Origin of the sequence: Neoroseomonas oryzicola (assembly GCF_012163135.1) — a bacterium.
Taxonomy (GTDB): Bacteria; Pseudomonadota; Alphaproteobacteria; order Acetobacterales; family Acetobacteraceae; genus Neoroseomonas; species Neoroseomonas oryzicola.
In genome coordinates this window covers 534,231-644,568 of sequence record NZ_JAAVUP010000003.1, presented here as the reverse complement: position 1 = coordinate 644,568, position 110,338 = coordinate 534,231, and the positions used below count along the sequence as shown (strand labels likewise).

108 protein-coding genes (2 of these 108 only partly in view) are annotated in these 110,338 nt (G+C 72.4%); 55 read left to right on the top strand and 53 right to left on the bottom strand.

The features are described from left to right. Positions 1–1,376, bottom strand: the 5' portion of a protein-coding gene (locus tag GWK15_RS14620; protein WP_168042052.1) for a phosphoenolpyruvate carboxykinase. It extends 220 nt beyond the left edge of the window; only the first 1,376 of its 1,596 coding nucleotides appear in the window; the start codon lies at positions 1,374–1,376; its stop codon lies off the left edge, out of view. An 88-nt stretch (positions 1,377–1,464) separates the two neighbouring features. After that, entirely contained in the window at positions 1,465–2,199 is a 735-nt protein-coding gene (locus GWK15_RS14615; RefSeq protein WP_168042051.1) for a HugZ family pyridoxamine 5'-phosphate oxidase, read from the bottom strand. A 102-nt stretch (positions 2,200–2,301) separates the two neighbouring features. Here GWK15_RS14615 and GWK15_RS14610 point away from each other — a divergent pair, with 102 nt between their 5' ends. Next, a complete protein-coding gene (locus GWK15_RS14610) occupies positions 2,302–3,003 on the top strand; it encodes a response regulator transcription factor (RefSeq protein ID WP_168042050.1) in 702 nt (233 codons plus the stop codon). Positions 3,004–3,053: 50 nt separating this feature from the next. Beyond that, a complete protein-coding gene (locus GWK15_RS14605) occupies positions 3,054–4,745 on the top strand; it encodes a stimulus-sensing domain-containing protein (protein WP_168042049.1) in 1,692 nt (563 codons plus the stop codon). Between the two features lie 31 nt (positions 4,746–4,776). On the opposite strand, the gene GWK15_RS14600 is transcribed toward GWK15_RS14605, so the two are convergent. Further along, positions 4,777–5,688 (bottom strand): DMT family transporter, encoded by a 912-nt coding sequence (locus GWK15_RS14600; RefSeq protein ID WP_168042048.1) that lies wholly within the window; start codon positions 5,686–5,688, stop codon positions 4,777–4,779. A gap of 43 nt (positions 5,689–5,731) precedes the next feature. Continuing rightward, entirely contained in the window at positions 5,732–5,893 is a 162-nt protein-coding gene (locus tag GWK15_RS14595) for a DUF1127 domain-containing protein (RefSeq protein WP_168042047.1), read from the bottom strand. Between the two features lie 266 nt (positions 5,894–6,159). On the opposite strand from GWK15_RS14595, the gene GWK15_RS14590 reads away from it, so the two are divergent. Further along, on the top strand, positions 6,160–7,725 hold the full coding sequence (locus GWK15_RS14590) for a winged helix-turn-helix domain-containing tetratricopeptide repeat protein (protein WP_168042046.1): 1,566 nt from the start codon (positions 6,160–6,162) through the stop codon (positions 7,723–7,725). A 27-nt stretch (positions 7,726–7,752) separates the two neighbouring features. Here GWK15_RS14590 and GWK15_RS14585 read toward each other — a convergent pair whose 3' ends face one another. The 5 genes from GWK15_RS14585 to GWK15_RS14565 all read right to left on the bottom strand — a co-directional run bounded on the left by GWK15_RS14585 (position 7,753) and on the right by GWK15_RS14565 (position 11,500). Next, a complete protein-coding gene (locus GWK15_RS14585) occupies positions 7,753–7,908 on the bottom strand; it encodes a hypothetical protein (protein WP_168042045.1) in 156 nt (51 codons plus the stop codon). A 114-nt stretch (positions 7,909–8,022) separates the two neighbouring features. Beyond that, positions 8,023–8,457, bottom strand: coding sequence for a MaoC family dehydratase (locus GWK15_RS14580; protein ID WP_338147257.1), 435 nt, complete (start codon positions 8,455–8,457; stop codon positions 8,023–8,025). Beyond that, entirely contained in the window at positions 8,454–9,590 is a 1,137-nt protein-coding gene (locus GWK15_RS14575; RefSeq protein ID WP_245211637.1) for an NAD(P)/FAD-dependent oxidoreductase, read from the bottom strand. Before GWK15_RS14575 ends, GWK15_RS14580 begins: the two co-directional genes overlap by 4 nt. A gap of 12 nt (positions 9,591–9,602) precedes the next feature. Then, complete coding sequence (locus tag GWK15_RS14570) at positions 9,603–10,835, bottom strand: NAD(P)-binding domain-containing protein (RefSeq protein ID WP_168042043.1); 1,233 nt, start codon at positions 10,833–10,835, stop codon at positions 9,603–9,605. A 62-nt stretch (positions 10,836–10,897) separates the two neighbouring features. Beyond that, positions 10,898–11,500, bottom strand: coding sequence for an OsmC family protein (locus GWK15_RS14565; RefSeq protein WP_209442191.1), 603 nt, complete (start codon positions 11,498–11,500; stop codon positions 10,898–10,900). Positions 11,501–11,693: 193 nt separating this feature from the next. Between GWK15_RS14565 and GWK15_RS14560 the strand changes: the two genes are divergently transcribed. The 4 genes from GWK15_RS14560 (at position 11,694) to GWK15_RS14545 (ending at position 14,504) form a co-directional block, all read left to right on the top strand. Next, positions 11,694–12,719, top strand: coding sequence for a WD40 repeat domain-containing protein (locus GWK15_RS14560; protein WP_168042042.1), 1,026 nt, complete (start codon positions 11,694–11,696; stop codon positions 12,717–12,719). Beyond that, positions 12,716–13,543: an aldo/keto reductase gene (locus tag GWK15_RS14555; RefSeq protein ID WP_168042041.1), complete on the top strand. Its 828-nt coding sequence runs from the start codon at positions 12,716–12,718 to the stop codon at positions 13,541–13,543. Before GWK15_RS14560 ends, GWK15_RS14555 begins: the two co-directional genes overlap by 4 nt. 125 nt (positions 13,544–13,668) lie before the next feature. Continuing rightward, entirely contained in the window at positions 13,669–14,082 is a 414-nt protein-coding gene (locus GWK15_RS14550; protein ID WP_168042040.1) for a DUF3775 domain-containing protein, read from the top strand. Between the two features lie 2 nt (positions 14,083–14,084). After that, positions 14,085–14,504, top strand: coding sequence for a hypothetical protein (locus GWK15_RS14545; protein WP_168042039.1), 420 nt, complete (start codon positions 14,085–14,087; stop codon positions 14,502–14,504). Here the strand turns inward: GWK15_RS14545 and GWK15_RS14540 are convergent. The 6 genes from GWK15_RS14540 to katG all read right to left on the bottom strand — a co-directional run bounded on the left by GWK15_RS14540 (position 14,491) and on the right by katG (position 22,069). Further along, positions 14,491–15,213, bottom strand: coding sequence for a DUF1194 domain-containing protein (locus GWK15_RS14540; protein ID WP_168042038.1), 723 nt, complete (start codon positions 15,211–15,213; stop codon positions 14,491–14,493). The two genes, GWK15_RS14545 and GWK15_RS14540, sit on opposite strands and share 14 nt — an antisense overlap. 192 nt (positions 15,214–15,405) lie before the next feature. Then, positions 15,406–16,554, bottom strand: a complete 1,149-nt coding sequence (locus tag GWK15_RS14535; RefSeq protein ID WP_168042037.1) for a DegT/DnrJ/EryC1/StrS family aminotransferase — start codon at positions 16,552–16,554, stop codon at positions 15,406–15,408. A 293-nt stretch (positions 16,555–16,847) separates the two neighbouring features. Further along, positions 16,848–18,119 carry a Mur ligase family protein gene (locus GWK15_RS14530; protein WP_168042036.1) on the bottom strand — a complete coding sequence of 424 codons (1,272 nt, stop codon included), beginning with the start codon at positions 18,117–18,119 and terminating at the stop codon, positions 16,848–16,850. Between the two features lie 4 nt (positions 18,120–18,123). Next, positions 18,124–19,050: an acetyl-CoA carboxylase, carboxyltransferase subunit beta gene (accD, locus tag GWK15_RS14525; protein ID WP_168042035.1), complete on the bottom strand. Its 927-nt coding sequence runs from the start codon at positions 19,048–19,050 to the stop codon at positions 18,124–18,126. A gap of 163 nt (positions 19,051–19,213) precedes the next feature. Continuing rightward, positions 19,214–19,705: a hypothetical protein gene (locus tag GWK15_RS14520; RefSeq protein WP_209442190.1), complete on the bottom strand. Its 492-nt coding sequence runs from the start codon at positions 19,703–19,705 to the stop codon at positions 19,214–19,216. Between the two features lie 153 nt (positions 19,706–19,858). Beyond that, positions 19,859–22,069 (bottom strand): catalase/peroxidase HPI, encoded by a 2,211-nt coding sequence (gene katG / locus GWK15_RS14515; protein WP_168042034.1) that lies wholly within the window; start codon positions 22,067–22,069, stop codon positions 19,859–19,861. 293 nt (positions 22,070–22,362) lie between these two features. Between katG and GWK15_RS14510 the strand changes: the two genes are divergently transcribed. From GWK15_RS14510 to aqpZ, 3 genes are all read left to right on the top strand, one after another. Beyond that, positions 22,363–23,313 (top strand): LysR substrate-binding domain-containing protein, encoded by a 951-nt coding sequence (locus GWK15_RS14510; protein ID WP_168042033.1) that lies wholly within the window; start codon positions 22,363–22,365, stop codon positions 23,311–23,313. Further along, positions 23,310–24,119 (top strand): EcsC family protein, encoded by an 810-nt coding sequence (locus tag GWK15_RS14505; RefSeq protein WP_168042032.1) that lies wholly within the window; start codon positions 23,310–23,312, stop codon positions 24,117–24,119. Before GWK15_RS14510 ends, GWK15_RS14505 begins: the two co-directional genes overlap by 4 nt. 115 nt (positions 24,120–24,234) lie before the next feature. Then, entirely contained in the window at positions 24,235–24,945 is a 711-nt protein-coding gene (aqpZ, locus tag GWK15_RS14500; RefSeq protein ID WP_168042031.1) for an aquaporin Z, read from the top strand. 68 nt (positions 24,946–25,013) lie between these two features. Here the strand turns inward: aqpZ and GWK15_RS14495 are convergent, their stop codons facing one another. Next, entirely contained in the window at positions 25,014–25,868 is an 855-nt protein-coding gene (locus GWK15_RS14495) for an NHL repeat-containing protein (RefSeq protein ID WP_168042030.1), read from the bottom strand. Between the two features lie 124 nt (positions 25,869–25,992). On the opposite strand from GWK15_RS14495, the gene GWK15_RS14490 reads away from it, so the two are divergent. Next, positions 25,993–27,846, top strand: a complete 1,854-nt coding sequence (locus GWK15_RS14490) for a thioesterase domain-containing protein (protein WP_168042029.1) — start codon at positions 25,993–25,995, stop codon at positions 27,844–27,846. Positions 27,847–27,904: 58 nt separating this feature from the next. Then, complete coding sequence (locus GWK15_RS14485; RefSeq protein WP_168042028.1) at positions 27,905–28,699, top strand: hypothetical protein; 795 nt, start codon at positions 27,905–27,907, stop codon at positions 28,697–28,699. 204 nt (positions 28,700–28,903) lie between these two features. Here the strand turns inward: GWK15_RS14485 and GWK15_RS14480 are convergent, their stop codons facing one another. Then, on the bottom strand, positions 28,904–29,065 hold the full coding sequence (locus GWK15_RS14480) for a succinate dehydrogenase assembly factor 4 (RefSeq protein WP_168042027.1): 162 nt from the start codon (positions 29,063–29,065) through the stop codon (positions 28,904–28,906). Positions 29,066–29,102: 37 nt separating this feature from the next. Here GWK15_RS14480 and htpX point away from each other — a divergent pair, with 37 nt between their 5' ends. Next, complete coding sequence (htpX, locus tag GWK15_RS14475) at positions 29,103–30,029, top strand: zinc metalloprotease HtpX (RefSeq protein WP_168042026.1); 927 nt, start codon at positions 29,103–29,105, stop codon at positions 30,027–30,029. A gap of 77 nt (positions 30,030–30,106) precedes the next feature. Here the strand turns inward: htpX and GWK15_RS14470 are convergent, their stop codons facing one another. Continuing rightward, positions 30,107–30,664, bottom strand: coding sequence for a histidine phosphatase family protein (locus GWK15_RS14470; protein ID WP_168042025.1), 558 nt, complete (start codon positions 30,662–30,664; stop codon positions 30,107–30,109). Between the two features lie 124 nt (positions 30,665–30,788). On the opposite strand from GWK15_RS14470, the gene GWK15_RS14465 reads away from it, so the two are divergent. The 9 genes from GWK15_RS14465 to GWK15_RS14425 all read left to right on the top strand — a co-directional run bounded on the left by GWK15_RS14465 (position 30,789) and on the right by GWK15_RS14425 (position 39,824). Continuing rightward, a complete protein-coding gene (locus GWK15_RS14465) occupies positions 30,789–31,445 on the top strand; it encodes a Tim44/TimA family putative adaptor protein (RefSeq protein WP_168042024.1) in 657 nt (218 codons plus the stop codon). A 79-nt stretch (positions 31,446–31,524) separates the two neighbouring features. Next, positions 31,525–32,850 (top strand): murein transglycosylase A, encoded by a 1,326-nt coding sequence (mltA, locus tag GWK15_RS14460; RefSeq protein WP_168042023.1) that lies wholly within the window; start codon positions 31,525–31,527, stop codon positions 32,848–32,850. A 60-nt stretch (positions 32,851–32,910) separates the two neighbouring features. Next, positions 32,911–33,936: an NAD-dependent epimerase/dehydratase family protein gene (locus GWK15_RS14455; protein ID WP_211844169.1), complete on the top strand. Its 1,026-nt coding sequence runs from the start codon at positions 32,911–32,913 to the stop codon at positions 33,934–33,936. Continuing rightward, the gene (locus GWK15_RS14450; RefSeq protein ID WP_168042022.1) at positions 33,936–34,571 is read left to right on the top strand and encodes a TetR/AcrR family transcriptional regulator; all 636 of its coding nucleotides are present in this window, start codon (positions 33,936–33,938) and stop codon (positions 34,569–34,571) included. Before GWK15_RS14455 ends, GWK15_RS14450 begins: the two co-directional genes overlap by 1 nt. A gap of 54 nt (positions 34,572–34,625) precedes the next feature. Beyond that, the gene (locus GWK15_RS14445) at positions 34,626–35,684 is read left to right on the top strand and encodes a dihydrodipicolinate synthase family protein (RefSeq protein ID WP_168042021.1); all 1,059 of its coding nucleotides are present in this window, start codon (positions 34,626–34,628) and stop codon (positions 35,682–35,684) included. Between the two features lie 13 nt (positions 35,685–35,697). Continuing rightward, the gene (locus GWK15_RS14440) at positions 35,698–36,852 is read left to right on the top strand and encodes a Gfo/Idh/MocA family protein (RefSeq protein WP_168042020.1); all 1,155 of its coding nucleotides are present in this window, start codon (positions 35,698–35,700) and stop codon (positions 36,850–36,852) included. Between the two features lie 5 nt (positions 36,853–36,857). Beyond that, positions 36,858–38,015, top strand: coding sequence for a dihydrodipicolinate synthase family protein (locus GWK15_RS14435; RefSeq protein ID WP_168042128.1), 1,158 nt, complete (start codon positions 36,858–36,860; stop codon positions 38,013–38,015). Next, positions 38,012–38,824, top strand: coding sequence for a sugar phosphate isomerase/epimerase family protein (locus GWK15_RS14430; protein WP_168042019.1), 813 nt, complete (start codon positions 38,012–38,014; stop codon positions 38,822–38,824). The genes GWK15_RS14435 and GWK15_RS14430 overlap by 4 nt, the downstream gene beginning before the upstream one ends. A gap of 28 nt (positions 38,825–38,852) precedes the next feature. Then, positions 38,853–39,824, top strand: a complete 972-nt coding sequence (locus GWK15_RS14425; protein WP_245211636.1) for a Bug family tripartite tricarboxylate transporter substrate binding protein — start codon at positions 38,853–38,855, stop codon at positions 39,822–39,824. Positions 39,825–39,958: 134 nt separating this feature from the next. Here the strand turns inward: GWK15_RS14425 and GWK15_RS26335 are convergent, their stop codons facing one another. The 4 genes from GWK15_RS26335 to GWK15_RS14405 form a co-directional block, all read right to left on the bottom strand. Then, positions 39,959–40,879 carry an AEC family transporter gene (locus GWK15_RS26335; protein ID WP_338147256.1) on the bottom strand — a complete coding sequence of 307 codons (921 nt, stop codon included), beginning with the start codon at positions 40,877–40,879 and terminating at the stop codon, positions 39,959–39,961. Positions 40,880–40,935: 56 nt separating this feature from the next. Next, entirely contained in the window at positions 40,936–41,433 is a 498-nt protein-coding gene (locus tag GWK15_RS14415; protein ID WP_168042018.1) for a hypothetical protein, read from the bottom strand. 37 nt (positions 41,434–41,470) lie between these two features. Further along, a complete protein-coding gene (locus tag GWK15_RS14410; RefSeq protein WP_168042017.1) occupies positions 41,471–42,133 on the bottom strand; it encodes a polymer-forming cytoskeletal protein in 663 nt (220 codons plus the stop codon). Between the two features lie 107 nt (positions 42,134–42,240). After that, on the bottom strand, positions 42,241–42,897 hold the full coding sequence (locus GWK15_RS14405) for an EI24 domain-containing protein (RefSeq protein ID WP_168042016.1): 657 nt from the start codon (positions 42,895–42,897) through the stop codon (positions 42,241–42,243). A gap of 140 nt (positions 42,898–43,037) precedes the next feature. Here GWK15_RS14405 and GWK15_RS14400 point away from each other — a divergent pair, with 140 nt between their 5' ends. From GWK15_RS14400 to GWK15_RS14385, 4 genes are all read left to right on the top strand, one after another. Continuing rightward, entirely contained in the window at positions 43,038–44,015 is a 978-nt protein-coding gene (locus GWK15_RS14400; protein WP_168042015.1) for a Bug family tripartite tricarboxylate transporter substrate binding protein, read from the top strand. Between the two features lie 61 nt (positions 44,016–44,076). After that, on the top strand, positions 44,077–44,277 hold the full coding sequence (locus tag GWK15_RS14395) for a hypothetical protein (protein ID WP_168042014.1): 201 nt from the start codon (positions 44,077–44,079) through the stop codon (positions 44,275–44,277). A 77-nt stretch (positions 44,278–44,354) separates the two neighbouring features. Then, positions 44,355–44,747, top strand: a complete 393-nt coding sequence (locus tag GWK15_RS14390) for a hypothetical protein (protein WP_168042013.1) — start codon at positions 44,355–44,357, stop codon at positions 44,745–44,747. Between the two features lie 85 nt (positions 44,748–44,832). Then, complete coding sequence (locus GWK15_RS14385; RefSeq protein ID WP_168042012.1) at positions 44,833–45,153, top strand: hypothetical protein; 321 nt, start codon at positions 44,833–44,835, stop codon at positions 45,151–45,153. Positions 45,154–45,166: 13 nt separating this feature from the next. On the opposite strand, the gene GWK15_RS14380 is transcribed toward GWK15_RS14385, so the two are convergent. The 5 genes from GWK15_RS14380 to GWK15_RS14360 form a co-directional block, all read right to left on the bottom strand. Next, positions 45,167–45,607 carry a DUF488 family protein, N3 subclade gene (locus tag GWK15_RS14380; RefSeq protein ID WP_168042011.1) on the bottom strand — a complete coding sequence of 147 codons (441 nt, stop codon included), beginning with the start codon at positions 45,605–45,607 and terminating at the stop codon, positions 45,167–45,169. After that, positions 45,604–47,904 (bottom strand): NADP-dependent malic enzyme, encoded by a 2,301-nt coding sequence (locus GWK15_RS14375; RefSeq protein WP_168042010.1) that lies wholly within the window; start codon positions 47,902–47,904, stop codon positions 45,604–45,606. Before GWK15_RS14375 ends, GWK15_RS14380 begins: the two co-directional genes overlap by 4 nt. A gap of 116 nt (positions 47,905–48,020) precedes the next feature. Further along, positions 48,021–49,574: a bifunctional aspartate transaminase/aspartate 4-decarboxylase gene (locus GWK15_RS14370; RefSeq protein ID WP_168042009.1), complete on the bottom strand. Its 1,554-nt coding sequence runs from the start codon at positions 49,572–49,574 to the stop codon at positions 48,021–48,023. A 9-nt stretch (positions 49,575–49,583) separates the two neighbouring features. Then, positions 49,584–51,161, bottom strand: coding sequence for an ABC transporter substrate-binding protein (locus GWK15_RS14365; protein WP_168042008.1), 1,578 nt, complete (start codon positions 51,159–51,161; stop codon positions 49,584–49,586). Between the two features lie 77 nt (positions 51,162–51,238). Continuing rightward, complete coding sequence (locus GWK15_RS14360; RefSeq protein WP_168042007.1) at positions 51,239–51,658, bottom strand: VOC family protein; 420 nt, start codon at positions 51,656–51,658, stop codon at positions 51,239–51,241. A 27-nt stretch (positions 51,659–51,685) separates the two neighbouring features. Between GWK15_RS14360 and mutS the strand changes: the two genes are divergently transcribed. Beyond that, the gene (gene mutS / locus GWK15_RS14355; RefSeq protein WP_168042006.1) at positions 51,686–54,367 is read left to right on the top strand and encodes a DNA mismatch repair protein MutS; all 2,682 of its coding nucleotides are present in this window, start codon (positions 51,686–51,688) and stop codon (positions 54,365–54,367) included. A 15-nt stretch (positions 54,368–54,382) separates the two neighbouring features. Further along, positions 54,383–57,202: a [protein-PII] uridylyltransferase gene (locus tag GWK15_RS14350; RefSeq protein WP_168042005.1), complete on the top strand. Its 2,820-nt coding sequence runs from the start codon at positions 54,383–54,385 to the stop codon at positions 57,200–57,202. 93 nt (positions 57,203–57,295) lie between these two features. Here GWK15_RS14350 and GWK15_RS14345 read toward each other — a convergent pair whose 3' ends face one another. Further along, positions 57,296–58,270: a CobW family GTP-binding protein gene (locus GWK15_RS14345; protein WP_168042004.1), complete on the bottom strand. Its 975-nt coding sequence runs from the start codon at positions 58,268–58,270 to the stop codon at positions 57,296–57,298. Further along, complete coding sequence (locus GWK15_RS14340) at positions 58,267–60,030, bottom strand: amidohydrolase (protein WP_168042003.1); 1,764 nt, start codon at positions 60,028–60,030, stop codon at positions 58,267–58,269. Before GWK15_RS14340 ends, GWK15_RS14345 begins: the two co-directional genes overlap by 4 nt. Before the next feature lie 156 nt (positions 60,031–60,186). On the opposite strand from GWK15_RS14340, the gene GWK15_RS14335 reads away from it, so the two are divergent. Further along, complete coding sequence (locus tag GWK15_RS14335; RefSeq protein WP_168042002.1) at positions 60,187–60,882, top strand: Crp/Fnr family transcriptional regulator; 696 nt, start codon at positions 60,187–60,189, stop codon at positions 60,880–60,882. Positions 60,883–60,889: 7 nt separating this feature from the next. On the opposite strand, the gene hrcA is transcribed toward GWK15_RS14335, so the two are convergent. Further along, positions 60,890–61,963 (bottom strand): heat-inducible transcriptional repressor HrcA, encoded by a 1,074-nt coding sequence (gene hrcA, locus GWK15_RS14330; RefSeq protein ID WP_209442189.1) that lies wholly within the window; start codon positions 61,961–61,963, stop codon positions 60,890–60,892. A gap of 113 nt (positions 61,964–62,076) precedes the next feature. Here hrcA and rph point away from each other — a divergent pair, with 113 nt between their 5' ends. Next, the gene (gene rph, locus GWK15_RS14325; RefSeq protein WP_168042000.1) at positions 62,077–62,793 is read left to right on the top strand and encodes a ribonuclease PH; all 717 of its coding nucleotides are present in this window, start codon (positions 62,077–62,079) and stop codon (positions 62,791–62,793) included. A 70-nt stretch (positions 62,794–62,863) separates the two neighbouring features. Continuing rightward, positions 62,864–63,490: an RdgB/HAM1 family non-canonical purine NTP pyrophosphatase gene (gene rdgB / locus GWK15_RS14320; RefSeq protein WP_168041999.1), complete on the top strand. Its 627-nt coding sequence runs from the start codon at positions 62,864–62,866 to the stop codon at positions 63,488–63,490. A 112-nt stretch (positions 63,491–63,602) separates the two neighbouring features. On the opposite strand, the gene GWK15_RS14315 is transcribed toward rdgB, so the two are convergent. Then, positions 63,603–64,562, bottom strand: a complete 960-nt coding sequence (locus GWK15_RS14315; RefSeq protein ID WP_338147255.1) for an LOG family protein — start codon at positions 64,560–64,562, stop codon at positions 63,603–63,605. A gap of 17 nt (positions 64,563–64,579) precedes the next feature. Between GWK15_RS14315 and GWK15_RS14310 the strand changes: the two genes are divergently transcribed. Continuing rightward, positions 64,580–65,287, top strand: a complete 708-nt coding sequence (locus GWK15_RS14310; protein WP_168041998.1) for a ribonuclease activity regulator RraA — start codon at positions 64,580–64,582, stop codon at positions 65,285–65,287. 126 nt (positions 65,288–65,413) lie between these two features. Here the strand turns inward: GWK15_RS14310 and GWK15_RS14305 are convergent, their stop codons facing one another. Next, positions 65,414–65,791, bottom strand: a complete 378-nt coding sequence (locus GWK15_RS14305) for a hypothetical protein (protein ID WP_168041997.1) — start codon at positions 65,789–65,791, stop codon at positions 65,414–65,416. Between the two features lie 228 nt (positions 65,792–66,019). Between GWK15_RS14305 and GWK15_RS14300 the strand changes: the two genes are divergently transcribed. Next, entirely contained in the window at positions 66,020–66,199 is a 180-nt protein-coding gene (locus GWK15_RS14300) for a hypothetical protein (protein ID WP_168041996.1), read from the top strand. A 126-nt stretch (positions 66,200–66,325) separates the two neighbouring features. On the opposite strand, the gene GWK15_RS25980 is transcribed toward GWK15_RS14300, so the two are convergent. Further along, positions 66,326–66,784 (bottom strand): GNAT family N-acetyltransferase, encoded by a 459-nt coding sequence (locus tag GWK15_RS25980; RefSeq protein ID WP_168041995.1) that lies wholly within the window; start codon positions 66,782–66,784, stop codon positions 66,326–66,328. Positions 66,785–66,786: 2 nt separating this feature from the next. Beyond that, positions 66,787–67,008 carry a hypothetical protein gene (locus GWK15_RS14290; RefSeq protein WP_168041994.1) on the bottom strand — a complete coding sequence of 74 codons (222 nt, stop codon included), beginning with the start codon at positions 67,006–67,008 and terminating at the stop codon, positions 66,787–66,789. Positions 67,009–67,036: 28 nt separating this feature from the next. Here GWK15_RS14290 and GWK15_RS14285 point away from each other — a divergent pair, with 28 nt between their 5' ends. Together GWK15_RS14285 and GWK15_RS14280 are read left to right on the top strand one after the other, a co-directional pair. Continuing rightward, the gene (locus GWK15_RS14285) at positions 67,037–67,633 is read left to right on the top strand and encodes a helix-turn-helix domain-containing protein (protein WP_245211635.1); all 597 of its coding nucleotides are present in this window, start codon (positions 67,037–67,039) and stop codon (positions 67,631–67,633) included. Between the two features lie 60 nt (positions 67,634–67,693). Then, positions 67,694–68,659 carry a Bug family tripartite tricarboxylate transporter substrate binding protein gene (locus GWK15_RS14280; protein WP_168041993.1) on the top strand — a complete coding sequence of 322 codons (966 nt, stop codon included), beginning with the start codon at positions 67,694–67,696 and terminating at the stop codon, positions 68,657–68,659. A 97-nt stretch (positions 68,660–68,756) separates the two neighbouring features. On the opposite strand, the gene rpsO is transcribed toward GWK15_RS14280, so the two are convergent. Both rpsO and truB read right to left on the bottom strand, forming a co-directional pair. Beyond that, positions 68,757–69,026 (bottom strand): 30S ribosomal protein S15, encoded by a 270-nt coding sequence (rpsO, locus tag GWK15_RS14275; RefSeq protein ID WP_168041992.1) that lies wholly within the window; start codon positions 69,024–69,026, stop codon positions 68,757–68,759. A 25-nt stretch (positions 69,027–69,051) separates the two neighbouring features. Then, positions 69,052–70,008, bottom strand: coding sequence for a tRNA pseudouridine(55) synthase TruB (truB, locus tag GWK15_RS14270; RefSeq protein WP_168041991.1), 957 nt, complete (start codon positions 70,006–70,008; stop codon positions 69,052–69,054). A 67-nt stretch (positions 70,009–70,075) separates the two neighbouring features. Here truB and GWK15_RS14265 point away from each other — a divergent pair, with 67 nt between their 5' ends. After that, a complete protein-coding gene (locus GWK15_RS14265) occupies positions 70,076–70,297 on the top strand; it encodes a hypothetical protein (RefSeq protein ID WP_168041990.1) in 222 nt (73 codons plus the stop codon). On the opposite strand, the gene GWK15_RS14260 is transcribed toward GWK15_RS14265, so the two are convergent. From GWK15_RS14260 to rimP, 6 genes are all read right to left on the bottom strand, one after another. Then, positions 70,298–70,678: an acyl-CoA thioesterase gene (locus GWK15_RS14260; RefSeq protein ID WP_168041989.1), complete on the bottom strand. Its 381-nt coding sequence runs from the start codon at positions 70,676–70,678 to the stop codon at positions 70,298–70,300. It lies immediately after the preceding gene. Further along, positions 70,675–71,091: a 30S ribosome-binding factor RbfA gene (rbfA, locus tag GWK15_RS14255; RefSeq protein ID WP_168041988.1), complete on the bottom strand. Its 417-nt coding sequence runs from the start codon at positions 71,089–71,091 to the stop codon at positions 70,675–70,677. The genes GWK15_RS14260 and rbfA overlap by 4 nt, the downstream gene beginning before the upstream one ends. A gap of 181 nt (positions 71,092–71,272) precedes the next feature. After that, positions 71,273–74,002 carry a translation initiation factor IF-2 gene (gene infB, locus GWK15_RS14250; RefSeq protein WP_168041987.1) on the bottom strand — a complete coding sequence of 910 codons (2,730 nt, stop codon included), beginning with the start codon at positions 74,000–74,002 and terminating at the stop codon, positions 71,273–71,275. A 61-nt stretch (positions 74,003–74,063) separates the two neighbouring features. Beyond that, positions 74,064–74,690: an RNA-binding protein gene (locus GWK15_RS14245; RefSeq protein ID WP_168041986.1), complete on the bottom strand. Its 627-nt coding sequence runs from the start codon at positions 74,688–74,690 to the stop codon at positions 74,064–74,066. Next, a complete protein-coding gene (nusA, locus tag GWK15_RS14240; protein ID WP_168041985.1) occupies positions 74,674–76,221 on the bottom strand; it encodes a transcription termination factor NusA in 1,548 nt (515 codons plus the stop codon). Before nusA ends, GWK15_RS14245 begins: the two co-directional genes overlap by 17 nt. Before the next feature lie 13 nt (positions 76,222–76,234). Next, positions 76,235–76,831, bottom strand: coding sequence for a ribosome maturation factor RimP (gene rimP, locus GWK15_RS14235; RefSeq protein ID WP_168041984.1), 597 nt, complete (start codon positions 76,829–76,831; stop codon positions 76,235–76,237). Between the two features lie 81 nt (positions 76,832–76,912). Between rimP and GWK15_RS14230 the strand changes: the two genes are divergently transcribed. Next, a complete protein-coding gene (locus tag GWK15_RS14230; RefSeq protein WP_168041983.1) occupies positions 76,913–77,500 on the top strand; it encodes a YceI family protein in 588 nt (195 codons plus the stop codon). Next, positions 77,481–78,029 (top strand): cytochrome b/b6 domain-containing protein, encoded by a 549-nt coding sequence (locus tag GWK15_RS14225; protein ID WP_168041982.1) that lies wholly within the window; start codon positions 77,481–77,483, stop codon positions 78,027–78,029. The genes GWK15_RS14230 and GWK15_RS14225 overlap by 20 nt, the downstream gene beginning before the upstream one ends. 3 nt (positions 78,030–78,032) lie before the next feature. Here GWK15_RS14225 and GWK15_RS14220 read toward each other — a convergent pair whose 3' ends face one another. The 4 genes from GWK15_RS14220 to metK are packed head-to-tail and all read right to left on the bottom strand — an operon-like array spanning position 78,033 to position 81,370. Continuing rightward, entirely contained in the window at positions 78,033–78,791 is a 759-nt protein-coding gene (locus tag GWK15_RS14220) for an SDR family NAD(P)-dependent oxidoreductase (RefSeq protein WP_168041981.1), read from the bottom strand. Then, a complete protein-coding gene (gene trmB, locus GWK15_RS14215) occupies positions 78,782–79,522 on the bottom strand; it encodes a tRNA (guanine(46)-N(7))-methyltransferase TrmB (protein WP_168041980.1) in 741 nt (246 codons plus the stop codon). Before trmB ends, GWK15_RS14220 begins: the two co-directional genes overlap by 10 nt. Further along, entirely contained in the window at positions 79,522–80,178 is a 657-nt protein-coding gene (locus tag GWK15_RS14210; protein WP_168041979.1) for a class I SAM-dependent methyltransferase, read from the bottom strand. Before GWK15_RS14210 ends, trmB begins: the two co-directional genes overlap by 1 nt. Positions 80,179–80,182: 4 nt before the next feature. Continuing rightward, positions 80,183–81,370 carry a methionine adenosyltransferase gene (gene metK / locus GWK15_RS14205; RefSeq protein WP_168041978.1) on the bottom strand — a complete coding sequence of 396 codons (1,188 nt, stop codon included), beginning with the start codon at positions 81,368–81,370 and terminating at the stop codon, positions 80,183–80,185. 309 nt (positions 81,371–81,679) lie between these two features. On the opposite strand from metK, the gene hrpB reads away from it, so the two are divergent. The 11 genes from hrpB (at position 81,680) to GWK15_RS14150 (ending at position 95,539) form a co-directional block, all read left to right on the top strand. Beyond that, the gene (gene hrpB / locus GWK15_RS14200) at positions 81,680–84,130 is read left to right on the top strand and encodes an ATP-dependent helicase HrpB (RefSeq protein ID WP_338147261.1); all 2,451 of its coding nucleotides are present in this window, start codon (positions 81,680–81,682) and stop codon (positions 84,128–84,130) included. 32 nt (positions 84,131–84,162) lie between these two features. Continuing rightward, entirely contained in the window at positions 84,163–85,224 is a 1,062-nt protein-coding gene (locus GWK15_RS14195) for a S1C family serine protease (protein ID WP_338147254.1), read from the top strand. A gap of 6 nt (positions 85,225–85,230) precedes the next feature. Beyond that, positions 85,231–85,911 carry a winged helix-turn-helix domain-containing protein gene (locus GWK15_RS14190; protein ID WP_168041976.1) on the top strand — a complete coding sequence of 227 codons (681 nt, stop codon included), beginning with the start codon at positions 85,231–85,233 and terminating at the stop codon, positions 85,909–85,911. A gap of 40 nt (positions 85,912–85,951) precedes the next feature. Continuing rightward, entirely contained in the window at positions 85,952–87,349 is a 1,398-nt protein-coding gene (locus tag GWK15_RS14185) for a sensor histidine kinase (RefSeq protein ID WP_168041975.1), read from the top strand. A gap of 58 nt (positions 87,350–87,407) precedes the next feature. Further along, entirely contained in the window at positions 87,408–87,668 is a 261-nt protein-coding gene (locus GWK15_RS14180; protein ID WP_168041974.1) for a hypothetical protein, read from the top strand. Between the two features lie 46 nt (positions 87,669–87,714). Further along, positions 87,715–89,292: a bifunctional phosphoribosylaminoimidazolecarboxamide formyltransferase/IMP cyclohydrolase gene (purH, locus tag GWK15_RS14175; RefSeq protein WP_168041973.1), complete on the top strand. Its 1,578-nt coding sequence runs from the start codon at positions 87,715–87,717 to the stop codon at positions 89,290–89,292. Between the two features lie 178 nt (positions 89,293–89,470). After that, a complete protein-coding gene (locus GWK15_RS14170; protein ID WP_168041972.1) occupies positions 89,471–90,082 on the top strand; it encodes a carbonic anhydrase in 612 nt (203 codons plus the stop codon). Positions 90,083–90,150: 68 nt separating this feature from the next. Next, a complete protein-coding gene (rmuC, locus tag GWK15_RS14165) occupies positions 90,151–91,641 on the top strand; it encodes a DNA recombination protein RmuC (protein ID WP_245211632.1) in 1,491 nt (496 codons plus the stop codon). After that, positions 91,638–92,888, top strand: a complete 1,251-nt coding sequence (locus GWK15_RS14160; protein WP_211844122.1) for a NupC/NupG family nucleoside CNT transporter — start codon at positions 91,638–91,640, stop codon at positions 92,886–92,888. The genes rmuC and GWK15_RS14160 overlap by 4 nt, the downstream gene beginning before the upstream one ends. A 38-nt stretch (positions 92,889–92,926) precedes the next feature. After that, entirely contained in the window at positions 92,927–94,258 is a 1,332-nt protein-coding gene (locus GWK15_RS14155; RefSeq protein WP_168041971.1) for an aspartate aminotransferase family protein, read from the top strand. A 108-nt stretch (positions 94,259–94,366) separates the two neighbouring features. Then, a complete protein-coding gene (locus GWK15_RS14150; protein WP_168041970.1) occupies positions 94,367–95,539 on the top strand; it encodes an amidohydrolase in 1,173 nt (390 codons plus the stop codon). Positions 95,540–95,686: 147 nt separating this feature from the next. Here the strand turns inward: GWK15_RS14150 and GWK15_RS14145 are convergent, their stop codons facing one another. Beyond that, positions 95,687–96,529 (bottom strand): helix-hairpin-helix domain-containing protein, encoded by an 843-nt coding sequence (locus GWK15_RS14145; RefSeq protein ID WP_168041969.1) that lies wholly within the window; start codon positions 96,527–96,529, stop codon positions 95,687–95,689. A gap of 4 nt (positions 96,530–96,533) precedes the next feature. Then, the gene (locus GWK15_RS14140) at positions 96,534–97,103 is read right to left on the bottom strand and encodes an HPF/RaiA family ribosome-associated protein (RefSeq protein ID WP_168041968.1); all 570 of its coding nucleotides are present in this window, start codon (positions 97,101–97,103) and stop codon (positions 96,534–96,536) included. Between the two features lie 265 nt (positions 97,104–97,368). Here GWK15_RS14140 and GWK15_RS14135 point away from each other — a divergent pair, with 265 nt between their 5' ends. Further along, positions 97,369–98,019 (top strand): dienelactone hydrolase family protein, encoded by a 651-nt coding sequence (locus tag GWK15_RS14135; RefSeq protein WP_168041967.1) that lies wholly within the window; start codon positions 97,369–97,371, stop codon positions 98,017–98,019. A 9-nt stretch (positions 98,020–98,028) separates the two neighbouring features. On the opposite strand, the gene addA is transcribed toward GWK15_RS14135, so the two are convergent. Next, positions 98,029–101,493: a double-strand break repair helicase AddA gene (gene addA, locus GWK15_RS14130; RefSeq protein WP_168041966.1), complete on the bottom strand. Its 3,465-nt coding sequence runs from the start codon at positions 101,491–101,493 to the stop codon at positions 98,029–98,031. A 152-nt stretch (positions 101,494–101,645) separates the two neighbouring features. Here addA and ahcY point away from each other — a divergent pair, with 152 nt between their 5' ends. Together ahcY and GWK15_RS14120 are read left to right on the top strand one after the other, a co-directional pair. Continuing rightward, on the top strand, positions 101,646–103,040 hold the full coding sequence (gene ahcY, locus GWK15_RS14125; RefSeq protein WP_168041965.1) for an adenosylhomocysteinase: 1,395 nt from the start codon (positions 101,646–101,648) through the stop codon (positions 103,038–103,040). A 118-nt stretch (positions 103,041–103,158) separates the two neighbouring features. Next, positions 103,159–104,178 carry an alpha/beta fold hydrolase gene (locus GWK15_RS14120; protein ID WP_168041964.1) on the top strand — a complete coding sequence of 340 codons (1,020 nt, stop codon included), beginning with the start codon at positions 103,159–103,161 and terminating at the stop codon, positions 104,176–104,178. Positions 104,179–104,191: 13 nt separating this feature from the next. On the opposite strand, the gene rlmN is transcribed toward GWK15_RS14120, so the two are convergent. After that, positions 104,192–105,373 carry a 23S rRNA (adenine(2503)-C(2))-methyltransferase RlmN gene (rlmN, locus tag GWK15_RS14115; protein WP_168041963.1) on the bottom strand — a complete coding sequence of 394 codons (1,182 nt, stop codon included), beginning with the start codon at positions 105,371–105,373 and terminating at the stop codon, positions 104,192–104,194. Then, positions 105,370–105,879: an invasion associated locus B family protein gene (locus tag GWK15_RS14110; protein WP_168041962.1), complete on the bottom strand. Its 510-nt coding sequence runs from the start codon at positions 105,877–105,879 to the stop codon at positions 105,370–105,372. The genes rlmN and GWK15_RS14110 overlap by 4 nt, the downstream gene beginning before the upstream one ends. Positions 105,880–105,965: 86 nt before the next feature. Between GWK15_RS14110 and GWK15_RS14105 the strand changes: the two genes are divergently transcribed. After that, positions 105,966–107,207 (top strand): class I SAM-dependent methyltransferase, encoded by a 1,242-nt coding sequence (locus tag GWK15_RS14105; protein WP_168041961.1) that lies wholly within the window; start codon positions 105,966–105,968, stop codon positions 107,205–107,207. 242 nt (positions 107,208–107,449) lie between these two features. Here the strand turns inward: GWK15_RS14105 and cmk are convergent, their stop codons facing one another. Both cmk and aroA read right to left on the bottom strand, forming a co-directional pair. Beyond that, complete coding sequence (gene cmk, locus GWK15_RS14100; RefSeq protein WP_168041960.1) at positions 107,450–108,079, bottom strand: (d)CMP kinase; 630 nt, start codon at positions 108,077–108,079, stop codon at positions 107,450–107,452. Beyond that, positions 108,076–109,422 carry a 3-phosphoshikimate 1-carboxyvinyltransferase gene (gene aroA / locus GWK15_RS14095; RefSeq protein WP_168041959.1) on the bottom strand — a complete coding sequence of 449 codons (1,347 nt, stop codon included), beginning with the start codon at positions 109,420–109,422 and terminating at the stop codon, positions 108,076–108,078. Before aroA ends, cmk begins: the two co-directional genes overlap by 4 nt. A gap of 106 nt (positions 109,423–109,528) precedes the next feature. On the opposite strand from aroA, the gene GWK15_RS14090 reads away from it, so the two are divergent. After that, positions 109,529–109,855: a TIGR02300 family protein gene (locus tag GWK15_RS14090; RefSeq protein ID WP_168041958.1), complete on the top strand. Its 327-nt coding sequence runs from the start codon at positions 109,529–109,531 to the stop codon at positions 109,853–109,855. A 178-nt stretch (positions 109,856–110,033) separates the two neighbouring features. Beyond that, on the top strand, positions 110,034–110,338 hold the 5' end (the start) of the coding sequence (locus tag GWK15_RS14085; RefSeq protein WP_168041957.1) for a superoxide dismutase. The gene runs 418 nt beyond the window's last position; the window shows 305 of its 723 coding nt (coding positions 1–305); the start codon lies at positions 110,034–110,036; the stop codon falls past the right edge of the window.

The following is a 110,338-nucleotide window of genomic DNA, read 5'->3' as shown; positions in this document are numbered from 1 at the left end:
TTCGCGAGCGAGCCGTCGAGCGCGGCGCGCAGCAGCCCGCGCGTCACCTTGATCGGCATGCGGGAGCCGGTGCCGTAGGCGCCGCCTGACCAGCCGGTGTTGACCAGCCAGCAATCCGCGCCGTGCTTCGCGATCAGGTCCGCGAGCATCCGCCCGTAGACCTCAGGATGGCGCGGCAGGAAGGGCGCGCCGAAGCAGGTCGAGAAGGTCGCCTGCGGTTCCTTGCCGAGGCCCTTCTCGGTCCCGGCGACGCGCGCGGTGTAGCCCGACAGGAAGTGGTACATCGCCTGCGCGGCCGACAGCTTGCTGATCGGCGGCAGCACGCCGAAGGCGTCCGCCGTCAGCATCACCACGTTCTTCGGCAGGCCGGCCGTGCCCTTTTCCACCACGTTCGGGATGTAGTGGATCGGGTAGCAGGAGCGCGTGTTCTCGGTCAGCGCATTGTCATCGAGGTCGAGGTTGCCGTCGGCATCGGCCACCACGTTCTCGAGCACCGTGCCGAAGCGGTGGGAGGCGGCCCAGATCTGCGGCTCGGCGTCCTGCGATAGCTTGATGACCTTGGCGTAGCAGCCGCCTTCGAAGTTGAAGACGCCGGTGTCCGACCAGCCATGCTCGTCGTCGCCGATCAGCGCGCGCTCGGGGTCCGAGGACAGCGTGGTCTTGCCGGTGCCCGACAGGCCGAAGAACAGCGCGACGTCGCCCTTGGCGCCGACATTGGCGCTGCAATGCATCGGCAGCACGCCGCGTTCCGGCAGCAGCCAGTTCATGACGGTGAAGATGCTCTTCTTGATCTCGCCGGCGTAGGAGGTGCCGGCGATGACGATGGTGCGCGTCGCGAGCGACAGCGCGATCACCGTGCCGGTGCGGCAGCCGTCGTTGCCGGGGTCGGCCTCGAATTCCGGGGCGTGCAGGATGGTCCAGTCGGCGGCGAAATCCGGCAGGTCGGCCTTGGCCGGGCGGATGAACATGTTGCGCGCGAACAGCGCGTGCCAGGCGTTGGTCGTCACCAGGCGCACGCGGATGCGGTGCGCGGGGTCGGCGCCGGCATGCAGGTCCTGGGTGAAGAGTTCCGGCTTCTGGCCGAGCCAGGCGCGGACCTTGGTGAGAAGCCCGGCGAACTTCTCGGCCGGCAGGGGCTGGTTGACCTTGCCCCACCACACGGCCTCGCGCGTCGCGGGCTCGTCCACCACGAACTTGTCCTGCACGGAGCGGCCGGTGTGCTGGCCGGTCACCGCGATGAAGGCGCCGTCCGCCGAGAGCCGGCCTTCCCCGCGGCGCAGCGCGTTCGCGACCAGGGCGGGGGCGGTCAGGTTGGCATGGACCTCGCCGCTGGCGGAAACGCCGGTGCCGGCAAGCGGGGTGGTGGGGGAGGACATGCGGAACGGCTCTCCTGAGCGTCACGAGGCTGGGTGTGACGGCGCCGTTTCAGCGACACGGACGGCAGAATTGCGGCAGGACCGCCTCTCAGTGAGGCGGCGCCAGCCGCGCCCTTCCCTCCCGCGCCGCACGGATCAGCGCCGCACGCACACCGTCCGCATCGCTTAACGGCGCTAAGAAGGCAAGACGAACCGTTCGGTTACCTTCGGACAGGTCGCAACCATCCACGTCCACCGCCACCAGCCGCCAGGGGCCGGGCCCGGCGCCGAGCAGCCCGTTCGCGATCGCCTCCACCGCGTCGGGGTGGTCGGCGTTCACATGGGCGATGATGTCGGCCTCCGCGGCCGCGATGGCGGCGACCGCGGCGGGGTCGGGGGCCAGCTCGGCGGCCTTGATCCGTTCGGCGCGGGCGAAGCCGCCGACCTGCAGCGCGCCGCCGATCCGCACCCGCCACAGGCCGAAATCCGCGAAGTCGGCATAGAGCGCGGCATAGGGGTGGCGGGCCAGCCAGCGGGTCTTGAGCGGCGCGACCTCCGCGTCCGGCACGCGTTCGGCGAGGCCGGTGACGGTCACCCGCGGGGCGGTCTGCGGATTCGGCCCCTCGGCCGTCCCTGCGAACAGCAGGGCGCAGCGGGGTTCCGCCGCCAGGTGTCGCGTGTGCTCGGACAGCGTGGACAGCCACAGCAGGGGCGAGAGGTCCGGCGCGGGCGCCGGGGTGACCAGGCTCGCGAAGGGCTGCCCGCCCGCCGAGGATGCCAGCGTCGCCGACATCGCCCCGCGAATCAGCCCCCGGGCCTCGCGAATCCCCTGTTCCGTCGCCATCTCTGCCTCCGGCCCGCCTCGTGCCACAATCGCGGGCGAAGGTGTGGCGACAGCCGCCGCGGCGCAACCGCGACCCCCAGGACCCGGAAACCCGGACGAGACATGCCCCAGACCATCGCCCTCGTGGACGACGACCGCAACATCCTCACCAGCGTGCAGATGACGCTGGAGCAGGAGGGCTACACCGTGCGCACCTACACGGATGGCGAGAGCGCCCTGCAGGGCCTGATGGCCCGCCCGGCGGACCTTGCCGTGCTCGACATCAAGATGCCGCGGATGGACGGGATGGAGCTGCTCCAGCGCCTGCGCCAGCGGTCCAACATGCCGGTCGTCTTCCTCACCTCGAAGGACGAGGAGGTGGACGAGCTGATGGGCCTGCGCCTCGGCGCCGACGACTACATCACCAAGCCCTTCAGCCAGCGCCTGCTGCTCGAGCGCATCCGCGCTTTGCTCCGCCGCAACGAGGCCTCGCGCGCCGAGGGCTCGGGCGCGCCCCCGGGCGGCGTCATCTCCCGCGGCGACCTGGTGCTGGACGAAACCAAGCACACCTGCGTCTGGAAGGGCGGCCAGGTGCAGCTGACCGTCACCGAATTCCTGCTGGTCAAGGCGCTCGCCATCCGCCCCGGCATGGTGAAGAACCGCGACCAGCTGATCGATGCCGCCTATGGCGAGAACATCTACGTCGACGACCGCACCATCGACAGCCACGTGAAGCGCATCCGCAAGAAGTTCCGCCAGGTCGATGGCGAGTTCGACCAGATCGAGACGCTCTACGGCATCGGCTACCGCTACAAGGAAGCCTGACCCGCTGGCGCAGGAGGAGACGATGACGGCGGCAGCCCCGGCCCGCGCCGATGCCTGACGGTTCGGCACGCCGTCCCGCGCCGCTGCGCGCGGAGGCGCCGGCCGAACCGCGCCCGCGGCGCTTCTCGCCCCTGCTGCGCCGCATCCTGCTGGTCAACGCGGTCCCCCCCGCGCTGCTCGCCGCCTCGCTGCTCTATCTCGACCAGTACCAGAACGGGCTTCTGGCGGCCGAGGTCGAGGCGCTGCGCACCCAGGCGCGCATCTATGCCGGCGCCATCGCCGAGGCCGCGGTGCGCATCGACGGCGACCGCGCCATCCTGGTGCCCGAGGCCGCGCGCCCGCTGCTGCGCCGCCTGGTCGAGCCCTCCCCCAACACCCAGGCGCGGCTGTTCGACAATACCGGCCTGATGGTCGCCGACAGCCGCGTGCGCGAAGGCCCCGGCGGCGCCGTGGTGACCGAGCCGTTGCCGCCGCCCGAACCGCGCGGCGCGCTCTCGACCACCGTCGGCGAGGTCTATGACCGGCTGTCCGGCGTGCTGCCCTCGGGGCTGCGCGGGACGGGCGGGGGCAGCGGCGTCTCCGTCGATGTCGGGCCCAATGCGCCGGATTTCGACTGGCAGCCGGACCTCGGCCCGGACCGGCGGGAGGAGCTGCGCCTCGCGCTCGAGGGCGGGGTGCGGCCCTATATCCGGCGGACCGGGGACGGGCGGCTGCTGGTCTCGGTCGCCGAACCGGCGCGGCGCGGCGGGCAGAGCATCGGCATCGTGCTGCTGACGCGCGACGCGCGCGAGGTGGACACCCGCCTGTTCGAGATCCGCGCCTCGGTGCTGGTGCTGTTCGCCACCGCGCTGGTGCTGACGGTGATGCTGTCCTTCTACCTCGCGCGCACGATCGCGACGCCGATGCTGGACCTGGCGCGCGCGACCCAGCGCATGCGCGAAGGCGAGGGCCGCGAGGAATCCGTCCCCGAACCGCTGATGGATCGCGACGACGAGATCGGCGTGCTGGCGCGCGACCTGCAGAATTCCGCGCGCGCGCTGTGGGCCCGCATCGACGCCAACGAACGCTTCGCCGCCGACGTCGCGCATGAACTGCGCAACCCGCTGACCAGCGTGCGCAGCGCGCTGGAAACCCTGCGCCGCGTCGAGAACCCGGACAGCCGCAACCGGCTGCTCGACATCATCGCCGAGGATGCGGTGCGGATGGACCGGCTGATCGGCGACATCAGCGATTCGTCGCGCGTCGATGCGGAACTCTCGCGCACCGTCTCCACGCCCGTCGACATCGCGCCGATCCTCTCGGCGCTGGCGGAGCTGCATGAGGCGACGCGCAAGGAGGACGATGCCATCGTCGTGCTCGAGGCCCCCCCGGGCCCGATGGTGGTCCGCGGCGTCGAGGGGCGCATCGTGCAGGTCTTCCGCAACCTGCTGGGCAACGCGATCTCCTTCAGCCCGGCCAAAGGCCATGTCTGGGTCAAGGCGCGGCTGACCGGCGGCCTGGCCGAGGTCGCGATCGAGGACGAAGGCCCCGGCATCCCCGAGCAGAAGCTGGAAAGCATCTTCGAGCGCTTCTATTCGGAGCGTCCGCGCGGGGAGCGCTTCGGGCAGCATTCCGGCCTTGGCCTTTCGATCAGCAAGCAGATCGTGGAAGGGCTGCGCGGGACCATCACCGCGGAGAACCGCCGCAACGCGGATGGCGGCGTGGCCGGCGCGCGCTTCGTGGTGCGTCTGCCGGTGGGCTGAGGGCCGGCGGCCATCGCGCCGGCCCATGCCTTCACATGCGCTCCGCATCCCCGGCGGGCGCGATGCGCGCCGGCTGGGCGACCAGCGCGACGCCAAGGCCGGAGGCGATCACCGCGATCGCCGTCAGCGTATCCGGCACTTCCCCCATCAGCGCGAAGCCGCCCGCGCAGGCCGCACCGGGGCTGAGGCTCGCGAAGGCCGAGGCCTGCGCGGCGCCGAGCCGGCGCACCGCCATCCCGAACGCGACCGGCGCCATGATGCCCGAGGCGATGCCCTGGTACGCCGCCTGCGCGCCGAGCTCGTGCCAGCCGACGACGGACAGCCCCGGCGTCATGACCAGCAGGTAGACCGGTCCGAAGCCGACCAGGGAGACGGTGCTGACGAAGGCCGCGGCCTCCCAGGCGCCGATGCCGCTCAACCGCAGCGCGATGGTGTAGCCCGTTGCCATCACGGCCGCGATCAGCAGCAGCGCGTATCCCGCCCATCGGCCATGGCCGCCGGCAAGGATCGCCGGCAGCACGATGACCACCGCCGCGAGCGCGATCAGCATCAGGCCGATGCCGCGGCGCAGGCCGAAACGCTCGCCGAGCAACGCCGAGACCATCGCGACGCAGAGCGGCACCATGCCCGGCAGCAATGCGCCGGCCTCGGCCGCGCCGGCGGTCTCGAGCCCGGTGCCGGCGACCAGCGCGAAGGGCGCGCCGCCGCCGAGGATCATCAAGCCGAGCAGCCAGGGCGAGACCTGGCGCAGGCGCGGCATGGCCTGGCGCAGCACCGGGAACAGCAGGATGGCCGGCCCGGCGAAGCGGAGGATCGCGACGTCCGCCGCGCCGAGCGGCGCGTCCCCCGACACGGCGAGGCGCGTCATGGCGAGCGCCCCGCCCCAGATCGTCGATGCGGCGAGCCCGGCGACGATGCCGAGCGAGGATGGATAGGTGAACATGGATGGGCCTCCGGTCCGGCCGGTGGCGGGCGACGCCTGCGCGTCAGCACCGCCACCAGGGCTTGGCGGCCTCGGCCGCCGCGATGTCCCGCGAGATGCCGATATCCTTCAGGATCCGGGCATCCATCTCGAGCAGCAGGCGCCGACCGCGGGCGCGTTCCCGCATCCGCGCGAAGCCTTCGATCAGGTTTCCGATGGTGCTCATGGCAGGCGTTCCTTCCGTCGGTGGCCTCCGGCGTGATTGCCGTGGCCCGCGATTTGTGCGGCGGGAACGCGCGCGGTGCTTGAACGCGGGGTCGCGATGGCCTGGAGATTTCCTTGCCGTTTCGGCACAAGGCGTGACCTGGCGCACTCGACTGTTGTGGGCGCCCGGGCGAGTGCAGATATTGAGGACGTCGCGCCGCGGCAGCAGCGCCGCGCGCGACGTGACGATCACCGACGCACGTCGTCGTTTGGCTGGGGAGCAAGCACATGCCCCTGAGCTTCGCCGGGCATGAGGTCGATCTGCGCCGCCAGGAACTGCGGCGCGACGGCAGCCGCGTGCATGTGGAACCGCAGGTCTTCGACCTGATCGTCCACCTGCTGCGCAACCGCGACCGCGTGGTCAGCAAGGACGAGCTGCTCGACACCATCTGGAACGGCCGCATCGTCTCCGAGGCCGCGCTCAGCAGCCGAATCAACGCCGCGCGCAAGGCGGTGGGCGACGACGGCGACCGGCAGTCGCTGATCAAGACCATCCACAAGCGCGGCTTCCGCTTCGTGGGCGAGGTGACCGAGGAAGCCGAGGACGACGTCGCGGAGATCCCGGCGCCGGAACCGCCGGTCGCCTCGCCGTCCACGCGCCCTTCGGTCGTCGTCCTGCCCTTCGCGAACCTCAGCTCGGAGCCCGACACCGACTACTTCAGCTACGGCCTGACCGAGGACGTGATCCGCCTGCTCGCGCGCCATCGCTGGATGGACGTACTGAGCCGCCACACCGCCGCCGCCTTCCGCGGGCGCGAGGTCGATGCGCGCGAGATCGGCACCACCTTCGGCGTGCGCTACCTGGTGCATGGCAGCGTCGCGAAGCGCGGCGAGCGCGTGCGGCTCGCGGCCGACCTGGTGAGCGCCAAGACCGGCGCGCAGCTGTGGTCCGAGACCTACGACCTCGCCCTCGCCGACGTGCTCGACGTGCAGCGCGCGATGGCCGAGCAGATCGCCGCGGCGATCGAGCCCGAGCTCGCGCGGCTCGAGCGCGAGGCGGCGGTGCGCCGCCCGCCCACCAACCTCGGCGCCTGGGATTGCTACCAGCGCGGCCTCTTCCACCTCTGGGGCTTCACCCAGCCCGGCATGGCGGAAGCCGAGGCGATGTTCCGCCGCGCCGTGGAACTCGACCCCGCCTTCGCCCGCGCGCAGGGCGCGCTCGCCTACGTCCTGCTGCAGGAGACGGTGGTGAGCGAGCGCGCGGGGCGCGAGGCGCTGCTCGAGGAAGCGATGCGGCTCAGCCGCAGCGCCGTCGCGCTCGACAACCAGGATTGCATGAACCTCTGCGTGCTCGGCCGCGTGCACGCCTTCCGCCACGACTACGAGGAGGCGATCGCGCTGCTCGAGCAGTCGGTCGCGCTGAACCCGAGCTTCGCCCAGGCGCATTTCGCGCTCGGCTGCACCAAGGTCTGGAGCGGGCGCGCGCGGGAGGGCATCGCCGATGTGGAGCGCGCCGCGGAGCTCAGCCCGCGCGACCCGCATCTGTCGAGCTTCTACGCGACGCGCGCCTTCGCGCACATCACGCTCGGCGAATACGCCGAGGCAGTGGAATACGGCCGGCGGGCGACGCGCGTGCCGAACGCCAAGGCCTGGCCCTACCTGATGCTGATTGCCGCGCTGGGCCTGATGGACCGCATCGAGGAGGCGCGCCGCGTCGTCGCCGCGCTCATCGAGAAGGAGCCGGACTATACGCTCGAGGTCGCGCGATCGGACTTCTTCTTCTGCGCCGACCAGGCGGTCGTCGATCGCTGCCTCGATGGATTGCGCCGCGCGGGGCTGCCGGGCGGCGACTGACCCGCCCGGTCCCGCGCGCGCCGCGCGTCACCCAGGCGGGAACAGCAGGGCGAGCTCATCCTTCCAGGACAGCGGCGCGCGGCGGGCGCGCCGGTCGGCGAGAGGCCGTCCCGCGATATGGCGGAACCATTCGGGCCCGCTCCAGCGATCGGCGGCGACCTTGGCGGCGGTGAACTCGGTCATGGCGGATCTCCTCTCTGCGGTCCCGCCGGGATGGGCGGGCATGGCGCAGTCTCCGCGCCGCCGGCGCGCGATGCTTGAAGGCTTCCTTGCGGCGGCGTGGAGATGCGCTGGAGATCAGCGCAGCGGCGCGGTCCAGGTCACCGCGGTGCCGGTCAGGCAGGTCTCGCCGGCCGCATTGCGCACGGTCGTCGCGAGCGTGCAGATCGGCTTGTCCTCGCGCACCGAGGTGACCTCGACGCGGGCGGTGATCTCCTCCCCGACACGCACCGCCTTCACGAAGCGCCATTCGACACCGAGGAAGACGGTCCCCGGGCCGGGCAGATCCTCCGCCACCACGGCGTTGAGCAGGCCGGAGGTGACGCCCCCCTGCACGATCAGCCCGCCGAAGGGCGAGGCGGCGGCCAGCGCCGCGTCGTAGTGTAGCGGGTTGCGGTCGCCGGTGATGGCGGTGAAGGCCTCGACATCGGCCATGGAGGTGCGGCGCGTGCGCTCGGCCACTTGGCCCTGCTGCGGCCGGCCGGCGATGGTACGGGCCCAGGGATCGCTCACGACACCGCCTCCGTCGCCAGGGCCGCGACCTCGCGCTTCATCGCGGCGTTGAGCCGCATGTGCAGCGCCTTCGCCTCCTCGAGCGTCCAGCCATAGCCGGCGATCTCGTCCGTGACGTGGAAGAGCGGCAGCGAGAGCTCGTCCCGCCGCGCGGCGAAGCGGGCATAGGCTGCGGCGCTGTCCTCGATCGCGGCCTCGGCCAGGAAGGCGGCGTCGCGCAGCGCATCGGTGATGCCATGCGCGGTGATCGGATCCTTGAAATAGCCGGCATCGCCGATCAGCGCCCAGCCCGGCCCCGCCGCCTGGCGCAGGAAGCCGCGGCGGCCGGCGAAGGCGACCGGGACGGCATCGGGCTCGCAGGCGGCGAGTTCCTGGGCAAGCGCCGGCGCCACCTCCCGCAGCACGCGGCGCATGCCGTCGAGGTGATCGCCGCGCATCTCGGCGTGGAATCGCTCGGGCGTGGCCGAGACGAAGACGCAGTGGCGCCCGGCATTGGTCGGGATTCGTCCTGCGCTCGCGCCCTCGGCGTAATGCCAATGCGTCCCGGTATCCGCGAGGCCAGGGAAGTAGGCGTAGACCACGGGCGCGGCGTGGGCCGCCTGCACCGTCACCGGCGCCCGCGCCAGGCGCGCGACGCTCGACCCGGTGCCGTCCGCGCCGACCACGAGGCCGGCGGCGATGGCGTGCTCGCGCCCGGTCTCGTCCACCACGGTCGCGCCGCAGACGCGGCCCGCATCGGTGCGCAGAAGGCCCGTCAGGGTGTGGTGGTGCCGGATCTCCGCACCCGCTTCCCAGGCACAGTCGACCAGCGTGCCGTCGAGGAGCGTCCGCCGCGGCGCGACCAATGCCTCGACGCCGTCGCCGGGGCGGATGTCGACCGCGACAGCCTCGGCGCCGTAGTGGAAGGTGGTGCGGCGGATGAGAGGCGTGCCGGCCTCGACCAGGCGCGGCAGCACGCCCCAGCGCGCCAGCAGCATCACCCCCCCGCGCATCAGCGCATGGGTCGAGAGCGTGTCGGTGCCGTATCCGCCGCGATCGACGACAAGGACGCGCAGGCCGCGCCGCGCCATCAGCATGGCCGCGGCCGCGCCGGCGCAGCGCGCGCCGGCGATCAGGACGTCGAAGCGTTCCATGGGCGTCATCCTTCAGGCCGCCAGGCGGCCGCTGGTGGCGAGATGGGCGAGCACCTCCCCCGCCAGGTGCTCGGCATCGGCGCCGACCCCGTCGAGGAAGTTCGAGTTGCGGCGGCGCAGGAAGCGAAGGCCGAGCACGAAGAGGCCAGGCGCCGGCGTGACGCCGCCGCGATGGCGGATCTCGCCCGCCGCATCGAGGACTGGCAGCCGCAGCCAGGCATAGCCACGGCGGAAGCCGGTGGCCCAGACGATGGTGCGGATGCCGTCGGCGGCGAGGTCGATGCGGCGCGGCGATCGCGCGAAGGGCCGCAGCGGCGCCGGATGCGCCTCACGCGGCGCACCCTCGCGATCCGCCACCGCGCCGAGCCGCGCCAGCAGCCGGTCGAGCGTGCGCTGCGCGGCGGCGGTGGTCTCATTGAGGTCGTCGCGCTGCAGGATGCGCGGCCCGTCGACGGCCACCACGCGGCCGGTCACGCGCACGCCGATGGCGCGAAGCGTGCCAAGGTCGATGCTCGCATGATCCGGCCGCCCGACCAGTTGCAGCGAGGGCTGGGCGCGCGCGGCGGCAAGGTCGCGCACCTCGTCCGCGCGCTCATCCAGAACGCCGGCGCGATCCATCCAGTCGAGGATGTCGCGACCACGCCACCGCCGTGGCAGCCGCGTATGGCGCCCGACGGCGAGCGTGACCGGGCGGCCGGAGCGGTGGATCTCCTCGGCGATCTGCACGCCGGAAGCCGAGGCGCCCACCACCAGCACCCCGCCGGGCGGGAGCGCGGCCGGGTTGCGATAGGAGGAGGGCGTGACCTGACGGATCGCCTTCGGCAGCGCCGCCGCCATGGCCGGGATGTGGGGCAGGTCGCACTGGCCGGTCGCGACGACGACCGCGCGCGCGGCGAAGGTGCCGGCCGAGGTCTCGAGCCGGTAGCCGAACAGCGCGGGATGCAGTGCGCGCACCGCGACGCCGCTCTCGACCGGAGCCCCCGCGGCGTAGCCGTCGAGGAAGCCGACGACCTCGGGCATCGTCATGAAGCCGTCGGGATCGGCGCCGCGATAGGACCGGCCGGGCAGGCGGGTCATCCAGTTGGGGGTGAGCAGGCGCAGGCTGTCCCAGCGCTCGGACCGCCAGCGTTCGGCGACGCGGCCGCGCTCCAGCACCAGGTGGTCGATGCCGCGCGCCGCCAGGCAATGGCTCATGGCAAGCCCCGCCTGGCCGGCGCCGATGACGATGGCGTCGGTGGTCCGCATCTCGTCCTCCGCCGGGCGGGGGGAGCCGGCGGCGCGGGGGCGGCGCCGCCGGCAGGGTGGCGTCAGGCCTCCACGGCGATGGAGACCGGCACCCCGTTGGTCAGCATGTCGAAGACGGCCGAGCGCGCCTGGGACTGCGCGACGAGGGCCTTCAGCGTCTCGGCCGGCGCGTCGCCCGCGATCCTGAAGGTGACGCGGATGTCCTCGAAGCCGTTCCGCACCTTGTCGGACAGGCCGAGGATGCCCTGCAGGTCGATGTCGCCCTCGACCTCGGCTTCGACCGAATGCAGCTTCACGCCGCGCACCGCGGCGATGTTGGCGATGCCGGCGGTCAGGCAGCCCGCCAGGCCGTGCAGGATCCATTCGACCGGGGTCGGGCCTGCATCCTCGCCGCACAGCACGGCGGGGTGGTCGGTATGCGCGACGGTGGCGGCCTTGTGGGCGTGTTCCCCGCCCGCGCCGGCGAAGCCGAGCATCGTGCCCTGCATGTGCGTGCCGGCCTTCCACTGCCCATGGGCGCGGAACTGGAACTTCGCGAGCTGCGGCTGGCCGGCGACGACCCCGATGGTGGCGAGCAGCGCGGGGGTGTTCACCCCGTTGAGCGGCATCTTCTCCTTCTTCGTCGCGGCGGCGGGGGCTTCGGCGGTGGCAGTGACGGCGTTCATGGCGGGTCTCCTCGGGTGGCGCCGCCGGCGGCGTGCCGGGGACGTGGCGGGGACCCTAGGGATCGCGGCGGGCCGAGACTTGGAGATCGCCTTGGGAAATTCTGAGGATGTCATTGTTTCGCCGTTGCGCCGGCCGCGGCCGGGGGCGCCGCCCCCCCTCGCATCGCGCTCCGGATGGCGGCATACAGGCCCCATGAGCACGTCGCTGACCGCCGATTACCTCATCTCCCACCGCGGCCGGGCCGAGGATCTCGGCGCCTGGGTCGTGGGCGCGGCCTTCGGGCGCGGCGGCCGGTCCTGCGCCTTCGCGCTGGGCGACGGGACCGTGCGCCTCGCGGCCATCGAGGGCGACTGGGCCGGCGTCGCCGCGCATGACGGCGCCTGCCTCGCCATCGCGCCGGACTGCAAGGACGGGGTGATCACCGGCGGCGACGACGGGCGGCTGATGCGCATCGCCCCCGACGCCAGCGCGACCGAGGTCGCGAAATACGGCAGCCGCTGGGTCGACCAGGTCACGAGCCACGAATCCGGCCTGCGCGCCGCGGCGGTGGGCAAGGCGGTGCACCTGCTCGACGGCAAGGGCGCGGCGCTGAAGTCGCTCGCGCACCCGTCCACGGTCACCGGCATCGCCTTCGACGCCAAGGGCAAGCGCCTCGCCGCGTCCCACTACAACGGCGCCTCGCTGTGGTTCGTCGCGGCGAAGGAAAGCACGCCCCGGCTGCTGGAATGGAAGGGCAGCCACACCGGCGTCCTGATCAGCCCGGACGGCACCCATGTCGTGACCTCCATGCAGGAGAACACGCTGCATGGCTGGCGCCTGGCCGACGGCCAGCACATGCGCATGGCGGGCTATCCCTCGAAGACCAAATCGATGGGCTTCACCGCCAAGGGGCGCTGGCTCGCGACCGCCGGGGCCGATTGCGTCGTGCTCTGGCCCTTCTTCGGCGGCGGGCCGATGGGCAAGGCGCCGACCGAGCTCGCGGGCGGGGACGGCGTGCTCTGCACCATGGTCGCCTGCCACCCGCAGCAGGAGGTCGTGGCCGCGGGCTTCGGCGACGGGCTGGTGCTGATCGCCGAGGTCGCCTCGGGCCGCGTCGTGCCGGTTGCCCCGCCGGGCGGGTCGGCGGTCTCGGCGCTTGCCTGGAACGATGCGGGCACGCACCTCGCCTTCGGCACCGAGGCCGGCGGCGCGGGCCTGGTGGACCTGTCCAAGCGATGAGCGCGCCGATCCTCGAGACGCTGCGCCTGCGCATCCCGCGCATCGGCCTCGGCACCTGGACGCTGCGCGGAGCGGAGGCGCAGCAGGCGGTCGAGGGCGCCATCGGCCTCGGCTACCGGCACATCGACACCGCGGCGATGTATGGCAACGAGGATGCGGTCGGGGCCGGCATCGCGGCCTCGGGCGTGCGGCGGGGGGAGATCTTCCTCACCACCAAGGTGTGGTGGACGGAGCTCGCCCCCGATGCGCTGCGCGCCTCGGCCGAGGCATCGCTCAAGCGGCTCGGCATGCGCTATGCCGACCTGATCCTGATCCACTGGCCGTCCCCGGAGATGGACCTGCCGGCCGCGCTCGGCGCGCTGGCGAAGCTGCAGCAGGACGGGCTGGCGCGGGCCGTCGGCGTGTCGAACTTCCCGGCCGGGCTGCTGGAACGGGCGATCGCGCTCGGCATCGCGCCGCTCGCGGCGCTGCAGGTCGAGGCGCATGTGTATCTGTGGCAGGACCGGCTCGCCGCGCTGTGCCGCCGGCACGGCCTGGCGCTGACGGCCTATGCGCCGATCGCCAAGGGGCAGGTGAACGACGACCCGGTGATGCGTGCCATCGCCGCGAAATGCGGGGCGAGCCCGGTGCAGGTCGCCCTCGCCTGGCTGCTCGCGCAGGAGGGCGTCGTCGCCATCCCGAAATCCGGCCGGCCGGAAGGGCAGCGGGAGAACCTCGCCGCCGCGTCGATCCGGCTCGATGCCGAGGACCTCGCGGCCATCGCGCGGCTGCCCAAGGACCGCCGGCTGGTGAACCCGTCCTTCGCGCCCGACTGGGACGCCTGAGGGAGCGCCCGGGAGGGCGCCTCGCGGCGCGTGCCGGGTCCGGCATCGGCCCGCGCCCCCCGGGGGTGGCAAGCCCCCGCCCGCCCATGCTTGATTGCCGACCGACCAGACCAGGAGTGATGACCATGGCCGCACGCGAGGACGAGGAGGAGGATTTCGACCTCGGCATCAGCCTCGAGGCCGTCGCCGCCATCGTGGACGCCGCCCGCGCCGTGCAGGAGGGCGAGGAAAGCGGCGCCCTCGCGCGCGAGGAGGAGGACGAGGAAGGCCTCGACGCCGAGGACGACGAGAACATGGATGAGGACGCGCTGCGCGCCTTCATCAACGACCTGAACGAGGACGAGCAGGCCTCCCTCATCGCGCTCGCCTGGATCGGCCGCGGCGACTATGCGGCCGAGGACTGGGAGGAGGCGCGCACCCTGGCGCGCGAGCGCAACGTGCGCGACCCGGCGGACTACCTGCTCGGCATCGAGATGCTGGGCGACATGCTCGAGGAAGGGCTGGAAGAACTCGGCCTGTCGCTCGAGGACGAGGAGTGAGGGTGACGCCGCGCCGCTTCCTCCTGCTGCTGCCGATCCTGCTGCTGCCGGGCTGCTCGGCGCGGGATTCCGCGGTGGCCGAGGACGGTCGGGAACGCCTGGTCGGCCTGCGCGCGGACGATCTGCGCCTGTGCGCCGGCGTGCCGAACCTGACGGCGAATTCCGCGGGCGGCGAGTTCTGGACCTATGACCGCGCCCCGCCCGCCTCGGGCGTGTCGGCGCCGGTGCCGGTGATCGGCGGGTCGCTGTCGGTCTCGGCCGGTTCGACCTGCCGGGTCACCTTCCAGCTGGTGGACGGCAAGGTGACGCGGATCGGCTACTCGGCCGCCTCGGACCTGCCGATGTCGCAGAATTCCGCCTGCGCCCCGGTGGTGCAGGGCTGCCTCCGGCTGGTCGAGCAGGGCGCCGTCAGGCCGGAATAGAACCCGCCGGCAGGTTCGCGATCTCGCGGATCAGCTTGCGCTTCACGGCGACGCCGAAGCTCTCGAAATCCTCGGCGACGATCATGAAGGACCCGTCGCCGCCGATGACGTTCTCCCGGTAGTAGTCGTCGAGCGGCACGGGCGGCAGGCGCCCGAAGGTCGGGCGGTCGTTCACGATGGGCAGGCCGTTGATGACGATGCCCTCGGCCACCGCCGCGTCGCGTTCGCGGTCCGCGGGCGGGCCGGAGTTGTTCACCCCGTCGCCCGAGACGTCGATCACCTTGCGCGTCGCCTCCCACGGGCAGTCCGCCATGACCTGGCGCGAATGGCGGATGGCGCCCGAGATCGAGGTCCAGGAGAGCGAGACGCGCGGCGCGGTCGCGAGTTCCGCCGCCCAGGCATCGGCGTCGGCCTGGCTCGCGATGCGGCGCCAGGGGATCACGGTGCGCTGGTATTCGATGCCTGCCCATTCGACATAGGCGAGGCCGATCGCGCCCACCATGCCGCCGCGGATCGCGGCGACCACCACGGGGTCCGAGACGGCGAGGCGATAGCCCTCGCGCTGCAGCCGGGCTTCGTCCTCGTCGATCGAGCGGGAGACGTCCACGGCAAGGACCAGGGAAACATCGACCGCATCCTGGGCCCGGGCGGGCCGGATGGTGGGGACCGCGGCAACGCCCGCGGCGGCGAGAAGGGTCCTGCGACGCATCGGTACCTCCTCGTGTCGATTCGGAAGGTTGCGCGCGCGGCCGGGGGGATTCAACTCAAACGTGCGGCGGGGCCGAGAGGGGCCCGGGCGGAACAGCGCCCGGTCCGTCGCGCGGCGTCAAAGGATCGCGGTCCAGGGGGCCGCAGCCCCCCGGCGGGGTGGCTTGGAGGGGCGGCGCCCCTCCAATCGCGGTCAAAGGGCGCCGAGAACGACCCCGGCCACGCGCGCGGCATCCGCCTCGGTCATGTAGGGATGCATCGGCAGCGACAGGACCTGGTGGCACAGCGCCTCGCTCACCGGCAGCGGCGCCGGGCCGCCCGCGACGGCGCCAGCATGATGCGCGGCATAGGCCGGCTGATGGTGCAGCGGCTTCGGGTAATAGATGCCCGAGCCGATCTGCTGCGCCGAGAGCGCCTGCTGCACGCGCGCCCGCACCGCCGCATCCGGCAGGCGGATGGTGTAGAGGCCGTAGCAGTTCTCGGCCCCTTCCTGCGCGACCTGCACGCCGACCTTGCCTGCGAAGGCCGCGTCGTAGGCCGCGCCGATACGACGGCGCTGCTCGAGCTCCTGCTCGAAGATGCCCATCTTGGCGCAGAGGATCGTCGCCTGCAGCGTGTCGAGCCGTCCGTTCATGCCGGTGCGCTCGACCTCGTAGCGCGTCTTGCCTTCGCCATGCGTGCGCAGCGAGCGGAACAGCTCCGCGCGATCCGCGTCGTTGGTCAGCAGCGCGCCGCCGTCGCCATACGCGCCGAGCGTCTTGGTCGGGTAGAAGGACAGCGCCGCCGCACCGCCCCAGCCGCCGAGCCGGCGGTTGCCAAGCCGCGCGCCGAAGGCCTGCGCCGCGTCGTCCAGGGCGAACATCCCCTCCCGTGCGCAGATCGCCTCGATCGCCGGCCAGTCGGCGGGCAGGCCGAACAGGTCCACGCCCACCACCGCGCGCGGCTTCAGGCGGCCGTCCTTCTTCACCGCGGCGATCCGCTTCTCGAGGTCGGCGATGTCGATGTTGAAGGTCTGGGCGTCCACGTCGACGAAGACGGGCGTCGCGCCGAGGACGAGCGGCACCTCGGCCGTCGCGGTGTAGGTGAAGGCGGGCAGGAAGACCGCGTCGCCGCGGCCGATGCCTTCGGCCATCATCGCGATCTGCAGCGCATCGGTGCCCGAGGAGACGCCGACGGCATGCGCGACGCCGGCGAAGGCAGCGAGCTTCTCCTCGAGCTCCGTCACCTCCGGGCCGTTGATGAAGCGGCCGGAATCGAGGACGGCGGCGATGCGCCGGTCGAGCTCGGCGCGGATCAGCGCCTGCTGCGCCTTGACGTCGAAGAGCGCGATGGGAGCGGTCATGAGTCCTCGGGGTGCTGCGGCGATTGCGCCAGCGTCTTAGACCCTGAGGCCGCGTCGCGCGAAATCACCCTTGGTGTCGTTGTGCAACGCAATATGCGGAAACACGAGGGAAAGGGCGGGGGAGGGGAACCTCCCCCGGACCCCCTCCCTTCTTTGGATCCTTGGCACCGGCCACGGCCGCCGGTTCTCAGGTTGCAAAGAAGGTTGAGGGGGGTTCCGGTCCCAATGACGTTGCGCAGCAACGCCATTGGGGGCCCGGTTCGGGGGGAGAAGTTCTGTTCTCCCCCCGACGCTCAGGCGCCGTCCGCCTTCAGGACCTCGCCCGCCAGATAGAGACTACCGCACACCAGCACGCGGCCCGGCGTGCCCTCCGCTGCGATCCGCGCCAGCGCCTCTGCCACCGTCGGTCCCGGCCGCGCCACGCCGCCGCTCGCCGCGACGATGTCCTCCACCGGCATCGCCAGGTGCTGGCCGGGCTCGGCCACCGCGGTCAGCGTGGTGGCGAAGGGGATCAGCGGGCGGAGGAAGTCCTCGCTCGCCTTGCCCTTCTTCATGCCGACGACGAGGTGCAGCGGCCGGTCGCGCCAGGTCGCGAGATGCTGCGCGAGCGCCACGCCGGCGCCGGCATTGTGCCCACCGTCGAGCCAGAGGTCGAAGCCGTCGGGCAGCGTCTTCGCCAGCGTGCCCTTCAGCCGCTGCAGCCGCGCGGGCCATTCCGCGGCCGCGACGCCCCGCGCGATGGCAACGTCGGTCAGCCAGGACGGGTTCCAGGCGCGCAGCGCGGCGATGGCGATGCCGGCATTGTCCGCCTGGTGCGGCCCGGGCAGGCCCGGCGGCGGCAGGTCGAGCGCGCCGCGCGCATCGCCGTAGCGCAGGCCTTCGGTCGTCAGCTCCGCCGTCCAGTCGCGCCCGCGGGCGAACAGCGGCGCGCCGCGTTCCGCCGCGATACGCCTAATGACGTCGAGCGCGACCGGATCCTGCGCGCCCGTCGCGCAGGGCACGCCCGGCTTGATGATGCCGGCCTTCTCCGCCGCGATGCCGGCCAGGCTGTCGCCGAGGAAATCCATGTGGTCCATCGAGATGGAGGCGATCGCCGTGGCCGCCGGGCGATCCACGACGTTCGTCGCGTCGAGCCGCCCGCCGAGCCCGACCTCGAGCACCAGCACGTCCGCCGGCACGCGGCTGAACAGCAGCAGCGCGGCGGCGGTGGTGATCTCGAAGACGGTGATCGGCTCGCCCTTGTTCGCCGCCTCCGCTTCCTCGAGCGCGGCGGTCAGCGCCTCGTCCGTCACCAGCGTGCCGGCGAGGCGCACGCGCTCGTGGAAGCGCACCAGATGCGGGGAGGTGTAGACATGCACCCGCTGCCCCGCCGCTTCGGCGATGCCGCGCAGGAAGGCGCAGGTCGAGCCCTTCCCGTTCGTCCCCGCCACATGCACGACGGGCGGCAGGTGCTTCTCGGGGTTGCCGAGCGCATCCAGGGCACGATGGAGCCGACCGAGGCTGAGGTCGATCAGCTTCGGATGGAGCGCATGCAGGCGCTCGACAATAGCCTCGGCGCGGGACACGGGCTCAGGCCTGGGCCGGCTGTTCCGTCGGTTCCTCGGGCGCCGGCAGGGCGGGCATCTCGGCGGCGGGCGCCGTCGCGGCCTCGACCAGCGGCACCCGCAGCAGGCCGATGACGCGCGCGAGCGTCGCGCGCATCTCGCTGCGCTTCACCACCAGGTCGAGGATGCCGTGCTCCAGCAGGTATTCGGCGCGCTGGAAGCCCTCGGGCAGCTTCTCGCGCACCGTCTGCTCGATCACGCGCGCACCGGCGAAGCCGATCAGGGCGCCGGGTTCCGCGATGTGGATGTCGCCCAGCATGGCGAAGGACGCCGTGACGCCGCCCGTCGTCGGGTCGCACATCACGACGATGAAGGGCAGCCCCGCTTCCTTCACCAGCCGGGTCGCGATGACGGTGCGCGGCATCTGCATCAGGCTGATCGCGCCTTCCTGCATGCGCGCCCCACCCGAGGCGGTGAAGACGATCAGCGGCGCGTCCTGCAGCACGGCGAGCTTCGCGGCGGTGACGATCGCCTCGCCCACGCCGGCGCCCATCGACCCGCCCATGAAGGCGAATTCCATCGCGGCGACGACGGCGCGCTGGCCTTCGATGGTGCCGTGCGCGACGGCGACCGCGTCATCCATCGCGGACTTCGCCTGCGCTTCCTTCAGCCGTTCGGTGTAGCGGCGCTGGTCGCGGAAGCGCAGCGGGTCGGCCGGCGCCTTGGGCAGCTCGATGCGCGAGAAGCCCGGGTCCAGCGTGCATTCCAGCCGCCGCACGGCCGAGATGCGCATGTGGTGGCCGCAATGGGGGCAGACATGCAGGGCGGCTTCCAGGTCGCGCCGGAAGATCATCTGCTCGCAGGCCGGGCATTTGTGCCAGAGGTTCTCCGGCACGTCCCGCTTGAACAGGCCCGAGATCTTCGGAAGGGCCCAGTCGGAAATCCAGTTCATGAGTCTCTGTCTGCCCTCAAACGCCGGGCGCGGCCCGTGTGGGCCGCTTGGCTTTCGCGCTGCCAGCGGCGCACTGGCGGCGACGGTTGGTCTGGCGCGGGCCGCATTCGCGGCCTCGGCGCGCCGTAGCGCGCCGCCTTATATAGGGCGGCAGGCGCGGCGGCTACCGCTTCGCCACCGGTGGCGCCAGGCGGGGCCTTCCGGGGCCGCGCGGGGGCCGTGGCGGGGCGGAATCGCCGCCGCCGGGGGCGCGGATTCGCAGCAGCACCTCCACCCGGCCCGGCTGGTCCGCGATCGCCCGGGCCACGATGGCGGCCAGTGTCTCTGGCGAGACATCGAGGTCCACCACCGTGTCCGTCGCCTCGTCCATCAGGTGGGAATGGGGCTTGGGCACGGTGTCGTAGACCGGCCCGCCCGACATGGTCGGCACCCGGCCGAGCAGGCCACGCCCGGCCAGCGCCTCGAGCAGGTCGGCGATCTCCGCGCGGCCGATGGCGAGGCCGCCCTCGGTGGCCAGGCGCTGGGCCTCGGCGGGGTCGATGTGGGTCTCGCCGGCGGCACGGAGCAGGGTCAGCAGGCGCGGCAGGGGGCCATCGGCGGCAAGGCCGGCCCGGCGCACCTCCTCCCGCGCCGCGATGTCCGAGGTGCTGGCCATGGGTCCTCCCAAGCGGGGTCTGGCGCCCCTATTCGATAGACGGGGGGAGAAGAGAACTTCTCCCCCCGAGACCCCCCTCAACCTTCTTTGGAACCAAGTATCCAAAGAAGGGAGGGGGTTCGGGGGAGGTTCACCCTCCCCCGACCTTCACCGTCACTTCACGTCGAAGCGGTCGAGCATCATCACCTTGTTCCAGGCCGCCACGAAGTCCTCGACGAACTTCGCCTGGTTGTCGGCCTGGCCGTAGACCTCGGCCAGCGCGCGCAGCTGGGAGTTCGACCCGAACACCAGGTCCACGCGCGTCGCCGTCCACTTCACCGCGCCGGTCGCACGGTCGCGGCCCTCGAAGGCCTCGGCCGTCTCGTCGGTCGGCGCCCATTCCGTGCCCATGTCGAGCAGGTTGACGAAGAAGTCGTTCGTCAGCTTGCCCGGCTGCTTCGTGAAGACGCCGTGCGGCGAACCCGCATGGTTGCCGCCGAGCACGCGCAGGCCGCCGACCAGCGCGGTCATCTCGGGCGCGGTCAGCGTCAGCAGCTGCGCCTTGTCGACCAGCTGCTCCTCGGCCGAGACCGTGTAGCGGGCCTTGCGGTAGTTGCGGAACCCGTCCGCCTCGGGCTCGAGCACGGCGAAGGACGCCGCGTCGGTCTGCTTGGCCGTCGCATCGGTGCGGCCCGGGGTGAAGGGCACCTCGACCTTGTGGCCGGCCGCCTTCGCCGCCGCCTCGACCGCCGCGCAGCCGCCCAGGACGATGATGTCCGCGAGCGAGATCTGCTTGCCGCCCGTCGCGGAGGCATTGAACGCCTTGCGCACCTTCTCGAGCTTCGCGAGCACCTTCGACAGCTGCTCGGGCTGGTTCGCCTCCCAGTCCTTCATCGGCGCGAGGCGGATGCGCGCGCCGTTCGCCCCACCGCGGCGATCAGAACCGCGGAAGGTCGAGGCCGAGGCCCAGGCCGTCTGCACCAGCTGCGAGATCGACAGGCCGGAGGCGAGGATCTGCGCCTTCAGCGCCTTCGCATCCGCCTTGCCGATCAGCTTGTGCGTCACCGGCGGGACCGGATCCTGCCAGATCAGATCCTCCTTCGGCACGAGCGGGCCGAGGTAGCGGGCCTTCGGCCCCATGTCGCGATGGGTCAGCTTGAACCAGGCGCGGGCGAAGGCGTCGGCGAACTGGTCGGGGTTCTTGTGGAAGCGCTCCGAGATCTTGCGGTACTCGGGGTCCATCTTCATCGCCATGTCGGCCGTCGTCATGATCGGCGCGTGGCGCTTGGTGGGGTCGTGCGCATCCGGCACCAGGTTCGCCGCGGCCGGGTCGGTCGGGATCCACTGATGCGCGCCAGCGGGGCTCTTGGTCAGCTTCCAGTCGTAGCCGAGCAGCATGTCGAAGTAGCTGACGTCCCAGGTGGTCGGCGTCGGCGTCCAGGCGCCCTCGATGCCCGAGGTGATGGCATCGCCGCCCTTGCCCGAACCGAAGCTGCTCTTCCAGCCGAGGCCCATCTGCTCCATCGGGGCCGCTTCCGGCTCGCGGCCGACCAGCGAGGCATCGCCCGCGCCGTGGCACTTGCCGAAGGTGTGGCCGCCGGCGGTCAGCGCGACGGTCTCCTCGTCGTTCATCGCCATGCGCGCGAAGGTCTCGCGGATGTCGCGGCCCGAGGCGACCGGGTCCGGATTGCCGTTCGGCCCTTCCGGATTGACGTAGATGAGGCCCATCTGCACGGCGGCGAGCGGGTTCTCGAGGTGGCGGTCGCCCGTGTAGCGCTTGTCGCCGAGCCAGGTGTCCTCGGCGCCCCAGTAGATGTCCTCCTCCGGCTCCCAGATGTCCTCGCGGCCGAAGGCGAAGCCGAAGGTCTTGAGGCCCATCGACTCCATCGCGACGGTGCCGGCGAGCACCATCAGGTCGGCCCAGGAGATCGCGTTGCCGTACTTCTGCTTGAGCGGCCACAGCAGGCGCCGCGCCTTGTCGAGGTTGGCGTTGTCGGGCCAGGAATTCTCGGGCGCGAAGCGGTGCGCGCCGTTCGAGGCGCCGCCACGCCCGTCAGCGGTGCGGTAGGTGCCCGCGGAATGCCAGGACATGCGGACGAAGAGCGGGCCGTAATGCCCGTAATCCGCCGGCCACCAATCCTGGCTTAGCGTCATCAGCGCGATGAGGTCCTTCTTCAGCGACTTGACGTCGAGCGTCTTGACCGCCGCGGCGTAGCTGAAGCCGCCGCCCATCGGGTTCGACTTCGCCGAATGCTGGCTGAGGATGCGGAGATTGAGCGCGTTCGGCCACCAGTCCTTGTTCGCGCGGGTGGAGAAGCGCGCCGCCGTCGGCCTGCCGTGAATCACCGGGCACTTGCCCATGCCCTGGCCACCATGTCCGTCCATGTCTCTCTCCGATCGTGACTGCGTTGCTTCAAGCGGCCCGCGGGCGGGCCCCGGCCGTCACAGGGCGGCCGGTCCGGCCGCGGTCGTCAGGCGCCTGGTCATGCGTTTCCCTTCGGTCCTCGGCCGGCATTGCAGCGGAGCCTGTCAGGCATCCAACGATTGCGGAAGTCACAAGTTCCGAAGGCTTCGATAGGCATTGCCAATCGTCGCGGATTGCCGTGGGATGAGGCGCCTCCATTTGCGCGGACGCAGGTATTTGCTGCGCCGCAGCATCCCCGGACGATGACGGTGCGATGAACATCCGCGACCTCCGCTACATGCTCGCCGTGGCCGAGCACCGGCATTTCGGCCGCGCCGCGGAGGCCTGCCGCGTCAGCCAGCCGACGCTGTCGGTGCAGCTGAGGAAGCTCGAGGAGGCGCTCGGCGTCGTGCTGTTCGAACGGTCGAGCAAGCAGGTGGTGCCGACGCCGATCTGCGAGTTGCTGCTCGCCCATGCCCGCATCGCGGTCGCGGAGACCGAGGCGATGACGGCCCTCGCCCAGGCCTCGGCCGATCCGCTGCGCGGCGCGCTGCGCATCGGGATCATCCCCACGCTCGGCCCCTACCTGCTGCCGCTGGTCTTCGCCCCGCTGCGCGAGGCGCTGCCGGAGCTCGAGATCGAGCCGTGGGAGGACATCACCGCGACGCTGATCGAACGGCTGCGCGCGCATGAACTGGACGCGGCGCTGCTCGCGACCGAGCCCGAGGGCGCGGACCTGCTCTCCCGCCCGCTCTTCACCGAGCCCTTCCTTGCCGCCCTGCCGCCCGACCATCCGCTCGCCGCGCAGGACCGCATCCGTGAATCCGACCTGGTGCCGGACGTGCTGGTGCTGGCGGATGGGCATTGCCTGCGCGACCAGGCGCTCGCCGCCTGCGGCCTGGCGGGGCCGGTGGGCGGGGCGCTCCGGGCGTCCAGCCTCGCGACGCTGATCAACATGGTCGCGGCGGGCTACGGCACGACGCTGGTGCCGGGGCTCGCGGCCGGCGCGGCGCAGGATTCCGGCATCGCGCTGCGGCCGCTCGCGGCGCGGGCCTCGCGCACCATCCGCATCGTCTGGCGGGCCGCCTTCCCGCGCCGCGCGGCGGTGGAATCGGTCGCGCGCGTGATCGCGGAACGCCTCGCGCCCTTCGCCGCCGCCTCGGAACGCGACATCGCGGCCCTGGACCGCGCGCCCGCGGCGCGCCATGTGGCGGGGACGCGATGAGCCTCACCACCCTGCCCCCCGACCTGCCCGAAGAAGCGATGTCCGACCTCCAGGCGGCCTATGCGGCGCTGGAGAACCCTTCGCTCGCCGCGCGGCTCGCCTCGGTCGCCGGCATGCCGGTCGAGGCGCTGCGCGCGCGCCTGCCGGCGGGCGTGCAGGGCAGCGTGGACGGGGCGGTGCGGACGGCGCTCGCGGTGGCGATGTCGGCGGCGCTGCGCTCGGCGCCGACCCTGGTGCCGCTGCCGGTCCCGTCGTCGTGGTTCCATCGCGGCCTTGCCGCCGCCTCGGGCGCCATGGGCGGGGCCTTCGGCCTGCCGGGCACGATGATGGAACTGCCGGTCTCGACCACCATCCTGCTGCGCCAGATCGCCGCCGTCGCGGCCGAGCAGGGCGAGGACCTCGACGCGCCGCAGGCGGGCGCCGAATGCATGAAGGTCTTCGCGATCGGCGGCACCTCGCCCTCGGACGATGCGGCGGAGAGCGGCTATTTCGCGGTCCGCCTCGCGCTGGCCGAGGCGCTGAAGGGCGCGGTCGGGCGCACCATCGTGCCGGGCTTCGTCACCGCGGTCGCGTCGCGCTTCGTCGGGCCGGTGGGGCTGAAGCTCACCGCGCAGGCGGCGCCGATCCTGGGGGCGGCGGCGGGGGCGGCGGTGAACCTCGCCTTCCTCGAGCATTTCCGCTCCGTCGCGCGGGGGCATTTCACGCTGCGCCGGCTGGAACGGGCCTATGGCGCCGCGCCGATCCGCCGGGCCTGGGACGGCATCGCGGCGGGACACGACGAGCCCTTCCTGCCCCGCCCCCGTTAGTGGCACCGCCGCATCGCCCACGGGGCAATGTCGCTTTCACAGAATTTTTTCCACGCGGGCGCCGCACCCGCCGGTAACGATTTCCCCGCGGAACATCAAAAGGGGAGAACCGCACATGGCACCCAGGCTCGCGGCCGAATTCTTCGGCACGCTCTGGCTCGTCCTCGGGGGGTGTGGCTCGGCGATCCTCGCCGCGACCTTTCCTGGCGTCGGCATCGGCCTTCTCGGCGTCTCCTTCGCCTTCGGCCTGACGGTCCTGACCATGGCCTATGCGATCGGCCATGTGTCGGGCTGCCACCTCAACCCGGCCGTCACCTGTGGCCTCGTCGCGGCGGGCCGGTTCAAGGCGGGCGAGGCGCTGCCCTACATCGTCGCGCAGGTGATCGGCGCCATCGCCGGCGCGGGCATCCTCTACCTCATCGCCACCGGCAAGCCGGGCTTCGAGCTCGGCGGCTTCGCCTCCAACGGCTATGGCGACCACTCGATCGGCAAGTACTCGCTGCAGGCGGGGCTCGTCTGCGAGGTGGTGATGACCTTCTTCTTCCTGATCGTCATCCTCGGCGCGACGCACGGCAAGGCACCGGCCGGCTTCGCGCCGATCGCCATCGGCCTGTGCCTGACGCTGATCCACCTGATCAGCATCCCGGTGACGCAGACCTCGGTGAACCCCGCGCGCAGCACCGGGCCCGCGCTGTTCGTCGGCGGCTGGGCGCTGGAACAGCTCTGGCTGTTCTGGGTGGCGCCGATCGCGGGTGCGGTCATCGCCGGGATCGTGAGCCGCACGCTCTGGCCCAATGAGAGCACGGTGGGCGGCGACGGGCGCTGAAGGGCCCGCCGGACGTCGGTTCCGGAATGCGCCCCGTGGTGCATTCCGGGTCCGGCACCGGCCCGCGCTCAGCTCTCGACCGGCACCAGGCAGGTGAGGCGCGACGGGTTCTGCTCGCTGAGGAAGATGCGGCCGTCCGGCGCGCGCCACATCCCGTGCGCGCCGTTCAGCACCGGCCGGCAGCGCCCCACGATCGTCCCGTCGGGAGCGAGCAGCGAGAGTTGCGGCACCTGGTCTGTCACGTAGAGCCCGCCGCCCGGCGCGCCGTGGACGCTCATCGGCTTGTGGTTGCCGCGCCAATCCGCGAGCCACATGCCGTCCGCGGTGAAGACCTGGACGCGGTTGTTCTCGCGGTCGGCCACCGTCACGCGCCCGTCGGGCAGCACCCAGACGGAATGCGGCGTGGTGAATTCGCCGGGGCCGCTGCCCTCGCGCCCCCAGTGGCCCATCGGCGTGCCCTCGGCGCTGAACCGATGCACGACGGACGCGGCGTAGCCATCCGCGACGTAGATGGTCCCGTCCGGCGCGAAGGCGACGTCGCAGGGCGCGTTGAAGGGCTCGCCCGGATAATGGCGTCGTCCGATGCCGCCCAGGCGCTTGCCGTCGCGCGAGAAGACGATGATCTCCTGCGCGTCGCGGTCCACGACGAAGACGCGGCCGTCGGGATGGACTGAGAGCATGTGCCCGTCCGCGACCTCCGCCCCGCCCCAGGCATCGATGCGCCGGCCATCGGGGGCGAGCACCACCACCGCCGGCGCTTCCGGATCCGCCATCGGGTCCTGGCGCAGCTGCACGTAGACGCGCCCTTCCGCGTCACAGGCGACGTCGGAGGGAACGCCCTGGCCCTTCGGCACCTCGCCCCAGGGGCGCTCGACGCGATAGCGGGTCTCGCCCAGGCGGACGAAGAGCTGGTGGCGTGGCATGGGGCGCTCCGCTGGTGTGTCGCCACGACCCTCGCGCCCGCCGCGCGGCGGCGCAAGACCGCGCGCTTGACACGGTCACGACGCGGACTCCAAAGCCGGGTCGGGGATGCGCCGCGGGGGATGGATGCAGCCTGATCATCGCGCGCCGGAGCCGGGCTCGGTGCTGCCCGTCGTGATCTTCGCCGTCGTCGTGATGGTCGCGGTGCATGTCGGGCTGCTGGTCACGATGGACCCGGGATTCCTGCAGGGGCACCTCGCCGATCCCGATGCCTATATGCGCGTGGTGCGCGTGCTGGAACTGCGCCAGGGCGCGGCCTGGTTCGACACCGTCACGCCGGCGCTCGCGGCACCCGAGGGGTTGTCGCTGCATTGGACGCGGCCGCTCGACATCCTGATCCTGCTGCCGGCGCTGACGCTCGAGCGCCTCGCGGGTCTCGACCCGCGGCAGGCGATCTTCCTCGCCGGCGGGCTGGTGTCGCCGCCGCTGCACCTCGCCGCGACGCTCGCCGCCGCCTGGGGTGCGGCGGGGCTGTGGGACCGGCAGCGCGCCCCGCTCTATGCGGTGCTGATGATGGCAGCGTCGCCGGCGGCGGCGAATTATTCGGCGCCGGGGCGCGCGGACCATCACGCGCTGATCCTCTTCGCGGTGACGCTCGGCCTCGCGGCGGCGATCCATGCGTTGCGGCCGGGCGCGCGGGGGCGCGTCGCGATGGTCGCCGGGGCCGCCTTCGGCTTCGGCGTCTGGGTGGGTCCGGAGGCGTTGATCATCGCATTGCCGGTGCTGCTGGCGATCGGCCTCGCGGCGCTGGTCGCCGAGGACGGGCGCCATGCCGCCGCGCAGGGGATGCGGGCGACGGCGGGGTTGGCGGCGATGCTCGTGCTGGCGATCGTCGTCGAGCGGCCGCCGGGAGAATGGCTCGCCGTGGAGACCGACCGCGTCTCGGTCGAGCACCTCGCGCTCGCGCTGCTGTGCGGGGCGGCTTTCGCGGCACTGCGGCCCGTCGCAGCGGGGTCGCGCGGGCGGCGCTGGCTGGTCGGCATCGCCGCCGGTGCCGCCGCGCTCGGCGCCTTCGTCGCCCTGTTTCCCGTGTTGCCGCAGCGCGTCGCGGAGGATGCGGACGCCGCGATCGCCCGGATGCTGCGGCTGCACCACGACCTGATCGCGGAGATGCAGCCCCTGCCGCCCTTCGGGCCGGGCGGCGTGTCGACGGTCGGCTTCCTGATGGGCGGCGTGCCGCTGCTCGGGCTCGTCGCCGTCGGCCTCGCCGTGCGCGGGTGGCGGCGCGACGGGGGGTGGCAGGCAGGGCTGGTGCTGGGCGTGGCGCTGCTCGCGGGCATCGCCGCGGCCTTCGCGGCGGTGCGCTTCGCGCTCGACCTCGCCGCGCCGGCGGCGATCGCCGCGGCAGGGCTGATGGGCCAGGTCCTTGCACGATCCTGGCCGCGGGAACCGGCGTTGCGGCTGGTCCTCGGGCTCATGCTCGTGCTCGGCGGGCTCGCCATGCCGCGCCTGGCGCGCGACAGCGCCGAGGCCGAACGCATCACCGAGGCCAGCGGCACCGAGGCCATCGGTTCGGCCTGCGACGCCACCGCGCTGGCCCTCTGGCTCGCCGGCGCGCGCGCGCGCATCGCGCCGGCCGGCCATGCGCCGATCCTGGTGATGGAGGACATGAACGCCGGCCCCGAGATCGCCTGGCGATCGGGCGTGCGCGGCGTCTCGGGACCCTATCACCGCGGCGGCGACGCCTTCATCGACGTACTGCGCGCCTTCACCGCGACCGACGATGGCGCCGCGCGCGCCATCCTTGCTCGCCGCCAGGCCGATCTCGTCGCCGTCTGCACCGCGGATCCGCCGACCGACAACGCGGCGGACCTCGTCACGCGCCTGCGCCGCGGCGAGGCGCCGGCCTGGCTCCGCCCCGTCCCGCTGCCCGACGCGCTCGGCGGCTATCGTCTCTTTGCCGTCGATCCGGGTGCGTGAGCGGTTTTCCCGCCCCGGTTGCATGATCTAACCTGCGGCCCGAACCAGGAGACGACCCGTGCCGGCCACCATGACGCCCTGGCGGATTGCCGCCCTCCTTCTCCCGATCGCGCTCCTGGCCGGCTGCCAGCAGGCGACCACCGCGGCGGGCCAGGCCGCGGGCGCTGCGGCCGGCCGCGCCGCAGGTGCGGCAGCCGGCGCCGCCGGCCCTGCCGCGGCCCCCGCCGCCGGCGCGGCCGGGCAGGCCGCCCAGGCCGCCGCCACGCCCGCCGCGCAGCAACTCGCGCAGATGACCGCCGCCGCCGCCCAGGGCGCCTGGGACCGCATCACCGAGGCCCCCGCGCCCACCTGCACCGGCGATGCCGACAAGACCTGCGCCGAGACCCAGGCGCTGCGCGCCCGGGCCTGCCGGCAGCGGGCGGCCTCGGCCGCGGCGGACCGCAAGATGACGCTGCTCGATTGCGCGGTGACGGCCGGCCAGGCGGCACTGGCCGCCGGCGGCGCCAACACCGCGGCCGAGCGCAACGCCTGGCGCGAGGAACTGCTGAACGCCACCTTCGACCGCCGCGCCATCACGCCGCGGGCGAATTCCTGCCCCGGCAACGACCTGCTGCGCGCCGAGGCCGACACGCTGCGCCGCGACATGCCCGGCAACGCGAATGCCCGCTTCTACGCGGCGAGCGCGCGGATGTACGGCGTCTCGGTCTCCTGCGGGTCGGACGACCAGCGTTGCCCGGACCTCGCCGAAGCGGCGCGGCTGCTGACGCCGCCGCAGTCGGATCCGCGCTGGGCGCAGACGCTCGAGGGCGTGCGGACGCTGCAGCGGGTGGTGGTGGGCTGCCCCGAAGGCTGATCGGAGCGGCGGCGCCCCGCCAGGCCACCCCGCCGAGGGCCGAAAGGCCCTCGGAACCCGTTACCGCCTCAGGCGACGCAGAGCGGGTTCGACGCGTCCGGCACCGGCCCACACCCCCACCCACCTCAGTATCCTGGAATGGGTGGCCGGGTGGGGGTGTGGGCCGGTGCCGGACTTGGAATGCGCCAATTGGCGCATTCTCCGTCAGAAGTCGCTGACGCGGCCCTTGCGTTCCCAATCGCCGAAGCGGGTCGGCTCGGGGCCCGTCGGGCCGCCGATCTCCTTGGGCTTGGGGGGGGCGGCCGGCTTCGGGTCGGCCGTGACCTCGGCGGCGGGCGCGGGGTCGGGCTTCGTGGTATCGGTCATGGCACCGGAGATGTAGGCGCTCCGGCGGAGGATGCACATGGGCGGCTATCTGCGCACGGTCGTGCTGCTCGCGGCGCTGACGGCGCTGTTCGGCGGGCTCGGCCTCGCCATCGCGGGGCAGCAGGGGATGATCCTGGCGCTGCTGTTCGCCGGGGGGATGAACCTGTTCGCCTGGTGGAACAGCGACCGGATCGTCCTGCGGATGCAGAACGCCCAGCCGATCGGCCCGCACGACGCGCCGCGGCTGTACCAGATGACCGCCGAACTCGCCCAGCGCGCCGGCCTGCCCATGCCCGCGCTCTACGTGATCCACGAGGACCAGCCCAACGCCTTCGCCACCGGCCGCAGCCCGTCCAGCGCGGCCGTCGCGGTGAACACCGGCCTGCTCGACCTGATGCCGGAACGCGAGGTCGCCGGCGTCATCGCCCATGAGCTCGCCCACATCCGCAACCGCGACACGCTGATCATGACGGTGACCGCGACGGTGGCCGGCGCGATCTCGATGCTCGCGAATTTCGGCATGATCTTCGGCAGCGCCAATCGCGACCGGAACCAGAGTCCTTTCGGCCCGATCGCGCTGATCCTGATGCTGATCCTCGCCCCGCTGGCCGCGGCCATCGTGCAGATGGCGATCAGCCGGTCGCGCGAATACGAGGCCGACCGGATGGGCGCCGAGATCTCCGGCGATCCGCTCGCCCTCGCCTCGGCGCTCGAGCACCTTGAGGGCTATGCCCACCGGATCCAGAACTACGGGGCCGAGGCGAACCCCGCCGCGGCGCACATGTTCATCGTCAACCCGCTGTCCGGGGCGCGGATGGACAACCTGTTCTCGACGCATCCGCGCACCGAGAACCGCGTCGCCGCGTTGCGGCAGCTCGCCGCCAGCATGGGCGTGCCTGCCGCCCCATCGGGCGGACAAGGCCCCTGGAGCACCGGCCCCACCCGCAAGAACCCCTGGGGCTGACGGGTTCCGAGGGCCTTTCGGCCCTCGGCGGGGTGGCTTGGAGGGGCGGCGCCCCTCCGATTCTCACCCGTGCCGCATCAGTGATGCTTCCACGGCACGATCTCCGGCGCCGGCCCGTTCGGATCCACCCGCAGCATCTGCCCGTTCGCGACGCTGAGCCCCGTCAGCGCCATGATGAACCCCCAATGCGTCACCACCAGCGTATGCGCCCAGTCGTCGAGGGCGGCCATCTCCGCGCGGAACAGCGCGGCGCGGCCTTCGACCTGGGCGGCGGGTTCCTCCTCGGGCGGCCACCAGACTTCCTCGAGATGCGTGAAGTCCACCTCGGGGAAGTGGCGGGCCAGGTTGGTCCGCGCGCTGCCGATGTCGCAGGTGAAGGCGTAGCGCTCCCGCACCACCGGCGTGACCGTGAGGGGCAGGCCGAGTCGTTGCGCCGCCGGCAGCGCCGTCTGGATCGCCCGGCGGTAGGGGGAGACGAGGATGCGCCGGATGCCCTCCCGCGCCAGCGCCTCGGCCGCTTCCTCGGCCTGCTGGTGGCCGAGCGGCGTCAGGACCGGGTCGATGATGCCGGGGTCCTGCCGCAGCTGGGAAAAGAGCAGGTTGAACTCGCTCTGTCCGTGGCGGAGCAGGATCATGGGCTTGGGTTCCTTGGCACGTCCCCTCCGGTAGCGGGCGGCGCGCCGCACGGCAACATGTCCGCCGCTTCATGTTGCGGGCGCGGCCGCGGACCCCTAAGTGAGAAGGCCTGAGGAGACCGAGATGAGCAGCGGCCTGCCGATCGACCTGATCCTGTTCGCGATGGTTGCAGCCTTCCTGGTGCTGCGCCTGCGCAGCGTGCTGGGCCGCCGGACCGGGTTCGAGCGCCCGCCCCAGGGCGAGGCCGCCGCCGGGCCCGGCCCGGTGCCGCGGGAAGCTGCGCCGCCGCCCCCGGCGGTCGCGGCCGGGCGCGGCATCCCCGACCCGCGCTCGCCGGCCGGCCAGGCGCTGGCGCGCATCCGCATGGCCGATGCCAGCTTCGACGCGGGCCGCTTCCTGGGCGGCGCCGAGGGCGCCTTCCGCATGATCGTGCAGGCCTTCGCCAGCGGCGACCGCAACACGCTGCGCGACCTCCTGGCGCCGGAGGCCTTCGCGGGCTTCGACCAGGCGATCGCGGCGCGCGAGGCCGCCGGTGCGACGCAACGCACGGAAATCCGCGCCATCCACGACATGGGGATCGAGGAAGCCGATCTGCGCGGGACCATCGCCGACATCACGGTGCGCATCGTCTCCGACCAGGTGAACGTCACCACGGCGGCCGACGGGTCGATCAGTGCGGGGGCGGAAGCTGTGACCGAAATCACGGACCTGTGGACGTTCCAGCGCGATCTTGCGGTTTCCGATCCCACCTGGAAACTGGTGGGAACCCGTCCCGCCTAAGCCCCGGGTCGGGGCGCCCGACCCTCCAGCAGCCCCCGGAGGGTCGCGGCGCCGGCGGGGCTGGGGTATATCGCCTCCCATGCCTAGGGTCCTGGCCCCTGGCCGCGCGGTCATCGCGGCGGCCCTCGCCGTGTCCTGCGCGGTCCTGATCCGGCCGGCGTCGGCGCAGCATGGCGGCCCCTCGCCCGAACCCGAGCCGCCGCCCCAGGAACAGGCCGGCCCGCCCGCCCCGCCGCCGTTGCGCCCCGTCTCCTTCGAGGACCTGCCCGGCTGGCCGTCCGATTCCCACGCCGAGATCCTGCCGGTGCTGCAGGCGAGCTGCGCCGCGTTGCGCCCGATGCGGCCCGAGGCGCCGCTGGGCGGCGCGGGGGAACCAGCGCTCAGGGCCGGGACCGCCGCCGCCTGGACCAATGTCTGCGCCGAGCTGCGGCTTCTGGAGCGCGCCTTGCCGCGCCCGCCCCGCCAGGGCCAGGGCCGCGCCTACGATCGCCGCGTCGCCGTCTGGCTCGCAGCGAAGAACCTCGCTGTGCGCGACTTCATCGAGGCGCGGTTCGAGGCCTTCTCGACCGGCCCGGGGATCATGACCGGCTACTACGAGCCGATCCTGCGCGGGGCGCTCGAACCGGACGAGGTGTTCCGCACCCCGCTGCACGCCCGCCCGCCCGAGCTGGTCGAGGCGCCGGTGAACGGCAACCCGCTGCGCCGCCGCTACGGCGTGCTGCGCGACGGGCGGATGGAGCCCTTCTTCGACCGCGCGGCGATCGACGGCGGCGCGCTGTCGGGGCGCGGGCTGGAACTGGTCTGGGTGGACGACCCGACCGATGCCTTCTTCCTGCACATCCAAGGGTCCGGCCGCGTCATCCTGCCGAACGGGGAGATGCTGCGCGTCGGCTATGCCGGGCAGAACGGGCGGTCCTATGTCTCGATCGGGCGGGTGCTGATCGACCGCGGCGACATCGCGCGCGACCAGATGTCGATGCAGTCGCTGCGCGCCTGGCTCGGCATGGCAGGCTACGACCGCGCGATCGAGGTGTTCCGCGCCAACCCCTCCTACATCTTCTTCCGCTTCGTGGACGGGCTGACGCCGGACCAGGGGCCGATCGGGGCCATGGGCGTGCCGTTGACGCCGCAGCGCAGCGTCGCAGTGGACCGGTCCTTCATCCCGCTCGGACTGCCGATGTGGGTGCAGGTGCGGGACCCGGGGGCGCGGCGGGACACGCCGCCGGAAGGACGCCTGGTGATCGCGCAGGACACCGGGGGCGCGATCCGCGGCCCCGCGCGGACCGACTTCTTCTGGGGCTGGGGCCAGGAGGCGGGCGAGCGCGCCGGACGCATGCGGGAGGAGAACGAGGTCTTCCTGCTGCTGCCCCGCACCGCGCCGGTCAGCACGGCGGAGGCGCAGTAGCGCCCCCCTGATGGACAGCCCCCGGCCCGGGGGCGAACATGCGCGGCGGGAGGAACCGCCGTGCCGCATCTGCCTTCGACCATCGCCGACGAGGAAGCGCTCGAGGAGGTGCTGTCGCGCCCGGATCCAGCGCTGGTCGCCGACCTCGCCGCCGTGCCGGGGGACATCCTGGTGCTGGGCGCGGCGGGCAAGATGGGCCCGACCCTGTGCCGCCAGGCGATGCGCGCCGACCCGTCCCGCCGCGTCATCGCGGTGGCCCGCTGGTCCGAGGAAGGGCTGCGCGCGCGGATGGAATCCTGGGGCATCGAGTGCCTCGCAGCGGATCTGACCGACCGCGCCGCGCTCGCCGCCCTGCCGGATGCGCCGAATGTCGTCTTCATGGCCGCGCGCAAGTTCGGGTCCACCGGCAACGAGCCGCTGACCTGGGCGATGAACGTGCTGCTGCCGGCGATGGTCGCCGAACGCTGGGCGGAATCGCGCATCGTCTTCTTCTCGACCGGCAACGTGCTGCCGCTGGTCCCTGTCATCTCGGGCGGCGCCTCCGAGGACACCGCACCCGCGCCCGTCGGCGACTATGCGGCGTCCTGCCTGGGGCGCGAGCGGGTGTTCCAGCACGCGGCGGCGACGCGGGGCACGCCCTGCTTCGGCATCCGGCTGAACTACGCGATCGACCTGCGCTACGGCGTGCTGCACGACATCGCGTCGAAGGTGCTGGCCGGCACGCCGGTGTCGGTCGCCATGGGCCATGCCAACGTGATCTGGCAGGGCGACGCCAATGCCTGGACGCTGCGCGCCCTCGCCCGCGCGGATGCCTCCTGCCCGATCCTCAACGTGACGGGGCCGGAGACCGTCTCGGTCCGTTGGGTCGCGCAGGAATTCGCCCGTCGCTTCGGCAAGGAGGTCGCCTTCGCGGGCACCGAGGCGCCGGACGCGCTGCTGTCCAATGCCGCGCGCGCCTTCGCGACCTTCGGCTACCCGTCCGTGCCGCTCGCCTGGATGCTGGACCGCGTGGCGGAATGGGTGGCGCGGGGCGGGCGGTCGCTCGGCAAGGCGACCAAGTTCGAAGTGCGGGACGGAAGGTTCTGATGGAAGGCTCGCGCCCGCTTTCCCCCCGCGCGGCCGCGACGCGCCAGCGCATCCTGGATGCGGCGCTGGCGGAATTCGCCATGAACGGCCTGGCCGGCGCGCGGGTGGACGAGATCGCGGCGCGGTCCGGTGCGAACAAGCGCATGCTCTATGCGCATTTCGGCTCGAAGGAGGAGCTCTGGCTTATCGTGCTGGAGCGCGCCTATGCCGCCAAGCGGGCGGAGGAGCATGCGCTCGAGGTCGAGCACCTGCCGCCGGCGGAGGCCATGGCGCGGCTCGCGCGCTTCAACCTGCGCTACACGGCGGCGCATCCGGAATTCGTCGCCCTGCTGAACCAGGAGAACCTCCACCGCGCGGCCTATCTGAAGCGCAGCGCGGAGGTGCCGGCGCTGTATTCCCCGCTGCTCGACAGCCTGCGCGCGGTGCTGAAGCGCGGGGAGGAGGCGGGCGTGTTCCGCCGCGACGTCGATCCGCTGCAGCTCTACGTGACCATGCTCGGCCTGGGGCATTTCTGGGTCGCGAACCGGCACACGCTGTCCACCATCTTCGGCGAGGACCTCGGCACCGAGGCGGCGCTCGAGGCGCGGGAGCAGCATGTGGTCGAGGTGGTGCTGGGCTATCTGCGCCCGGCTTGACCGCGGCGCCCCACCGGCTTAAGTAACCAGACAGTTACCACACGGGAGGGAAGCGTGGGGCTGCGCTGGCAGGACTGGCCGGAAGGGCTTGCGTCGCGGCTGCGCGCGGGCTGTGTGATCCCCGCGCATCCCCTGGCGCTGAATCCGAAGCGCGAGATGGATGCGCAGCGCCAGAAGGCGTTGTCGCGCTACTACCTCGAGGCCGGGTCGGGCGGGCTCGCCGTCGGCGTCCACACCACGCAGTTCCAGATCCGCGACCGGGGCCTGTACGAGCCCGTGCTGCGCATCGCCGCGGAAGCGGCGGCCGAGCGCGCCGAGGCGCCGATCCTGGTCGCCGGCGCGATCGGCAAGACCGCGCAGGCGGTGAAGGAAGCGCAGGTCGCGCGCTCTCTCGGCTATCACGCGGTGCTGCTCTCGCTGGCCGCCTGGAAGGGTGCGTCGGAGGACGAGATCGTCGCGCATTGCGAAGCCGTCGCCGCCGAGATGCCGCTGTTCGGCTTCTACCTGCAGCCCGCGGTGGGCGGGGTGCGGCTGCCGGCCTCCTTCTGGAAGCGCTTCGCTTCCATCCCCAACGTCGTCGCGATCAAGATCGCGCCCTTCAACCGTTATGCCACGCTCGACGTGCTGCGCGGCGTGCTGGAAGCGGGCGCGCAGGATCGCGTCACGCTCTACACGGGCAATGACGACCACATCGTCGCCGACCTGCTGACACCCTTCCGCCTCGCGCATGACGGGCGGTCCGTCACGATGCGCATCGCCGGCGGGCTGCTCGGGCACTGGTCCGTCTGGACGCGCGCGGCGGTGCAGCTGCAGGCGCGCTGCGCCGAGGCCGCGCGCGAGAACCGCGTGCCGACCGACCTGCTCGCGCTCGATGCCGCGGTGACGGAGATGAACGCCGCGGTCTTCGACGTGGCGAACGACTTCCACGGCGTCATCGCCGGCTGCCACGAGGTGCTGCGCCGCCAGGGGCTGCTGGAAGGCACCTGGTGCCTCGACGAACACGAAACGCTCTCGCCGGGACAGGCGGAACTGCTGACCGCCGTCGCGGAACGCTACCCGCTGCTGACGGATGACGGCTTCGTCGCGGCCAATCTCCATCGCTGGCTTTCGTAAGGGACCAAGACACATGGCGGAACGCCGCATCGGCCTCATCATGAACGGCGTCACCGGCCGGATGGGGATGAACCAGCACCTGATCCGCTCCATCGCCGCGATTCGCGCCGATGGCGGCGTGAAGCTCGCGAATGGCGACACGATCATGCCGGACCCCGTGATCGTCGGGCGCAACCGCGCGAAGCTCGAGGCGCTTGCCAAGGCGCATGGCATCTCGCGCGTGTCGACCGATCTCGATGCCTGCCTCGCGGACCCGAAGGATGAGATCTTCTTCGACGCCGCGACGACGCAGATGCGCGCGGGGCTGCTGACCAAGGCGATCAACGCCGGCAAGCACATCTATTGCGAGAAGCCGACCGCCGACACGCTGGCCGATGCGCTCGCCGTCGCGAAGCTGGCGAAGGAGAAGGGCATCAAGAACGGCGTGGTGCAGGACAAGCTGTTCCTGCCCGGCCTGCGCAAGCTGAAGATGGTGATCGACAGCGGCTTCCTCGGGCGCATCTGCTCGGTGAAGGGCGAGTTCGGCTACTGGGTCTTCGAAGGCGACCTGCAGCCCGCGCAGCGCCCGTCCTGGAACTACAAGAAGGCCGAGGGCGGGGGCATCATCCTCGATATGCTCTGCCACTGGCGCTACGTGCTGGACAATCTGTTCGGCAATGTGGAGGCGGTCTCCTGCCTCGGCGCCGTGCACATCCCCGAGCGCATCGGGGAGGACGGCAAGCCGTACAAGGCGGACGCCGACGATGCGGCCTATGCGACCTTCCAGCTGGAAGGCGGGGCGATCGCGCACATCAATTCCTCCTGGGTCACGCGCGTCCGTCGCGACGACCTGGTGACCTTCCAGGTGGACGGCACGCATGGGTCCGCGATCTGCGGGCTGCACAAGTGCTGGACGCAGTCGCGCGTCGCCACGCCGAAGCCGGTGTGGAACCCCGACCAGCCGCAGACGATCGACTTCTTCGCCGGCTGGCAGGAAGTGCCGACGACGCAGGACTTCCCCAACGGCTTCCGCGTGCAGTGGGAGGAATTCCTCAAGCACGTCGCGGGCGAACGCCCCGACTATCCCTGGAACCTGCTGGCGGGGGCGAAGGGCGTGCAGCTTGCCGAAGCCGGCCTGAAGTCCTGGGCCGAGCGCCGCTGGATCGATCTGCCGAAGCTGGAGGCGTGACGGATATGCCCACCATCAACCTGCCGAACGGCAGCCGCGTCGAACCCTTCGCCACCTCCCCCGCACGCGACTTCGCGAAGGCGACGCCGCCCTTCCCGCGCGTCGCGCTGGCCGCCGCGCATGTCGTCGCGGACCCGCTGGCGGAGCAGGACCCCTGGCTCGACGTGAAGATCGACTGGGACCGCACCATCGCCTTCCGCAAGCATCTCTGGTCGCTCGGCCTCGGTGTCGCGGAAGCCATGGACACGGCGCAGCGCGGCATGGGCCTCGACTGGGTGGGCGCGCAGGAACTCATCCGGCGTTCGCTCGATGCGATGAAGGACCATCCCGGCGCTGTGATGGCCTCCGGCGCCGGCACCGACCACCTAGCCCCCGGGCCGGACGTGACGGTGGACGACGTCATCCGCGCCTATGAGGAACAGTGCGAGGCCGTCGAGGCGATGGGCGGGCGCATCATCCTCATGGCCTCCCGCGCGCTGGCCAAGGCCGCGACGTCGCCGGCCGACTACGAGCGCGTCTATGCCCGCATCCTGTCGCAGGTGAAGCAGCCGGTGATCATCCACTGGCTCGGCGAGATGTTCGACCCGGCGCTCGAGGGCTACTGGGGCAACCACGACCACATGGCGGCGATGGACACGGCGCTCGCCGTCATCCACGCGCATGCCGACAAGGTCGATGGCGTGAAGGTCTCGCTGCTGGACGACAAGAAGGAGATCTCGATGCGCCGCCGCCTGCCGCGTGGCGTGCGCATGTACACCGGCGACGACTTCAACTACGCCGAGCTGATAGCGGGCGACGCGCAGGGCTATTCCGACGCGCTGCTCGGCATCTTCGACCCGATCGCCCCGGCGGTGGGCGGCGCGCTCGCCGCGCTGTCGAAGAACGACCTCAGCACCTTCCACGAGATCCTGGCGCCGACCGTCCCGCTGTCGCGCCACATCTTCAAGGCGCCGACCCGCTTCTACAAGACGGGCGTGGTCTTCATGGCCTGGCTGAACGGCCACCAGGACCATTTCGTCATGGTGGGCGGGCAGCAATCGACGCGGTCCATCCAGCATTTCTCGGAGCTCTTCCGCCTCGCCGACAAGGCCGGGCTGCTGCGCGACCCGGAGATGGCGGTGGCGCGGATGAAGTCCCTCCTCGCGCTGCACGGCGTCGCATGACGCCCGCCGGCCCGCTCTCGCTCAACACGATCACGGTCAAGCCGTGGTCGCTGCCGCAGGTCATCGAGGCCTGCGCCCGCCACGGCATCCCCGGCATCTCGCCCTGGCGCGACGTGCTGCAGGCCATGGGCGTCGAGGCCGCCGCGAAGCAGATCCGCGACGCGGGCCTCAAGGTCACCGGCCTGTGCCGCGGCGGGATGTTCCCCGCGGCGGACGCCGCCGGCCGCGCCGCCGCGATCGAGGACAACCGTCGCGCCATCGCCGAGGCGCATGCCATCGGCGCCGACTGCCTGGTGGTGCTCGGCGGCGGCCTGCCTAAGGGATCGAAGGACCTGCCCGGCGCGCGGGAGATGATGCGCGAGGGGCTGCACGCCATCCTCCTCGATGCGCGCGCCGCCGGCGTGACGCTCGCGCTCGAACCGCTGCACCCGATGACCTGCGCGGATCGCTCGGTGCTCTCCACCCTCGGCCAGGCGCTCGATCTCTGCGAGGAGCTCGGCGCGGGCGTGGGCATCGCGCTCGACGTCTATCACGTCTGGTGGGACCCGGACCTCGCGCGCCAGGTCGCGCGGGCCAAGGGGCGCATCGCCGGCTTCCATGTGTGCGACTGGAAGGTGCCGACGACGGACCTGGTCTTCGACCGCGGCCTGCCCGGCGAAGGCGTGATCGACATCCCCGCCATCCGCGCCATGGCCGAGGCTTCCGGCTGGACAGGCGGCGTCGAGGTCGAGATCCTGTCCAAACACTGGTGGGCCCAGGACCCCGAGACGGTGATCCAGGAGGTCAAGGCCCGCCACGCCTATTGCTGAACAACAACCAAGACCGGGACAACGTTCAATGATGACGACACGACGCGCGGCGATCGCCGCGACGCTGTTGGCACCTGCGCTCGCCCAGGCGCAGGGCGCCTGGCAGCCCACGCGCCCCATCCGCTTCGTCGTGCCCTTCCCCGCCGGCGGCGCGACCGACGTGGTGGCGCGCGTGCTCGGCGAACGCCTGCAGGAGACGTTGGGCCAGCCCGTGGTGGTCGAGAACCGCACCGGCGCCGGCGGCAACATCGGCGTCGAGAACGTCGTCCGCAGCGCGCCCGACGGGACGACGCTGCTGATGGGCACGACCGGCACGCTCACGGTCAATCCGCATCTCTACAGCAATCTCGGCTTCGATCCGCTGCGCGACCTCGCGCCGATCTCGATGGCCTTCACGACGGACCACGTGCTGATCGTGAACCCGAACGTGCAGGCGCAGACGGCGCAGGAGTTCCTCGCGCTGGTGCGGGCGCAGCCGGGGCGGCTGTCCTACGGTTCCGCTGGGTCGGGGTCGTCGACGCATACGGTGCCCGAGCTGTTCCGGCTCGCCGCGCGCGTCGACATCACGCATGTTCCCTATCGCGGCAGCGCGCCGGCGCTGAACGACGTCGTCGCGGGCAATGTGCAGGTGATGCTGGACCAGATCCCGTCCGCGATCGGGCAGATCCAGGCGGGGCGCGTGCGCGCGCTCGCGGTCACCGGCGCGCGGCGCTCCCCCCTGCTGCCCAACGTGCCGACCATGGCCGAGATCGGCCTGCCCGACGCGCAGGCGACATCCTGGGGCGCGGTGATGGCCCCGGGCGGCACGCCCGCGCCGGTCGTCGCGCGCTTCAACGCCGCGATCCGCGAGGCGCTGGCCCAGCAGGCGGTGAAGGACCGGCTCGCCGCGGCGGGCGCGGAAGCAGTGTCCTCGACGCCGGAGGAACTCGCGACCTATCTGCGGGCGGAATCGGAGAAGTGGGCGCGGGTGGTGCGCGAGGCGCGGATCACGGTGAACTGAGGCGGGGGGAGAAGGGAACTTCTCCCCCCGAACCCCCCTCAACCTTCTTTGGGACATGGGAACTGACCGCCGAGGTCAGTCTCCAGAAGACAAAGAAGGTTGGGGGGCACGGGGGGAAGTTCCCTTCCCCCCGCCTACGGCGCCACCAGCATCACCCACAGCGGCAGCGTCAGGATCGACGCGATGTGTTCCGTCGTCGTGATCGCCGCCATCAGCGGCGCATCCCCGCCCAGCGCGCGCGCCATGACGTAGGACGTCGCCGCCGTCGGCAGCGCCATGAAGATCACCGCGACCGCGGTCGCGAGCGGCGGCACGCCGAACAGCGTGCACAGAGCCCAGGTGACGAGCGGCATCACCGTCAGCTTCAGCACGCCCGTCACCGCCTGCACGCCCACGCGGTCGGAAAAGGAGTCGACCGACAGCGCCGCGCCGACGCACAGCAGGCCGAGCGCCACCGATGCGCGGCCCAGCGTCTGCACCGTCGGCGCGATGCCCGGCGGCAGCCCGCCCAGCGCCGCGACGCCGAAGCCGATCGCCACCGCCAGCAGCAGCGGGTTCAGCAGCAATTGCCGCGCGATCATCGCCGGGCGCGGCGGCCCGCGCTGGCCGTCCAGCGCGAAGGCCAGCGTCGTCACCACCTGCACGAAAGGCACGATGATGCCGGTGGCGACCGCCCCGAAGCCGGTGCCCGGCGCGCCGAACAGCGCGCCGACGATGGCGAAGCCCATCAGGTTGTTGAAGCGGATGCCGCCCTGCAGCACCGAGGTCATCGCCGGATGCCCGAGCCCCAGCGCGCGCGCCAGCAGGACCGAGATCACCGTGCCCAGCGCCAGCGCCGTCCAGATCGCCCCAGCGATGCGCCCCAGCGGCAGCTCCGAGAGGTTGAGCGGCGCCAGCGCCGCGACGATGAGGGACGGCAGCAACACCCAGTAGATCAGGCGCTCCATGCCCGCCCAGATGGTGTCGTCCTTCAGCAGGCGGCGCTTCAGCAGCGTGCCGAGCGCCAGCAGCGCGAAGGCAGGAACGAAGGCATCGAGCCAGGCGTACACACGCACCCCGCGGACCAGGTCAGGGCCTTGCTCTTAACGCGCCACGGCGCGCTGCCAAGCCGTCAGGTCCTGCGCGTCGCGCCGAGGTAGGCCGCGATGGAAGCAAGGCAGGCGGCCTCGGTCACCGCGGCCGCACCTTGCGCGCGGGCGGCGGCATGGGCCACGACCATCGCGCCGCGCTCCGGGTAGAGCACGACGTCAAGCCGGCAATCGGCGGCCTCGTAGAGCCAGATCTCGGCCTCGCCCTCGGGCCGACGCAGGGAGGGCTCGCCGAGCATGCGGCGCATCTCCTCCGCGCGGGTTCCCAGCAGCGCGGCGGCCGCGGTCGGCGCGCCCGCGCCGCGCAGCCGCGGCGCCGAGGGCTGCGCCACCGGCAGGCTGGCCGCGGCAGGCGGTGGGGACGGCGTGGCGGGGGACGGGGCGGCAGGTCCCGCGGCCGCGATGCTCGCCCGCGCATTCGCGAAGGCCTGGTGCATGGCGGCGACCGCCTCCTCGTCCGGCCCTTCGGCGCAGGCGAGGAGGAGGACGGGCAGGAGCAGTGCGGCGTGCGCTGCAGCCATCGGCAGGCCGCTCCGGCACGGGGCCGGAGCGTCGGGATCAGGCGTCGGCCGGTTCCGTGCTGCGCGGCGCCGGCGCCATGCGCGGCGTGCTGGCGGAGGCCGCCGGCGTGTCGGAGATCATCTCCATCTTGCCGGAGAGCTGCCCGCCATCCTCGACCGACAGGCGACGGGACCGCGCCGTGCCGATGACCCGGCCGGTGGCGCGGATCGTCAGGCTGCCGGTGGCGTTCAGGACGCCGTCGAAGGTGCCGGCGATCTCGGCGTCCTCGACCTGGGCCTCGCCCTTGAAGACGCCGGAATGGCCGATGACGAGCTCATGCGCCTGCAGCAGCTGGCTTTCCATCGTGCCTTCGATGACGAGGCGCTCGGCCTCGCTGACCGTGCCCTGCAGGCTGATGCCCTTGCCGACCACGAGGGTGCGGCGCTCGGCGGCCTCGACGCGGCCGGTCGGACGGCTCGGGGCCGTGGGCGCGGTCGGCGCGGCGGGCTGGGCGCCCGGCACGCGGGCGACGCCGGCCGAGGCGGGCGGCGAGTTCGGCTTCGGCGCGGCCGGGCCGGTCGAGGCCGGCAACGTCACGCCCGAGGGGCGGAAGGGCGGCACGGCCAGGTCCGGATCGCGGGCCGGGACGACGCTGGCCGGCGCGGCCTCGGCCCCGGTGGCGGCGGCACCCGGTTCATCCTTGCGGCGGAAGAGCGACATGGTGGAGCCCCCTTTGGCGTCGTCGGGTTGCATGAGGCCTCGGGGCTAGCATGCGGACTCGACCGCCCACAACGCCGCCCCTGGGCTTATCCCCAGGATTTACGCGATCACGATGATGTGGACCGCTGCAGCAGGTGCACGGCGGCTGCGGTGCCGATCACCGGCACCAGCAGGTTGAGAAACGGCACCAGCGCCATGCCGGCCAGAATCAGTCCCAGCCCCCAGCCGGACCAGCGGCGCGACCGCCAGGCGGCATGCGATGTACGCGTATCCATGCGGAGCATGGCCGTCTGCACCACCATTCCCGCGCCGAGCGCATAGGCGGAGATCAGCAGCGCCAGGCCGAACCCCAGCAGCGGGATGAAGAACAGCGGCAGCAGCACGATCTGCAGCAACAGCAGCTTCAGCCCGAAGCCGAGTCCGAAGGCGACCTGCGCCGCGATCGAGGCGCCCTTGGCGGGCCGGAGGCCGGGGTAGTGCCGGCGTTCCACCGCGGCCGCGACGGGCTCGACGAGTTGCGAGGCGATCGCCGCCGCGACCGGCAGGAAGAGCCACCAGGCGAGCAGCACGCCGGCGATGCCGCCGCCGATCTCGGCGATCCAGGCGAGCCAGCCCTGTCCGCCCGCGGCCCAGGCCGCCGCCGCGACCGCCCCCCAGGTCAGCAGCCCTAGGGCGACAGCGGCGCCAAGCACGCCGAGGATGAGTGGCCGGCGAAACGCCGGATCGCCGATCTGGCCGAAGGCCAGCAGAACCGCAGCAACCATCCGCCCGCTTTAGCAGGCCCGCCGTGTCCGGACAGGTATCGGTTTCCAAAGGCCTTTCGGCCTTTGGCGGGGGTGCTCGAGGGGGCGGCGCCCCCTCGACCCTTGGCGCCGCGGTGCCCCGGGCGCACATTCCGCCCGCCATGCCCGCCATCCTTCCGCCCTTCGGGCGCCGTGCCGCCCTCGGCCTCGGCCTCGCCGCCACCTCTGCCCCGGCCCGTGCCCAGACCTGGCCCGACCGTCCGCTGCGCCTGATCGTCGGCTATCCCGCCGGCGGCCCCTCGGACGTCTTTGCGCGCCTGGTTGCGGGCCAGATGGGCCCGCGGCTCGGCCAGAACTTCGTGGTCGAGAACCGCCCCGGCGGCGGCGCCGTGCTGGCCAGCGAGACCGCCGCCCGCGCGCCGGCCGACGGGCTGACGCTGCTGCACGTCGACAACGGCATCCTGGTCTACAACCCGGCGCTCTACGCCCGCCTGCCCTACGATCCGGACAAGGACCTTACGGGGGTCGGCTTCATCGGGCGCTTCCCGCTCTACATCGTCTGCCGCGCCGATGCGCCATACCAGGATTTCGCGGCGCTGCTCGCCGCGTCCCGGCGGCGGGCGCCGACCTATGGCAGCCCGGCGGTCGCCTCGCCGCACCATCTCGCGATGGAACTGGTCAAGCGCCGCTCGGGCCTCGCCGCCGAGCACGTGCCCTATCGTGGCGGCCAGGCGGCGATGCAGGACCTGCTCGCCGGCAATGTCGATCTTGTGATGATCGACACCGCGACCGGCCTGCCCTTTATCCGCGACGGCCGCGTCCGCGCCCTCGCCGTGCTGACCGAGACGCGCACGCCCGAGGCGCCGGCGGTGCCGACTATGCGCGAACTCGGACACGACGCGGTGGCCTTCGGCTGGCAGGGGCTGAGCGTGCCCAAGGGCGTGCCGGCGCCGGTGATCCAGCGGCTGAACGCGGAACTGGTCCGGGCCATGGCCTCGGAGGAGCTGCAGGCGCGCACACGGGGCCTCGGCATCCAGACCACGGACTGGTCGGCCGCGGCCTTCGACGCCTTCGTGGCGGAGGAGAACGCGGTCTGGCGGCCGCTGATCCGCGAGCTCGGCATCCGGCTGGATTCTTGACCCGGCGCCCCCGAGGGGCAATCTAGGCGTCATGACACGGCGAGCCTGGATCCTTGGCCTGATGGCCACGGCCGCAGCCCTGCCGGCTTCGGCCTCGGAAGGTGCGGTGCAACGCGCGGGACGCGCGGTGGAACGCGGCGCCAAGCGCACCGGCGAAGCGGTCGAGCGCGGCGCGCAGCGCACCGGATCGGCCCTGGAACGCGCGGCGAACTGGACCGGGGAGCGGCTGCGCCGCGCCGGTCGCTGGGCCTTCGGCGACTGACCGCGCCTGCCCCGTTGTCGCCAAGGGGCCGCGGCATCATCGCGATCTGGAACCGACCCCGAGTGCCGGAGCCTTCGATGCGCCTCGTCCCCGCCGCCGTGATCCTCGCCCTGGCCGCCGCGCCCGCCCTGGCGCAGCAGGCGGGCAGCCTGCCCCCGCCGGTGCCGCGCCCGGCCGAGCCCGCCAGCCCCGGCGCGACCGCCGCCCCCGGTGCGCCGGCCGCACGGCAGCCCGGCCTGGGCGAACGGACCGGCGCGGCCGTGGACCGCGCGGCCGACAGCACCGGCCAGGCGCTGGAACGCGCCGCGGACAGCACCGGCAATGCGCTCGGCCGCGCCATGCGCTGGACCGGGGAGCAGATGCAGGGCGCGGGAGAATGGACCGCCCGGCAGGGCGAACGCATCACCGGCCAGCCCGCGCAGCCGGCGCAACCCGCCCAGCCGGCCCAGCCCGCCCAACCTTCCCGCTGACCAGCCGGTTTCACTTCGAAACGATCCGGTCATTCCCCGGTAAAGCGGTGCGGCGAGGCTCCTCCCGTCCGAGACGGAGAGCCCCATGACCGCCCGCCGCCACCTGATGATGGCTTTTGCCGCCCTGGCCGGCCTCGCCCCCGCCGCGGCCTCGGCGCGGGAGCGCAGCCGGTCCTGGACCGCGGCCGGATCCGGCGGCCGCACCGCCAGCGGTGGCATGACGCGGTCCTATGACCGTTCCTCCGGCGCCTATGCCCGCCAGGCGTCGCAGACCGGCCCGAACGGGCGCACGCGCAGCGCGACCGGGTCGGGCACGGTGCAGGACGGGACCTACAGCGGCACGCGCAGCGTCACGGCGCCGAACGGCAACACGCGGACGACGGATATCGAACTGTCGCGCAACTGACGGCGCCGCGCCGTCACCCCGGATGCAGGTGCGTCGTCGGCAGCCCCACCGCCTCGGCTACCAGGGTCCGGTGGCAGTGGCGCGGATCGTCCTCGAGGCAGAGCAGGCAGACCCTCTCGCGCCGCGCCAGGTCCGAGAGGTTGGCCAGCGCGGCCTGCGCCTCGGTCCCCGCGAGATGCGCGGCGAAGATGCGGCGCATGACCTCGGGGTGGCCGGACCGCACCGCCTGCCGCCCTTCCGCCGGTGTGCCGAGCGCGCGCAGATGGAGATAGCCGATGCCGGCTTCCTCCAGCGCCGCGGACAGGGCGCCCTTGGCGAAGCCCGGCTTGCGGCTGTTGGCGAGCGCCCGGACATCGACCAGGCGCTGCACGCCGGCGGCCTTCAGCGCGGCGATGAGCGTGGCGGGCGTGCCACGCTCATAGCCGATCGTCAGGACCTCGCCGGCGCCGCTCACTTGATGGTCGAGGCGTGGGCGGCGAGGCAGGCGACGTCGAGGATCTGGTTCACCCCCGCCTGCATCGGCACGATCTGCGCCGAATGCGTCAGGCCTGTCAGCAGCGGGCCGATCACCGTAGCGCTGGTCAGCCGCGGCACCGACCGCGTCAGGATGTGCGCGGCGTGCAGGCCCGGCATGATCAGGATGTTCGCCGGCCCGGTGAGGCGCGAGAAGGGATAGAGGGCGGCCCGCAGCCCCGGATCGAGCGCCACGTCCGCCGCCATCTCCCCGTCGAACTCGAAATCCGCGCCCCGTTCGGTGAGCAGCTTCACCGCGTCGCGGATGGATCCCGGGATGGTCCCGCGCGGATCGCCGAAGGTCGAGAAGGACAGGAACGCGACGCGCGGTTCGAGGCCGAGCCGGCGCGCCGCCGCGGCCGATCCGCGCGCGATGCCCGCGAGCGTCTCGGCATCCGGGCGTTCGTGCACCGCCGTGTCGGCCACCAGCACGGTGCCGGCGCGGCGGGAGACGATGATGGACAGCCCGAAGACGACGCGTCCCGGCACCTGGTCGATCGCCATGGAGATGCCCTCCATCGCCACCGAGAAGGACCGCGTGCTGCCCGTCACGATCGCATCCGCATCGCCGTTCGCGACCATGCAGGCGGCGAAGACGTTGCGGTCCTGGTTCACCAGGCGCTGGCAGTCGCGCAGCAGGAAGCCGTCGCGCTGGCGCTTGGCATACAGGTATTCGGCATAGCGGCGATTGGAATCCGACAGCCGCGCATTGTGGATCTCGATCCCCGCCGGTAGCGGGATGCCCAGCGCGGCGGTGATGGCGTTGATGCGGTCCTCGCGCCCGACCAGCACCGGCGTGCCGTAGCCGGCGTTGCGGAAGGCGATCGCGGCGCGGATCACCTTCTCCTCCTCGCCCTCGGCGAAGACGACGCGGCGGGGGTTGTTGCGCACGGATTCCGAGATCGCCTCGAGCGCGCCGACCGTGGCGTCGAGCCGGTTCGCGAGGTCCCGCGCATAGCGCTGCAGATCCATGATCGGCCGGCGCGCCACGCCGCTGTCCATCGCCGCCTTGGCGACGGCGGGCGAGACGCGGGAGATCAGCCGCGGGTCGAAGGCGTTGGGGATGATGTATTCGGGGCCGAAGCGCAGCGCCTTGCCCGCGCCGGCGCCCGCCACCTCCTCCGGCACATCCTCGCGCGCCAGCATCGCCAGGGCCTGGGCGGCGGCGATCTTCATCGCGTCGTTGATGGTGGACGCGCGGACGTCGAGCGCGCCGCGGAAGATGAAGGGGAAGCCGAGGACGTTGTTGACCTGGTTCGGGTAGTCCGACCGCCCCGTCGCGATGATGCAGTCCGGCCGCGCGGCGCGCGCCTCGTCCGGCGTGATCTCGGGGTCGGGGTTGGCCATGGCGAAGATGATCGGCTTCGGCGCCATGGCACGGACCATGTCGGGCGTCAGCGCGCCCTTCACCGAGAGGCCGAAGAAGACGTCGGCGCCGTCCAGCGCCTGGGCCAGGGTCCGCGCGGAGGTCGTCACCGCATGGGCGGACTTCCACTGGTTCATGCCCTCGGTGCGGCCACGGTAGATGACGCCCTTGGTGTCGCAGAGCATGACGTTCTCGGGCCGCATGCCCATCGCCTTCACCAGCTCGGCGCAGGCGATCGAGGCCGCGCCGGCGCCGTTGATGACAAGGCGCGTGGTGGCGATGTCGCGCCCGGTCAGGTGGATGGCGTTGATCAGGCCGGCGGCGGCGACGATGGCGGTCCCGTGCTGGTCGTCGTGGAAGACCGGGATGTCCATCAGCTCGCGCAGGCGCTGCTCGATGACGAAGCACTCCGGCGCCTTGATGTCCTCGAGGTTGATGCCCCCGAAGGAGGGTGCGAGGTAGCGCACCGAGTTGACGAAGGCGTCCACGTCCTCGGTGTCGACACACAGGTCGATGCCGTCGACATCCGCGAAGCGCTTGAACAGCGCGACCTTGCCTTCCATCACCGGCTTCGACGCCAGCGCACCGAGGTTGCCGAGGCCGAGCACCGCCGTGCCGTTCGAGATGACGGCGACGAAGTTCCCCTTCGCCGTGTAGTCGTAGGCGAGCTTGGGGTCGCGGTGGATGTGCAGGCAGGGCTCGGCGACGCCCGGCGAATAGGCCAGCGAGAGGTCGCGCGCGGTGATCAGCGGCTTGGTCAGGCGGATCTCGAGCTTGCCGGGCCGGCCCTCGGCATGCAGGGCAAGCGCCTCCTCGGCCGTCACGCGGGTGGTGCGCGTGTCCTCGGCGGGCGGCTGCTTCACGTCGTCCATGGTGCGATTCGTTCCAGGTGATCAGCGTTGGAAAGACACCATTCTGCCGCCCCGCGGAAGGCGCGGCGACCCCCCGGCTTCGCAGGCGCGGTAGGGCTTTGCGGGGCTAAGCGGGCCTACCCCGCCCCGGCGGCGCGCCAGGCGGTCTCGTAGTGGCCGACCACCGCGCGCAGCGCCGCGCCGATGCCGGCATAGGCCTCGCAGGGCAGGTTGGCGAAGGACACGCGCGCCGACCATCCCGGGGCATGGAAGCCGCCGCCGGGCAGCAGCACGATCCCGTGCTCCTCCGCCAGGCGGAAGGCGATGTCGAGCGGATGGACATTCGCCCGCATCCAGGCCGCCACCGCCTCCCCCAGATGGGTGCGCATCCAGAAATCGAGGTCGAGCAGCCCGTAATAGTGGTCGAAGAGCGGGTTGCGCTCCGGATCGAAGCCGAGCGCGCCCGCGAAGGCGGCCGAGCGCCGATGCAGCAGCGCATTCACCGCGCGGCGGTAGTCCTGGTCGCCATCGGTCAGTTCCGCCAGCGCGAAGAGCGTCATCATCGCCTGCTGCGGCAGGGAGAGCCCGGCGGTGTGGTTCAACGCCACGTCGCGGCTGTCGGCAACCATGCGGTCGATGAAGCGCATCTCCCGCGGCGCCGGGGAGAGCGAGGCGTAGCGCGCCTCCGCCAGCGCCCCTGGCTGCGCCGCCAGCGCGGCGTCGACCACGTTGTCCCGCGCCACCGCGACGACGCCGAGCCGCCACCCGGTGCAGCCGAAGTATTTCGAGAAGGAGTAGAGCGCGACGGTGTTACGCGGCAGTTCGGAGAACAGCGAACGGAAGCCCGGCACGAAGGTCGCGTAGACGTCGTCGGTGACGATCAGCAGGTCGGGCCGCTTCCCGCGCACGATGGCCGCGATCCGCGCCATGCCCTCCGGCGCGATGGCGACCGAGGTGGGGTTGCCCGGATTGACCAGCAGCAGCGCCTTGATCGACGGATCCTCGAGCAGCCGCAGCGAGGCCTCGGGATACTGGAAGCGCCGATCCCCGGCCGCTTCCATCGGCAGCACGCGCAGCGCGTAGTCGGCGAGGTGCGGGATCTCGAGATAGGGCGTGAAGACCGGCGTGCCGATGGCGATCGCATCGCCCGGCGCGAGCAGCCCGTTCGCCCGCAGGGACCGGAAGACGTCGCAGATGCCTGCCGTCCCGCCCTCGGTGGCGAAGAGGTCGAAGGGCGCCTCGGGCCCGCCGAGCACGAGGCGCAGATAGGCGGCGACGATGCGCTCGGCCTGCGGCAGCATCCGCGGCGGCTGCGGATAGGTGTCGCCGAGCGTCGCGCAGGCGAGTTCATGCACCAGCGCATCGGGGTCGCCGCCCGCGCCGTCGACCGCGGCGCGCAGCAGGTCCGCGCCGGGCGGGCCGTCGGCCAGGGCGGCGGCGAGGCGGGCGGCGATGCCCTCCCGCGCCGGCGCCGCGGCCAGGCCCTCGGCGAATTCGCCGCCACGGCGGCAGTCCTGCAGGGCGAAGCGGCCCAGGGTGAAGAAGGCCTCGCGCGGGCGCGTCGCGATCCAGTTCGGATTGCCGCGCCCGGCATTGAGGAAGACCCGGCCGCGATGGGCGCGGCGGATCAGCTCGTCCTTGATCTCGAACGGGCTCATCCGCTCGAAGCGGCGGAAGGCCTCGGCCTCCATCGCCGCGCGCTACCCCCGCCGCACGTTCCACGGATAGGGCGAGGAGCCCTCCAGGATGCCGCTGATGTCGCGGCGGAAGGCGGTGCGGATGCGGAACTGCCCGAGCGGAACGAAGGAGACGTCCTCGAGCGCGAGCGTGCCGAGCTCGGTCGCCAGCGCCTTCTGCCGGTCCGCGTCGGTGGCGAAGAGCCAGGCCTCGGCGAGTTCCTCGGCGCGGTCGTTGCGCCACCAGCCGAACCACCCGCGCAGCCCCTGCCCGCGCACCAGGAAGGACAGCGCGGGATTGGCCCAGGCCGTGGCGCCGCCGGTCGTGTGCAGCATCGACCAGCCGCCCTTGTCGATCGTCTCGCGGTTGTTGCGGCGCTGGACCACGGTGCCCCAGTCGGTCTCGGCCAGTTCGATGTTCATGCCGATGCGCTTCAGCCGGTCGGCGGAGACCTGGCCGAGCGGGCCGATGTCGGGGAAGTCGGTCGGGTTGATGATGACCGCCTTCTGATCGGCGTAGCCGGCCTCCCGCAGCGCGGCGCGCGCGCGGTCGAGGTTCCCGGGCATCATCGCCTCGCCCTCGTCGCGGTAATAGGGCGTGCCGCGCGGCCAGAGGCTGCGGCAGAGGTCCCAGTCCTCCCGCGCATCGCCGCGCGAGGCGCGCATGTATTCCTCCTGCGCGACGGACAGCCGCACCGCCTTGCGGACGCGCGGATCGTCGAAGGGCGGATGCAGGCAGTTCATGCGCATCACCGCGAGGCGCCCGAGCGGGTCGGTCACCTCGCGCCGCACGTCGCGCGACCGGGCGAGCAGCGGGCCGAGGTCGGGGTGCGGGCGCTCCCACCAGTCCATCTCGCCGTTCTGCAGCGCGGCCGCGGCGGTCGCGGCATCGGGCAGGATGTGCCACTCGATGCGCTGGAAGTTCGCGACCTTGGCACCCGAGGTCCAGGACGGCGCCTCCTGCCGCGGCACGTAGCCGGCGAACTTCTCGTAGACCACCTTGCTGCCGGAATTGTACTCGCCGGGCAGGAAGCGGAAGGGGCCGGAGCCGACCACCTCGGTCACCGCGCGGCCCGGATCGGTGCTGGCCAGGCGCTCGGGCATGATGAACAGCGTCGAGGAATCGGGCTTGGCGAGCGCGTCGAGCATCAGCGGGAAGCTGCGCTTCAGCCGCACCTGGAAGGTGCGGTCGTCGACGGCGCTCCATTCCTCCGTCACGCGGGCGAGGAGTTGCCCGAAGGGCTCGCGCGCGCACCAGCGCTTGATCGAGGCGATGCAGTCCGCGGAGCGGACCGGCGTGTCGTCGTGGAAGCGCAGCCCGGGACGCAGGCGGAACTTCCAGGTCAGCCCGTCGGCGGAGGTCTCGTGCGCCTCGACCATCTGGGGCTTGGGCGCCAGCTTCTCGTCCACGCCGTAGAGCGTGTCGTAGACGTAGTAGCCGTGGTTGCCGGTGACGGTCGCCGTGGTGAAGATCGGGTCGAGCACGCTGAGATTGGCCTGCGGGATGAAGCGCAGCGTGCTGGCGCGGCTGTTCTGGCCGAGCGCGGGCGCGGCGAGCATCCCCGCGGCGCCGGCGGCGAACAGGGTACGGCGACGGATCATGGACATCCTCCTCGGGCGTCGTGGCGCGCCCTCCCGGGGCAGGCTAGGCCGCGGGCGGAGGAAGGGGAACCCGCGCGTCAGGCGGCGTTGGACGGGTCCGTCATGTCGAAGGTCAGTTCCACCCGCAGCCCGAACGGGTCGGTGAGGAAGAGCTGGTGCAGCGGGAAGCCGGGCAGCGGCGCCTCGGCATAGGCGATCTTGCGGTCGGCCAGCGCCGCCCGCACCCCGGGCAGGTCCTTCGCGCGGAAGGCGATGTGCTCGAAGGAGGCGCCATGGGCCGGGCCTTCCGGCGGCCCGACCGTGTCGCGGGAGGCGAGGTGCAGGATCGGCCGCCCCCCGGCATAGAGCCAATGCCCCGGGAAATCGAAGTTCGGCCGCGGCCCTTCCTGCAGGCCCAGCAGGTCGCGATAGAAGGCCAGAGCGGCTGGCAGGTCCTGCGGACGGCACCGCAGGTTCGCGTGGTCGAGCCCTTCGAGCTGCATCTCGCCCTCCCTCATCGCCGGTTTCCGGTCTAGAGCCAGGGCATGTCAGCCCCCTCGCCCCTCGAGAGCAAGCCGATTCCACCCGCCGAGGGCGCGACCCCGGCGCTGGCGCAATGGTTCGTCGCCAAGGCCGCGCATCCGGACGCGCTGATCTTCTTCCGCATGGGCGACTTCTTCGAGATGCTGTTCGGCGATGCCGAGATCGCCGCCGCGGCGCTCGACATCGCGCTGTCCTACCGGGGCGAGCATCGCGGCGAGAAGGTCGCGCTGTGCGGCGTGCCGGCCCATGCGGTGGAATCCTACCTCGCGAAACTGATCCGCCAGGGCTTCCGCGTCGCCATCTGCGACCAGACCGAGACGCCCGAGGAGCAGAAGCGCCGCAAGGCGCCGACCATCCGGCGCGAGGTGGTGCGGATCGTCACCCCCGGCACGGTGACCGAGGAATCGCTGCTCGAGGCCTCGCGCCCCGCCTGGCTGCTGGCCCTCGCGCCGGCGGAGGATCGGCTGGGGGCCGCCTGGCTCGACGTGACCACCGGCGCCTTCGGCACCGAGAGCCTGGCCGCCGTGGACCTGGCCGCGCTGCTGGCCCGGCTCGAACCCGCGGAGATCCTCGCGCCCGAGGACCTGGCCCGCAGCCCGGCGCTGCTGATGCTCGCCGAACGCACCGCCCATGTCGCGCCCCCGCGCGACGGGACACGGCGGCTCGCGGAGGCTTTCGGCGTCTCGACGCTGGAAGGCTTCGGCGCCTTCGTACCCGAGGAAGTCGCCGCAGCGGCGATGGCGGTGGACTATGTGCGGCTGACCCAGGCGGGTGCGCTGCCGCGCCTCGCGCCGCCGGTGCCCTCGGGCGGGCGCGGCGTGCTGCAGATGGACGGCGCGACGCGCCGCAGCCTCGAGATCCTGCGCAGCGAGCGCGGCGACCCGCGCCATTCGCTGCTCGGCGCGGTGGACCGCACGGTGACGGCGGCCGGCGCGCGGGAACTCGCCGCGCGGCTCGCCGCACCGCTGGCCGAGGCGGCGCCGATCGCCGCGCGCCACGACGCGGTGGATTTCCTGCTGGCGGCCGAGGCGGTGCGCGGCGCGCTGCGCGCGGCGCTGAAGGGGGCGCCAGACATGGCCCGCGCGCTGGCGCGGCTGTCGCTGGATCGCTTCGCGCCGCGCGACCTCGGCGCCATCCGCGACGGGCTGGGGCGGGCCGAGGCCATGGCGGCCGCACTCGATGCCGTGACCGCCGCACCGCCGATCCCGCCGCTGGTCGTTGCCGCGCGCACCGCGCTGGTGCCGGCCGACGGCCCGCGCGCCGAACTCGCCCGCGCGCTGGCCGACCCGCTGCCCGCGCGGCTCGAGGATGGCGGCCTGGTGGCCACCGGCTATGACGGGGAACTCGATGCCCTGCGGCGCCTGCGGGACGGCGCGCGGGACGCGATCGCGGCCCTGCAGATGGACCTGGCCCAGGCCTGGGGCGTGGCGAGCCTGAAGATCCGCCACCACCAGCAATTCGGCTTCCTCGCGGAAGTGCCCGCCGCCGCCGGGGAGAAGCTGCTGCGCGAAGGTGCGAAGGACGGCCCGCACGCGCCGGTCCATCGCCAGACCATGGCGAATGCGATGCGCTTCACCTGCACCGCGCTCGCCGAACTGGACCGCCGCGTGGCGGAGGCCGGGGAGCAGGCGGCGAAGCGGGAACGCATGGTCGCGCAGCATCTGCGCCGGCTGTGCCTCGCCGCCGCGCCTGGCATCGCGTCGACTGCGGCGGCGATGGCGGAACTCGACGTCCATGCCGCGGCGGCCGAACTGGCCGCCGACGGGACCTGGTGCCGACCGGAGGTGACCGACCGCGCGGACTTCGCCGTGGTGGCGGGCCGCCATCCGGTGGTGGAAGCCGCCCTCGCCCGCGCGCGCGGCCCGGCCTTCGTGCCGAACGATTGCGACCTCTCGGCGGGGCGGCGGCTCTGCCTGCTCACCGGCCCGAACATGGCCGGCAAGTCGACCTTCCTGCGGCAGAACGCGCTGCTGGTCATCCTCGCCCAGGCGGGGCTCTTCGTGCCGGCGGAACGCGCCCGGCTGGGGCTCACGGACCGCCTGTTCTCCCGCGTCGGCGCGGCGGACGACATCGCCGGCGGCCGGTCGACCTTCATGGTCGAGATGGCCGAGACGGCGGCGATCCTGAACCAGGCGACCTCGCGATCGCTTGTCGTGCTGGATGAGGTCGGGCGTGGCACCGCGACCTGGGACGGGCTCGCCATCGCCTGGTCGGTGCTGGAGGCGCTGCACGACCGCATCCGCTGCCGCACCATCTTCGCCACCCATTTCCATGAATTGACGGCGCTGGCGGGCAAACTTCCGGAACTCGCGCCCGCCCACATGCAGGTGCGCGAATGGCGCGGCGAGGTGGTCTTCGAGCACCGCGTGGGCCCGGGCGCGGCCGAGAAATCCTGGGGCGTGCACGTCGCCCGCCTGGCCGGGGTGCCGCGCCCGGTGCTGATGCGCGCGCAGGAAGTGCTGAAGGCGCTGGAAGCCCGGGCGCGCGGCCTCGATCCGCTGTCGGACGAACTGCCGCTGTTCGCCCGGCCCGCCGCCGCGCCGCCGGCCGAGGCCCCGGCCGCGAGCCCCGCGCTCGCCGCACTGGCGGAGATCGATGCGGACTCGCTCAGCCCGCGAGAGGCGCTCGATGCGATCTACCGCCTGAAATCGCTGCTGGGGCCTGTCCCTCCCGGCGCGGAGTAGATAGTCTACGGATCGATGACATCCCTGGACGACGCCGGCCCGACCGCTGGATCCGCCGAGGGTCCGGCCCCCCGGCCGGCTCCCGTGGCGGGGGAACCCCCTGTCGTCTTCGCCTCGCTGATCGCCGACCTGATGCCCAATGGCCGGCCGGTGCCGCGCGACGAAGCCGTGACGCTGCTGCGCCGCCATCTCGGCCGCATCCAGAACCGCGTCCAGCAGGCCTTCGAGGCGCACGACATCTCCGGCCTCGCCGCCGCGCGCTGGCTCGCTGCCATGACCGACACGGTGATGGTCGGCATCCACGCCTACACCGAGGCGACGATCCCGCCCGCGCCCGGCGACAAGCCCTGGGCGCTGGTCGCGACCGGCGGCTACGGGCGCGGCGTGCTCGCCCCCTTCTCGGACATCGACCTGCTGTTCCTGACCGATGCGGCGATGAGCCCGCGCGGCAAGCAGTCGGTCGAGTTCATGCTCTACCTGCTGTGGGACCTCGGGCTGAAGGTCGGGCACGCCACGCGGTCGCGCCATGACTGCCTGGTGGATGCCAAGGGCGACGCGACGGTGCTGACCGCGCTGCTCGACGCCCGTCACATCGCCGGCGAGGCCGGCATCTTCGAACGCTTCGCCGAGGCCTTCCGCAAGGCGCGCGCGGAATGGGGCCTCAAGCCCTTCCTCGCGGCCAAGCGCGCCGAGCGCCACCAGCGCCACGCCCGCTACGGCGAGAGCGCCTTCCTGGTCGAACCCCACGTCAAGGAAGGTCGCGGCGGACTGCGCGACCTGCAGACGCTCTACTGGCTCGCGCGCTATGCCTTCAACGTGCAGCGCATGCCCGAGCTGGTCGGCGCGCACACGCCGGGCGGCGGCCTGCTGCTGCCCGAGGAGGCGCGCGCCATCAAGCGCGCCTGGGACTTCTTCTGGACCGTCCGCTTCCACCTGCACCTGGTGACCGGCCGCGCCGAGGAACGCCTGACCTTCGACCTGCAGCCCGTCGTCGGCGCCCGCATGGGCTACACGCGCCACGGCCTGCAGGACGGCGTCGAACGCTTCATGAAGCACTTCTTCCTCAACGTCCGGGAAGTCGCGCGCTTCACCCGCATCCTGGAACCGGCGATCGAGCGCGCCTCGCTCGGCCCGCCCGCCGTGGTGCCGGCCTCGGACAAGGCGCTGACCGAGGCGGGCTTCGCGCTTGCCGACGGCAAGATCATCGCGGCCCCGGGCCACGACTTCACCATCGACCCGGTGCTGATGCTGCGGATCTTCCGCATGGCGCGGGACCGCGGGCTCGACATCCATCCGCTCGCCTTCCGCGCCATCGTCCGCCATGCGCGCCACGTCGCGCGGCTGCGCGGGGAGAAGGAGGCGAGTGCCGAGTTTCTCGACCTGCTTTCGGGCCGCGATCCGGCGACCTGGCTCAGGCTGCTGAACGAGGCCGGGCTGATCTCCCGCCTGCTGCCGGACTGGCAGCGCATCGTCGGGCTGATGCAGTTCGACACCTACCATGTCTACACCGTCGACGAGCACACCATCGAGGCGGTGGGCGTGCTCGGCGCGCTCGAGCGCAACGAGCTCGGCGAAATCGCCCCGGTCGCCTCGGAACTGATCGGGCAGCTGCAGTCGCGCCGCGCGCTCTATGTCGCGGTGCTGCTGCACGACATCGCGAAGGGCCGCGGCGGCGACCATTCCGAGACCGGCGCGCAGCTCGCCCAGCAGATCTGCCCGCTGCTCGGCCTGACGCCGGAGGAGACCGAGACCGTCTCCTGGCTCGTGCTGCATCACCTGCTGATCAGCCAGACCGCCTTCAAGCGCGACATCGAGGACCCCAAGACCATCCTCGACATCGCCGAGGTGGTTCAGTCGCCCGAACGGCTCCGCCTGCTGCTGGTCCTCACGGTCGCGGACATGCGCGCCGTCGGGCCGAAGGTGTGGAACAACTGGAAGGCGACGCTGCTGCGCGAGCTGTACTGGCGCGTGGCCGAAGTGCTCGCCGGTGGGCTCTCGGTGCCCGAGCGCGACGTGCGCGTCGCCCGCGCCAAGGAAGCCGCGGCACTTCTGCTCGCCGACCGGCCCAAGGCCGAGGTCGATGCCTTCCTCGAGCTCGGCTACCCCGGCTACTGGCTGTCCTTCGACCCCGAGACCCATGCCCGCCACGCCGCCATGATCCAGGAGGCGAAGGAGGAGAAGGCGCCGCTCACGGTCCGCACCCGCGTCCTCGACAGCCGCGCGGTGACCGAGGTGACGGTCTACTGCACCGACCATCCGGGCCTGTTCAGCAAGATCGCGGGCGCGCTCGCGGTCGCGGGCGCATCGATCGTCGATGCGCGCATCCACACCATGACCGACGGCATGGCGCTCGACACCTTCTGGGTGCAGGACGCCCAGGGCGGCGCCTTCGAGGCACCGCACCGCCTCGCGCGGCTGTCCGTGCTGATCGAGCAGGCGCTGTCGGGCCGGCTGCGGCTGCGCGACGAGATCCGCAAGCTGAAGCGCGAACCCGCGCGGCTGCGCGCCGTGACCGTCCCGCCGCGCGTCGTGATCGACAACCACGCATCCAACACCCACACCGTCATCGAGGTGAACGGGCGCGACCGGCCGGGCCTGCTGCACGACGTCACGGCGGCGATCAGCGACCAGGGGCTGCAGATCGCCTCGGCGCACATCACCACCTATGGCGTGCGCGCGGTCGACGTCTTCTACGTGAAGGACGTCTTCGGCCTGAAGGTCGAGAACGAGCGCAAGCTCGGCACGCTGCGCAAGGCGCTGGAGAAGGCGCTGGAAAGCGCGGAGGCGCCGGGCGGTGGCGGCGTGGGGCCGCGGGCAGCGGCGGAGAAGGCCTGAAGCCGACGCCGCGCCTTCAGGCGCAATCGACGCTCATCCCCTCCGCGATCGTCCCCATGCCCTTCAATGCCATGGGGTTTTCCGAGTCCTCCGTCATCGGATTGTCCGAGAGCACGACGGAATCCGCGAGCTTGCCGGCCTTTCCGGCAGACCCGTCCCCCTTCCCTTCGTCCGTTGCGCTGGCGCCGCGACGGAGAGTCCGATCGCGACGATCCGCGTCCGCCCGCCCGATGCCGGCCAGGCGCCTTCCTCCGTCAGCGTCCAGCGCCCACCGACCTGCTGGTAGAGCAGCCGCACCCCCGGCGCCGCCGCCATGCGCACGAACCCTTTGGCGCGGATCGCCTCGCGCGACAGGCGCGCGGCCAGCCGATCGAACGCCTCATCTGTCAACGGCTCAGACCGGGCGATCGTCCAGCTGCGATAGACCCGCGCGTGGTCCGGCCCCGGGCCGTCATCCGCGACGAGGCGCGGCCGCCCCTTCGCGATCCCGAGCAGCACCGCCAGCGGCGCGTCTCCACGCACCGTCTCGATCCGCTTCGTTCCCGGTGCCGCTGTGTCCAGCCAATCGCGCAGCGCGCCGAGCGTGGCCGTGTCGACGAGGTCCGTCTTGTTGACGAGGATCAGGTCCGCCTGGGCGAGCTGGCGCAGCACGCTCTCCCCGACATAGGTGTTCGCCGCCTGGCTGCGCACCTGCTCCGCATCGGCCACGACCAGCACGCCGTCCACCCGCAGGCGGAAGGCGGCGGCGATCTCGGCCACCTTGCCGGGCTCGGCGACGCCGCTCGCCTCGATCACGATAGCGTCGATCTCGCCGGCGCGCCTGAGCACCGCGCCGATGGCGCTGCCGAAGCCGCCGGCGACGGAGCAGCAGATGCAGCCATTGGCGAGGCTCATCGTCTCGCCGTCATGCGCGACGACGAGTGATTCGTCGATGTTGACCTCGCCGAAATCGTTCACCAGCACGGCGACGCGCAGGCCGGTCCCCTGCGCGAGGATGGCGTTGAGCAGGGTGGTCTTGCCGGCGCCGAGATAGCCGCCGATCACCGTGACCGGGGGCCGTGCCGTCATGCCGCGCGCCGGTAGACGCTGCGCCCCTCCTTGAAGGTCTCGACCGTCTTGATGTCGAGGATCGCGTCGGTCGCGACGGTGACGGGATCGGCGTCGAGGATCACCAGGTCCGCCAGCATGCCCGGCGCGATCGCGCCCTTCCGGTCCTCCTCGCGGATCTGCCAGGCGGCATCCACGGTGAGCGCGCGCAGCGCGGTCATCACGTCCACCCTTTCGTTCGGGCCGATCACCTTGCCCGAGCGCGACCGGCGGGTGACCGCGCTCCACACCATGCGCATCGGGTCCATCGGCGTGACCGAGAAGTCGTTGTGGTTCGAGAAGCGGATGCCCTTCGCCTTGGCCGAGGCCATCGGGCTCAGGAAGAAGGCGCGCTGCTCGCCCAGGTTCTCGACATGGACGTCGCCCCAGAAGAAGGCGTGCACCGTGAAGAAGGACGGCGAGAAGCCGAGCGCGACATAGGCGTCCAGCTGGTCCGGCCGCATGAACTGGGAATGGATGATCACCGTGCGCCGGTCCTGCGCCGCGGTCACGCCGGCGGCGCGCGCCGCGTCGATCATCATGTCGATCGCCGCGTCGCCGTTGCAGTGGCAGAAGACCTGCACGCCCTTGGCGTAGAGCTCGGCGACCGCGCGGTTCACCATCTCGGGCGGGAACAGCGGCGCGCCGCGCCAGTTGGCCTCGCCCGCGGGTCCCGGCGTCAGCAGCGGCTGCGTCCAGAACGCCGTCTTGCCCTGCGGCGAGCCGTCCAGCGCCAGCTTCACGCCGCCGAGCTTGAGACGGTTGCGATAGGTGCCGAAGGATTCCGAGACCGTGTCCGGCAGTTGCGCCGGGCCGCCACGGAAATCGGGGAAGTACTCCCGCACCAGCTTCGGGACTTCCATGACGATCGGTATGGCGACGACGTCGATGTAGAGCCGGCCTTCCTCCGCCGCCTTGCGGATCAGCCGCAGGTCGTGCGCATGGGTCGCCCCTTCCTGCGCGGTGGTGACGCCGACGCTCGCATAGATGCGCTGCGCGGCGTCGAAGGCGTCCAGCAGTTCCGCCTCGGATGGCTGCGGCATGGCGCCGAAGATCGGCAGGAACGCGGTTTCCATCAGCAGGCCGGCCGGTTCCTGCGATCCCTCCCGGCGCAGGATCAGCCCGCCAGGCGGCGTCGGCGTCGAGGCATCGACGTTCACCGCGCGGAAGCCGGCCGAATTCAGCACCGCCCCATGGTTGGAACTGTGGATCAGCATCACCGGGTTGTCGGGGAAATGCGGGTCGAGGTCGTCGCGCGTCATCTCGCGCTGCTCGGCGAGGTTGGTGCGGTCGTAGCCATAGGCGATGATCCAGGCGCCGGGCGCCGGGCGCAGCCGTGCCTGGTGCGCCTTCAGCACCTCGATCACGTCGGCGATCTTCGTCACGGGGCCCGCCGGCACGCCCGAGACGTTCGCCCATTGCACGATCTGCGGGGCGTTGGCGAAGTGGCCGTGACCGTCGATGAAGGATGGCATCAGGGTCGCGCCACGCAGGTCCACGACCTCGGTTTGCGGCGTGCGCAGAGCCATCACCTCGGCCTCGGTGCCGGCGGCGATGATGCGCCCACCCCCGATCGCCACCGCCTGAACCACCGGCTGCGCGTCGCGCATGGTGCGGATGGTGCCGCCGCGGAAGATCTTCTCCGGCCCGGCCGCCTGCGCGGCGGCCGGCGGGGCGTGGCCGACGGCAGCCAGTGGCGCGACGAGGGCGGCGGCGGTGAGCGAGCGACGCGACGTTGTCATGGGACGGGGCTTTCCCTGCGCACGAGGCACATGATTGTGACGCAGCGTCGGCCGTGAGACTGTCGCGTTCGGTACAATCGTAGTCGCGCGGGCCGGCTGAGCCTCGGCGCCGCGGCCGTGCGGGCAGGACCTGGCGGAAGCGATCAGGGGCCAACCATGGAGCGTGACGAAGCCGGGCGGATCCTGCTGGCAAGCGGCTGGCTCGCGCGCCAGCCGCCGGCCGTCAGCGCCGCCGTGATGCGCCGCGCGCGGCCCGTGCCCTTCCAGGCTGGCGAGCACGTGTTCCACGCCGACGACGCGCCGGGCGGCATCTACGGGATCGCTGCCGGCGCGATCGGCATCCTGGTCGCGACCGGGGGACGCGCGCCGCGCCTCGCGCATATCCTGCGCCAGGGCGCCTGGTTCGGGCATGGTCCGCTGATGACCGGCGGGCGTCGCGCGCTCGGCTTCCGGGCCATGGAGCCCTCGGTCACGCTGCACATACCGCTCGCGGCCCTCGACGAGTTGTCACGCGCGAGCCTGGAGGGGGCGCGCAGCCTCGCCGTGCTGGCCAATGCCAACATGGGCGTGGCCATCGCGACCGTCTCGGACCTGCTGATCGCCCGCGCCGACCGGCGGATCGCCGCGGTGCTGCTGCGCGCGACCGGCGCCGCGCAGGGCGTCCCGCCCACGGATGCCGAGGGCTACCGCCTGACCCAGGCCGAGCTGGCGGACATGGCGAATGCCTCCCGCCAAGTGGTCAACCGCACCCTGGCGGGCTTCGCGCGGCAGGGCTGGATCGCTTCCGGCTACCAGCGCATCGCGATCCGCGACGCGGCCGCGCTCGCCGCCTTCGCCACGCCGCCAGACTAGGCGCGGCCTAGCCCAGCAGCCGCCCGATCACCCGCGCGGTGTAGTCCACCACCGGGATCACCTTGCCGTAGTTGATGCGCGTCGGCCCGATCACGCCGATCGCGCCCACGATGCGTTCCTGTCCGTTGCGGAAGGGTGCCACCACCATCGACAGGCCGGCGCTGTCGAACAGCCCGCTCTCGGCGCCGATGAAGATCTGCACGCCCTCGCCCCGCTGCGCGAGGTCGAGCAGCCGCAGCATCGTCTCCTGCTGCTCCAGCCGTTCGAACAGACGCTTGATCTCGCCCACCCGTGCGGCCTGGTCGATCGTCTCGAGCAGGCGGGCCTGGCCGCGAACGATCAGCGACCCGCCCTGGCCGCCCGACCAGGTGGCGAGCCCGGCCTCGATCACCTGCTGCGTCAGCGCATCGAGCGCGGTGCGGTTCGTCGCGATCTCCCCGGCGATGATGCCGCGCGCATCCTCGATCGTGCGGCCCGCGAGCCGCGCATTCAGGTAGTTCGACGCCTGCTGCAGGGCCGATGGCGGCAGGCCGGCAGGAACCTCGATGACGCGGTTCTCGACCTGGCCGTCGTCATGCACCAGCACCACCAGCGCCCGGCCGGGGCCGAGGGCGACGAACTCGATATGCCGCAGCGCGCCCTCGGCGGTGGGCGCGACCACCAGCCCCGCCGCCCCCGCGAGGCCCGAGAGCATCTGCCCCGCCTCGCCCAGCGTTTCCTGCAACGACCGGCCGGAGGCGGCGCAGCGGGCGGAGATCGCGTCCCGCTCCTCCTCCCCCAGCGCGCCGAATTCCAGCAGGCCGTCGACGAACAGGCGCAGCCCGCGTTCGGTCGGCAGCCGCCCGGCCGAGGTGTGCGGCGCATAGAGCAGCCCCGCATCCTCGAGGTCGGCCATGGCGTTGCGGATCGTCGCCGGCGACAGGCCCAGCGGCAGGCGCCGCGACAGGGTGCGCGACCCGACCGGCTCGCCGGTCTGGACATACGTCTCCACCAGCTCGCGCAGGATCACCGCGCTGCGGTTGTCGAGACCCGAGAGACTGAGGCCAGGCACCAGCCCCTCGGACTTTGCGGTGGGACCCATCTTCATTGCCTGGGATGAAGGTATGGACGCCCCCGGCCCGGGTCAACGGCGGGGTGCATGGCGGGCCCCGCCGGTGTAGACACCGGCCCTCCCAGCCTTCCAGGACACTGCCCATGCGCCCCTCCGGCCGCGCCGCCGACGCCCTCCGCACCGTCAGCCTCGAACCGGGCTTCGCCCGCCATGCCGAGGGCTCCTGCCTTATCCGCATGGGCCAGACCGAGGTGCTCTGCACCGCCTCGGTCGAAGGCAAGGTGCCGCCCTTCCTGCGCGGCCAGGGCCAGGGGTGGGTCACCGCCGAATACGGCATGCTGCCGCGCGCCACCCACACCCGCGGCGACCGCGAGGCCGCCCGCGGCAAGCAGTCCGGCCGCACCCAGGAAATCCAGCGCCTGATCGGCCGGTCGCTGCGCGCCGTCACCGACATGAAGGCGATGGGCGAGATGTCGGTGCTGATCGACTGCGACGTGCTGACCGCCGATGGCGGCACCCGCTGCGCGTCGATCACCGGCGCCTGGGTCGCCCTGCACCTGGCCTTCGAGCATTGCCGGCGGATGAACATCCTCACCCGCAACCCGCTGAAGGACCAGGTCGCGGCCGTGTCCTGCGGGGTGTGGCAGGGCACGCCGGTGCTCGACCTCGACTACGCCGAGGACAGCAAGGCCGACGCGGACGCGAACTTCGTGCTGACCGGGGCGGGCGGGATCGTGGAAGTGCAGGGCACCGCCGAGGGAGCGCCGTTCACGGAAGCCGACCTGAACGCGCTGCTAGGGCTCGCGAAGACTGGGACCGCCGCGCTGTTCCAGAAGCAGCGGGACGCGGTGGGGCTGTGATGTCGGGGGGAGAAGGGAACTTCTCCCCCCAAACCCCCCTCAACCTTCTTTGGGACATGGGACGAGCCGCATGACGCAAGGGCACCGCAGGCTGGCGCGCGGGGAACGCATCGTCATCGCCACCCACAACAAGGGGAAGCTGCGGGAAGTGGCGGCGCTGCTCGCGCCCTTCGGCATCGAGACGGTGAGCGCGGGCGAACTCGGCCTGCCCGAACCCGACGAGACCGAGGACTCCTTCATCGGCAACGCCACCATCAAGGCGACGGCAGCGGCGCGCGCCGCGCGACTGCCGGCGCTCGCGGACGATTCCGGCTTCTCGGTCGCGGCGCTCGCGGGCGCGCCGGGCGTGCGCACCGCCGACTGGGCGATGCAGCCGGACGGGTCGCGCGACTACGCCGACGCCATGCGCAAGGTGATGGAAGCCGCGCAGGATTTCGAGGACCGCACGGCCTGGTTCTCCTGCGCCCTGGTCCTCGCCTGGCCCGACGGACATGTGGAAGCCTTCGAGGGCCGCGCCCTGGGCCATTGGGTCTGGCCGCCGCGCGGGTCGCACGGCTTCGGCTACGATCCGATGTTCGTCCCCGACCGCCGCGAGGACACCTTCGGCGAGATCGATCCCGCCGAAAAGCACCGCATCAGCCACCGCGCGAAGGCGTTTGGTCTGCTATCGGCGGCCTGCCTGCCGGCGCCCGCCTGAAGTCACGGTTCCCAAAGGCCTTTCGGCCGATGGGCGCCCACGGAGGTTGCAACGCAACCTCCGTGGGATCCCGTGGTGGGGTGGTCCGGAGGGGCGACGCCCCTCCGCTCCGTCACGGCCCCGGCTTCTTCATCCGCTCCTCCTCCGGCTTGCGCCGCCGCACCCGCGGCGCGAGCGGTGCGGCCGGGATGATCGGTGGCGGTGCCGCCTGCAGCCCGCGTCGCACCAGGCTGGCCCAGGCTTCCTCCGGCGTGTCGACGATCTCGAACAGCGAGAGGTCCTTCGCGTCGATCATCCCTTCCTCCACCAGGAAGGGGAAGTTCACCGCGTTCTCCCAGTAGCGCCGGCCGAACAGGACGATCGGCCGCGGCGTCGCCTTGCTGGTCTGCACCAGGGTCAGCAGCTCGAACAGCTCGTCGAAGGTGCCGAAGCCGCCGGGGAAGACGGCCAGCGCATTGGCGCGCATCGCGAGGTGCATCTTGCGCATCGCGAAGTAGTGGAAGCGGAAGGTCAGCGCCGGGGTGGACCAGGCGTTGGGGTTCTGTTCGTGCGGCAGGGTGATGTTGAAGCCGATCGACGGCGCGCCGGCCTCGGCGGCGCCGCGGTTCGCCGCCTCCATGATGCCCGGCCCGCCGCCGGTCGCGATTACGTTGTCGCGCGGCGCGCCGGTGACGGCGAGCGCACCGCCGCGCAGCGAGACGATGCGCGCGAAGGCGCGCGCCTCCTCGTACATGCGGCTGCGTTCGATCGCCTGCTTCGCGGCGCGCTTCTCGGCGGCGGTCTTCGCCGCGGCGGTCATCGCCTCGGCCTGCTCGGGGCTCGGCACGCGGGCGGAGCCGAAGACCACGACGGTGGAGCGCACGCCCCAGTCGCGCAGCGCGAGTTCCGCCTTGGCGTATTCCATGCCGAACCGGAAGGGACGCATCTCGTCGCGCAGGAGGAAATCCTGGTCCTCGACCGCGAGGAGGAAGGAGCGGGAGCGCTTCTGGGCGCCGTTGTCGGGCATGGCGTCGTGATCCTCCGGCGCGGCCATGGTCCGCCGCGCTTCCCCGCGGTATGCCTCAGGCGACACCCTGGGGGGAATCCGCCATGAAGGACGCCACGCGCGCGAAGCTCGCCGCCGTCTCCACCGCCACGCTGACGACCGTGCTGTTCAAGCGGGGCTTCCGCAACGTCTTCCTGTCGCTGCAGGCGCTCGATCCGGATGCACCGAACATGGTCGGCCCGGCCTATACGCTGCGGACCATCCCGGCGCGCGAGGACCTCGATCACCTCGAGGTCTTCAAGGACCCCGAGCATCCGCAGCGCAAGGGCGTGGAGGAATGCCCGCCCGGCGCCGTCTTCGTCATCGATAGCCGCGGCGATGCGCGCGCGGCGAGCGCGGGCGGCATCCTGATCACCCGGCTGAAGGCGCGCGGCGTGGCCGGTGCCGTCACCGATGGCGGCTTCCGCGACAGCCCGGAGATCGCGGCGATGGGCTGGCCGGCCTATCACGCGCAGCCCTCGGCGCCGACCAACCTGATCCACCACCATTGCGTGGACCTCAACGTGCCGGTGGCCTGCGCGGGCGTCGGCGTGCATCCGGGGGACATCATGGTGGGCGACGGGGAGGGCGTGGTCTGCATCCCCGCCCATATCGCCGACGACGTCGCCGAGGAGGCCTTCGAGCAGACGGTCTTCGAGGATTTCGTCCAGGAGCGCGTCGCCGCCGGGCACACGATCCGCGGCCTCTATCCGATGACGGACCCCGCCAACCGGCCGCTGTTCGAGGCCTGGCGGAAGGAAAAGGGGCGCTGAATCGGGCGCGGGCCCCGTTCGGGGCCGCCGCGCGTGGCCGGAGCGGCGACTCTTTATCAGGAAATTGTGATATTCATGACGGATTGGACGGACCAGGCGGCCCTCGGCTGAGCTAAATTCCGGGCGTCATGCCGATCCCGTCATCCGGCCCGGCCGGTGAAAGGATGTCCGATGCGTCGTCCCGATCTGTTCCGTCCCCATGCCCGCCTGCTGCTCCTGAGCGGCGCGCTGGCCTTCACCGTCCTGCCCATCCTGCCGCCTGACCTCGGCGGCCTCGCCCACGCCGCCGGTGGTGGTGGCGGAGGCGGTGGTGGTGGTGGCGGAGGCGGCGGAGGCGGCGGTGGCGGTGGTGGAGGTGGAGGCGGCGGTGGCGGCGGCGCCGGAGGCGGCGGTGGCGCCGGCGGTGGCGGCGGCTCGGCTGGCGCCGGTGGTCCCGGCGGCGGCAATGGCGGTGGTAACGGTGGCGGCGCCAGCGCCTCGGCCGGCGGTCAGGGCCAGGGCCATGGCGGCGGCGTCGGTCCCGGGAACTCCGCCGATGCGGGCGCCGGGCGCGGCGGCAGCGCCTCGGCCGGACGCGGTGGGCCGGGCAATGCGACCGGCCGCGGGTCGGCCAGCGACCGGGGCGGCCCCGGCACGGACCGCGGCTCCCTCGCCAGCGCCCTCGGGGCGCTCAACGCGGCCCATGCCTCGGCACGGGCGCGGGATCGCGCCTCCCCCAATTCGCGCGTCGGCATGATCGCGAGCTACGAACTCGCCATGATCCAGGCGCTGGCGATCAGCGACCCCGTCGCCCGGTCCCAGGCTGTCGCCGCGGCGCGGGCGAACCAGCTCAGCGCGGCGGCGAACAAGCCGCTCAGCGGTGCCGTGGTGGACCGGGTCGACTCCCTGCTCGGCCTGCCCGCGACGCCCTGATCCCAGCGACCGTTCGGGAATGCGCCGTTCGGCGCATCCTGCAGTCCGGCGCCGGCAAGCTCCCCCACCCAACGACAGTATCCTGGGTGGGGGAGCGGGCCGGCGCCGCCATTCTCGAACGGTCTCTCAGGCCAGGGCGAGCGTCAGGAAGCGGTTCTCCGCGCTCGCCGCGTAGTCGCCGAAGGGGCCGCACGGCGTGAAGCCCTCGGCCAGGTACATCGCCACCGCGGGCTGGAAATAGGCGCTGGTCCCGGTCTCGAGGCTGACGCGCGTCATGCCGGCTGCGCGCGCCTCATCGACCAGGCGCCGCAACATCGCGCGCCCCACGCCGTGCCGGCGCGCGGCCTCGGCCGTGTGCATCGACTTCACCTCGCCATGGTCCGGCGCCATGCGCTTCAACGCGCCGGTCGCCAGCACCTCGTCGCCGTCCCAGGCGGTGAAGAAGCGGATCTCCGGCACCCGCAGCCCCGAGAGGTCGAGCGCAAATGCAAAGCCTTCCGCCGTCGCCGCCCGCGCCTTGGCGAGGTGAATGCCGAGCAGCGCCTGCACGCGCGGATCGTCGAGCCCGCCCTCGGTGATCGTCACGGTCACTGGTAGTGACCCCGCTCGAGGATCTCGAGCGTGTATTCGCGATAGGTCATGCCGAGTTCCTCGGCGCGCGCGAGCCGGCGCAGCGCGATCTCGGGCGGTGCCTTCCAGGCCTTCTTGCGCGCGCGGCGCCAGCACCACAGCCGCCAGCCGGCGGGATCGTCGTCCTCGTCCTCGAGGGGCGGGCCACCATTGTGGCCGGGCGGTGCAGGCATGGTCATGGAGGTCAGTATCCACTATCTTGGATGCATGTCTATCATGTTGGATCAAAATGCGCCCGCGCCGCTCGACCTGCTGATCGCCCGCCGCCTGCGGCGGGAGCGGGAGGCGCGCGGCTGGTCGATCGCCGAGCTCGCCGCCGCCTCGGGCGTCTCGCGCGCCATGATCAGCAAGATCGAGCGCGCCGAGGCGAGCCCCACCGCCGCCCTGCTGGGCCGCCTTTCGGGCGCGCTGCGGATGACGATCTCGACCCTGCTCGCCCGCGCCGAGGCCGATGCCGGCCCGCAGCGCATCGCCCGCGCGGCGGACCAGGCGCTGTGGACGGACCCGGCGACGGGCTACCTCCGCCGCGCCGTCTCGCCCCCCGGCGCGGAGCCCGAGCTGGTCGAGGTAGATCTGCCGCCCGGCGCGCGCGTGGCCTATCCCGGCACCTCCTTCGCCTTCCTGCGGGGGCAGGTGGTGCGGGTGCTCTCGGGCCGGCTGGCGGTCGAGGAAGGCAGCGAGGAGGCCCTGCTCGAGCCCGGCGACTGCCTCGCCTTCGACCTCGAGGCGCCGAAGGGCCACGCCTTCCGCAACCCCTCGGCGGACGAGCCCTGCCGCTACCTGGTGGCGCTGTCGCGGCGCTGATTCCGTGGCGCCGCGGCAGCGGCGATGGCAGGCTTCCCGCCAAGAACCAGGGAGGACACCATGCCATTCGTGACAGGCCGCCGGGCGCTGCCCGCGCTCGGCCTCGCCGCCGCCGGCGCCGCCCGCGCCCAGCCGGCCTGGAACCCGACGCGCCCCGTGACCATCGTCGTGCCCTTCCCCCCGGGCGGATCGACCGACGTCACCGCGCGGCTGGTCGCCGAACGCATGGCGCCGCTGCTGGGCCAGAACGTGGTGATCGACAACAAGCCGGGCGCGCAGACCGTGATCGGCGCGGAGGCGGTCGCCCGCGCCGCGCCGGACGGCCACACGCTGCTGATGTCCTCGGGCACCACGCTGACCATCAACCCGCTGATCGGGCGCAACCTGCCCTACCGGCCATCCGACTTCGCGCCGGTCGTGCATGTCGCGACGCTGCCCTTCTGCATCGCGGTGAAGCCGGGCATCCCCGACACGCTGGAAGGCTTCGTCGCGCATGTGCGCGCCAATCCCGGCAAGGTGACCTGGGGGCACAATGGGCGGGGGTCGTTCAACCACATCGCCGGCGCGCTGATACAGGAGAGGCTGCAGCTCGACTGGCAGGATGTCGGCTACCGCGGCGACGCCAACCAGATGAACGACCTGCTGGCCGGCACCATCGATTCCATCCTGGTGGGCGGCGCGACGGGGCTGCAGGTCGAACGCTCGGGCCGCGCGAAGATCGTCGGCTGGACCGGGGAGACGCGGCTGCCGAACCTGCCGAACCAGCCGACCTTCAACGAGCGCTGGCCGGGCCTGGTGGCGGTGACCTGGTTCGGGCTGCTGGCCCCGGCGCAGACGCCGCCCGCGGCGATCGCGCGGCTGAATGCGGCCGGCGCGGCGGCGAGCGCGGATTCGACGGTGCGCGAACGGCTGCTGAACGAGGGGATCCTCGCCGCCGGCGGCAGCCCCGCCGACTTCCAGGCCTTCCTGAACCGGGAGGCCGAGCGCTGGGGCCCGCTGCTGCGGCGGCTGAACATCGAGTTGTGAGCGCCCAGAAACGGCAACGCCGCCCGGCGCCAGCATCCTGGCGGGGCGGCGATCCGTGCGAGGGCAGGCGGGGCGACGCGCGCCGCCCCGGTTGCCGTCAGCGGCGCAGGTTGAGGCGCCCGATCAGCGTCTCGTAGCGCTTCTGGCTCTTGCGCTTCAGGTAGTCCAGCAGGCCACGGCGCTGGCCGACCAGCACGAGCAGGCCGCGGCGCGAATGGAAGTCCTTCGCGTGGGTCTTGAGGTGCTCGGTCAGGTTGGAGATGCGTTCGGAGAGGATCGCGACCTGGACCTCGGGGCTGCCCGTGTCGTTCGGGCCGGTCGCATAGTCCTTGATGAGCGCCTGGCGGCGCTCCGCAGTGATCGACATCGTCGTATTCCTTGTGGGTAGAGGTTCAGGAACCGCCCTGGCCCAGCCACCGCTCCGGCTTCAGCAAGCCGTCCTCGAAGCGGGCGAGACCCATCAGGCGCCCCCCCGCCATCGCCCTGGCCAGGCCCCCATCGGGGTTGGCCTCGCGCGGAACCCGGCCCATCAGCTCGACCAGCGGGATGGGCTGGCCAAAGGAAAGGCGGGCGGTCTCGGCCTCGGTGAGGGCCAGCGCCGGGATGTCGGCCAGCGCGGTCGTCACCGGAAGCAGAAGATCCGGGGAAGGGGGCGGGGTATCGCCGGAAACCGCGATCCTGTCCAGCGGAACCGCATCCTTCTCGAGGAAGGGGCCGACCCGCATCCGGCGCAGGGCTGCGATATGGCCCACGGTGCCACAGGCCTTGGCGATGTCCCGGGCGAGCGAGCGCATGTAGACGCCCTTGCCGCTCTCGACGAAGAAGATGGCGGTGTCGGCGTCGGGGCGCTCGATCAGCTCGAAGCGGTCGACGCGGGCGGGGCGGGCGGCGAGCTCGACGGCCTCCCCCGCGCGGGCCAGGTCATAGGCGCGTTCGCCGGCCACCTTGATGGCCGAGAAGATCGGCGGGACCTGCATGATGTCGCCGATGAAGGCGGGCAGGGCGGCGCGGATCTGCTCGTCGGTCGGCCGGACATCGCTGGTGGCGATGACGTTGCCGTCGGCGTCGTCGGAATCCCGCGCCTCGCCCATCTTCAGCGTGAAGCGGTACTGCTTCGTGCCGTCCATGACATAGGGCACGGTCTTGGTCGCCGCGCCGAAGGCGATCGGCAGCACGCCGGTGGCCAGCGGATCCAGCGTCCCGCCATGCCCGCATTTCTGCGCCTGGAAGGCGCGCTTGCAGATGGCGACGACGTCGGTCGACCCGATCCCCGTCGGCTTGTCGATGATCAGCCAGCCGTCGATCGGCCGGCCTTTCGGCTTGCGGTGGCGTTGGCGCTGCTGGGCCATGAAGCGTTCCGTAGTCTGGTCGGTGCCGGCGGCGAGAGGATCGGCCGGTCAGCGAAGGAGGCTGCAGGTGGAGGAGGAGGATCCGGAATACCCGCTCTGGGGCCGCATCCTGATCGCCGCGACGGTGCTGGGGCTGGGCGCCATGGCCGGCGGGTTGATCGCGGAAAGCTGGATGGGCGCGCTGTGGGGCACGATCCTCGCCGCGCCCGTCGCGCTGCTGGGGTTTGCCGCCCCCGCTGCGCTGGGCTGGGTCATGGCCGTGATCCAGGTGTTCAGCTGCGCCTCCTGATCATTGCGGCACGGGGCGCGGGCGGCCGGTCTCGTCCAGGGCGACGAAGGTGAAGGTCGCCTCGGTCACGCGGGCGTCGTCCTCGGCGGTGCGGTCGCGGCGCCAGGCCTCGACGTGCACGCGAATCGAGGTGCGACCCACCGAGAGCAGCGTGCCGTAGAGGCTGACCTCGTCGCCGACGCGCACCGGCAGGTGGAAGGTCATCGCCTCGACCGCCACGGTCGCGACGCGGCCGCGGGCGCGGCGCAGCGCGACCGAGGCGCCGGCCTGGTCCATATGCGCCATCAGCCAGCCGCCGAAGATGTCCCCGGCGGGGTTGGCATCGGCCGGCATGGCGATGACGCGGACCTGCGGCGCGCCCTCGGGCGGGGTCGCGGTCATTCCTCGCCATCCTTCTTCGTCGCGAGGTCGCGCTGCACCTCCGGACGATGCATCACCTCGTTGATGTGCATGGCGTAGTTGAGCGCGGTGTCGGGCTGGAAATGGAGGTCGGGGGCGAATTTCAGCCGCACGGCATGCGCCACCTCCCGCCGCAGGAAGGGGGAGACGCGCTTCAGCGCCGCGAGTTGTTCCTTCGTCAGGTCCCTGCCGAGGGCGGAGACGAAGGCCGTCATGTGCTTGAGGTCGGGGGAGGCGCGGACCTCGGTGACCGTGACGTGCACGCCGTGCAGGTCGGGGTCGCGGAATTCCTCGCGTGTGAAGACCGCGGACAGCGCGTGGCGCACTTCCTCGGCGACGCGGAGCTGCCGCTGGGAGGGGCCTTCGGCCTGGCCGCGGTGGTGTTGCTTGCTCATCGGGAACCTACCCGTTCAACTCGGGCGCAACCTTCGGCGCGGCGGAGCCGCGCCGGGAGCGCAAAGCGCGACCGCGCCCAGACCGCCCTTCGCCGCCGCTGCGACAGCGCAGGGCGCGCAAGCCACGCGCGCGGATGCGCGCGCCCGGCGCCTGAGGGCACATGAAATCCGTCGCGGCGGCTTACGCCGCCGCGACGGTCTCCACCTCATAGCACTCGATCTGGTCGCCGACGCGGATGTCGTCGTAGTTCGCGAAGGACATGCCGCATTCGAAGCCGTTGTTGACCTCGCGCACGTCGTCCTTGAAGCGGCGCAGGGTGGACAGCTCGCCCTGGTGGATGACGACGCCGTCGCGCAGCAGGCGCACGCCCGCGCCGCGCTTCACCGTGCCTTCCGTCACGCGGCAGCCCGCCACCTTGCCGATCTTCTTGACCTCGAAGACCTGCAGGATCTGCGCGTAGCCGAGGAACTTCTCGCGCTGCACCGGCGCGAGCTTGCCCTTGTAGAGCTTCTCGATGTCGTCGGCGACTTCGTAGATGATCGAGTAGTAGCGGATGTCCACGCCTTCCTTCGCCGCCAGGTCGCGCGCCTGGGACGTGGCGCGGACGTTGAAGGCGACGATGACGGCGTCCGACGCCTTGGCGAGCTGGATGTCGGATTCGGTGATCTGGCCCACCGCGCTGTGCAGCACGCGGACCTTCACCTCGTCGTTGCCGAGCTTGCCGAGCGTCACGCCGATCGCCTCGGCGGAGCCCTGCACGTCGGCCTTCACGACGACGGCGACTTCCTTCTGCTCGCCCGCCTGGATGCGGGCCAGCATGTCGGTCAGGTTGCCGCGGCCGGCGCCGGCCGCAGCCGCCGCCTTGTCGCGCGCCCGGCGCTGACGGAACTCGGAGACCTCGCGGGCGCGGGCCTCGTTCTCGACGGCGATGAAGTTGTCGCCGGCCGCCGGCACGCCGGACAGGCCGAGGATCTCGACCGGGAGCGACGGCGGGGCGTCCTTCAGCTGGCGGCCCTTGTCGTCGAGCATCGCGCGCACGCGGCCCCATTCGGCGCCGGCCACCACGATGTCGCCCTGGCGCAGCGTGCCCTTCTGGACCAGCACCGTCGCCACGGGGCCACGACCGCGATCGAGCTTGGACTCGATCACCGTGCCTTCCGCCGCGCGCTCCGGGTTGGCCTTGAGGTCCAGCACCTCGGCCTGCAGCGAGATCGCCTCGAGCAGCTTGTCGAGGTTGATGCGCTGCGTCGCGGAGACCTCGATCTCCTGCGTGTCGCCGCCGAGCGATTCCACCACGATCTCGTGCTGCAGAAGTTCCTGCTTCACGCGCTCGGGCTTCACGCCGGGCTTGTCGATCTTGTTCACCGCGACGATGAGCGGCACGCCCGCCGCCTTGGCGTGGCGGATCGCTTCGACCGTCTGGGGCATGACGCCGTCATCGGCGGCGACCACCAGCACGACCATGTCCGTCACGGACGCGCCGCGGGCGCGCATGGCGGTGAAGGCCTCGTGGCCCGGCGTGTCGATGAAGGTCACCTTGGACCCGTCGGGCACGGTGATCTGGTAGGCGCCGATGTGCTGCGTGATGCCGCCGGCCTCGTGGGCCGCGACATCGGTCTTGCGCAGGGCGTCGAGCAGGCTGGTCTTGCCGTGGTCGACATGGCCCATGATGGTCACGACCGGCGGGCGCGGCTGCAGGTCGGTGTCGGTATCCTCCGCACCCTCCAGGCCGATCTCGACGTCGGACTCGCTCACGCGCTTCACGCGGTGGCCGAATTCCTGGACCACCAGCTCCGCGGTGTCGGCATCGATCGACTGCGTCAGCGTCGCCATCACGCCCATGCGGAACAGCGCCTTCACCACCTCGCCGCCACGGGCGGCCATGCGATTGGCGAGTTCCTGCACGGTGATCGCTTCCGGCACCACGACGTCGCGCACGACGCGCTCGGCACCCGAACGCAGGCGCGCGAGTTCCTGCTGCCGCCGCTCGCGGTCACGCGCGCGGCGCAGCGAGGCGATGGAACGGCTGCGCTCGTCCTCGCCCTCGATGGCGGCCTGGACGTCGATGCGGCCTTCGCGGCGGCGATCCGGCGACGGGGTCGCCTTCTTTACCGGCACCGGCATCGGCCGGCGACCGGGCGCGCCCGGCGGGCCGCCCGGGCGGCGGACCATCGGGCGACGCGCGCCCTCATCCTCTTCCTCGGCCGGGCGGGCCTTGAGCGTCAGGCGCTCGGCCGGGGCGGCAGCGTCGGGCTTGCGCGCGGCCGGGGCAGCGGGCGCCCCCGCGGGGCGGCCGGCCTGCTTCGCGGCGGCGGCGGTCACGACCGAGGCGGCCTCGGCGGACTTGCGGGCCTCGGCCTCGACCTTGGCGCGCGCGGCGGCCTCGGCGGCGTTGCGGGCGTCCTCCTCGGCGCGGCGGGCGGCCTCCTCGGCGGCGCGGCGTTCCTCTTCCGCCTTGCGGGCGGCTTCCTCGGCGGCGGAGCGCACCATCAGGGCCTGGCGCTCGCGCTCCTCGCGCTGGCGCTGCGCCTCGACACGGCGGTTCTCCTCCAGCACGCGCTGGCGGACCGCGATTTCGGCCTGGGTCAGCGGGCGACCGGCGACCGGGCCGCGCGCGGCGGGGCCCTGGGCCTGGCCGGACGGACGTGCCTGCTGCTGGCCGGACGGCGCGTTGCCGCCCGACGGCGCCGCGGCCGGGGCCTGGCGCGTGCCCGTGGCGGGCCCGCCGGGCTTCGCCGGGGGTGCGACGACGCGCTTCTTCACCACCTCGACCTGCACGGTCTTGGTGCGGCCGTGGCTGAACGACTGGCGCACGCTGCCAGCATCCACGGTCTTGCCGAGTTCGAGTCGTCCGCCGGGCCGAAGGCTCAGCCTGCTCTTGCCCGCGTCCTGCTCGTTCTGGTCGCTCATTCGCCGATCCGAACCCGATCCCAAACAACACAACGACAGGGCCGTGCCCAGCGCACGACCCTCAAATCCCATGCTCCGGCCGAGTGACGGCGATGCCCGCCAGCCTCTCCGCCTCGACCCGGATGGCTTCCGCCAGCCGGCCGGGCGCCACCACCACATGCACCGCGTGGTCGCGCCCGAAGACCACGCCGAGTTCCGCCGCCGTCAGCGGCGTCACCGCCGGAAGGTGCCGCCCCCCGAAGCGCTCGCGCTCCGCCGGGCTCCCATCCGAAGCCTGGACCAGCAGTCCCGCGCGGCCGGCCTGCAGCCATTCGCGCGCGGCCTGCCACCCCGAAACCGCCTGTCCCGCCCGCCGGGCCAGGCCCAGCAGGTCGCGGACGCGGGCGCGAAGACCGTCCTCGATCCGCGCACGAAGGTCGGAGGGAAGCGTCACGGGCCCGCGCGCGGCCCGATTGAAGGCCCCGCGGCTCACCGCGCCTTCTAGCACATCGCCCCGCGCGCTCAACCACATTCCCCGGCCCGGCAGTTTCCCTGCCAGATCCGGCACCAGCACGCGCTCCGGCCCAAGGACGAAACGGATCATCCGTTCCTTCGGACCGACCTCGCGCGTGGCGATGCAGCGGCGGAGGGGGCCGGTCTCCGGCGCCTCCTCCTCGTCCGCCGGGTCGTGATCAGGCGTCGCCGTCACCCGTGCCCTCTTCCTCGTCGCCGAACCAGCCGGCGCGGCGGCGCGCCTCCATGACGATGGCGTTGGCGGTCTCTTCGTCGACCACCTCGGCCCCGAGGATCTCCATCAGCTCGTCGCCGGCGAGGTCGGCCAGGTCCTCGAGCGTCTTCACGCCCTTCTCGCCCAGCGCGACCATCATGGCGGGGCTGAAGCCGCCGATCTCGGCGAGTTCGTCCACGACGCCCATCTCGCGGCGCTTCTCGTCCAGCTCGCCGTCCCGCTTCTCGAGGAAGGCCTGGGCGCGGCGCTTGAGCTCGGCGGCGACGTTCTCGTCGAAGCCCTCGATGCCGGCGAGTTCCTCGTCCTCCACCTGGACGATGTCCTCGATGGTGCCGAAGCCTTCCTGCACCAGCAGGCCGGCGATGACGTCGTCGACGTCCAGCGCCTCGACGAACAGGCCGGTCCGCTTGCGGAATTCCTCCTGCCGGCGCTCGGATTCCTCTGCCTCGGTCAGGATGTCGATGTCGTAGCGCGTCAGCTGGGAGGCGAGGCGCACGTTCTGGCCGCGGCGGCCGATGGCGAGCGACAGCTGATCGTCGGGGACCACCACCTCGCAGCGCTTGCCGTCTTCGTCCAGCACGACCTTGGAGACTTCCGCCGGCGCCAGCGCGTTCACGATGAAGGTCGCGAAATCGGGGGACCAGGGGATGATGTCGATCTTCTCGCCCTGGAGTTCCGCCACCACCGCCTGCACGCGGGACCCGCGCATGCCGACGCAGGCGCCGACCGGGTCGATGGAGGAATCACGGCTGATCACGGCCATCTTGGCGCGCGAACCCGGGTCGCGGGCGACCGCCTTGATCTCGATGATGCCATCGTAGATCTCGGGCACTTCCTGGGCGAAGAGCTTCGCGAGGAAGCCGGGATGCGTGCGGCTCAGGAAGATCTGCGGCCCGCGCGGTTCCTCGCGCACGTCGTAGATGTAGGCGCGCACGCGGTCGCCGTTGCGGAAGGCCTCCCGGGGGATGGTCTCGTCGCGGCGCAGCAAGGCCTCGGCGCGGCCGAGGTCCACCATCAGGTTGCCGTACTCGGTGCGCTTGACGATGCCGTTGATGATCTCGCCCACGCGGTCCTTGTATTCGTGGAACTGCTTGGACCGCTCGACCTCGCGCACGCGCTGGACGATCACCTGCTTGGCGGTCTGCGCGGCGATGCGGCCGAAGTCGATCGGCGGCAGCGGGTCGACGATGAATTCGCCCACCTGGATGCCGGGCTTGATCTTCTGGGCGATGCGGACCGGGATCTGGGTCGCCTCGTTCTCGACCGGCTCGGCCTCGACCACCTCGGTCCAGCGGGAGAGCTTCACCTCGCCGTTCTTGCGGTCGATGACGGCGCGGATGTCCTTCTCATGGCCGTACTTGGCGCGACCGGCCTTCTGGATGGCCTGCTCCATCGCCTCGAGCACCTCGTCGCGCTCGATCATCTTCTCGCGCGCGACGGCGTCGGCGACCTGGAGCAATTCGGGGCGGGCGATGGCGACGTCGATGGCCATGATGCCTATCCTCTCAGTTGGGCGTCTGGGGTGCCGCGGTGGCGGCGATCAGTTCGTCGGTCAGGACCAGCTTGGCCTTGCGGATGTTGTCGCGGCGGAACGCGACCTCGGTCCCGTCGTCGAGGCGCATCCGCGCGACCTCGGCATCCGCGCCGAGCGCGATGCCGCGGTAGCGCTTGCGTCCGTCCTGCGGGATGGCGAGTTCGAGCGTCGCGACATGCCCGGCGAAGCGGTTCCAGTCCTTGGCGCGCGTCAGCGGCCGGTCGATGCCCGCCGAGGAGACCTCGAGCGTCCATTCGGACTTGATTGGGTCGGCCACGTCCAGCACCGCGCCGACCGCGTGGCTGATCGCCTCGCAATCGTCGACGGTGAAGATGGCGCCGTCGGCGCGGTCGGCCATGATCTGCACGGTCGGCGTCTCCTTGCCCGACACCTGCACGCGCACGAGCTCGTAGCCCAGATGCGTCAGGGTGGGCAGGATGGCCTCGGCGATGCGGGCTTCGAGCCCGTCATGCCGCGGCAGGTCGGCGGTGTCGTTCAAGCAACAAAAAAGGCGGCCCCTTGCAAGGCCACCCCCCGTTCGGTCCGGATGAGATGTTGGCCGCTTCATGACATTTCGGACCGAAACATGCAAGCGGGCTTGCACCGGCGCGCCGCGGACCGAAATGATCGCCGCCGGAGGAGGCCTGTCATGGCGCATATCCCGATGCGGCGGCGGACCCTGGTGGCGGGCGTGCTCGGCACCCTGCCCCTCATCCGCCCGGCGGCGGCCCGCACCCGCTACGTCTTCGACCAGAATGTCGGCCGGCTGGAATTCGTCGCCCGGCATCTCGGCGTGCTCAGTTCCACCGGGCGGTTCGAGGATTTCTCCTGCGAACTCCTCATCGATCCGGACCGGCCGCTGACCACCAATGTCGAGGTCACCGTCCGCACCGGGGCCGTCGCACTCGCCTATCCCGGCGCGGTCGACCTGCTGCGCTCCCCCGCCTTCTTCGACGTGGAGAAATACCCCGAGGCGACCTTCGACGGCGCGGCGACCGGCGAAGGCACGCTCGCGCGCTTCTTCCTCGCCGGGAACCTGACGATCCGCGGCATCACCCGGCCGCACCGGATGGAGGCGCGGCTGCTCGAGCGCAAGATGGACCCGGCGCTGGGGCGGGAGGTCGCGGAATTCTCCGCCGCCGGCGACATGAAGCGCTCCGAGTTCGGCATGACGGCCGACCAGGCGGCGATCTCGGACACCATCCGCCTTGCCGTGCGTGTCCGCCTCCTCGTCTGACGGCTGGTCCGGGGCGCAGCGCCGGCTGCACTGGATCGTCGCCGGGCTGGTCCTCGCGGCCTTCGCGATCGGGCTGGTGATGGTCGCGCTGCCGCTGACACGGCTGCTCGAGAAGATCATCGCCTACCAGGTGCACAAGACGCTGGGGCTGCTGGTGCCGCCGCTGGTGCTGTGGCGGCTCTGGCTGTGGGCGCGGCGCGGGCGCCCGGCCGAGGATCCGACGATCCCGCCCTGGCAGCACCGCCTGGCGGCCGCGGGGCACATCGTGCTGTACCTGCTGCTGATCGCGGTGCCGGTGCTCGGCTACCTGTCCGCCAGCACGGCGCCGGGGGAGATCGAGACGACGCTCTTCCTGCTCATCCCCGTGCCCCACCTGCTGCCGGCCGATGAGGCGCTCTACAAGATGATCCGCCCGGTGCACGAGGTCGCGGCCTGGTCGCTGGTGCTGCTCGCCACGGGGCATGCGGCGGCGGCTATACACCATCACCTCAAGGGGCGGCGGGTGCTGCGGGCGATGCTCGGGCGCTGAGCCTCAGGGCGGCAGGCGCAGCGCGGAATCGAAGCGCAGCGTGGTGCCGTTCAGCAGCGGATTGGCGCAGATCGCCAGCACCATTGCGGCGAATTCCTCCGGCTTGCCGAGCCGCGCGGGGAAGGGCGGCAGGGCGCGGATCGCGGCCTGTGCGGCCTCGGGCAGGCCGGCGAGCATCGGCGTCTCGAACAGCCCCGGCGCGATGGTCACGACGCGGATGCCGGACTTCGCGAGTTCGCGGGCCGCCGGCAGCGTCAGCCCCATCACCCCGGCCTTGGAGGCGGCATAGGCGCATTGCCCGACCTGCCCGTCCTCGGCGGCGATGGAGGCGGTGTTCACGATCACGCCGCGCTCGTTGTCCGGTGTGGTCGGGTCCAGCGCCTGCATCCGCTGCGCGGCGAGCCGCAGCACGTTGAAGGTGCCGACCAGGTTCACCCGCAGCGTCTTCTCGAACAGCGCGAGGTCATGCGCGCCGCCGCGACCGACGACGCGCGCGGCCGGCGCGATGCCCGCGCAATTCACCGCGAGGCGCAGCGGGCCGAGGCCCTTCGCGGCTTCCAGCGCGGCCGACACATCCGTCTCGCTCGTCACGTCGCCGACCACGGGCGTCGCGTCGCAGCGCGCGGCGAGCGCGGCGAGGCCCTCCGCATTCAGGTCCATCGCGACAACCTGCGCGCCGGCGGCGAGGAGCGCCTCGGCCGTCGCGGCGCCGAGGCCCGATCCCGCGCCGGTGACCAGCGCGACCGCACCGTTCAGCTGCATGGCACCTCGCTCCTGACGAAGGTCCAGTAGTGCGGCGTGCGGCCCTCGCGGATCGCCTTCGCCTCGTAGCGCGTCGGGTGCCAGCCCGCGGGCCGCGTGCCGGTCGCGAGGTCGCGGCGCAGGAAGAAGGTCTGGTCGGCCAGGACCTCCTCCACCCAGCCCTGGTAGGTCGGGTCGTCGCTGGCGATGCGCCATTCGGCGCCGGGGCGCAGCGCGCGGGCGACGACCGGCAGCATGGCGGGATGCACGAAGCGCCGCTTGGCGTGCCGCGCCTTCGGCCAGGGGTCGGGGAACATCAAATATAGCCGCCCGAGCGCGCCTTCCGGCAGCGCCGTCAGCAGGTGGCGCGCATCCTCGGGCCAGAGGCGCAGGCGCTCGGGCACCGGGGCGGTGGCTTCCTCGCCCTCCGGCACGATGCGCGTGAGCAGGGAGCAGAGCCCGTTCTCGAACACCTCGGAGGCGATCAGCGCGACGGCGGGATTCGCCTCGGCCAGCGCGAGGGCGTGCTCGCCGCCGCCGAAGCCGACCTCGAGCCACAGATCGGCGGCGCCGGGGAACAGGTTGCGGCACGCCACGGCCTCCGCGACGGTCAGGCGGAAGCGGGGCAGCGCCTCGTTCAGCAGGCGTTCCTGGCGCGGGCGCAGCGGGTGGCCGCGCCGGCGGCCATAGAGGCGGTCGGGGACGCCCTCGGCGAGGGGCGGACGGTCGGGGCCGGTGGCGGTTCCGTGCATCAGGCGCGCTTCACCATCATGAACTTCGGCCAGGCGGTCTGCAGCATGTAGCGGTGGTCGGCAGCGAAGCGGTTCACCGCGGACACCACGCCGGGCCAGGAGGAATCGTAGTCGTCGCCGAACAGGACGCCACCCGGCCTCAGCAGGTCGTGATAGAGGCGCAGGTCGAGAGCGACCTCCTCCTCCTCATGCCCCGCATCGACATAGATCGCATCCGCGACGATGCCGAGCCGCTTGAGCAGGTAGGCCGCGCCCGTCGTCGTCATCGGCAGCGGGAAGACGTCGTCGATGATGCCGGCGGCCGCCATGTTGCGCAGGAACTGCGGGAACATGTCCGGGTAGCCGTGGCGCAGGTTCAGGCTCTTCCGCAATTCGGGCTCGAGCCAATGCTCGACATTCGACCCCAGCCAGGTGTCGATGCAGATGAACTGCGTCGCGAGGCCGAGGCGGCGGGAGACCTGGTGCATGTGCCGCACCGAGGCGCCCTTCCAGGTGCCGACCTCGATGACGAGGCCGGCCCGGGTCTGGTCGAGCACGGTGCGGAAGATGCCGTGCTCGGAGTTCCAGCCCTGCCAGTCGACCGGCAGGGCGGACAGGTCGAGGCCGCCGTAGTCCTTCGTGATCCCGATGGAACGGAAGGCCTCGGCGACGTCCATGGTCTCAGCGGCCGAAGGCGCGCTTGAGCTCCTCCACCAGGTCGGTCTTCTCCCAGGTGAAGGTGCCCTTCTCGGCATCCGGCGTGCGGCCGAAATGGCCGTAGGCGGAGGTCGGGACGTAGATCGGGCGGTTGAGGTGCAGGTGCTCCCGGATGCCGCGCGGGGAGAGGTTCACCAAGCCGTCCACGACCTTGGCGAGCTTCACCTCGTCGACGTCGCGCCCGGTGCCATGCAGGTCGAAATAGACCGACAGCGGCTTGGACACGCCGATCGCGTAGGACACCTGGATGGTGCACTTGTCCGCGAGGCCAGCGGCGACGACGTTCTTCGCGACGTAGCGCGCGGCATAGGCGGCCGAGCGGTCCACCTTCGTCGGGTCCTTGCCCGAGAAGGCGCCGCCGCCATGCGGGGCCGCGCCGCCATAGGTGTCGACGATGATCTTGCGCCCGGTCAGGCCGCAATCGCCGTCCGGCCCGCCGATCACGAACTGGCCGGTCGGGTTCACGTAGAACTCGTTGTCCGGGCACATCCAGCCCTTGGGCAGCGTGCTGGCGACGATCGGGTGCAGCAGGCGCTTGATCTCGGCCTGCTCCATGCCCTCGACATGCTGGGTCGAGACGACGACCGAGGTCGCGGCGACCGGCTTGCCGTCCACGTACTTGAGCGTGACCTGGGACTTGGCGTCGGGCAGCAGGCCCTTCACCGCGACGTCGCCGTTGCGGCGCATCTCGCTGATGCGGCGCAGGATCATGTGCGCGTAGTACAGCGGCGCGGGCATGAGGTCCGGCGTCTCGGTGCAGGCGTAGCCGAACATGATGCCCTGGTCGCCGGCGCCTTCGTCCTTGTTGCCGGCGGCGTCCACGCCCTGCGCGATGTGCGCGGACTGGGCGTGCAGGTGGCAGGCGATGTCGGCGTGCTGCCAGTGGAAGCCGTCCTGCTCGTAGCCGATGTCATGGATCGCCATGCGGGCGAGATGCATCAGGTACTCGGGCGTGACGGAGCCGGGGCCGCGGACCTCGCCGGCGAGGACGACGCGGTTGGTCGTCACCAGCGTCTCGCAGGCCACGCGCGAATAGGGATCGGCCGTGAGGAAGGCATCGAGGACCGTATCCGAGATGCGGTCCGCCACCTTGTCGGGGTGGCCTTCCGAGACGGACTCGGAGGTGAACAGGTACTCGCCGGTATCGCGCATGGCTTGGTTCGGCCTCTTGTCGCGGGGGAAACGCCCGCGGGGCGCCCCGGCAGGCTGGGCCCGGGGAATCCGGGACGGGGGCGTATCGCAAGGGGGTGTGGCGGGGTCAAGGCAGGGGGTTCGCGGAGGGGCGCCGCCCCTCCGGACCACCCCGCCGAGGGCCGAAAGGCCCTCGGAACCCGTTTCCGGGCGCCAGCCCTGAAGGAGAACGCGCTTCCCCCGATGGGCGGAAAATTGGGTTCCGAGGGCCTTTCGGCCCTCGGCGGGGGTTTGGGGGCGGAGCCCCCATTCGGCTACACGCCCGGCGTGATCGCCCCTGACCTTCCTGTCTCCGAGGCCCTGCCGGCCCTCACCGCCGCCCTGCGCGACGGCTCGAACGCCGTCCTGGTCGCCCCGCCCGGCGCCGGCAAGACCACGCTGGTGCCGCTGGTGCTGAAGGACGAGCCCTGGGCCGAAGGCGGCCGCATCCTGGTGCTGGAACCCCGGCGCGTCGCCGCCCGCGCCGCCGCGCGCCGCATGGCCGAGATGGTCGGCGAGGCGCAGCCCGGCGGAACGGTGGGCCTCGCCACGCGTCTCGACCGCATGGTCTCGGACCGCACGCGGGTCGAGGTCGTCACCGAGGGCCTGCTGGTCCGCCGCCTGCAATCCGATCCGGGCCTCGATGGCGTCGCCGCGGTGCTGTTCGACGAGGCGCATGAGCGCAACCTCGACACCGACCTGGCGCTGGCGCTGTGCCTCGACCTGCAGGCCAATCTGCGCCCGGAACTGCGGCTGCTGGCGATGTCCGCGACGCTGGACGGCGCGGCCTTCGCGGGGCTGCTCGGCGGCTGCCCGGTGATCGAGAGCCTCGGCCGCGCATACCCGGTCGAGCTGAAGTATCGTGCCCGCGACCTCAAGGAGAGCCGGGAACTGCCCGAGGCCATGGCCGGGGCGATCCGCGACGCGCTGCGCGAGCATCCCGGCGACGTGCTCGCCTTCCTGCCCGGTTGGGGGGAGATCCGCCGCACCCAGGAACGGCTGTCGGGCCTAGACGCGCTGGTGGTGCCGCTGCATGGCGAATTGCCGCCGGCCGAACAGGACATCGCGCTGAACCCCGCCCCCGGCGGGCGACGGAAGGTGGTGCTGGCGACCTCGATCGCCGAGACCTCGCTGACCGTGCCCGGGGTGCGGATCGTGGTGGATGGCGGGTTCCGGCGGGCGCCGCGACTGGACCCAGCGAGCGGGTTGTCGCGCCTGATGACGCTGCGCATCGGCAAGGCGGCCGCGGAACAGCGGGCCGGCCGTGCGGGCCGCCAGGCGCCGGGGGTGGCGATCCGGCTCTGGACCGAGGCGCTGCATCGGGGCCTGCCGCTGGCGGACCGGCCGGAGATGCTGGAGGCGGAACTGTCGTCCCTGGTGCTGGACTGCGCGGCCTGGGGGGCGGAGCCGGGGACGCTCGCCTTCCTCGACCCGCCGCCGGCCGGGACGGTGAAGGCGGCGCGCGCCCTGCTGCGGGACCTCGATGCGCTGGACGGCGAGGGGCGCATCACCGAGACGGGGCGGCGCATGGCGCGGCTCGGCACCCATCCGCGGCTCGCGCGGATGCTGATCGCGGCGGCCGATGACGGGGAACGGGCGATGGCCGCGGACCTCGCCGCGCTGCTCGAGGAACGGGACCCGATCCGGGGGCGGGAGGCCCCGTCCGACGTGCATCTGCGGCTCGACCTGCTGCATGGGCGGGACCGGGCGGATGCCGACCATGGGACGATCCACCGCATCCGCCGGGCCGCAGCGCTGCACCGGCGGCGGCTGCGGGTGCACGGCGCCGTGGCGCCGGACGGCGATGCGGGCGCCCTGCTGGCCGCAGGCTTCCCGGACCGGATCGCAGCCAAGCGCGGCGCGATGGACGGCGCCTTCCGGCTGGCCTCGGGCCAGGGGGCGCGACTGCCGGCGACCGATCCACTGGCGAAGAAGCCGCTGCTGGCGGTCGCCGACCTCGAACTGCAGGGCACCGAGACGCGCATCCGCATGGCCGCGCCGATCGAGCGCGCCGTGCTGGAACAGCGCTTCCCCGAACGCCTGCGGCGCGAGGAGGGCGCGGCCTTCGACGCGCGGGCGGGCGCCGTGGTCGCCCGGCGGCGGCTGATGTTCGGCCCGCTGGTGCTCGAGGAAGCGCCGCTCGCGCATGCCGACCCGGCGGCCGTCGCGGCCGCGCTGGCGGAAGCGGCGGCGGAACGGTCCCTGCGCGACCTGAACTGGACCGACGCCGCCCGCCAGGCCCAGGCGCGCATCGGCTGGATGCGCAAGGTCGAGGGCGAGGCCTGGCCGGATGTCTCCGATGCCACGCTCGCCGCCACGGCCGCGGCATGGCTCGCCCCGCACCTGCACGGCCGGTCGCGGCTGACGGAGCTGGGCGCGCTGGACGCGACGAGCCTGCTGCTCGACGCTCTGCCCTGGGAGAAGCGCCGCGCCCTCGACGCCGCCCTGCCCGCGCGGCTGGCCCTGCCCGGCGGCCGGTCGGCGGCGATCGACTATGCGCGGGAGGTCCCGACGCTCGAGGCCCGCGCCCAGCACCTGTTCGGCCTCGCGGGGCTGCCGCCGCTCGCCGGCGGGAAGGTGCCGCTGCAGGTGGCGCTGCTCTCCCCCGCCGGACGGCCGATCGCGGTCACCGGGGACCTCGCCGGCTTCTGGAAGGGCGCCTGGTCCGAGGTGCGCAAGGAGATGCGCGGCCGTTACCCCCGGCACCCCTGGCCGGAGGACCCGGCGGCGGCTTCCGGTTGAACCCCGCCCCGCGCCATCGCAGATTGCCCGACGTGACCGTGAACGCCCTTCGCCCCGACTCGACCCGCCTGCCCCGGCGCCTCGCGCTGCTGCTGCCGGCCGCCCTCGCCGCCTGCTCCGGCCCCGCCAGCGCGCAACGGGGGCTGCCGGACTTCGCCGACCTCGCCGAGCGCGTCCTGCCGGCGGTCGTCAGCATCCAGGTCACCAGCCGCGAGCAGCCGCCCGCCACGGAACTGCGCGGCACGCCGCTCGACCGCGGGCGGCGCGGGCAGCTGGTCCAGGGGGCGGGATCGGGCTTCATCATCGAGCCCTCGGGCATCATCGTCACCAACGGCCATGTCGTCGGCAACGCGACGCGCGTGACGGTCACGACCCAGGACGGCACCGAATACCCCGCCCGCGTCGTCGGCGTGGACGAGCTCACCGACATCGCGCTGCTCAAGATCACGCCGCGCGGGCCGCTCTCGGCCGTGTCGCTCGGTGTGTCGGCCAATGTGCGGGTCGGGCAGTGGGTGATGGCGGCGGGCAACCCCTTCGGCCTCGGCGGGTCCGTCACCAGCGGGATCATCTCGGCGCGCGGGCGCGACATCGGCGCCGGGCCGTTCGACGACTTCATCCAGACCGACGCGCCGATCAACCCGGGCAATTCCGGCGGGCCGCTGTTCAACATGGCGGGCGAGGTGATCGGCATCAACACGGCCATCTACTCGCCCTCCGGCGCCTCGGCCGGCATCGGCTTCGCGGTGCCCTCGGACCTCGCGCGGCCGGTGGTGGAAGCGCTGATCAAGGACGGGCGTGTCGACCGCGGCTGGCTCGGCGTGTCGGTGGCGGATGCCGAGGAACAGGGCCGGCGGCAGCGCGGCGCGCTCATCATGGGCGTCGAGCGCGGCAGCCCCGCCGCGCGCGCCGGGCTGCGCCAGGGCGACCTCGTCACCGCGCTGAACGGGCAGCCGATCGCGACCTCCCGCGCGCTGGTGCGCGGGGTGGCGGGCCTGCCGCCGGGCGAGACGGTCCGCCTCACCCTCACGCGTGGCGGGCGCCAGCAGGACATCGCGGTGCAGATCGGGCGCCGCCCCAACGACAATCAAGGCTGAAACGTCATGCGCATCCTGCTGGTCGAGGACGATGCGGAGGTCGCGCGCTTCGTGCGCAAGGGCCTCCAGGAAGCCGGCCACAATGTCGAGCACGCGGCGAACGGACGCGACGGGCTGTTCCTCGCGGCATCGGAGCAGTTCGACATCCTCGTGCTGGACCGCATGCTGCCCGGCGGGGTGGACGGGGTGCGGCTGGTGGAGACCCTGCGGGGCCAGGGCAACCGCACGCCGGTGCTGTTCCTCTCGGCGCTGAGCGCGGTCGACGAACGCGTGAAGGGGCTGAAGGCGGGCGGCGACGACTACCTGGTCAAGCCCTTCGCCTTCGCCGAGCTGCTCGCGCGCGTCGAGGCGCTGGGCCGCCGCCCGACGGTGGAAGCCCCCGCGACGCGGCTCAAGATCGCGGACCTCGAGATGGACCTGCTCTCGCGCACCGTCACGCGCGGGGGCAAGCGGCTCGAGATCCAGCCGCGCGAGTTCCGCCTGCTCGAGCACCTGATGCGGCACGCGGGCCAGGTCGTGACGCGGACCATGCTGCTCGAGAAGGTGTGGGACTACCATTTCGACCCGCAGACCAACGTCATCGACGTCCATGTCAGCCGGCTCCGGCAGAAGGTGGACAAGGGCTTCGACAAGCCGCTGATCCACACGGTGCGCAACGCCGGCTACATGATCCGCGCCGAGGGCTGAGGGGGGCGCCATCACCGCCCCGCCCCTTCCCGCGCCCGGCATGCCCGGCACGCTCGAGGCGCTGCTGCGCTTCCTGCGCAGCGCCGGCTTCCGCTTCGCCGTCCGCTTCGCGCTGATCTTCATCGGCGCCACCGCGGTCTTCGCGCTGGTCTTCTGGTACGCCACCGCCGGCTCGCTTGACCGGCAGACCGACGCGGCGCTGCGCACGGATGCGCTGAGCCTGGTGGAACGCTGGCGCGAGGCCGGGTCGGCCGCCGTCGCGGAAGCCATCGGCGAGCGCCTCGCCTCGGATGTCGAGGGCAACTCGATCTACCTGCTGATCAACCCCGAGGGGCGGCGCCTCGCGGGGAATCTCGACCGCTGGCCGCAGGGCGTGCCGGCGGGGACGGACTGGGCCTTCGACACGGTGCAGCGCGACGGCCTCACGACCGAGGCGCGGCTCAACGTCATGGAGCTCGGCAACGGCTACCGCCTCGCGGTCGGGCGCGACGTGACGGAGAAGCAGCGCCTGCGCGACCTGCTGGCCGAAGGCATCGCCTGGTCGGCCTTCGCGGCGCTGATCTTCGCCGTCACCGGGGCGGCGGTGCTGCGCCGCGCCCTGGAACAGCGCCTGCTGCCCGCCGCGCAGACCGCCGAGGCGATCGCTTCGGGCGACCTCTCGCACCGCGTGCCGCTGTCCCCGCGCAACGACGAGTTCGACCGGCTGGGGCAGAGCATGAACGCCATGCTCGACCGCATCGACCGGCTGATGGAAGGCATCCGGGGCGTCTCGGATTCCATCGCGCACGACCTGCGCACGCCGATCGCCCGCGCGCGGGCGAAGCTCGAGGAAGCGGTGGTCGGCCCGGACGACCCCGAGACGCTGCGCGCGGCGATGGAGCGCGGGATCACCGACCTCGACAACATCACCCGCGTCTTCGAGGCGCTGCTGCGCATCGCGGAAGCCGAGGCCGGCTCGCGCCGCGCCGCCTTCGCGCCGATCGACCTCGCGCCGGTGCTCGCCGACGTCGCCGAATTCTACGGCGTGGTGGCGGAATCGCGCGGCCAGTCGCTGGAGACCGACCTGCCGGCCGCGCTCGAGACCGTGGGCGACCGCGACCTGCTGGCCCAGGCGGCGGGCAACCTGATCGACAACGCGCTGAAATTCGCCCCCGAGGGCGGCCGCGTGCGCCTCACGGCCCGCGCCCTGCCGCGCGAACGCATCGAGATCGCGGTCGAGGACAGCGGGCCGGGCCTCGCGCCCGAGGACCGCGCCCGCGCCGGGACGCGCTTCTTCCGCGCCGATTCCTCGCGCGCCACGCCGGGCTCGGGGCTTGGCCTGTCCCTCGTGCAGGCGGTGGCGCGGCTGCATGGCGGCGACCTGGTGCTCGAGGACGCGCCGGAGGAGCTCGGCGGCACGCCGGGGTTGCGCGCGACGATCCGCATCGGGCCCGCATGAACGCAAGGTCATCGGCACGCCACGGGGCGGCAGGACGTGCTGTGGCAGTGCAGGATCGATGCGCATCCTGCTTGCAGGCCTCGTCATGCTCGGCACGCCGGCCGCGCTGGGTGGGGTCGAACCTCCCGCCCGCGTGACCTCGGACAGCAAGGAATACTGCACCGAGCTGGCCGTCCGCCTCGCCGCCCTGCCCGGATCGCGGGAGGAACCGGCGCGCAGCCTCGCGGCCGACGGCATCCACCTGTGCGAGACGGGCCACACGCGGACCGGCGTCGCGAAGCTGCGGCGGGCCATCCGGGCGGCACGCGGCGGGGATTGATCCGCCGGATTGCCCCCCGGCCCGCCCGGGTCTATGCGCCCGGCCCATGAGCGACATCCTCCCCATCCGCCGCGCCCTGCTCTCCGTCTCGGACAAGACCGGGCTGATCGACTTCGGCCGCTTCCTCGCCGCCCGCGGGGTCGAGATCCTGTCCACCGGCGGGACCGCCCGCACCCTGCGGGAGGCCGGCGTGCCGGTGAAGGACGTCTCGGACCACACCGGCTTCCCCGAGATCCTGGACGGGCGGGTGAAGACGCTGGTGCCGCAGGTCCATGGCGGCATCCTCGGCCGGCGCGACCTTCCCGAACACCTCGCGCAGATGGACAAGCACGCCATCGCGCCGATCGACCTTGTGGCGGTCAACCTCTACCCCTTCGAGGCGACGGTCGCGAAGGGCGCGGGCTTCGAGGACTGCATCGAGAACATCGACATCGGCGGCCCGGCGATGATCCGCTCCGCCGCGAAGAACCACGACGGCGTCGCGGTGCTGACCGAACCGCAGCACTTCGCCGAGGTGCAGGCGGAGATCGAGGCGCAGGGCGGCACGACGCGCGCGACGCGCCGGCGCCTCGCGGCCGCGGCCTATGCGCGCACGGCGGCCTATGACGCGGCGATCTCGGCCTGGTTCGCGCGGCAGGAGGGCCAGGACTTCCCCCCGCGGCTGTCGCTGCCGGGCGTGCTGCGCCAGGGCCTGCGCTACGGCGAGAACCCGCACCAGTCCGCTGCCTTCTACGTGGACGCCACCAACCGCCCCGGCATCGCCACGGCGACGCAGGTGCAGGGCAAGGAACTGTCCTACAACAACATCAACGACACCGACGCGGCCTTCGAATGCGTCGCCGAGTTCGACCGCCCGGCCATCGCCATCATCAAGCACGCCACCCCCTGCGGCGTCGCGGTGGCCGAGGACCTAGTGACCGCCTGGGACCGCGCCTTCCTGTGCGACCCGGTCTCGCCCTTCGGCGGCATCGTCGCGGCGAACCGCGTGCTGGATGCCGCGGCGGCGGAGAAGATCGCCGCCATCTTCACCGAGGTGGTGATCGCCCCTGACGCGGACGAGGCGGCGCGCGCCATCTTCGCGCGGAAGAAGAACCTGCGCCTACTGCTGACCGGCGCCATGCCGGACCCGGCGGCGCCGGGGATGACCTTCAAGTCGGTCTCGGGCGGGTTCCTCGCGCAGTCGCGCGATGCCGGCCATGTCGCGGCATCGGCGCTGAAGGTGGTGACGCAGCGCGCGCCCTCGGCCGCCGAGCTGCGCGACCTGCTCTTCGCCTTCCGCGTCTGCAAGCACGTGAAGTCGAACGCCATCGTCTATGCGAAGGGCGAGGCGACGGTCGGCATCGGCGGCGGCCAGCCCAACCGCGTCGACAGCGCGCGCATCGCGGGCTGGAAGAGCGAGGAGGCGGCCAAGGCCGCGGGCCTGGCGGAACCGCTCGCGCGCGGCAGCGTGGTGGCGTCGGACGCCTTCTTCCCCTTTGCCGACGGGCTCGAGGCCTCGGTCGCCGCGGGCGCGACGGCGGTGATCCAGCCCGGCGGGTCGATGCGCGACGCCGAGGTGATCGCGGCGGCGGACAAGGCAGGGTTGGCGATGGTCCTCACCGGGATGCGGCACTTCCGGCATTGATGGGCGGGAGGGGCGCCGCCCCTCCCGGACCCACCCTGCCAAAGGCCGAAAGGCCTTTGGGAACCATCATTTTGTGCCGCCCTGAAGGGGGTGGCGCGGTAACGGTGTCCAGAGGCCCTTCGGCCTCTGGCGGGGTGGCCCGGAGGGGCAGGGACCCTCCGGTCGGGGAACGCGGATCATGGACGAGCTCGTCGCCGGCTACCGTCGCTTCCGACAGGAAACCTGGCCCCAGCAGCGCGCGCGCTTCGAGGAGCTGGCCGCCCAGGGCCAGCGCCCGCACACCATGGTCGTCGCCTGTTCGGACAGCCGCGTCGATCCGCAGATGATCTTCTCGGCAGGCCCGGGCGAGCTGTTCGTCGTGCGCAACGTCGCCAATCTCGTCCCGCCCTACATGCCGGATGCACTGTTCCACGGCACCAGCGCGGCGGTGGAATTCGCCGTGCGCGTCCTGCAGGTGAAGCGCATCGTCGTGATGGGCCATGCGCTGTGCGGCGGCATCCGCGCGCTGATCGAGGGCACGCCGCCCGAGGCGCGCGACTTCGTCCAGGGCTGGATCAGCATCGCCCAGCGCGCGCGCGAGGTCGCACTGCGCTGCGACGCGCCGGAGGACCGCCAGGAGACCGGCGAGCACGAGGCTGTGCGGATCTCGCTCGCGAACCTCATGACCTTTCCCTGGGTGGCCGAGGCGGTGGCCGCAGGGCGGCTTGGCCTGCACGGCGCCCATTTCGGCGTCGCGACCGGCCGGCTGGTCCTGGTCCCGGCCGAGGGGCCCGCCAGCGCGGAGGGCTGATCCACGGCGGGCCTCGCCAGCGCGCGGGGCGGGGTGCGAGACTCGGGGCCTCGATTCGGGGGGTCCTCATGGCGACGGAAAGCCTGGCGCTGCTCGGCGGCATCGCACTCGTGGCGGTGCTGGTGCTCGTGCTGCTGCTGCGCCGGCCGGCGACGGACCCGGTGCTGGCGCAGCGGCTGACCGACCTGCAATCGGTCCTCGACCGCCAGGGCGAGCGCATCGCCGCCCTGCCGGCGGAATTCGAGCGCGGCCTGGCGCGGGAGGCCGCGGCGATCGGGGAGCGCGTCGCCGCCGGCGCCATCGACCAGACGCGGGCGCTGGGCGAGGGCATGACGCGCATCGCCGACCGGCTCGGCGCGCTGGAGACGGCGCTGCTCGAACGCCTGGCGGCTGATGCCCAGGCCGCGCGCGACGCGATGGCCGAGCAGCGCGCGAGCGTGGTGAAGGCGCTGACCGAGCACAAGGACGATACGGCGCTGCTGCGGCGCGACGTCACGCAGGGCATCGCCGAGATACGCCTCGCCTTCGCCGAGGGGCTGGCGAAGCTGCAGGAGGTGCTGGCGGCGGAGAACACCCGCGCGCGCGACCTTCTGGACGCGCGGCTGAAGGAACTGCGCGAGGGCAACGAGGCGCGCCTGGCCGAGATCCAGAAGACGGTGAACGAGCAGCTGCAGTCGGCCGTCGAGAAGCAGATGAACGAGAGCTTCGCGCGCGTCATCGACCAGTTCGCCGCGGTGCAGAAGGCGATGGGCGATGTGCAGGCGGTCACCACGCAGATCGTCGACATCAAGCGGCTCTTCTCGAATGTGAAGACGCGCGGCGGCTGGGGCGAGGCGCAGGTACGCGCGCTGCTCGACGACATCCTCCCGCCCGGCTCCTACGAGACGAACAAGAAGCTGTCGGAGGACAGCGCCGAGGCGGTGGAATTCGCCATCCGCATGCCGAACGAGAAGGGCCGCGAGGTCTTCCTCGCCGTCGATGCGAAATTCCCGACCGAGGACTGGGACCGTCTGGTCATCGCCTCCGACGCCGGCGACACCGAGGCGGAGAAGGCCGCGCGGCGGGCGCTGGAGCAGCGGGTGCGCGCGGAAGCGGCGAAGATCGCCGCGAAATACATCCGCCCGCCGCTGACGGTGGAATTCGCCGTGCTCTACCTGCCGACCGAGGGGCTCTACGCCGAGATCGCCCGCATCCCCGGGGCGATCGAGGAGATCGGCCGGGTGAACCGCGTGATGGTGCTCGGCCCTTCGCTTCTGCCGGCCATGCTGCGCACCATCCAGATGGGCCATGTGACCATCGCCCTGGGGGAGAAGGCCGATCTGGTCCGCGAATTGCTCGGCGCCACCAAGGCCGAGATGGGCAGGATGGACGAGGTGCTGGCAAGGCTCCGCAAGCAGGTGACGGCGGTGGGCAATACCATCGACGCGGCGCAGGTCCGCACGCGGGCGGTGGCGCGCAAGCTGCGCACGGTGGATGCGGTGGACGGATCGCGCGCGGCGGCATTGCTCGAGCTCGAGGCCGAAGCCGAGGAACCGCCCGGCGAGGGGGATGAATCGTGAGCCTGCTTCAGCTCCAATCGGCAGCGGGGCTGCTGCTGCTCTGCGCCCTTGCCTGGGCGCTGGGCGGGTTCCGGCCGGGCGTGAAGGCGCGCGTCATCGTCGCGGGGATCGGGCTGCAGCTGCTGCTCGCCGCCGTGCTGCTGAACGTGCCGCCGGTGCGGGCGAGCTTCTTCCTCCTCGGCGACGCGGTGGACGCGCTGGCGACGGCGACGCGGGCGGGAACCTCGCTGGTCTTCGGCTATCTCGGCGGCGGGCCGCTGCCCTTCACCGAGAACCGCCCCGGTTCCTCCTTCATCCTGTTCTTCCAGGCGCTGCCGCTGGTGCTCGTGGTCGGCGCGCTCTCGGCGGTGCTGTTCCATTGGGGCGCGCTGCCCTGGGTGGTGCGGCACATGGCAGGCGTGCTGACGCGGCTGTTCGGCATCGGCGGCGCCACGGGATTCAGCGTGGCGGCCAACGTCTTCGTCGGCATGGTCGAGGCGCCGCTGATGATCCGCGCCTGGCTCGCGCGCCTCACGCGGTCCGAGATGTTCGTGGTGATGACCGCGGGCCTCGCGACCATCAGCGGCAATACGCTGGTAGTCTATGCGCTGATCATTTCCCCCGTCGTGCCCGATGCGGCGGGGCAGTTGCTGACGGCGAGCCTGATCGCCGCCCCCGCCTCGATCCTCGCCGCCGTGCTGATGATGCCACCGGCGGATGGCGAGGTCGCGACCGACGGCACCACGGGCATCCCCGAGAAGCTCTACGACAGCACCATGGATGCGCTGGTGCAGGGCACCAAGGATGGGCTCGACCTGCTGCTCGGCATCATGGCGGCGCTGATCGTCTTCGTCTCGCTGGTGGCGCTGGTGAACCTGGCGCTGGAACCGCTCACGGGGCTGACGCTGCAGAAGATCGCGGGCTGGCTGCTCTGGCCGGTCGCCTGGTCGATGGGCGTGCCGGCCAGCGAGGCGGCGACCGTCGCCTCCTCGCTCGGCGTGAAGATGATCATCAACGAATTCGTCTCGTACCTGGAACTCGCCGCCTCGGGCGGGGCGGGGCTGTCGGAACGCTCGCGCCTGGTGCTGACCTATGCGCTGTGCGGCTTCACCAATCTGGGCTCGGTCGGGATCATGGTGGGCGGCATGACGGCGATGTGCCCGGAACGACGGACGGACATCGTGAAGCTCGGCCTTCCCTCGCTGATTTCGGGGACCATCGCCTGCTGCATGACCGGGGCGGTTGTCGGGGTGCTGACTCCGCCCTGAACGCGGGGCAGGATGCGGGGCCGAAGGAGCCCCGTCCCATGACCCACATCGTCCACCGCAACCTGCGCGAAGCCCCGCCGATCGCCGCCTCCGGGCGGGGAATCTGGCTGCGCGACGCCTCGGGGCATGAGGTGATCGACGGTTCCGGGGGCGCCGCGGTGGCCTGCCTCGGCCATGGCCACCCGCATGTCGTCGCGGCGATGAAGGCGCAGATCGACCGGCTCTGCTACGCGCATACCGCACTGTTCACGGCCGAAAGCGCCGAGCGGCTGGCGGACATGCTGGTCGGCCACGCGCCGGGCGGGCTGACGCACGCCTATTTCGTGTCGTCCGGTTCGGAAGGGATGGAAGCGGCGCTGAAGATCGCCCGGCAATGGGCGATCGAGGCCGGCCAGCCGCAGCGCACGAAGTTCATCGCGCGGCGGCAATCCTACCATGGCAACACGCTCGGCGCGCTGGCGGCGGGCGGCAACGCCATGCGCCGCGCGCCCTACGCGCCGATCCTGTCGGACGCCTTCAGCCACGTCTCGCCCTGCTACTCCTATCGCGACCGGCGCGACGGGGAGACCGACGCGGACTACGTCGCGCGCCTCGCCGCCGAACTGGAGGCGGAGTTCCAGCGCCTCGGCCCGCAGAACGTCATCGCCTTCTGCGCCGAGACGATCGTCGGCGCGACGCTCGGCTGCGCCACCGCGCTGCCGGGATACTTCCCGGCCATGAAGGCGGTCTGCGAGCGCCACGGCGCGCTGCTCATCCTCGATGAGGTGATGTCCGGCATGGGCCGGTCCGGCACGCTGCACGCCTGGGAACAGGAAGGCATCACGCCGGACATCCAGGTCATCGCGAAGGGCCTCGGCGGCGGCTACCAGCCGATCGGCGGCATCCTGGTCCATGGCCGCGTGATCGAGGCGCTGACGAAGGGATCGGGCACCTTCAAGCACGGCCACACCTACCAGGCGCACCCGGTCGCCTGCGCCGCGGCGCTCGCGGTGCAGGAAGTGATCCGCGACGAGAACCTGCTCGACAACGTCCAGGCGATGGGCGCGCTGCTGGAACAGGGGCTGACGGAACGCCTCGGCAACCACGCCAATGTCGGCGACATCCGCGGGCGGGGGCTGTTCTGGGCGGTGGAATTGGTGACCGACCGCGCCTCCAAGGCCACCTTCGACCCCGCGCTGGCGGTGAACGAGCGTGTGAAGAAGGAAGCCTTCGCCCGCGGCCTCGCCTGCTACCCCATGGGCGGGACCATCGACGGCAAGCATGGCGACCACGTCATCCTCGCCCCGCCCTATGTCTGCACGGCGGAGGAGATCGGCATGATCGTGGAACGCTTTGGGGACGCGGTGGACGCCGCCGTCGCCGGGCTGTGAGGCGCCTCACCGCGCGCGCCATCGTGACCCGCCCATGCCGCAATCCTGCCGCGGCATCGGTGGCATGGTCCGCCCCCTGAACGCCAGCGACCGACGGGAACCGACACCGTGCCCATCATCAACCGCATCGCCGAATTCCAGCCCGAGCTGACGGCCACGCGCCGCGACATCCATGCCCATCCGGAACTTGGGTTCGAGGAGCACCGCACCTCGGACCTGGTCGCGAAGGCGCTCGAATCCTGGGGGATCGAGGTGCATCGCGGCATTGCCGGCACGGGCCTGGTCGGCGTGCTGCGCAACGGCACCTCGAAGCGGTCGATCGGCTTCCGCGCCGACATGGACTGCCTGCCGATGACCGAGACCAACGACTTCGGCCATCGCTCGACCAACCCGGGCAGGATGCATGCCTGCGGGCATGACGGGCACACCACCATGCTGCTCGGCGCGGCGCGCTACCTGGCGGAGACGCGCAACTTCGACGGCACGGTGAACTTCATCTTCCAGCCCGCCGAGGAAGGCGGCGGCGGCGGCCGCGTCATGGTCGAGGAAGGCCTGTTCGACCGCTTCCCCTGCGATGCCGTCTACGGCATGCACAACTCGCCCGAACTGCCGCTGGGCGAGGCGCGCATCTTCGCCGGACCCGCACTCGCCGCGGCGGACCGCATCACCATCACGGTGCACGGCAAGGGCGGCCATGCCTCCCGCCCGCAGCAATGCGTCGATCCGGTGCTGGTCGCCTCCCACATCGTGGTGGCGACGCAATCCATCGTCGCGCGGTCGATGGACCCGATCGACACCGCGGTTGTCAGCATCTGCCAGTTCCATGCCGGGGAGGCCTCCAACGTCATCCCCGAGACCGCGGAACTGCGCGGCACCGTCCGCACCTTCAAGCCCGAGGTGCAGGACATGATCGAGCGCCGGCTACACGAGGTCGTACGCGCCACGGCCGAGGCGCATGGCGCCAAGGCGGAACTCTCCTATCAGCGCGGCTATCCGCCCACCGTGAACCACGCGGAGCAGGCCGAGCGCGCAGCACTCGCCGCCGTCGCGGTGCTCGGGGAACCGAAGGTCCACCGCAAGCCGGTGCCGCGCATGGGGGCGGAGGATTTCTCCTACATGCTGATCGCGCGGCCGGGCTGCTTCATCGGCATCGGGCAGGGCGATGGCGGGAAGCACTCCGTCTCGCTGCACAACCCGCGCTACGACTTCAACGACGACCTGATCCCGCTCGGCTCCTCGCTCTTCGCGCGGCTGGCCGAACAGGAATTGTCGCGGGAGTGATGTCGCGTGCACGAAGGTTCCACCTTCGTGCCCCTCAGACGCCGGGCGGGCCGCCTCCGCGGCCCTTGGCTTCGCGGCACTTGCCGCGGCGCCCGTTCGGGCGCTCGGCCCTGCGGGCCGCAGATCAGAACGCGTAGGCGTGCCGGCCTACCGCGCCCCTTCGCTCTCCCGGCCGCGCACCACGCGCCGGCCGCGCTGCGCCCCGGTCGTCTCCGTCACCACCGTGCGGCGGCCTTCCGGGCCATCGCCGTGCTGGAAATAGATCACCACCCAGTCGCGCACCCGGCCCAGCCGGTGCGCCGTCGCGGTGTTGGAGAACAGCGCCGTCAGGTGCCACGGCCCGCGCGTCTCGTGCAACACGGGCAGCCAGGCCTCGCCGGTCGGGTTGAAGCGGCGGGGCGCGATGCGACGCAACTCGCCGCGCTCCGCGCGCTCGCGGTATTCGCGGTCGAGGTCGAGAAGCAGCGCGACCGGCGGCTCCTCCCCCGCCACGGCGGGCAGATGCGGGCGCAGCCGGGCGAGCATGGCGGCGAGCGCGGCCCGCACCGCCTCCGCCCGGCGCGGCCCGAAGCCGCGCACGGCCGCGAGGCGCCCGTCATGCGCGGCGATCTCCAGTGCCTCGAGCGTCCCGACATGCAGTGCCTCGTGCACGCGATGGGCGAGTTCGGGGCCGATGCCGGGCACGGTGCGGAGCACCGTCTCGGGATCGGCGTCGCCCTGCAGGCGCTCGAGGAAGCCCCAGCGGCCGGTCGCGACCATCTCCGCGATCGCCGCGGCGATGGATGGCCCGATGCCCGGCAACGCATCCAGCGCGGCGCGCGCGTCGGGCCCCGCGACGATCTCCGCGAGATCCCGCGGCAGCGAAGCGACGGTCTCCGCCGCGCGGCGATAGGCCGCGGCGCGGAACGGGTTGCCCCCCTGCGCGAGCAGCAACTCCGCGGCCTGGCGCAGCCGCGTGGCCACCTGCGCATTGGCGCCGGTCGGGCGCATCGGGTCAGCCCCCGGCGTGGCCCTCGCCGACGGGACGGACCGTGGTGGCCTGCGGGCCCTTCTCGCCCTCGGCGACGGTCGCATGGACGTGGTCGCCGACGCGCAGACGGTCGAAGCCGCCCTGGGCGACGGCGTTGCGGTGGAAATAGACCTCGCGCCCGTCCTGGGTCCGGATGAAGCCATAGTCCTCCCCGGCGACGAAGCGCGTCACCTGGCCGCGCAGCATGGCCGGGTCGTGCTGCTTCACATCGCCGTCGAGGCGGCGGACATGGTCCTCGAGCCGCCGGACCGCGGCGGCGAAGGCGTCGCGCACGGCGACGTGCGCGTCCTCATGCGCATGGTCCTGCGGGTTGTCGTGGGTGACGACGACCTGGCCGCCCGGCACGTCGATCGCGACGCGCACGGCGAACAGGTTGCCCTGGTGGTGGCGACGGTGCGGCGCCTCGACGGTGACATGGCAGCGCAGGATGCGGTCGGCGAAGCGTTCGAGGCGGGCGGCGCGCTCGCGGATGCGGTCCTCGAGCGCCGGGGACGGCTCCATGCCCTTGAAGGCGACCTGGAGGGGTATGGTCATGGCGGTTCCTCCGTCCGTGGTCGCGCCTGTATCGCGCCGCGCGACGCGGGCGGCCTTGAGGGAGCGCAACCGCACGCCATGACGCCGCCGCGCTGGTCGTCGCCGGTCGCCATCCACCATGTCGCGCAAGGCCGGTGCGGGTGGCGCCGTGACGGGTGGTGCTTCCCGGACCCGGCGCCAGCGCGCCTTGCGGCGGCGCAAGGCGCGCAGGCGGGGCCGGATGGCATGGTCGCCGCGCCAGTCAGGCCCGGCAGGAGCGTCCCGCATGTCCCCGCCACCGCCGATCCCCGACGAACGCCTCATCCTGCCGCCGGCGGGGATGGAGGGGCTGCTGGCCTCGCCCCCCGCGCCGGTGGGCCTGGTCCTCTTCGCCCATGGCAGCGGGTCGAGCCGCCTCAGCCCGCGCAACCGCCAGGTCGCGCGCGCCCTGCGCGAGGCCGGGCTGGCAACGCTGCTCTTCGACCTGCTGACCGAGGCCGAGGCCCAGGACCGGCACAAGGTCTTCGACATCCCGCTGCTCGCCGACCGGCTCGCGGCCGCGATGGACGCGCTGGCCGCGCGGCCGGCGAGTGCGGCGCTGCCGGTCGGGCTGTTCGGCGCCAGCACCGGCGCGGCGGCGGCGCTGCGGGCGGCGGCGGCGCGCGGCGCGGCGGTGCGCGCGGTGGTCTCGCGCGGCGGGCGGCCGGACCTCGCGGGCGGCGGGGCGCTCTCCCGCGTCACCGCGCCGACGCTGCTGATCGTGGGCGGGGAGGATCGCGAAGTCCTCGCGCTCAACCGCTCCGCCGCGGGGCTGATGACCTGCCCGGTGTCGATCGAGGTGGTGCCCGGCGCGACCCACCTGTTCGAGGAACCCGGCGCGCTGGAGGAGGTCGCGCAGCTCGCCGCCGGCTGGTTCCGCCGCTGGCTGGCGGCGTGACCGCGCGGTTCAGGGCGCGTGGCGGTCGAGCAGGTCGTCCGGCAGCGCCATGACCCGCGCGCCATAGGTCCAGACCAGGGCGCAGTCGACGCGGCGACCGGGGAAGGCGGCGCGCAGCAGGGCGCGATAGGCGGCCATCTGCCGCAGGTAGAGCGGCGCGACCTGCGCGACCTCGGCCGGCGGCGGGCGGTTGGTCTTGTAGTCCAGCACCAGCACGCGGCCGGGTGCGACCAGCAGGCGGTCGACCTGGCCGGCGATCAGGCGGCCGTTCACGCGGCCGGCCAGCGGCGCCTCGGCCAGGCTGTCGGGGCCGAGGGCGGCGGCGACCAGGGGCTCGCCGAGCAGGGCCAGCACCTCGGCCAGCACGGCCGCCTGTTCCTGCGCGTCCAACCCGTGGCCGGGGCGGGCGAGGAAGCGGCGCGCGACATCCTCCCGCGCGGCGGGATCGTGATCGGGCAGGTGCTGCAGCAGGGCATGGACCAGGCGGCCGCGGCGGAAGCGCAGGCCGCGCGGGTCGTCGGTCGGGCGCGGCGGGGCGGCGGGGGTTTCCTCCTCGCCGGGCAGGGCAGATGGGGCGACGGCGCCCTCGGGCGCTTCCTGGGGGGCGGGGATGCGGGCCCAGGCGGGCAGCGTCGCGGCGGCGGTGGGCGCGCGCGGCGGGTCTTCCTGCTTCGGGGCCACGGCCTGGGGCGCGGCCAGGCGGCGGATGCGCGCCTCCTCCCCGAAGGGCTCGCGGGGGCCGTCGAAGGGGACGTCCTCGGCGCCCGGCAGGCGGGTGAAGCCCTCCTCGACCAGGCGGTACCAGCAGCCATCGGGCGCGGCGCGCTTGCCCTGCCAGCCGCAGACGATCAGGCGGTCCTCGGCGCGGGTCAGGGCGACGTAGAGCAGACGGTGCTGCTCGGCCGCCTCCCGCGCCTGGTCGGCCTGGCGCTGGGCGGTCAGCGGCGGCGCGGCGAAGCCCTCCTGCTTCGGCGCCCAGGCCGGCAGGTCGCCATCCAGCCAGCGCAGCGTGGTGCGGTCGGGCGGCGCGCCGGTGGTGTCCGGCAGGATGACGATCGGTGCCTGCAGCCCCTTCGCGCCGTGGACGGTCATGATGCGCACGGCATCGCCCGCGCCCTCGGCCTCGCGCTTCACCTCGGCGCCGCCCTGTCGCAGCCCGTGGACGAAGGCCTGGAGCGAGGGCGGGTGGCGGCGTTCGTGCTCGAGCGCGGCCGCGAGGAACTCGTCCATCGGGTCGGCCGCATCGGGGCCGAGGCGCGCCAGCATCCGCGCCCGCCCCGCGCGCGGATCAAGCGGCCCGGGCGCGCCGAGCACCGCGGCGTAGAGCGCGTGCGGCGTCGCGTAGTCCGCCTGGGCCATCAGCCGCGCGAGCCAGTCCGCGACGCGCCCGAAGCGGCTGTCCGCACCGCGATGCGCGGCCAGCGCCGACCAGAGCGATCCTTCCCGCGCATGGGCGAGGGCGAAGAGCTCCTCCTCGTCGAGGCCGACCAGCGGCGACTTCAGCAGCGCGGCCAGCGAGAGGTCGTCCTCCGGCAGCAGCAGCACGTCGGCCAGCGCGAGCAGGTCCTGCACGGCGATCTGCTCGGCGAGCACCATGCGGTCGACGCCGCCGACCGGGATGCGGAGATCCTTCAGCGCGCGCACCAGGGATGCGACGAAGCCGCCGCGGGCGCGGGCGCGGACCAGCACCAGGATGTCGCCCGGCCGGACCGGGCGGCCATGCGGCTGGTCGCGGCCCTTCTCCACGCGCGCGGGCAGCGTCGCGTGATCGAGCATGTGGCGGATGCGCGCAGCGATCAGCGTCGCGAGGCGCTGGGCCGCGCCCTCGCCATCCACCGGCCGGTCGGGCGGGGCCCAGGCGGGCGGGGCCTCGGCTTCGGCGACCTGCAGCAGGGGCCAGAGCTCCACGCTGCCGGCCTGGCCCGCGCGGTCGGCATAGTGGCGCAGCGTGGTCCCTTCCGGAACCACGCCGTCGCGCGCCGCGCCGGCCTCGAAGACCGCGTCGACCAGGGCGAGCACCGGCGCGGTTGAACGGAAGGAGACGTCGAGCGGGACGGGACGGAAATCGAGTTCCGCGTCGCGCACCGCCTGGGCGTAATGGGCGCGTTCGCGCACGAAGCCCGCGGCGTCCGCGCCCTGGAAGCCGTAGATCGACTGCTTCACGTCGCCGACCGCGAAGATGGTGCGGCCCTTCTCGCGCGCACCCTCGCCGGCGAAGAACTCGGACGTCAGCGCGCGGACAATGCCCCATTGGTCCGGATTGGAATCCTGCGCCTCGTCCAGCAGGACGTGATCCAGGCCGCCATCCAGCTTGAACAGCACCCACGCGCTGCCCGGGTCGTCCAGCAGGCGCTCGGCGCCTGCGATGAGGTCGTCGTAGTCGAGCATCCCCGCCCGCGCCTTGGCGGCCTCGTAGCGGCGCAGCACGGGCGTGCCGATGGCGAGCAGCGCCATGGTCGCGGCGAGGACGCGCGCGGCGGCGCGGGTGTTCTCGGCTTCCAGCACGCGGTCGCCCTCGGCCGTCAGCGCGTCCTGGATGAAGCCCGCATTGGCGCCGGCCTGCTTGGTGGCGAACTGCTTGCGGACCGCGTTCTTGTCGGTCAGCAGGATGGACCGCCAGTCCTCCCAGCGGGCGATGCGGGCCTCGATGTCCAGCGCGAGCCAGGCGGCGATGGCCGCGCCACGCGCCTGGTCGTTCGCATTGCCCGATCCGCGCAGCCCGGCGCCGGCGCGGGCGACCTCGGTCGCGTCGAAGTCGCACGCGTCGCGCAGGACGGCGTCCTCGCTCGCGGCCCCCGGCGGCAGGCCGAGAACCCGCGCCAGGGCGCGCTCGAATCCCGCCAGGCCCTGCCGCGCATCCACCGCGGCGAGCAGCCGCGTCCGCGCATTGGACAGCGTGCCGAGCGTCTCCGCGAAGCGCGCCGGCGGGGTGAGGCGGGCGAGTTGCGTCAGCGCTTCGCGGTCCGGCGTGCCGGCCAGCACCGCCTCGCGCTCGCGCGCCAGCATCGCCTTGGCCTCCTGGTCCTCGACCACCGCGAATTGCGGGGCGAGGCCGGCTTCCAGGGGGAAGGCGCGCAGCAGGGACTGCGCGAAGGCATGAATGGTCGAGATCCGCATCCCGCCCGGCTGCTCGAGCACCCGGACGAACAGCGCCCGCGCGGCGCGCAGTTCCTCCGGCCCCGGCGCCCGGCCGGTCAGGCCCGCGAGCGTCGCCGCCAGCGCCGCATCCTCCGCCGTCGCCCAGGCGCCGAGCGCCTTGGCGAGCCGCGTCGCCATCTCCGCCGCCGCGGCCTTGGTGAAGGTCAGGCACAGGATCCGCCCCGGTTCCACGCCCGCCAGCAGCAGGCGCAGCACGCGGTCGGTCAGCAGCTTGGTCTTTCCCGACCCCGCCGAGGCCTCCACCCAGGCCGAGGCGGCGGGATCGGAGGCGCGGGACTGGGCGTGTTCGGCGCGCTGGCGGGGGGTCTCGGTCATCGGCGCGCCATCCTACCCCGGCCCCGGAGTCGGGGGCACGGCCAGCGAACGCATAAAGATATCCTTATGAGTGATCGTCCGCTCTGGCCTCCCCGGTCCGGGCGTGCTACCGGCCCGCCACACCCGAAGACCGAAGAAGCGAGACAGCGCGCATGGCCGACTATGTCGTGAAGGACCTCTCCCTGGCCGATTGGGGCCGCAAGGAGATCTCGATGGCCGAGGACGAGATGCCCGGCCTGATGGCGACCCGCGCCGAATACGGCAAGCAGCAGCCGCTCAAGGGCGCGCGCATCGCCGGCTGCCTGCACATGACCATCCAGACCGCCGTGCTGATCGAGACGCTGAAGGCGCTCGGCGCCGATGTCCGCTGGTCGTCGTGCAACATCTTCTCGACCCAGGACCACGCCGCGGCCGCGATCGCGGCGACCGGCACGCCGGTCTTCGCCGTGAAGGGCGAGACGCTTCCCGAATACTGGCAGTACGTGAAGCGCACCCTGGAATGGGGCGATGGCGGCACGCCGAACGTGCTGCTCGACGACGGCGGCGACATGACGCTGCTGGTCCATTACGGCCTGCGCGCCGAGAACGGCGACACCGCCTTCCTCGACAAGCCGACGAACGAGGAAGAGGAAGTCTTCTTCGCGCTGATCAAGGACTGCCTGAAGACCAAGCCGGGCTGGTTCGCGCAGCTCGCGAAGGCCATCGTCGGCGTGTCCGAGGAGACGACGACGGGCGTCCACCGCCTCTACAACATGGCGAAGGAGGGCAAGCTGCTCTTTCCCGCCATCAACGTGAACGACAGCGTCACCAAGTCGAAGTTCGACAACCTCTATGGTTGCCGTGAATCGCTGGTGGACGCGATCCGCCGCGGCACCGACGTGATGATGGCCGGCAAGGTCGCGATGGTCTGCGGCTTCGGCGACGTGGGCAAGGGTTCCGCCGCCTCGCTGCGCCAGGCCGGCTGCCGCGTCATGGTCAGCGAGGTCGACCCGATCTGCGCCCTGCAGGCCGCGATGGAAGGCTACCAGGTCGTGACGATGGAACAGGCCGCGCCCGCCGCGGACATCTTCGTCACCGCCACCGGCAATGTCGACGTCATCACCGTGGACCACATGCGCGCGATGAAGCACCGCGCGATCGTGTGCAACATCGGCCACTTCGACAGCGAGATCCAGGTCGCCGGCCTGCGCAACTTCAAGTGGGACAACGTGAAGCCGCAGGTGGACGAGGTCGAGTTCCCCGACGGCAAGCGCATCATCCTGCTCTCCGAAGGGCGCCTGGTGAACCTCGGCAACGCGACGGGGCACCCGTCCTTCGTGATGTCGGCGTCCTTCACCAACCAGACGCTCGCGCAGATCGAGCTTTGGACGAACCCCGGCAAGTACGAGAAGAAGGTCTACGTGCTGCCGAAGCACCTGGACGAGAAGGTGGCCTCGCTGCACCTGGCCAAGGTCGGCGCGACGCTGACGAAGATGTCCAAGGCACAGGCGGACTACATCGGCGTGTCGCCGCAGGGGCCGTTCAAGGCGGAGCAGTACCGCTACTGACCGGCGCGGGGCGGCCACGTGCCGCCCCGCCCCCATAGGCCATAAGCCTGTCCTTTCGGACCTTGCCAGGGCGCGCCACCCGCGCCACGCTTTCGCGCAAGGAACCAGGGACGGAAACATGCGCCTGCGTCACGTCTTGGCGGGCCTCATCGTCGCGCTCTGGGCCGGCATGGCCGCCGCCCAGCCCCTGACAATCGAACAGTTCGGCTCGTTCCATGTCGGCGGCCGGCTGGTCGAGGTCACCGGCAAGCCCGTCGTCGAATACACGCCGACCGTCGGCGGCGCGCCGCTGCGCATCGATCCCAACGGCACCTACATGGTGGGCCAGATGTATGCCCGCTTCATAGTGCCATCGCCGCGGCGCGGCGCGGCGCCCTTGATGCTGTGGCACGGCGCCTACCTCACGGGCGTGACCTGGGAGACGACGCCGGACGGGCGCGAGGGCTGGGAACATTTCTTCCTTCGCCGCGGCTGGGCGACCTACGTCACCGACGCCGTCGAGCGCGGCCGCAGCGGTGCCGCGATGTCACCCGAGATCTACGGCCAGGCCATCCACCTGCCGACCGTGAACCCCTGGGAGCGCTTCCGCATCGGCGACGGCGCCGGTTCCTTCGCACGGGGGTCGGTCCTGCCGGGCAACCAGTTCCCCGCCGAGCGCGGGCAGTATCTTGCCTTCATGCGCCAGGTTGTGGCGCGCTACCTCGGCACCGATGACGACGTCATCGCCGCCTATGTCGCGCTACTCGAGCGCGTAGGGCCCTCGGTGGTGATCGCGCATTCCCAGGGCGGCGCCTTCGCCTGGCAGGTGGCGCAGCGGCGGCCCGACCTGTTCCGCGCGCTGGTCCTCGTCGAGCCCGCCGGCACCGGCATCGCCGCCGAGGCGGCGAAGCTGCGGGAGGTCCCGACCCTGCTGGTCTATGGCGACTACGTGGACGCCGACCCCCGCTGGTCGGTGATCCGCCGCAATGCCCGCGCCTTCTCCGACGCGGTGCGCGCCGCCGGCGGAAGCGTCGAGGATGTCGACCTTCCCGCCCGCGGCATCCGCGGCAACAGCCACATGCTGATGATGGACCGCAACTCGGATGCGGTGGCCGCGCTGGTGCAGGACTGGCTCGCGGCGCGGGGCCTGTGGCGCTGACCGGTGCCCGGCATCACGCCGCGTCGCGCTTCTTCCGCTCGCTCTCGGTCTTGAGCTGCCCGCAGGCCGCGAGGATGTCCCGCCCGCGCGGCCGGCGGATCGGGCTCGCATAGCCCGCATCGTTCACGATCTGCGCGAAGCGCTGGATCGCCTCGCTGGTGGACGTCTTGTACGGGCTGCCCGGCCAGGGGTTGAACGGGATCAGGTTCACCTTGGCCGGCAGGCCCTTGATCAGGCGCACCAGCTCGCGCGCCTCGGCCTCGCTGTCGTTCACCCCGCGCAGCATCACGTATTCGAAGGTGATGCGCCGCGCGTTGGACGCGCCGGGATAGCGCCGGCAGGCCGCCATCAGCTCCTCGATCGGGTACTTGCGGTTCAGCGGCACGATCTCGTCGCGCAGCTCGTTCGTCACCGCATGCAGCGACACCGCGAGGCCCACGCCGAGCTCCGCCCCGCAACGGTCCATCATCGGCACGACGCCCGAGGTAGACAGCGTGATGCGCCGGCGGCTCAGGCCGATGCCCTCGTGGTCCATCACGATCTTCAGGGCCTTGGCGACGTTCTCGTAGTTGTAGAGCGGCTCGCCCATGCCCATGACGACGATGTTCGACAGGTGCCGCGCCGTGCCGTCCTTGGGGGACGGCCATTCGCCATAGGAATCGCGCGCCGCCATGAACTGGCCGACGATCTCGGCCGCGCCCAGGTTGCGCACCAGCTTCTGCGTGCCGGTGTGGCAGAACCGGCAGGACAGCGTGCAGCCCACCTGCGTCGAGATGCAGACCGCGCCGCGATCCTCATCCGCCGAGGGGATGTAGACCGTCTCGACCCGCTGGTCGTCGCGGAAGGCGAAGACCCATTTCCGGGTCGAATCCGCGCTGTCCTGCTGCGTCGCCACACCTGGCCGGCCGACCACGAAGCGTTCGGCGAGCTTCGCCTGCATCGGCTTCGCGATGGTCGTCATCTTCGCGAAGTCGGTCTCGCCCTGGTGGTAGATCCAGTGCCAGAGCTGCTTGGCGCGGAAGGGCTTCTCGCCGATCGCGGCCATCTCGGCGGCGAGTTCCTCGCGCGACAGGCCGACCAGGTCGCGGCGGCCATCGGCCAGCGTCGCCGGCGGCGGCGCGAAGATCGCCGCCTTGGCGAGGATCCGTGCGCGTTCCGCCTCGGCCAGCCCGTCGGTGGTGGCCGCGTCGGTCATCGGCGGCCGGGGGCCGGACACTCGCGGCTGATGGCGTCGTAGGCCGAGGAGAAGCCCGACAGGCTGAAGGTGTCCGTCGCCGTGCCGCGGCCGCCGGCGCGCGGCCCGCGGGCGGTGGCGTTCGCCCCGTTGCGGAAGGCCGCCACCGAAGCGCGCCCGTCCCGCGCGAAGGCCGATTCGCCGCTGGTGTAGAATTGCAGCTGGGTCTGGCCGACCGCCACCACCACCGCCGCATTGCGCGGATAGGCATAGCGCGCCGTCAGCGCCACCTGGTCGCGGCTCTGCGACCGGTGCGTCACCGTCAGGATCACCCCGTCCCGTTGCGGATCGGTCCGCGAGGCCCGGGTGAAGGCGTAGCAGACCTTCTGCCCGTTCTCGTGGTGGACGGCCGCCGTCCAGTCCTGGAAATCGCCGAGCTTCTGCGGGCCCTGCTGGGCGCGCTGCTGGGCGATGGCCGGGACGGCGACGAGGGCCGCCAGGGCGGCGGTGAGGAATACGGCTCGCATGGTCCATCTAGATACGAAGCCGGGGGCGCCGGGGCAACCGCGCGCCTTCTGGTCCTGTCCCCCATCCCGGCGGTAGACAGGCGCCCATGACGGATGCCGCCGACGCCGCCCTGGCCGAGCAGTACGAAGCCTACCCCTACCCGCAGCGGGACCCGCGCGACGAGGCGAAACGCCTCATTGTCGGCAGTCCCAGCCATCTGCGGGAGGTCGACCACTGGATCTTCGCCGGCCGCCGGCCGGCCGCGGCGCCGCTGCGCGCCCTCGTCGCCGGGGGCGGATCCGGTGACGCGACCGTGATGCTGGCCCAGCAGATGGCCACCGCCGGGCGGGAGGGCGAGGTCACCTGGCTCGACCGTTCCGCCGCCGCGCGGAAGGTCGCCGAGGCGCGCGTCGCGGCGCGCGGACTCGGCAACGTGGCGTTCCGGGAAGCCTCGATCCTCGAACTGCCCGGATCGGGCCTCGGGCCCTTCGACTACATCGATTGCTGCGGCGTGCTGCACCACCTGCCCGACCCGCTCGAGGGCCTGCGCGCGCTCGTCTCCGTCCTCGCCCCCGGCGGCGGCCTCGGCCTGATGGTCTACGCCCCGCACGGACGCACCGGCGTCTACATGATGCAGGACGCGCTGCGCCTGATCGCCCCGCCCGGCGAGGCCCCCGCCCAGCGCGTCGACGTCGCCAAGCGCCTGTGGCGCCAGATGCCCGAGACCGCCTGGCTGCGCCGCAACCCCTGGATCACCGACCACGTGAAGGGCGGCGACGCCGGCATCTACGACCTGCTGCTGAACCCGCGCGACGTCGCCTTCACCGTGCCCGCGCTCGCCGCCCTGGTCGACGCCGCGGGGCTCGAGATCCGCTGCCTGGTCGAACCCTTCCGCTACGACCCCGACAGTTTCCTCTCGGACCCGCGCCTGCGCGAACGCACCGCACGCCTGTCCTTCATCGAACGCGCGGCCCTCGCCGAAGCCGCCGCCGGCAACATGGGCATCCACATCGCCTACTGCGTCCGCAAGGGCGAAGGCCCGCCCCTGCCCGGCTGGGACGACCCCGACAGCATCCCCATCCTGCGGGAGCTCGAAGGCCCGAAACTCGCCGCCCAGATCCCGCGCGACGGCGTGCTGCGCGTCTCGGCCGACGGGCTGACCGTGCCCATCACCCTGCCACGCCTCGCCGGCGCCATCGTCGCGCGCATCGACGGCACCCGCACCATGGGCGACATCCGCGACGAACTGACCGAACTCGGCATCGCCCCCGACGCCTTCGCCCGCGACTACGCCGCGACCGCCACCGCGCTGGAGCGGGTGAACCGGATGCTGCTGAAGGCGCGGTGACGGGGAAGGCCAGAGAGGGGCCTTGCCCCTCTCCGGACCTCTCCCCACCAAAGGCCTAAGGGCCTTTGGAAACCATGATATCCTGGGGGGTTTGGGGGGGGGGCCACCAGGGGTGCCCCCGCCGCGCCCCCCGCCCCACCCCCCCCCCCAAACCCCCCGATAAAGTCCTGGTGTCCAGAGGCCTTTCGGCCTCTGGCGGGTGGGGGGGTCCGGGGGAGGGCAGCGCCCTCCCCCGGCTTCCGTCAGCCGAGCCTGCCGCGCACCAGGTCCAGCGCGGCCGCGAAGGCTGCTTCCGCGTCGAGGCTCGTCGTGTCGAGCAGCATCGCGTCCGGGGCGGGTTTCAGGGGGGCGACGGGGCGGTTCGCGTCCTGGGCGTCGCGGTCGCGGATCTCGGCTTCGACCTGGCTGCGGTCGGCGGCGACGCCGCGGGCCTGGAGTTCGAGGAAGCGGCGGCGGGCGCGTTCCTCGACGCTGGCGGTGACGTAGAGCTTCGCCCGCGCGTCCGGGAAGACGACGGTCCCGATGTCGCGGCCGTCGAGGACGGCGCCGCGGTCGCGCCCGAAGGCGCGCTGGAAGTCGAGCAGCGCGGCGCGCACGGCCGGAATCGCGGCGACCGCGCTGGCGGCCATGTCGGCCATCGGGCCGCGCAGGTCGGTGCGGTCGAGGTCGGCGGGTGTGAGGGCGCGGGCGGCGGCTTCGGCGATGGCCGCATCGCGCGGGTCGGCATCCGCGTCGAGCACGCGGCGCCCGACGGCTCGGTAAAGCAGCCCGGTGTCGAGGTAGGGCAGGTCCAGCGCGGCGGCGAGGCGGCGGGCGAGGGTGCCCTTGCCCGCCGCGGCGGGGCCGTCGACGGCAACGACGATGCCCGTCACGGCGCGGCGAGCGGCGTGCCGGTCGTCAGCCCGTTCATCAGCGCCGCGAAGCCGGGGAAGGATGTGTCGATGAAGGCCGCGTCGTCGGCCGTCACCGGCGCGCGGGCGGCGAGGCCCATGACGAGGGCGGACATGGCGATGCGGTGGTCCATGTGCGTCTCGACCGTGCCGCCGCCGGGAATGGCGCCGCCGGTGCCGTGGACGATGAGGTCGTCGCCCTCGATCTCGGCCTTGATGCCGTTGCCGGCGAGCAGCGCCGCGGTGGCGGCCAGGCGGTCGCTCTCCTTCACCCGCAGTTCCGCCAGGCCCTTCATGCGCGTCGTGCCGCGCGCGGCGGCCGCGGCCACCGCGAGGACCGGGTATTCGTCGATCATCGACGGCGCGCGGTGCGGCGGCACCGTCACGCCGGACAGCTCGGTGTATTCGGCGACGATGTCGCCCACCGGCTCGCCGCCGGAGATGCGTTCGTTCTCGACGCGCAGGGCCGCGCCCATCTCCCGCAGCGTGGTGAACAGGCCGGTGCGCAGCGGGTTGAGGCCGACATTCTCGACCACGACGCGCGACCCGGGCACCAGCAGCGCGGCGACGATCGGGAAGGCGGCGGAGGACGGGTCGCCGGGCACGAGGACCGGCGCGGCGACCAGTTCCGGCTGCCCTTCGAGGCGGATGACGCGGCCTTCGGCGGTGTCCTCGACCGAGACGGTCGCCCCGAAGTGGCGGAGCATGTTCTCGGTGTGGTCGCGGGTCGGCTCCTTTTCCACCACGCGGGTGGTCCCCGGGGCGCAGAGGCCGGCGAGGAGGCAGGCGGACTTCACCTGGGCCGAGGCGACGGGCAGCACGTAGTCGATCGGCAGCGGGTCGGCAGCACCCCGGACGGCAAGCGGCAGCCGCCCCCCGTCCCGCGTCCAGAACTGGGCGCCGGTGGCCGAGAGCGGGTCGGTCACGCGCTTCATGGGGCGGCGGCGGAGGGAGGCGTCGCCCGTCATCACCGCGAAGATGGGATGGCCCGAGATCAGCCCGAGCAGCAGCCGCGCCGCGGTGCCCGAATTGCCCATGTCGAGCACGTCGGCCGGTTCCACGAGGCCGCCCACGCCGCGGCCCGAGACGCGCCAGGCGCCGGGGCCGGTCTTGTCCACCGTCGCGCCCAGGGCGCGCATGGCCGCGGCGGTGCGCAGCACGTCCTCCCCTTCCAGCAGGCCGCTGATCTCGGTGGTGCCGACGGCGACCGCGCCGAACATCAGGGCGCGGTGGCTGATGGACTTGTCCCCGGGCACGCCGAGCCGGCCGGCGAGCGGGGCGGAAGGGGCGGAGGCGTGGAGCGGCCGGGGATCGGGATGGGACATGGCGGGGCCGCGTTTGACATGGCCCGGCATCGCGTGGCAATGCGCCCGACCCTTTGCAGACGGCGCGTGTCCCCGGCGGGCGATGCGCGCGAGACGGACAGGACCCATGGCGAAGCCTGAACTCGGCCTGAAGCGCACCTGCGTCGCGTGCGGCACGCGTTTCTACGACCTGACCCGCACCCCCGCGGTCTGCCCGAAATGCGGCACCGAGCAGCCGGCCGAGCAGCCGCGCCTGCGCCGTGCGCCGGCAGCCCCGATCCCGGACGAGAAGCTGAAGAAGCGCGCCGCGAGCCCGGAGGCCGAGACCGAGGACCTGGAGGTGGAGGACGTCGAGGGCGACGAGGCGATCGAGGACGCCGAGGAGCTCGAGGACGACGCCGAGGGCCTGGGCGAGGACATCGAGGTCGAAGCCGACCGCGACGAGGAAGGCTGAACCCTTCCCCCGCGGCCGCCATCCGGGCCCGCGGCCCCGGCCAGGTGCCCCATCGCGGGGCCCGGGCCGAGGCTGCGGGCCGGTTGCGTTTCCGGGCCGTCGTTGCGCCGCCAGAGCGTGGTTGCCGCCGCCCGGCCCAGGCCCCATTGTCCGTCGCCCAGCTTCACGGGGAACGACAATGACGACGATGCACCGCCGCGGCCTCCTGTTCGGGGCCGCCGGCCTCGCGGCGATGGCGGCCACGCGCCGCCCGGCCTACGCCCAGGCGCCCGCCGGCCCTTTCACCCTGCCGGCCCTGCCCTACGCGCCCAACGCCAATGAGCGCGCCATCGACGCGATGACGATGGAGATCCACCACGGGCGGCACCACGCGGCCTATGTCGCGAACCTCAACGCCGCGGTGAAAGACCATTCGGCCCTGGCGCAGATGCCGGTGGACGAGATCCTGATGCGCCTGTCCCAGGTGCCCGAGGCGGTGCGCAC

Coding starts and splice junctions, on each gene's coding strand:
- GWK15_RS14575 (WP_245211637.1), bottom strand. CDS start 9,590: ATGGAACGCTTCGACGTCCTGATCGCCGGCGCGCGCTGCGCCGGCGCG.
- GWK15_RS14340 (WP_168042003.1), bottom strand. CDS start 60,030: ATGACAACGTCGCGTCGCTCGCTCACCGCCGCCGCCCTCGTCGCGCCA.
- GWK15_RS14290 (WP_168041994.1), bottom strand. CDS start 67,008: ATGACCATGCCTGCACCGCCCGGCCACAATGGTGGCCCGCCCCTCGAG.
- GWK15_RS14550 (WP_168042040.1), top strand. CDS start 13,669: ATGGCCGCACGCGAGGACGAGGAGGAGGATTTCGACCTCGGCATCAGC.
- hrcA (WP_209442189.1), bottom strand. CDS start 61,963: ATGGGTCCCACCGCAAAGTCCGAGGGGCTGGTGCCTGGCCTCAGTCTC.
- GWK15_RS14090 (WP_168041958.1), top strand. CDS start 109,529: ATGGCGAAGCCTGAACTCGGCCTGAAGCGCACCTGCGTCGCGTGCGGC.
- aqpZ (WP_168042031.1), top strand. CDS start 24,235: ATGGCACCCAGGCTCGCGGCCGAATTCTTCGGCACGCTCTGGCTCGTC.
- GWK15_RS14610 (WP_168042050.1), top strand. CDS start 2,302: ATGCCCCAGACCATCGCCCTCGTGGACGACGACCGCAACATCCTCACC.
- GWK15_RS14430 (WP_168042019.1), top strand. CDS start 38,012: ATGACGCCCGCCGGCCCGCTCTCGCTCAACACGATCACGGTCAAGCCG.
- GWK15_RS14185 (WP_168041975.1), top strand. CDS start 85,952: ATGCCCGGCACGCTCGAGGCGCTGCTGCGCTTCCTGCGCAGCGCCGGC.
- rph (WP_168042000.1), top strand. CDS start 62,077: ATGCGCCCCTCCGGCCGCGCCGCCGACGCCCTCCGCACCGTCAGCCTC.
- rbfA (WP_168041988.1), bottom strand. CDS start 71,091: ATGAGCAAGCAACACCACCGCGGCCAGGCCGAAGGCCCCTCCCAGCGG.
- GWK15_RS14600 (WP_168042048.1), bottom strand. CDS start 5,688: ATGTTCACCTATCCATCCTCGCTCGGCATCGTCGCCGGGCTCGCCGCA.
- accD (WP_168042035.1), bottom strand. CDS start 19,050: ATGAACTGGATTTCCGACTGGGCCCTTCCGAAGATCTCGGGCCTGTTC.
- GWK15_RS14410 (WP_168042017.1), bottom strand. CDS start 42,133: ATGTCGCTCTTCCGCCGCAAGGATGAACCGGGTGCCGCCGCCACCGGG.
- GWK15_RS14590 (WP_168042046.1), top strand. CDS start 6,160: ATGCCCCTGAGCTTCGCCGGGCATGAGGTCGATCTGCGCCGCCAGGAA.
- GWK15_RS14260 (WP_168041989.1), bottom strand. CDS start 70,678: ATGACCGCGACCCCGCCCGAGGGCGCGCCGCAGGTCCGCGTCATCGCC.
- GWK15_RS14105 (WP_168041961.1), top strand. CDS start 105,966: ATGACGGATGCCGCCGACGCCGCCCTGGCCGAGCAGTACGAAGCCTAC.
- GWK15_RS14335 (WP_168042002.1), top strand. CDS start 60,187: ATGGAGCGTGACGAAGCCGGGCGGATCCTGCTGGCAAGCGGCTGGCTC.
- GWK15_RS14120 (WP_168041964.1), top strand. CDS start 103,159: ATGCGCCTGCGTCACGTCTTGGCGGGCCTCATCGTCGCGCTCTGGGCC.
- metK (WP_168041978.1), bottom strand. CDS start 81,370: ATGCGCGATACCGGCGAGTACCTGTTCACCTCCGAGTCCGTCTCGGAA.
- rlmN (WP_168041963.1), bottom strand. CDS start 105,373: ATGACCGACGCGGCCACCACCGACGGGCTGGCCGAGGCGGAACGCGCA.
- GWK15_RS14520 (WP_209442190.1), bottom strand. CDS start 19,705: ATGGCCAGCACCTCGGACATCGCGGCGCGGGAGGAGGTGCGCCGGGCC.
- GWK15_RS14570 (WP_168042043.1), bottom strand. CDS start 10,835: ATGCGGACCACCGACGCCATCGTCATCGGCGCCGGCCAGGCGGGGCTT.
- GWK15_RS14585 (WP_168042045.1), bottom strand. CDS start 7,908: ATGACCGAGTTCACCGCCGCCAAGGTCGCCGCCGATCGCTGGAGCGGG.
- GWK15_RS14140 (WP_168041968.1), bottom strand. CDS start 97,103: ATGACCATACCCCTCCAGGTCGCCTTCAAGGGCATGGAGCCGTCCCCG.
- GWK15_RS14190 (WP_168041976.1), top strand. CDS start 85,231: ATGCGCATCCTGCTGGTCGAGGACGATGCGGAGGTCGCGCGCTTCGTG.
- GWK15_RS14495 (WP_168042030.1), bottom strand. CDS start 25,868: ATGCCACGCCACCAGCTCTTCGTCCGCCTGGGCGAGACCCGCTATCGC.
- GWK15_RS14505 (WP_168042032.1), top strand. CDS start 23,310: ATGAGCCTCACCACCCTGCCCCCCGACCTGCCCGAAGAAGCGATGTCC.
- GWK15_RS14155 (WP_168041971.1), top strand. CDS start 92,927: ATGACCCACATCGTCCACCGCAACCTGCGCGAAGCCCCGCCGATCGCC.
- GWK15_RS14400 (WP_168042015.1), top strand. CDS start 43,038: ATGCCCGCCATCCTTCCGCCCTTCGGGCGCCGTGCCGCCCTCGGCCTC.
- infB (WP_168041987.1), bottom strand. CDS start 74,002: ATGAGCGACCAGAACGAGCAGGACGCGGGCAAGAGCAGGCTGAGCCTT.
- GWK15_RS14555 (WP_168042041.1), top strand. CDS start 12,716: ATGAGCGCGCCGATCCTCGAGACGCTGCGCCTGCGCATCCCGCGCATC.
- GWK15_RS14595 (WP_168042047.1), bottom strand. CDS start 5,893: ATGAGCACCATCGGAAACCTGATCGAAGGCTTCGCGCGGATGCGGGAA.
- mltA (WP_168042023.1), top strand. CDS start 31,525: ATGCCTAGGGTCCTGGCCCCTGGCCGCGCGGTCATCGCGGCGGCCCTC.
- addA (WP_168041966.1), bottom strand. CDS start 101,493: ATGACCGAGACCCCCCGCCAGCGCGCCGAACACGCCCAGTCCCGCGCC.
- GWK15_RS14450 (WP_168042022.1), top strand. CDS start 33,936: ATGGAAGGCTCGCGCCCGCTTTCCCCCCGCGCGGCCGCGACGCGCCAG.
- GWK15_RS14435 (WP_168042128.1), top strand. CDS start 36,858: ATGCCCACCATCAACCTGCCGAACGGCAGCCGCGTCGAACCCTTCGCC.
- GWK15_RS14535 (WP_168042037.1), bottom strand. CDS start 16,554: ATGACCGCTCCCATCGCGCTCTTCGACGTCAAGGCGCAGCAGGCGCTG.
- rmuC (WP_245211632.1), top strand. CDS start 90,151: ATGGCGACGGAAAGCCTGGCGCTGCTCGGCGGCATCGCACTCGTGGCG.
- mutS (WP_168042006.1), top strand. CDS start 51,686: ATGTCAGCCCCCTCGCCCCTCGAGAGCAAGCCGATTCCACCCGCCGAG.
- GWK15_RS14565 (WP_209442191.1), bottom strand. CDS start 11,500: ATGAACGCCGTCACTGCCACCGCCGAAGCCCCCGCCGCCGCGACGAAG.
- nusA (WP_168041985.1), bottom strand. CDS start 76,221: ATGGCCATCGACGTCGCCATCGCCCGCCCCGAATTGCTCCAGGTCGCC.
- GWK15_RS14480 (WP_168042027.1), bottom strand. CDS start 29,065: ATGACCGATACCACGAAGCCCGACCCCGCGCCCGCCGCCGAGGTCACG.
- GWK15_RS14465 (WP_168042024.1), top strand. CDS start 30,789: ATGAGCAGCGGCCTGCCGATCGACCTGATCCTGTTCGCGATGGTTGCA.
- trmB (WP_168041980.1), bottom strand. CDS start 79,522: ATGCACGGAACCGCCACCGGCCCCGACCGTCCGCCCCTCGCCGAGGGC.
- GWK15_RS14180 (WP_168041974.1), top strand. CDS start 87,408: ATGCGCATCCTGCTTGCAGGCCTCGTCATGCTCGGCACGCCGGCCGCG.
- GWK15_RS14310 (WP_168041998.1), top strand. CDS start 64,580: ATGAAGGACGCCACGCGCGCGAAGCTCGCCGCCGTCTCCACCGCCACG.
- GWK15_RS14405 (WP_168042016.1), bottom strand. CDS start 42,897: ATGGTTGCTGCGGTTCTGCTGGCCTTCGGCCAGATCGGCGATCCGGCG.
- truB (WP_168041991.1), bottom strand. CDS start 70,008: ATGGCCCAGCAGCGCCAACGCCACCGCAAGCCGAAAGGCCGGCCGATC.
- GWK15_RS14220 (WP_168041981.1), bottom strand. CDS start 78,791: ATGCAGCTGAACGGTGCGGTCGCGCTGGTCACCGGCGCGGGATCGGGC.
- aroA (WP_168041959.1), bottom strand. CDS start 109,422: ATGTCCCATCCCGATCCCCGGCCGCTCCACGCCTCCGCCCCTTCCGCC.
- GWK15_RS14560 (WP_168042042.1), top strand. CDS start 11,694: ATGAGCACGTCGCTGACCGCCGATTACCTCATCTCCCACCGCGGCCGG.
- GWK15_RS14605 (WP_168042049.1), top strand. CDS start 3,054: ATGCCTGACGGTTCGGCACGCCGTCCCGCGCCGCTGCGCGCGGAGGCG.
- GWK15_RS14305 (WP_168041997.1), bottom strand. CDS start 65,791: ATGGCCCTGGCCCTGACCGCCGGCCGAGGCGCTGGCGCCGCCACCGTT.
- GWK15_RS14285 (WP_245211635.1), top strand. CDS start 67,037: ATGTCTATCATGTTGGATCAAAATGCGCCCGCGCCGCTCGACCTGCTG.
- purH (WP_168041973.1), top strand. CDS start 87,715: ATGAGCGACATCCTCCCCATCCGCCGCGCCCTGCTCTCCGTCTCGGAC.
- GWK15_RS14350 (WP_168042005.1), top strand. CDS start 54,383: ATGACATCCCTGGACGACGCCGGCCCGACCGCTGGATCCGCCGAGGGT.
- GWK15_RS14360 (WP_168042007.1), bottom strand. CDS start 51,658: ATGAGGGAGGGCGAGATGCAGCTCGAAGGGCTCGACCACGCGAACCTG.
- GWK15_RS14280 (WP_168041993.1), top strand. CDS start 67,694: ATGCCATTCGTGACAGGCCGCCGGGCGCTGCCCGCGCTCGGCCTCGCC.
- GWK15_RS14470 (WP_168042025.1), bottom strand. CDS start 30,664: ATGATCCTGCTCCGCCACGGACAGAGCGAGTTCAACCTGCTCTTTTCC.
- rimP (WP_168041984.1), bottom strand. CDS start 76,831: ATGAAGCGGCCAACATCTCATCCGGACCGAACGGGGGGTGGCCTTGCA.
- GWK15_RS14145 (WP_168041969.1), bottom strand. CDS start 96,529: ATGCGCCCGACCGGCGCCAATGCGCAGGTGGCCACGCGGCTGCGCCAG.
- GWK15_RS14230 (WP_168041983.1), top strand. CDS start 76,913: ATGGCGCATATCCCGATGCGGCGGCGGACCCTGGTGGCGGGCGTGCTC.
- GWK15_RS14300 (WP_168041996.1), top strand. CDS start 66,020: ATGATCGCGAGCTACGAACTCGCCATGATCCAGGCGCTGGCGATCAGC.
- GWK15_RS14385 (WP_168042012.1), top strand. CDS start 44,833: ATGACCGCCCGCCGCCACCTGATGATGGCTTTTGCCGCCCTGGCCGGC.
- ahcY (WP_168041965.1), top strand. CDS start 101,646: ATGGCCGACTATGTCGTGAAGGACCTCTCCCTGGCCGATTGGGGCCGC.
- GWK15_RS14345 (WP_168042004.1), bottom strand. CDS start 58,270: ATGACGGCACGGCCCCCGGTCACGGTGATCGGCGGCTATCTCGGCGCC.
- rpsO (WP_168041992.1), bottom strand. CDS start 69,026: ATGTCGATCACTGCGGAGCGCCGCCAGGCGCTCATCAAGGACTATGCG.
- GWK15_RS14390 (WP_168042013.1), top strand. CDS start 44,355: ATGCGCCTCGTCCCCGCCGCCGTGATCCTCGCCCTGGCCGCCGCGCCC.
- GWK15_RS14110 (WP_168041962.1), bottom strand. CDS start 105,879: ATGCGAGCCGTATTCCTCACCGCCGCCCTGGCGGCCCTCGTCGCCGTC.
- GWK15_RS14210 (WP_168041979.1), bottom strand. CDS start 80,178: ATGGACGTCGCCGAGGCCTTCCGTTCCATCGGGATCACGAAGGACTAC.
- GWK15_RS14370 (WP_168042009.1), bottom strand. CDS start 49,574: ATGGAGGCCGAGGCCTTCCGCCGCTTCGAGCGGATGAGCCCGTTCGAG.
- htpX (WP_168042026.1), top strand. CDS start 29,103: ATGGGCGGCTATCTGCGCACGGTCGTGCTGCTCGCGGCGCTGACGGCG.
- GWK15_RS14375 (WP_168042010.1), bottom strand. CDS start 47,904: ATGGACGACGTGAAGCAGCCGCCCGCCGAGGACACGCGCACCACCCGC.
- GWK15_RS14490 (WP_168042029.1), top strand. CDS start 25,993: ATGCAGCCTGATCATCGCGCGCCGGAGCCGGGCTCGGTGCTGCCCGTC.
- GWK15_RS14395 (WP_168042014.1), top strand. CDS start 44,077: ATGGCCACGGCCGCAGCCCTGCCGGCTTCGGCCTCGGAAGGTGCGGTG.
- GWK15_RS14135 (WP_168041967.1), top strand. CDS start 97,369: ATGTCCCCGCCACCGCCGATCCCCGACGAACGCCTCATCCTGCCGCCG.
- GWK15_RS14510 (WP_168042033.1), top strand. CDS start 22,363: ATGAACATCCGCGACCTCCGCTACATGCTCGCCGTGGCCGAGCACCGG.
- GWK15_RS14415 (WP_168042018.1), bottom strand. CDS start 41,433: ATGGCTGCAGCGCACGCCGCACTGCTCCTGCCCGTCCTCCTCCTCGCC.
- GWK15_RS14365 (WP_168042008.1), bottom strand. CDS start 51,161: ATGATCCGTCGCCGTACCCTGTTCGCCGCCGGCGCCGCGGGGATGCTC.
- GWK15_RS14425 (WP_245211636.1), top strand. CDS start 38,853: ATGATGACGACACGACGCGCGGCGATCGCCGCGACGCTGTTGGCACCT.
- GWK15_RS14540 (WP_168042038.1), bottom strand. CDS start 15,213: ATGCGTCGCAGGACCCTTCTCGCCGCCGCGGGCGTTGCCGCGGTCCCC.
- katG (WP_168042034.1), bottom strand. CDS start 22,069: ATGGACGGACATGGTGGCCAGGGCATGGGCAAGTGCCCGGTGATTCAC.
- GWK15_RS14615 (WP_168042051.1), bottom strand. CDS start 2,199: ATGGCGACGGAACAGGGGATTCGCGAGGCCCGGGGGCTGATTCGCGGG.
- GWK15_RS14440 (WP_168042020.1), top strand. CDS start 35,698: ATGGCGGAACGCCGCATCGGCCTCATCATGAACGGCGTCACCGGCCGG.
- GWK15_RS14170 (WP_168041972.1), top strand. CDS start 89,471: ATGGACGAGCTCGTCGCCGGCTACCGTCGCTTCCGACAGGAAACCTGG.
- rdgB (WP_168041999.1), top strand. CDS start 62,864: ATGACGCAAGGGCACCGCAGGCTGGCGCGCGGGGAACGCATCGTCATC.